Source organism: Nocardiopsis sp. KDC1DS13DA1, assembly GCF_055632325.1.
Map to the genome: position 1 here is coordinate 1 of NZ_JBVMUY010000027.1, position 110834 is coordinate 110834.

Here is a 110834-nt window from a genome sequence, read left to right on the forward strand (position 1 = left end):
GTCAGGGCTGTGGCGAGGGCGAGGGAGGCGGCTCCGGCCGCCGCCCGGGCCAGGAGGGTGCCGCTCAGGGGGCGGGGGAAGGGGTCACGGCTCATCAGTGGTCTCCAAGAGCAGAGGGCGGTGGACGGGGCGCTGTTCTCCGGCCCCGGAGGTGCGCGAAGCCGGGTCGTGAGGAGGAACACGCCGACGGCTCGCCGTCTACGCGACACCCAGAATGTCGGCGAGCCGATCCTGGGTCCGGTGCGCCTCCACAGGGGGTAGGCGCCAGCCGTGGTGGGCTTCCCTCATCGCGCGTGCGGCCACGTCCGCCGCGTGTTCCAGACTGGACCGGCCCTCGACCTCACCGTTCCATCTGGTGTAGAGGCCGACCGACGGCAGCTCGGGCACGATCCGGTCGAGGCAGCGAGCGAGCACCTGGGCGGGCTCGACGGGCCAGGCGGTGATGGAGATGTGCAGTGACCAGTCGTCGGCGCTCAGCGCCTGGTGGGGCCGCCCGGCCGGCATGTAGCAGGTGTCCCCCGGGGTGAGTGTGAGGCGGTGCGCCGGCTGTACGCCCTCCGGTACGGCCACGAGGCCGGGCTCGTCCTGTCCCTCGAAGTGGTCGAAGATCCGCCAGCGCTTGGTACCGGACGTCTGCATGACGATGACGTCCACCTTGTCCTGGTGAAGCGACAGCGCCCCTCTCCCCGGAGGGCTCAGGAAGGCGACGGCCTCCGTGAGACGACCGGTCCGGTTCTGCAGCTCCCGGCAGATCCTCCTGACGACCCGGTTGTACTCGTGCACCCTGTAGAGGACCAGACTGGAGCCGTCCGCGAGGAACTCCTCCACCCTGTTCAGATCGAGTCCTCCGACGACCTGCGCGGAGACCCGTTCCACCACCGTTTCGTTCCGTAGCGTGTACTCCGTGGCGTCGACCTTCTCGTGGTTCTTCGTGGAGATGGCCACGTGCTCGGACGTTGTCCGGCTGTCGCACAGGACGTCGTGGACGTCCTGGAGGGTGAAGACGTCGGTTGCCCGCGTGCGGGACGTGGCGAAGCAGTCACGCCCCCAGTGGGCCGCGAGGTCCTCCTCGTCGGGGAGGGCGGCGGGCCAGTCGTCCGCACCGGCGCTCCGATGGGGAGGGTTCATGAATCCACCTTTCACTCAAGAACGAAGTCATCGTCTTCACGGCCGACGGGTCTTTCCCCGCACCGGGGGAACGGCTCCTGTTCGGGCGTGATCACGTCGGTTCTGCTCTGCCGCTGATCCGCAGTGCCAGCAGGTGCGCGGGCACCGCCCAGACAACGGCGACCGCGAGGCCGGGCAGCGCCTGCGCCCACTGCGCCGAGGCGACCGCGGAGGCCACGTCGTGGATCGCCTGGACCGGGAGCAGGAACTCCACCGGGGCCAGGGGGCCCGGCAGCCGGCCCGCGGTCCACACACCGGAGGACCAGGTGACGGCCAGGAAGACCACCGTCGTCAGCGGGGAGACGCCGTTGGGGCTCGCCCATCCGCCGATGCACGCGCTCAGCGGGGCGAACACCGCGGTCGCGAGGGGGACCGCGACGATCCCGGTGACCACCGTCCGAACGTCGTACACCACCCCGAAGCGGACCGTCCCGGCGGCCATGATGAGAGCGGCGGCGAGGGTCCCCGCCATGAGCACCAGGGCCAGGCGCGCCGCGAGCTTGGCCCACGCGGGGACCGGGAGCGTCCGCACGAAGGGGGTCCACAGCTCCGTCCGCTCCAGGGAGACACGCTGGCCGAAGTGGAGCAGCGCCACCGACAGCACCGCCAGGATGATGAACACCAGCGTCACGTCCCGCTGGATGGACACGGGGGCGAACCGGGTCAGCATGAGGAAGTAGAAGGTCGTCATCCCCACCATGAACAGGGAGACGTGCCAGAACCGTACGAAGACGATCAGATCGACCCGCAGGAACGCCCCGATCTGCCGCAGCCGCGTCACCGCACACCTCCGCCGATGACCAGGCAGATCTCTTCCACGGTCGGGCTCCGCTGGACGACGGGGGCGTCGGCCAGCGGACCGAGCCTTTCCAGCACCGCCCCGGGCCGACGGGTCAGCAGGGACGTCCGGTCCGTGCCGTGGCGCACGAGCGCCACCTCGTCCCAGGGCCCTTCACCGAGCGGGACCCCGGCGTCACACGGCACCTCCAGGACCACGATGCCCGTCGACCTTGCCAGGTCGGACACGTCGCTGTCGGCGCGCAGCCGCCCGCCGGAGATCACGAGCACCCGCCGGGCGAGTGTGGAGACCTCCCGGAAGTCGTGCGACGCCAGCACGAGAGTGCCCCCCGTACCGGTGAAGTCACCGATCAGCTCCCAGACGGCGGCTCTGCTCTGCGCGTCCAGGCTCACCGTGGGTTCGTCGAGCACCACCAGCTCCGGATCGCCGAGGAACGCGAGCAGCAGGGTGAGGCGGCGCCTCTGTCCCGGGGAGAGCGTCCCGGACGGCCGGTTCAGCAGCGTCCCCAGTTGCAGCCGGTCGATCAGGTCGTCCGGCTCCGCCGCCCTCTTCACGTCCCGGACGAAGGAGATGACCTCCCGTATACGGAGCCGGTCCGGGACGGCGTTGACCTGCGGGGCGTAGCCGACGGACCACCGGGCCTCGTGGTCGTTCGCGGGCAGGCCGAACAGGCGGCACGAGCCTCCGCTCGGTCGGGTGAGGCCGAGCGCCATCCGCAGCAGAGTCGACTTCCCGGCACCGTTGCGGCCGAGCAGGGCCACACGCTCACCGGTCCCGATCCGCGCGGTCACACCGTCCACCGCCGTCACCGAGCCGTAGCTCTTGGAGACACCGTCGAACGCCAGGGGTACGGGTGCGCTGGTCACCGCGGCCGTCCGAGGAGTACGGCGTTGAGGAACGAGTGGTCGACCCCGTCGATCTCGCAGAGCTCCTCCACCTGGTCGTCGAAGAGTCCGGCGAACGGCACCACACCCCAACCGAGGGTCTGCGCCACCAGGGTCAGTTGCTGGATGACGGCGCCCGCCTCCATCAGTGCCAACCGGTAGCCGCGCAGGCGGTACTTGAAGCGGCTGCGCCAGAACAGGCCGTTGACGAACACGATCGCCGGAGCCGAGGCGAGCAGGTCGGGCTGCGCGCCCAAGCGGTGGATCCGGTCCTCCCCGACCTCACCGTGCACCTCTTCGAGGGCGTGCTCGTGGACGTTGTAGTGGTAGAGGCCCTTGCGGCCGGTCCCGGTGACATCAGCGAGGAGGTACAGCTCCAGCGGGTAGAGGGCGCCGCCGGAGGCGACCGGCCTCCTGACCGGGGGCGTACCCGGCTGGCGCTCCGGGTAGGCACCGTAACTCAGCCACAGGGCCCGCCCGAGCTGTTCGACGGGAAGCGCGTCGGTCGCGAAGTCCCGGCACGACGGGTTCCTGGTCAGCGCGGGGTGATCGCCTCGTTCCCGCTCGGCGTCGACCACGGGCAGCGGCATCCGCGGCAGGTGCGGCAGCTCCCGTGCGCCGATCGCGGCGCTGCGGTTCAACTCCGGCTGGGTCTTCAGCCAGTGGTTGTTCGTCTCGCGCGCCATCGTCGCCTGGTAGAACTTCGACGCCTCGTGGAACTCCTCGGCGAGGTCCTCCTCCGGTGGTTCGTCCTTGTCGAAGAACTCCCAGAACCGGGGGGTGAACACGGTGATGCTGGACGGTACCTCGGGCATGGGGGCGGCTCCTACGTGAAGGGGTGGGGTGCGTGGTTGAGGTCCGCGAGCGCGGGGCGGTCCGGCCGCCAACCCCGCCGGATGGGTTCGTTGAGCAGCCGCTCGTTGCCGAGGTGGCGGGACCGGTGGTCGAAGTCGAGCGGGATCAGGTGCGGGGAGACGACCTTGTACGTGAACAGTCCCGCCTCCGCCATCTCCGGTGGTGTGAGGTCGACCGTGTAGAGGTCGATCCCCCGTGCCCGCAGTCGCTCCACCTCACGCCGCAGGGCCCGCCTCGGCGGCTCACCGGATCCGTCACGGGTACCGGTCTCCAAGGGGAGGGAGGGACGGTCCTCGAAGAGGAACGCGAGTTCGTCGTGGTGCTCGGGGTTGGTGTAGTAGCGGGCGTGGTCGGGGAAGTTCCGCACCTGGTCGCTTCGGATCGTCCGGTAGTCCTCGGAGAACAGGCTCCGGCGCTGCATCGCGTAGAAGGAGAACGCCTCCTTGACCGCACGCCAGGCCGCCTCGGACGTACTCCCCGCGGTCCCGGCACCGACACCGTGCTGGACACCGCCCACGGCTGAGCCGCGGACCGCCGCCACGACGGTCGGCACCCCGTGGACCTCGGTGAGGTCGATCAGCCGGTACTCCACCCTGGAACCCGTCAGTGCCGCGCCGATCCGGTGGGCCAGACGCGAGGACGGGGACGGAACGAGGTGCGGGAATCGGAGCCGGTGGTACCACAGCAGCATGAAGGCGTCCCGTTCGAGCAGTTCGAAGAGGCCGGACAGGCAGGCCTCGGCGGGGCTGGTGCCCGTGGCCGTTCCATTGGAGGTGGCCCAGTACCACGTTCCTTCGTCCCGCAGCGGATTCCGTGACGGGTCGGGGTAGAAGACGCAGTAGACGCTCGGCAGGAGGGTCGTCTCACCCGTCCACAGGTCCGTTCCCTCCAGCCAGTGGAGACCGCGGTCGTCCGCCGGTACCTCGGCCAGTTCCCCCTGGCGGGTGGCGCCCGGCGGCAGGGACAGCAACCGCGCGGGCGGTACGTACGGGACCCCTTCCCGCTCCAGATCCGCCGCCGAGGCGTACCGGGCGCCGCGGTCGTCGACGTCCATCTGGCTGTAGCGCTCGGCCGCCTCACCGAGCGCGCTCGCGCGGAGCACGTCACCGTCGGTGTGGTAGCCCCAGCTCCGGAACGAGGGGTCGGCGCGGTCCGGTTCCGCCGCGTTCCCCTGGACGGACAGGCACCCCATCCGGGGTTCGCCGGGAGCCCACAGTCCGTGGGTCGGCCGTCGGCACAGGCCGACCACGTGACCCGCCAGGCGTTCGAGGCTGACGGCGGAGCGGCCTTCGTGATCAGTCGGCATCGGGCACGCCCTTCTAGGGGAACGGGTGGGGCACGTGGTTGAGCTGGTCCAGAACCGGTCGGTCCGGGCGCCAGCCGCGCCGGGTGGGTTCGTTGAGCAGCCGCTCGCGGTTGAGGTGGCGGTACTGGTGATGGGAGTCCAGAGGGATCAGTTCCGGGGAGACGACCTTGTAGGAATAGAGGTCGATCGGCATGTCCTCGGGCATGAGGTCCACGGCGCAGGTGCGGATGCCCCGCTCGCGGAGCAGCCTGGTCAGGCGTCGCAGTTCGTCCGCCGCGGGGCGGTGCCGGACCGCTCGCCGTCCCGGGAGCCGGGAGGACTCGCGCTCCTCGAACAGGAAGGCGAGTTCATGGTGGTGCGCCGGATTCGTGTAGTAGCGCTGGTGGTCGGAGAGGAGGACGACATCCTCCGCCCTGGGCGCCGCGACGCCTTCGGCGACATCGCGGCGCGCCAGGGCGTAGAGCCCGGCCAGTTCCCTGGCCGCCTTCCAGGCCGCGGTCTCCAGGTCGGGCGCGGAGCCGCCGCCGACGGCGTAGACCTCCCGGCCGCGCGCCCGGCCCCGTGCGACCGCCACCACCACCGGCACGTCGTGGACCCGCGTCAGGTCGATGAAGCGCACGTCGATCCGCGGCGCGCCGAACAGACCGCGGACCCGCTGGCCGAGACGGCTGTGCGCACCGATCTCCAGGAAGGGGAACCGGAGCCGGTGGTACCACATGAGCATGAACGCGTCCCGCTCGATCAACTCCAGGAGGCCGGACAGACACGCCGCGGAAGGGCTCGGTCCGGCCGCCGTCCCGCTGGAGGTGGCGACGCACCACGCCTCCTCGCTCTGCCCGCCCGCGCAGGTCGAGCAGTCGCTGTCGCCGCAGGAGGGTGCGACGAAGATGCAGTACTGGGCGGGGACGAGGACTTCCTCCCCGCTGACCAGATCCACTGAGGCGAGCCATCGGACCTCGGTGTCGTTCGACGGCGGAGAAGCGAGGGCCGTACCGCCGTCACCAGGTCCGGGGGCCCTCACGGGAGCCAGTTCGCAGGGGTGTATGTGGCTCTTCCCCTGGGCGGTCAGCCGGGTCACGGACGCCGTACTGGTCCGCGTCCGGTCGAGGTCCCGGAGACCGTACCTCTCGAACGCCTCACCCAGTGCCGCCTTTGAGGCCACGTCGGCGGCGATGTCCCGTCCGGCCCCGCAGTACCACGAGTTCACACCTCCGAGCACCTGCGCGTTGGTCAGGTCCTTGCAGAAGACCTGGCCCACGGCGGGCTCGTCCGGGTGGTACCGGCTGGCCGCGAGCCGTCCGGCCAGGCTGACGAACCGCCCGGACAGTGTGTCCAGTCCGGTCACGGCGTTGCCGCCCGTTCGGACTCCGCCGCTTCGGGGGCGAAGTACTCCGTCCACAGGGTCGGCCTCGCCACGGCGGTGCCCGGTCTGCACGCCGAGCAGCGGGGGACCCGCAGGACGTACTCGGACCTGATCTCCAGGCCGCGCTCGAACGTGACGGTACGGACCCCGCCGGGAACGTGGGGGTTCGCCCGGGTCTCCCACTCCCGGAGCGAGGCCACTCCGAGTCCGGCGAGCACGGTCGTCAGCGCGGGGGAGACCATCCGCTCCTGGGACAGGGGGACCAGTTTCAGGAAGTCGGCACCGAGCGCGTGGCGGGCGGCGCGGCGTCGGCGGTAGCACTCGAAGCAGGGGGTCGCCTTGGGGTGGATGTACGGACCGACCACCGCGGTCTCGCCGTCGAAGTGGCTGATCGGCAACCAGGGCTGACGGTTGTGGTACGCGGTCTCGTTCCATTCGGCCAGGAGCGCGTCGTTGGGGTCGCTCACCCACACCGCCGTGCAGACCCCCTCCGGCGTCGGCGCGCCGACGATCTCGGCCAGGGTCGCGGAGCGCACCCGCCAGTGGGGCGGGGCCACCCGCGCGATCGCCTCCACCTCGTCGAGGTCTCCCACCACGCGCAGCACCTCGATGGGGTAGCGGCGGTCGTCGCTCGCATCGTCCGGGCGGGACCACTCGCCCAGCAGCCCGCCCGGGTGGTCGCTCAGGTCGGCGTCCGCCGTGTCGATCAGCATGCCGTCGGCCACCAGGCGTTCGCAGAGCCGGAGGACCGCGGGGCGTAGGCGGTCGCCGCCCAGTTGGTCGACCAGCGCGGCGAGGTCGTGCTTCCCGTCGACCAGCGGGAGCAGGCTCCGCAGGATCCGGGTCACGCTGCCGCCGTAGCGGAGATTGCGGCCCCCCGCGCGCAGGGTCGCCGCATCCTCTCCGTAGAAACAGGAGAGCGCGGGCGCGGGTCGCAGCACCGTGGTATCCGTGATCGTCTTCACCGGATCTCCCTTCCCGGGTCAGGGTCGTTCCGAGGTTTCCGAGATGCCGAGGACCTCGGCGATCTCGTCATGGGTCTGATACGCCTGCGCGGGGCGCGCATTCCAGTCACCACTTGCTTCCGCCATCATGCGCGACATGTTTTCCGCCGCGTAGTCGAAAGGGGACGTGTCTTTCATGGCTCCGTCCCAGTCCGGGTAGAAATCCCTCTCCGGGATGTCCGAGAGAACCCGGTGAAAGGATTCGTCGAGGACCCGGTGCAGCCTGACCGGGGAAACGCTGACGGATATGTGCAGCGACCACTCCTCGCCGCTCCGCGTCCGGTGCGGCCAGTTCGCCGGCATGTAGCAGACGTCCCCGGGCGCCAGGGTGAAGCGGTACGCGGGCTCGGTGCCCTCCGGCCTCCGCACGGGACCGCTCCCCTCCTGGCCGGGGAAGTGCTCGAAGACCTGCCAGTGCTTGGTCCCGGACGTCTGGATCACGATGACGTCCACGCGATCCTGGTGGAGCGGCAGGGCGCCCTTCCCCGGAGGGCTGAGGAAGGCGAGGGCATCGGTGGAGCGGCCGGTGCGGGCCTGTACCGCCCGACAGATCCTTCGGACGCCGTGGTCGTACTCCTGCACGTTGGGGAGGATCAGGCTGGACTTCCCCTGGAGGAATTCCAGCACCTTTCTCGGGTCGATCCTCCCCGGCGCGGGGTCGGGCGCATGCTCCCCGGAACTCCGACCCACCGTGTACTCCGAGGCGTCGATGTTCCTGAAGTCGCTGGTGGAAATGGTGACGTGCTCCGATGTCGTCCGACTGTCGCACAGGATGTCGCGCACCTTCCGGAGATCGAAGAGGTGAGTCTCCTGAGCACTCCGGACGAAAAGGCAGTCGCGCCCCCAACGGGCGGCCAGCTCTGCTTCGTCCGGAAGGGGGAGAGGCCAGTCGGATGCGTGTTCTGGCCCGCCTGAAGTATTCCTCAAATGCGATGCTCGCTGTTTCTCTGGAGAGGGGTCCGGCAGGGTGGACGGATGCCCGCCGACGATGGAACCGCCATCGGCGGGCATCCGCCTCAGCGGTCGGTTACTTGCACTGCACGGGGCAGTCGGTGTACGAGCCCGTGCAGCCTTCGCCGATGATCACGAAGGGGGTCGCTCCGTCCCCGACCTCGGTCACCGTGAGGTCGAAGAGGCCGTCGAACTCGACGGTGGTCAACTCCTGGTCGCTCATGTCTCTCCTGTTCTTCGTGGACACCGTTCCCGGTCGGGAGCGCCGTCGGCTCCCGACACAGAGGCCACCCTTGCAAGGGCGCTGTGAGCGTTCCTTGGGAGAACCTTGGACACGGACGGTGTTCGGTGCGCGCCCCGGAGGCCGCCGTCCGCCGGGCGCGGGAGCTGGGCGTGGTCACGCACCCCCGCGGACCCCCGGATCGCGGGGACACGGTCGGTGGCCCCGCTCCGCCGCGAGGCCACCGCGAGGGGAGCGGGTCAGCAGTTGCAGCGGAGGTGCTCCCACGGCCCGTAGCTCGTCCCGCCGGTCCCGTCGCAGACCTGGCGGCGGTCGGTGCCGAACCACACGTACGTGGAGCAGTTGAAGGCGAAATTGTTGCAGCGGTACTGCCAGGTGCACCCGGCCGGCATGGCCTGGGCCCCGGCCTTCGGTGCGAGACGCTCGATGATGCGATCGCCCAGGCTGACGAGGGGGATGGTCCTCATGGGTGGCTCCTTCTTCCGTCCGCGGACGTCCTCGGGTGGCGCGGCGGAACCGTCCGAACGCCTCGGGACCGCTGCCGCCGCGAGGCCAACCTCGCAGAGAGGACGTGTGCGCTTCTTGCCGATTCCTTGAACGCAACCCCGACCGACGGTGCCGCCGGGGAGGTCACCCGGACGCGCGGAGCCTCTCCTCGACCTCACGGGCCCGGTGCCCGCGGTGCTGCGCGCGGAAGAGGTCCAGCGCCCGCCGCCATGCCTCGCGGGCCGGGCCCGTCGCTCCGAGGGCGTCGTGGGCTCGCGCGAGGCCGTGGAGCGCGTTCGCCTCTTCGAAGGCGTCCCCCAGGGCCCGGCACACCTGGATCGCCCGGCGGTAGTGTTCCCGTGCTTCGGCGTGGCGGCCCGATCGGGTGGAGATGTGGCCCAGGCTGTCCAGGACGGCGGCTTCCCCCACCTTGTGGCCGAGGGCGAGGCTGAGGCGCAGAGACTCCTGGCAGCAGGCGCGAGCGCGTTCGTCGTGGCCGAACTGTGCCAGGCACCAGCCCATGTTGTTGAGCGCGGAGGCCGTCCAGACCGGGTCGCCGAAACGTCGGTACTGGTCGAGGGCCCGCTGTGCGTGCTCCAGCGCCTGCCCCTCGTCGCCGGCGAGGATCGAGAACAGGAGGTGGACCTGGTGCGTGTGCGCCTGGTTGAGCTGGTCACCGGTCTTCTCGAAGTGGGCGAGCGCCCGGGAGGCGTGGTCGAGTGCTTCCTCGCCGTGCCGCCCGGCCATGAGCAGGGCGGAGGCCAGCCCCCGGTGGGCCAGCGCCGTGAGTGTCGGGGCGTCCGGGGCGTCCAGCCTGCTCGCGGCGTCGAGCCCGGCGCGTGCGGTACCGATGAAGTCGTCGACGTGCCCGCGGCGCCGGACGTAGAGGTAGGTGTCCCAGCACAGCCGCCAGGCCTCGCGGTGCAGGCCCAGGTCGGTGGCGAGGCGGACCGCGGCGGGAAACCAGGAGCGCTCGGCCGTGAACCACTCCAGGGCCTGGGCCGCATCCGCCAGGCGGGGGGTGAGGGCGTGCGCGCCGGAGGGCCGCTCCCGCTCCAGCGAGGACGACGGCATGTCGTGGGGGCTCAGCAGCCGGTTGGCCGCGTCGGCGGTGCGCACGTAGAAGTCGACCAGTGAGCGCAGCGCCCGGCGGCGGTCCTCCTCCGGCTGGTCCCGCACGGCCCGCTCTCGTCCGTGCAGACGGACGATGTCGTGTAGTTCGTAGCGCCCGGGCCTCGGTTGGTGAACGAGGTGGGCCGCTTCCAGACCGCGCAGCAGGGCCCTGGCGCGGGCTGGTGTGTGCCCGGTGAGCGCCGCGGTGGCGGGGAGCCCGATGCCCTGGCCCGGTGCCAGGCTGAGGAGGTCCAGCATCCGCGCGGCGGGGTCGGGCAGCGCCCGGTAGGAGGCGTCGAGGACGCCGCGGAGCGAGGTGTCCGTATCTCCGGTGTCCAGGACGTCGAGCCGGGTCTCCGTCTCCCGCAGTTCGGCCGCGAGTTCGCTGAGCGGCAGGTGCGGGCTGCCCGCGGCGTGGGCGGCGGCGACGGCGAGGGCCAGGGGGAACCGGCCGCAACTGCGGATGATGGACTCCACCGCCTCCGGCTCCAGCGCCGCACGGTGCTCCCCCGCCCGGGCGGCGAGCACCTGGCGGGCCTCGGCGGAGCCGAGCGGGCCGAGCGCGACGGCCCCGGCCCCGCCGGTGGCGACCAGGCCGCTGAGGCGGTTGCGGCTGGTCACCACGACGGTGCAGGTGGGGGAGCCGGGGATCAGGGGGCGTACCTGCTCGGCGTCGAGTGCGTTGTCCAGCAGAATCAGCATCCGCTTGTCGGCGAGGAGGCTGCGGTACAGGCCGACCTGCGCCTCCGTGCTGGTCGGGACGGCCTTCGCGGCCACTCCGAGGGCGATGAGGAAGTCGTGGACCACGGTCTGCGGCTGGGCCGCGGATCCGCTCGACGAGAAGCCGCGCAGGTTCACGTAGAGCTGGCCGTCGGGGAACCGCGTCAGGTTGTCGTGTGCCCACCGCAGGGCCAGTGAGGTCTTGCCGGCACCGCCGAGGCCGCAGACCACCGTGATCGGCGCCGTACCGGGTTCCCGCGGGGCGTCGAGCGCGGCGAGTTCCGCCTCGCGCCCCGCCAGCAGGTGCGGTGGGGGAGGGAGCTGGTTCGGCCGGGGTACGGACGGCGCCGCCGGGGCCGTCCAGACGGTGGAGGCGTCGACGGCGGGACACGGAGCGTCCAGAGCCGGGTCGGCGTTGAGGATTCCCAGGTGGAGGTCCCTGAGTTCCGCGCCGGGGTCGGTGCCCATCTCGTCGGAGAGCGCCCTGCGGATGGATTCGTAGCACTCCAACGCCTGCGCGGTACGCCCCTCCCGGTACAGCGTGAGCATGAGCTGGCCGGTCAGGCGCTCGTCGAGCGGGTGCATCCGGGCGAGCGCGAACAGGTCGCCCAGACGTTCGCCCTGCCTGCCCTGGCGGATCAGCAGGTCGTTGCGGTCCAGCTCCGCTCCGAGCCGCTCCAGCCGCAGGCTCTCGCGGAGTTCGTTGATCCAGGGGTTGTCCAGGACGCCGAAGGCGTCGGCCCGCCACAGGCGGAGTGCGTTCTCGAACAGGGTCAGGGCGGCGTCCTCGGAGGAGGAGCCCCGTGCCTCGGCGGTGAACGCGCGGAACCGGTACAGGTCCACGGCGCCGGCGGTGTCGTCGCTCAGCGAGAGGACGTAACCGCCCTGGCGCCGGTCGACCACCGCGTCGTCACCGGCGGAGGACAGGGCGGTCCGCAACCGGGAGACGTAACTGTAGAGGGACGACCGGGCTCCCCGGGGCGGGTGCTCTCCCCAGACGCGGTCGATGAGTTGGTCGACCGTGACCGGCCGGTTCACGTCGGCCAGCAATCCGAGGAACACGGACTGCCGCCGCATGTGCCCCAGGTCGACAGCGCGCCCGTCGATCCGTGTTTCGATGGGGCCGAGTACGGAGATCTCGATTGTCAACGGCACTCCCCGAGCCGGAACGCAGAGGGACGATCTGTGCGCCCGGTGCACCGGGACGCGGCAGCGGTTCGGGTCCCAGGAGGGTGACCTCCCGCAGGATCCCCCCAGGACCCGGGGTGGAAGCCGCGATGCCGGAGGAGCCCTCCACGGGGAGGCCCCGGTCCGGCGCGGCCAGGGGTTGCGGGGACCTCGGCCTTCCGGCACGGGAGCCCGGGAGGCCCGTCGCCGGCAGGCGGGCGGCCCACGGTCACCCTCGACCCGCGATGCGCTCTCACGGTTCCGCCGCCCCCGTCCCATCGGATGCAACGGTCATCCTCCGGGTCACCACCCCCAGAATCTGGTGCTCGGGGCAGGGGCCGTGGTCCCGTGAGTCGAAGCTCAGCACGTGGTCACCCAGCAGGGCCACATGCCCCCGCGGGCACGTCCCCTGGAGGCCGACCTCCACCGGATAGCGGGTACCCGCCGTCGCGACGACGCGCTTGATGAACCATCCCCGGCCGGTGACCCTCCCGTCCAGCGGGGGTGACTCGCGCCATCCGGTCTCCCAGTCGGGTTCGCCCACGACCACCACGTCGCCTTCGGACACGCCCGACCGGCCGCGGCGCACCAGCACCCGGTCACCGGGCTGGTAGGTCGGCGCCATGCTCCGGCCCTCCACGGTCACCACCACGTACCGGCGGCGCAGCCGCCACGCCGCCGCCGCGAACACCGAGACGAGCAGTACCGGCACCACGGCCGCGATCACGGTCACACCGCCACCTCGTCCGGGTGGGAGGCCCCGCCGGTGTACCCCTCCGCCTGGAGGGTGAACAACCGCGCGTACTCGCCGTCCCGGCGCATCAGTTCGTCGTGGTCGCCCTGCTCGGTGATCACACCCTCCTGGAGAACGACGATCCGGTCCGCGCCGCGCACGGCGCTCAGACGGTGGGAGATCATCACCGTCGCCGCTCCCTCGCGCAGGGTCCGCAGCCGGTCCTGCACCTCTCGTTCGGCCTCCGGGTCCAGCCCCGAGGTCGGCTCGTCCACGATGAGCAGGTCCCGGCCGCTGCGCATCAGTGAGCGGGCGATGGCGAGCTTCTGCCACTGGCCGCCGGACAGGGTCGTGCCCGTGGCGGCGTCCTCTTCCCCGTCCTCCTCGAAGTCCTCCTCCGCCTGGTAGAAGATCCGGGAGAGCATCGTGTCGTAGCCGTGCGGCATCTCCTCGACGAACCCGGCCGCCCCGGCCGCCCGCGCCGCGCCCCGGATCCGGTCGGTGCGATCGAGGTCGTCCAGACAGCCGAGCGCGATGTTCTCCCGCACCGGCAGGTCATAGGACATGAAGTCCTGGAAGACCGCGCTCATGCGCTCCCGCAACTCCGCGACGTCCATGTCGCGGATGTCCGCGCCGTCCCACAGCACCCGTCCCCGGGTGGGGTCGTACATGCGGCACAGGAGCTTGACCAGGGTGCTCTTGCCGGCGCCGTTGAGCCCCACCAGGGCCAGGGATCCCTCCGCGGGAACGGTCAGCGAGACCCCTGTGAGTACCCACGGGCCGTCGTCGGTGTAGCGAAACCACACGTCCTCCAGGCGGATGCCCTCGCGCAGCGGTCCGACGGGTCGCGGATCACTCGGGACGGGCAGATCCGAGGGGGTGGCGACCACGTCGTCGTAGTGCCCCAACAGCAGCAGGGCCTGGTACGCCCCGGTCACGCTGATCACGACCTCGGCCAGGGCCGCCTGCACCCCTCCGGCCGCGGCGATGAACGCCGACACGTCGCCGATGGTGAACTCACCGCGAAGCGCCCCCGCCACCAACCACACCAGCCCGCCCGCGGAGACCAGCGCTCCCAGCAACGCCAGGGGGCCGTGGGTGAGCATGACCTTGCGGTCCAGGCGCTCCTCGGTGGTGTTGACCTGGATCAACTCACCACGCATCCGACCCAGCAGGAACCGGCCGGCCCCGAACAGGCGGGTCTCCTTGATCGCCGAGAGGTCCAGCATCAGCGTCTGGTAGAACATCTGCCGCCGCATACGCGGGCTCATCCGCCACAGCAACCGGGCCCGTTCCCGGTTGAGCGCCAGTTGCACGAACAGCATCGGCAGGGCTGCGGCGACGGTGATCGCGGTGATCGCGGGGCTGACGGTCAACAGGATCCCGAGGAGGCTCGTGATCGTCAGTGCTCCGCGCACGGAGGCGAAGACCGATCCGAGGATCTCCTCCGGCGCGGTGGTCGCCGAGGTCTGGGCCATCCGCAACCGGTCGAGGAAGGCCGGCTCCTCGAAGAGGCGCAGTCCCGAGATCCGGTTGATCGCGCCGTAGAGGTGCTGCTGCACCAGGAGGGACACCCCGCGCTTGATCCGGGAATTCAGGTAGGTGGACACGTAGTCCGACAGCGAGGTGACCAGGGTGAACACACCGAGGAACACCACGAGCAGTAGGGGAGCCTCCACCAGTGGGCCGGGTACCCCCGGGGCGGCGTCGCCCGCCGCGAGGACGTCCAGCAGCCATTTGGTGACGAGGGTGATTCCGGCCGGGAGCAGGCCGCCCACCACGGTGAGGGCGGAGTACAGGACCAGCGACCAGGGGGCGGCCTGCCACGCGATCCCGAGCGAGCGCAGGGCCCGCACGCCCGCGGTGCGTGGGCCCATCCGGTCCCTGGAGGGAGGGGAGTCCACCGGGATCACGCGTCCGCGAAGGCGGCCGCGACGTCCTTGACCTCCACGCTGGAGCGGACCACCCTGCCGTCAGCATCGGCGAGGATGACGGCGGGGACGCCCCCCGGGGAGAAGGCCTGGCCGACCTCGTCGCCGATGCTCTGCATGACGATGGTGGTGCGGCCCTCCAGGACCGAGGTGTAGGCGTCCACGTCGGCCTCGGGGCCCTCGTGTCCGATGAAGGCGATCACCTGGTCGGGGGACAGCCCGGCGTCCTCGGCGAAGTCCACCAGGGGTTGGACCTGCTTCTTGCAGACGCCGCAACCGGTGTCGAAGAAGGCGTACACGGCCCGGTCACCGATCCGCTCCTTGGCGGAGACCTCGGCCCCGGTCGTGGAGGCGGCGGTGAACTCCGGGATCACCATGCCCGCGGGGACCTGCTCCAGGTCCGGGGAGACGGGGAAGGGACCTCCGTGGCCGGGGTTCTCCATGTGGCGCAGTCGGCGCACCAGCGCCATGGTCAGCACCAGGTTGAACAGGGTGAGCGCGGTCAGCGTCACGACCGCGGCGGTGAGGATTTCCATGACGTCTTCCAGGGTTCATGTGCGGGGGAGCGGAGCGGGCCGTGCGCCGCCCGGCCCGGGACGGAAGAGGTCGACGAGGTCGTCGAAGTAGAACGTGGCCGCGGTGACCGCGACGGCGGCCGCCACGGCCACGGCCGCCGCGCCCAGGGAGGAAGGGAGCGCGGGGCCGGTCGCGACGGCGCAGATCAGTCCGGTGGCGGCCAGGGCGAGGAGGGTGAGGTTGCGCCAGACGTGCGGCCATCCCAGTGCGGATCGGGTCGCTCCGAAGCAGGAGCACGAGACGGCGTTCTCAGCGCGCGCGGAGTACAGGGCCAGCACGGTGAAGGCAGCGAACAGAAGGGTGGCGGTGAGGAGGGCGGGTGTCCGCGCCCAGGTCCCGGCGAGGAGGGCGGCGCCGATGAGCAGTTCGACCGTGACATGCGCGCGGGATGCGGCCGCGGCGGGAAACCGCCGCACGGGGAGGCGGTCGGCCAGGTCCGTCCAGGTCTGAAGGTTGGCCTCACCGCGGACCTTGGACAGTCCAGAGGTGAGAAACACTCCGGCGACCGCGGTCTGTAGGAAGAACGTGCCGATGACGAGCAAGGGGTTGCGACCTCACAGTTCACGGTCGGCGGGGTGTGAGGCCGGTGCCGCCTCGGTTTCGAGCGGGACAGCACCGGCGGAGCGGAGTCAGCAACCGCAGTGGTAGTTGGTCCAGGGCGTGTAGCTTTTAGTGCCGTCGGACCAGTGGTAGACCTTGCGGCGCTGGGTTCCACCGCCTCTGCAGAAGTGCGTGCAGCGGTACTGGTAGGTGATGATGGGCTGAGGGTCCAAGGCGATGACTCCTTGTTGTGCCCCGCGGTGGGGCGGTTCGGGGGATGGGCTCAGAACGGATACGGGGCAGGTCCTCTGGAGGGGTGTGGCCTTCGCGCGGCCGCGTCCGTGCGGGCCGTCACCGGCGGTCGGCCCGATCTGGAGCAGATCGCCGGAAACCGTCAGGTCGGCTCCGACGCGGTACGCCGTGCGGGAGCTGCACGCCGTGAGGGCGGCGGAGGGCGAACGTCAGCGGTGCGGAGAGTCGTGGGGGACGCACTGTCAGGCCTTTCCATGAGAGGCGCTTCCTGGCCGCGCTCCGGTAGAGGCGATTTCGACCATACGGACGCCCCGTACGGATATCGCACAGGTCGTGCACGGCTCATCCGTGCGCCACCGGACCGTGCCGTGTAGGGGGCCGGACTACCTCCGGTCCGCCGGGTCCCCCGGGACGGCGACACCCATGTCGGTGTACAGGGTGCGGGCCTGGCCCCGGTACCGGTGGGCGGACTCCGCGTCGCCGTCGGCGAGAGCGATACGGGAGATGACCGACAGCGACACCGCCTCGCCGGGCCGGTGCCCGGTCTGCCTGTTGGCCCGCAGCGCCAGGTGCGCCCGCTCCGCGGCGCCGCGGAGCCGCCCCGACGCCAGGTCGATCTCGGCGAGTTGGTTGAGCGCCTGCCCTTCCAGGAACCGGTAGTCGCCCTCCCGGGCGGTCCGCAGTGCCCGCACCGCCTCGGCTTCGGCCCGGTCGAGGTCGCCCCGGCGGTACAACGCCCGCGACCTGCCCACCATCGCCTCCACCCGGTGCAGCATGGTGCGGTCGTCCTCCGTCGCGGCCAGGGCGAGATCGTAGTGCGCGACCGCCTCACCGTGCTCGCCCGCGGCGTCGTGGGCCGCTGCCAGCGTGACCATGGCCGACGTCCTGATCCGGTAGTCAGCGGCGTCCGTGCGCACCTCGACCACCCGCTTGGCGTGCGCCAACGCCTCCTCGACGCGCCCGGCGGCCAGCCAGAGCCTCGCGGTGGCCCCTTCGACGTCGCCGGACCTGTCGAAGCCCAGGCCGCCGCGTTCCAACTCGGCCGCCTCGTCCAGATGGGCGCGGGCCAGGTCGAGCCGCCCGCGGAAGAGCTCGATCTCGGCCATATGGGTCAGCAACACCGCCTTGACCGACGCGGTTCCCGTCTCCCGGGCGAGTTCCAGCGCCTGGCCGAAGTACGCGATTCCGGTGTCCAGATTGTCCACGAGGGAGTGCAGGATGCCCAGCCAGTGCAGATTGGTGCATTCGGCGCGGCGTTCTCCCAGCGCCCGATTGGCGCGCAGCGCCGTACGGGCATGCCCCAGCCCCTCACGCATCCGCCCCGCGTAGAAGGCCCCGGACGCCAGGTTGCCCTCGGCCGAGGCCTCGCCCGCGGCCCAGCCGGTCCGCCTCGCGAGGTCGGCGGCGGTACGGCCGTGCTCCATCGCCTCCCCCACACGGTTGCAGCGGATCAGGGCGCAGGCCATGCCGAGCTCCGCCGAGGCCCGGCCGAGGGGGTCGGCGGCACGGGTCGCCGCCGCCAGCGCGGCCCGGCTGATCCGCAGGCCGTCGCTGCCCAGCATGCCCAGCCAGATGTACCCGCGCAGCGCGTCGGCCAGGCGCCAGGCGTACTCGGGAAATCCGTTCTCGGCGGCGTGTTCGACGGCTGCGACGAGGTTGGTCCACTCGGCTTTCGTCCACCGGGCGGCCCCGGCCGCCGTCCGCGGCAGCCCGTCGTCCGTCCCGATCGGTAGCGGCAGCCTCGCGAACTCGAACTCCGGGTAGAGGAGCGAGCGGCAGGCATCGGCGGTGCGGAGGTACCAGTCGAGCAGCCGGGCCGAGGCCGCGGACCGTTCGTGTGCGGGTTCTTCGGCTGCGACGAGCTCGGCCGCGTAGAGGCGGAGCAGGTCGTGGAGCCGGTAGCGCCCCGGACGGCCGTGCTCGACCATGTGTGCCTCCGTCAGCTGGCGCAGCGCCCGCTCGGCCTCCTCCCGGGTGCCTCCGTGGAGACGGGCCGCGCTGTCGGCACCGAAGTCGGGACCGGGAACCGTGCCGAGGAGGCGGAACACCCTGGCCGTGTCGGCTTCGAGGGAACGGTAGGACCAGGAGAACACCGCCCGAAGATCCACCGACTCGTCGTCACCCGCCAGAGCATCGAGACGTGAGGTCTCAAGCTCGTCGGCGGTGGCGCTCAGCGGATGGTCGGGCTGGGTCGCGGCCTTGGCGGCGGCTATCGCCAGGGCCAGGGGCACCCCCGCGCAGGCGGTCAGGATCCGCTCCACCGACTCGGGTTCCGCCGCCAGGCGTCCTGCCCCCAGCTGCCTGCCGAGGAGGGCGGCGGCCTCACTCGGGCTGAACGCTCCGACCTCGATGACCCTGGCCCCGTGGGAAGCCGCGAGGCCGACCAGTCGACGGCGACTGGTCACCACCGTGTGCACCTGCGGGGAGCTCGGCAGCAGCGGGCGTATCTGGGCCGCGTCGCGCGCGTTGTCGAGTATGAGCAGTCGGCGTCCGTCCCCGATGACGCCGCGGTAGAGCGCGATCAGGGCGTCGGGGTCGGCGGGGATCCTCCGCGGCTCCACGCCCATCGAACCGAGCAGGAGGCGGGCCGCCTCGACCGGCTCCACCGCTGTCCCGGCCGGGGTGAACCCGCGCAGATCGATGTAGAGCCTCCCCCCGGGGAACCGGTCGGCGGACCGGTGGCCCCAGTGCAGGGCCAGCATCGTCTTGCCGACGCCCCCGGCACCGGTCAGGACGACGAGCGGGGCCGAGGCCGCGTCCGCCGACGCATCCAGCGCCGCCAGGCTCTCGTCCCTGCCGGCGAAGGCGGCCGTTCCCGCGGGGAGTGTCAGCGGAGCGGCCGCCGCGGGCACCCCGCGCGCCCCGGCGTCCAGGCCCGGATCCTCGCGCAGGATGGCGGTGTGCAGATCGCGAAGCGGTCTGCCGGGGTCGACGCCCAGCTCGGCGGCCAGGCGGCCGCGGACATCGGTGTAGACGCGGAGGGCCTCCGGGCCGCGCCCGCAGCGGTACAGCGCCAGCATCAGCTGTTCCGTGAAGCGCTGTCGGTGCGGGTGTTCGAGGTTCAGCCTCCGCAACTCGTCCACCAGCAGTTCGTGGCGTCCGAGGTCCAGGCCGATGTCGAGGCGTTCCTCGGTGAGCGTGAGCCGGTAGTCGTCGAGTCTGCGTGCCGCCGCCTCGACGGTCCTCCCGGACAGGCCGGCCAGGGACGGGCCGCGCCATTCGGACAGCGCGTCGTTGAGCGCCCGCTCGGCCTCGACCAGCCGACCCGCTGCCCGGTGCCGCGACGCTGAGGACGCGACCCGTTCGCAGCGCAGCACGTCGAGCTCGTCCACCCCGACATCGATCCGGTAGCCCGTCCCCACCTTGTGCAGCCGCTCCCCGGCCGCTCCGAGCTGGCGCCGCAGGGCCGCCGCGATGTTCTGCACCTGCCTGGTGGCGGTCGCGGGCGGCTGGTCGTCCCAGAGCGCCTCGATCAGCCGTTCCGTCGGGACCACCCGGTTCGCCCGGTCTAGCAGGATCGCCAGCAGCCTCGGGTGGTGCCGCCCGCTGATCTCGACGGGCCCCTCGGGGGTGCGGACTTCGAGCAACCCCAGAATGCCGAAACCCATCATGCTCTGGCCCTCCTCCGCCACCCGGCCCCGAGCGAGCCCAACCTGACGACGCTTTCCGGTGCAGTGTAGAGGTCGCACGGATCGTTGATGTGATCTTGGTCGCCCTTTCGTCCGGCCGTCCCGGCGGACCGCCGGGACGGCCGGACGAAAGGGCGATGGGCGCGGCCCTCCTCAGGGCACACAAGAAACCGCCGGGCCTGTGTGGTGTCCAGGTCCGGTGGTATCCCCACTGTCTCAAGGTGGCGCACTCGGGAGGACTCCAACCCCCAACCTTCTGATCCGTAGTCATCAGATGAGCGGATGTACAGTCGCAGGTCAGGACCCATGTGATGGCGCCTCCGAGTCGTACTGATCCACGTATGCGGCACGCCGCCCCGATTGATGTCCCGAGGAAGCCTTCGGTGCACTTCCCTTTCTGAACGGCTGGACCCGCACGGCCCATCGCGGATGGTGTCCCACAGAGCGGTGTAATTTCGTTCGACTCGAGAGCCCCAGAGGCAACGACACGCTGGTCAGCAATTCGTTGTTGTTCGAACAGCCGGTGTTTTTACACCACTCGACGGGACATGACCGTGCCTGCCCAGCCGCTGCGAGGGCTCCACGCCCCGGCGGGCCAGGCGGTGCACGATTCCCCGTCCGCTGTCCTTTTGACAGTGGATCCAGCCATGCGAGGCACACGTGCCGGGGGTGCTGGTGTGGGAAGAACGGCGGCTTTGCGGTGTGGGTCGCCGTCCTGCCTATGCTTGGGCCCATGGCACTGGAGTGGGAACAGATGATCGTCGACTCCGCCGACCCCGTCGCTCTCGGGCGCTGGTGGGCCGCGGCTCTCGGCTGGGTCGTGGTCGACGAGACCGAGGAGATCATCGAGATCCGGCCTGAGCCGGACCGGATGCCGGGCCTGCTCTTCGTGCCTGTCACCGAGGGCAGGACTCTGAAGAACAGACTCCACCCCGACTTCCGCCCCGACGACCAGGAGGCCGAGGTCGCCCGGCTGCTCTCCCTCGGTGCGCGGCGCGTCGACACCGTGCAGGACGGGCAGCACTGGGTGACCCTTCTCGACCCGGAGGGCAACGAGTTCTGCGTCCTGAGTGAGCGCAAGAGCTGAGAGGGGGCCGGGCAGTCGTCCGGCCTCGACGGCCGCACCGTTGACAAGCACGTGAGTCCGCCCATGTCAGGCCACCCCTGACCGACGATCTCCGCCGTCAAAGGACAGCCGCACCCATCTCCGCACCCACCCGACCGGCAAGATCACCACCTGAGACTGTCGTGCTGGATGGTTCGGGGGTGGGGACGGCGGTGGAGGATACCGGCGCGCGGATCGAGGACGCCCGGGAGACGGCAGGTAGGGGCCAGAGCGCTCTCGCTGAGGCCACGGGCATCTCCCAGCCCACCCTGTCTCGGAATCAGCTCAAGGGACCGGTCGGCGAAGGTGCCCGGGATCGTGGCGATCGCATGGGAGACAGGGCACACGGTCGCCCGGCCCACCGGGATCGGTGTGGTGCCCGAGCGTGTGCGATGCGCAGCCCGCGCCACCGACGGCTCCGACAGAGCCGGTATGCGGCAGGCGCTGTTGCACCTCCTGGAACTGGACCCTTACCTCGGAGACCAGGCCGTCATCGCCACGATCCGGAGCCGCGGGCGGAACGTGAGTGCTGAAGTCGAAGGTTGCACCGTCGGCGAACGCGCTGATCGGGGAGGGCGGCCTGTCACCGGTGGGCGCGGTCATCGCCGTCGCGCTCTCCGCGGTGCTCGTCGACGTCAACCCCTGCAACAGCAGCGGCGCGGTCCTGGTCGGGGCCGCCCGGCCCGAACAGCGTGCGCGCCTCTTGCGGCAGATGATGCCCTACGGGCTCTGCGCGATCGTCGTCGCACCACTGCCGGTCTGGTCCGTCTTCGGGTGGGCGCTGTGATCGTCCCGCCGCCCCGCCTCGCGACCGCCGGGTGCAGCCGCTGCCGTGTCCGGCCGGGGCAGTAGGCCGAGCAGGACCTCCTGGACCAGGTCGGCGCTGTCCCTGACCGCTGCGTCGCCGAAGCCCAGGAAGTGCCGGTAGTGGATCGGCGCGTAGAAGAGGTCGATCATCTTCTCGGTGGGCACGTCGGAACGGAGCTGCCCGGCGGCGACGGCGGAATCCAAGCGGATCCTGCACTCCGCGATGCTGGGTTCGAGGATCGTCTCGCGGAACGCCCTCATCAGTTCGGGGTCGTTCTGCGACTCGGCCATCACACCCCTGAACGCCTCGCTCATCCTGCCGGTGACCAGCCGCCGACTCACCGCCGTGATCTGGGTCGTGAGGTCGGCGGCGATGTCACCGGTGTCGGGGAAGGCGAAGTCGTCTCCGAGTTCCTCGTTCAGCGCCTCCAGCACCACGGCGCCCTTCGACCTCCACCATCGGTAGATCGTGGGCTTGCCCACGCCGGCCTGGGACGCGATGCCCTCGATGGTCACCTTCGCGAAGCCCTTGCGGCTCACCAGGTCGAACGCCGCCTTGAGCACCGCCTGGCGGGCACGCTCGCTGCGTCGTTCACTGTTCGGGGCTGAGGTCATGGACCCCATCCTACCGCTTGCGTGACGTTACGTTTCGTTTTGACAGGGCTCCTGGGCATGTTCTACGTTCATTGGCGTTACGAAACGTTTCGTAACGCCAATGAGCAGGCCCGGATTCCGGGCCCGCCAGACAGGGGAGAGCCATGTCCAGTGACGAGAGCGCGCCCGCCGTGGGACGCATCGAGAAGATCGCGACCACGCCGGACTGGTACGCGCCGTACCTCATATCGCAGGCCGTCCGGGCCGGTGGCCTCGTGTACGTGTCCGGCCAGGCGGGCTTCGACGAGGACGGGACGACCGTCGAGGGCGGCTTCCTGGCGCAGGGGCGGCAGGCGTTCGGGAACGTCGGACGGGTCCTGGCGGCGGCCGGCCTGGACTTCTCGGACGTGGTCAAGGTCGGCATCTTCGTCCGGGACATGGCGGCGAACCTCCCGCACGTGATCACCCTGCGCGGCGAGTTCCTGTCCGAGCCCTACCCCGCCGACACCCTGGTCGAGGTCGCCTCACTGGCGCAGCCCGACTGGCGGATCGAGGTCGAGGTGGTCGCGCTGGACCGGAGCGACGCATGAGCGCCGCGGTGGTGACGGAACGGGGACAGGACACAAGCGCAACGGAAGAGGGCGGGCACGTGCGGGAACTACTGGAGCCGTACCGGAGAGGAACTCTGGACCTGGCGAACCGCGTGGCGATGGCCCCGATGACACGGGGCCGGGCCGACGACGTGACGGGGGTCCCGAGCCCGCACGCGGCGACGTACTACCGTCAGCGCTCCGGAGCGGGGCTGCTGATCACCGAGGGCGTGCACGTCAACGCGCTCGCCAAGGGCGGCCCCGGTATCCCGGGGCTGACGACCGACGCGCAGGTGCACGGGTGGAGAGGGGTGACGGACGCGGTGCACGCCGAGGGAGGAACGATCTTCGCCCAGCTGTGGCACGTGGGCCGGATGACGCACCCGGTGACGCTGCCGAACGGCGAACCGCCGGTGGCGCCGTCGGCCGTCGCCATCGAGGGGAAGCAGATCTTCACCCGGGACGGGCTGCTCGACCACGTGACCCCGCGTGAACTGACGGCCGGTGAGATCGGCCGGACGGTGGGGGACTTCGCGTCCGCGGCCCGGCGCGCGATCCGGGCGGGCTTCGACGGCGTGGAGATCCACGGCGCGAACGGCTACCTCATCCATCAGTTCATCGCCGACAACACCAACCTGCGCACGGACGGGTACGGCGGCTCCGTCGCCTGCCGCCTGCGGTTCGTCACGGAGGTGGTCGAGGCGGTCGCCGCAGAGGTCGGCGCGGACCGCGTTGGCCTGCGCATCTCACCGGACAACGCCGAGAACCAGCTCGCCGAGGTCGACGCGCCCACCACGTACCGAACGCTGGTCGACACACTCGACCCATGGGGCCTGGCCTACCTGCACGTACTGGAGAACGGCGCGTACGGGGCCATCGCCGACCTGCGGACGCGCTGGTCGGGAACGCTCGTCGCCAACACCAACGGCCCGGTGCCGAGCAGCCCCGAGAAGGGGGCGCGGCTGGTGCGGGACGGGCACGCGGACGTGGTCGCCCTCGGCCGCCTGTTCATGACCAACCCGGACCTGCCTGCTCGCCTGGCCCACGGCCTCCCGCTCGCGGGACCGCCGACCGAGAACCTGTACGGAGGAGGGGCGGAGGGGTACATCGACTACCCCGCCGCGACGATCGGCTCCGAGGTGCCGGCGGCCGTATGAGCGCCCGTTCCGCCGGGTCCCGGTCGGCCCGACCGGGACCCGGCGGGGGAACGGACGCCGGTCACCGGAACGAGGCGGGAACGGACATGAGGTCGATTCCCCACAGTGCCGGGAGCAGGTGGAGCGCCCTCGCGACGGCGAGGGTGAGGGCGGTCATGGCGGCGGTCAGAACCCGGATCTGACCGCCGCCTTCCCGGTACCGAACATGACCGCGTCCGGAGGGGTGCCCACCGGAACCATGAACGCGCGGTTCGCGGCCATCGCGCAGGGGCCGTCAGCGCGTAGGGGTGGGCGTTCGGTGAGACCGCGCAGGCCGCGATGACCGGAAGGATCATCGTCGCCGTCGCAGCGTTCGAGGTGATCTCGGTCAGGAACGGCACGGGTGCGGCGGCTGGTGCGTTTCCTGGTCACGTTGCCGTTCCGGTTCCCCGTCATGGTCGGCTCACTGGCTTCCTCGGCTGCGGTGTGGTGGTGGTTCGGCTGGCTGGGTCTGGCCGTGCTGGGCGGGGCCGCCTCGGTGGCCTCTCTGGTGTGGTGGCGCGTGTGGCCGGATTCCTTCCGCCGGTGGGTGACGCTGCGGTTGTTGGCGTGGTGGCGGCACGTGTTCGTTTGCCGCCGGCACTGGCAACCTGTCCTGGTCATCTCCGGGCTGGCCGAGTCCTACCAGGAACGCCGCTACCTCCCCCGCATCCGCCGGGTGGTGTGCACGTCCTGGGCGGACCGGGTCCGGGTCACCCTCGTGGCCGGAACCTCCCCCACGGATTTCGAGACCCGGGTGGCCGAGCTGGCGCACGGGTTCGGCGCTCCGTCCTGTCGTGTGGTGGTGGAGGGGCCGCGCAAGATCACCCTGGAGTTCCCCCGACACGACACGTTGGCCGAACCCCTGGACGCCTTCCCGATGACCCACCACGTGGATCTGTCCGCGCTGCCGGTCGGCGTCACTGAAGACGGGTCGCAGTGGCGGCTTCGGCTCCACGGGACTCACGTCCTGGTGGCCGGGGTGACCGGGTCCGGGAAGGGGCCGGTGATCTGGTCCGCCATCCGCGCCATCCTCCCGGCCGTTGCTGAGGGGATGGCGCAGGTGTGGGCGATCGATCCCAAGCGGATGGAGCTGTCCTACGGGCGGGGCCTGTTCGCCCGGTACGCCGATGACGGCGAATCCGCGGTGGCGGTCCTCGAACTGGCCGTGAGCCAGATGCAGGACCGGGCACGACGGTACGCCGGTCGCCAGCGCTCCCACATCCCCACGGTGGCGGAGCCGTTCGTGTTGGTGGTGCTGGACGAGGCGTCCCAGGTCGACATGATCCTCGGGGAGGGCGCCCGGGACCGTGGGGCGAACGCGCATCTGATCGACCCCGGTCTTCCCGGGGTGGGCTACGTCCGGATGGAAGGCTCCCCGGCACCGGTACGGGTCCGGGCCGCGTACGTCTCCGACGACGACATCACCACAATGACCGAGGTCTACGGCCCGGACCCCTCCTCGGACGGAGGGGCGTCATGATCCTGTGCTCTACGCACCCGCCGAGTGAGCACGAACGCGGCCATCAGGGCCAGACCGCAAACGCCGATCCAGACCAACTGGGCAGTCTCGCTCCCGTAAGCAAGCAGAACCATCCAGATCAGGTACGGCAGAACCGTGATGGCTACACGGAACACATCGGATCTGGTCATGACGAAGCCTCAGATCGGTTGTGGGTGGGCCTACGGGGCGGACTCTTCCCCTGGGGGAGGGGCGGCCTGATGTTCCCGGAAGGCGCGTCTCTTGGTCACGTACGTGTAGACGCCCAAGGCCAGGCAGATCAGCCAGGTGATGAGTATGTCCCACAGCATGAAGGTGAAGGAGCCGCTGATCTCCGGTCCCGTCACCAGCCATGTGGCGGCACCTACCACGATGACGCTGCTCAGGATCACGAACCATGGACGGGGCGGCTTGGGTTCCATGCGGTGGGGGCCTTCCGCTCTGTAATCGTGAGTGTGTGTTCGTCCGAGTCGATCGGGGCCTACGGGCTGTGCTCCTCCTCAGGAGGTGGAAGGGTCCTGAGGGCCCTTGGTTGCGTTCGCGAACATCTGCCACACCCGTATCGCGAAGATCGAGGCGATCACCAGGATTCCGAGAACCACGTATTGCCAGGCACCGCCGTAGGCGAGAACGGTCGCACTGGCGACGGCTACTCCCAGGGCGATCACAGCGGACCAGCGCGGTACAAGGCGCTTCAGTTCAGCATGGGTGTACCGCTCGCGCCTGGGCATGGGACTCCTCATCGGGGGTGGGTTGATGACGACTCCTACCGGTAAGTCGACCCGGGCTGAGCGGCTCGCGCAACCCCTGGCCCGTGAGGTCGCCGAACGGGTGGCCGCCGATCACGGGGTGTGTATCCGCCCGGTCTCTCTTCGACGCACCGACATCGCCACCGGTGCCACCGAGATCGTGGACGTCCCCTGCGGGTCTACCCTCGAATCCCGCTGCCCCGCCTGCACGAAACGGAAGCGGTCCCTGCGGCGGACCCAGTGTGAAGAGGGCTGGCACCTGGCAGAGGAACCCGTCGTGGAGCCTGACCCGCCTTCGGAGACGCAACGGGGCTGGGTGGAACAACGCGCCGTGGTCACCGCAGAACGGGACCGACTCGCCGCGTCCGGGGACGCCTCGGCTGACGAGCTGGCCGAACTGGACGTGGTCATCTCGGACCTGGACGAGGAGATCACCGCCTCTGGCCTCCGGGGCTCGGTGACCCGCTCGGCTGGCTCGTCGGGGCCGCGCCGGGTCCGCTCCACCAAGCGTCGCCAGGACGTCCCGGACCTTCCCAAGCGACCCATGACCAGGAAGACGGTGGGGCGGGCCTACACCGACCCCAACACCGGCCGGACGTTCCGACCGTCGCTGTTCATCACGCTCACCCTCGACTCCTATGGGCGGGTGAAGTCAGACGGCACCCCCGTCGACCCGGCGACCTACGACTACCGGCGGGCGGCTCGGGATGCCCTGCACTTCTCCAAGCTGGTCGATCGGTTCGTACAGAACCTGCGACGGGTCGCGGGGTTCGATGTGCAGTACTTCGCGGCCGTGGAACCGCAACGGCGGTTGGCACCTCATCTGCACATGGCCACGAGGGGGACGATCCCCCGGGCGGAGCTGCGCCAGATCGCCGCCGCCACGTATCACCAGGTGTGGTGGCCCAATGCCGACACGGTCCGCTTCGAGGGCGACCGGCTACCCATCTGGGACGAAGCGACAGGTGCCTATGTCGACCCGTCGACCGGTCAACTCCTACCCACCTGGGACGAGGCATTGGACGCCCTGGACGAGGATCCCGACGCTGAACCTCATCACGTCGTTCGGTTCGGCCGACAGGTGGACGCCAAGGGTGTCGTGGCCGGATCAGCGGACGCGGACCGGTGCGTGCGCTACCTGGCCAAGTACCTGACCAAGGACATCGCCGAGTGCCACGAGGTCGAAACGGTCTCGCAGGAACAGCACGTGGACCGGCTGTTGGACGCGTTGCGGTTCGAACCGTGCTCGCCCCGGTGCGCGAACTGGCTCCGCTACGGCATCCAACCCGACCAACCCAAGGCGGGACTCCGCCCCGGGTTCTGCCGGTCCAAGGCACACCGTCGCGAACACCTGGGCTACGCCGGACGGCGGGTCCTGGTCTCGCGCAAGTGGTCGGGCAAGACCCTCGCCGATCACAAAGCCGACCGGCTCACCTGGGTACTCAACGCCCTTGGGATCGATCGCATCGATCGTATCGATGGCGACGACGGCCAGGAGGACGAGAACGATCCATCCTCACTCGCGCTGACCTCGGTCAACTCCGGACGGTTCGCCTGGGAACTGGCTAGACCCACCGATCCGGACGTGGCTCCCCGCGAGAGGCGGCTACTCCGGGCGGTCGGTGAGTCCCTCAAACGCCGCGCCCAACTCGACGCGGCACGGCAGAACGATCTTTCGGCAACGCACGAGACGAGGGCCGCATGACTCCAACAGCAACCGCTTCGATCGTCCCCGACTCTCGTGCCGCGTTGTGGTCGGTGAAGGACACAGCCGCTTACCTCGGTGTTCCAGCCAAGACGCTCTATGAGTGGCGGTACAAGGGCGACGGTCCGCCCTCCCACCGTGTTGGCCGGTACGTGCGCTACCTCCCGGACGAGGTCCACGCCTGGGTCCGATCCCGCTAACCCCTACCCCCTGGAAGGAACACCTCTGATGGCTCGCGCGTGGGTCTACGACCGCACCAAGGACAAGACGTACAACGAGGCCGTGAGGAAGGCCAAGGACGCCAAACGCACACCGCCCGCCCGCTGGATGGTCCGCTACTACGATCCCTCCGGCCGGATGAAGAGCGGCGGAACGTTCAAGAAGAAGCCGGACGCTGAGAAGAGACAGACCGAGATCGAGAACAGCCTGCACGAGGGCTCCTACCGCAACCCGCACGACGGCAAGGTGACGGTGGGGGAGATGGCCGAGAAGTGGCTGACCGCCCGCACGGACATCAAGCGCTCGACCTGGTGGAAGTACCGGGCTCTCCTGGACACCCACGTCCTGCCCCGCTGGGGAGACCTCCCGCTCTCGGCAGTGCACACCGAGGACGTCGCCGTCTGGGTGGCCCGACTCCAGCAGCCGCGGGACGAGGGCGGCGCCAACCTGGGCTCCTCACAGACCCGGTTGGCACACGGGGTTCTGGCGATGGTCCTGGGCTGGTGCGTCCCCCGCCGCATTCCGACCAACCCGGCCCGGGGCGTTCCGCTGCCCAAGCCGTCCGAGTCCGAACACGTCTACCTCGACCACGACCAGGTGGAGCGGCTCGCGAACGCTGCCGCGTCCCTGCGCACCACGTACGACCAGGTGGCCGCGTCCGCCCACAACAACCGGGCGTTGATCCTCCTGCTCGCCTACACCGGCCTGCGCTGGAAGGAGGCCGCCACCCTGCGGGTCGGCAGGGTGGATCTGTCCCGTCGGCGGATCCGCGTCGTGACCGCCTTCGCCGAAGTCGAAGGCACGCTCATCGAACAGCTTCCGAAGACGGGCAAGTTCCGTACGGTCCCGATCCTGCCGTTCCTGGCCGAGGAACTGCGGCCGTTCGTCGACGGCCGGCCGGATGACGCGCTGGTCTTCACCACCCGCCGCGGCGCCGCGCTGCGGCTGCGCAACTGGCGCAACCGGGAGTTCGGCAAGGCGGTCACGGCGGCCAAGCTCGACGGCATCGGCCTGACTCCGCACAAGCTCCGGCACACCGCCGCGTCGCTCGCCATCGCGGCCGGGGCGGACGTCAAGGTCGTGCAAGCGATGCTCGGCCACGCCACCGCGACGATGACTCTCGACCGGTACGGGCACCTGTTCCCCGACCGCCTGGACGAGGTCGCCGAAGCGATGGACGCGGCCCGGTCGCGGGTGCTCGCCGCCTGAGGGGGCACCGACGCCATGTGCACTGAATGTGCATCGCGGCTCCGGACACGGCCCTCCTCGGGGCACACAAGAAACCGCCGGGCCTGTGTGGTGTCCAGGTCCGGCGGTATCTCCACTGTCTCAAGGTGGCGCACTCGGGAGGACTCGAACCCCCAACCTTCTGATCCGTAGTCAGATGCTCTATCCATTGAGCTACGAGTGCAGGTCTTCAGTTGTGTGTCGCCCGGTTGGCCGTGCCTCCCTGGCGACGTCTTTGACTCTATCACGGTGCGGGGAGGGCTTCGTGCACTTTTCTGGTGTGACCCGGGACATGGGGTGCGCGCTGCCGCTCCCGGTCCGGGCTCAACCCCGCCCCCGCGACTCCGGGCCGAGCAACCGTCCCGCCGCGAGCGCCTGGTCGATCAGCTCGTCCCGGGCCTCCTTGGCGGCCCGCGCGCTCAACGCCTCGTCCCTGAGCAGGCCGACGCTCACGCCCTCCTCCGAGGACACCCGTGCGCTGAGTTCGTCGATCCGCCCCTCACGGTCCTCGGCCCGCTCGATCTGCTCCCACTCGGTGTGCGCTCGCAGGGCCTCCCCGACCGCGGCCCCGTACTCCCTGATCGGCCCGACCTGCTCGGACAACTGCTCGTAGGCCGCCTCCTGCCGCTCGTTCTGCCGAGCCAGCAGGGTCCGCACCCGGTCCGACGCGGCCTCGGCGCTCTCCTTACCGTGCTCCGCCCGCAACTGCTGGTACCGGTACAGGGCCGACGCGATCCGCCACTCCTCGGCCCGCAGCACCCCCAGCGGCTGTTCGGCGTCGAACGACCCACCCATGAGCTTTCCCGCCGCCCACAGCGTGTTGATCGTCTTCTGCACGTCGGCGAGCAGCTCGGAGCCGCGCTCGTCGAAGTCCGCCGGAACCAGGTAGCGGTGCGCGTGGGCCGCGGCCAGGCGTTCGTTCCGGCTCCAGCCGAAGGCCACCCAGAGGGAGACCGCCGCGTAGCCGAGCCAGGGGCCGTGCCACGTCACGAAGAACAGCCAGGTCCACGTCTGGGAGAAGAACCAGCCAGCAAACGTGACGGGCAGGACCGACAGGCAGAGCAGCACCCACCACTTCCGGCCCCTGCCCCTGCGCAGCCGGGATGGCAGCGCGGTGTGCGGCGTCACCCGGATCGCGGCGATACCACCGGCGGCCGTCACCGCCGCCAGGGCGAGGAGTCCGACGAAGTACCAGCCCGTCGCCTCCATCAGCAGCCATCCTTGCCCCAGCAGCCAGGCGACGTGGGCCGCGGCGACGGCGACCCCGCCCACGAGGAGCCTTCTCCGGTACCCCGCCCAGGGGCGTTCGGACGAGGCCTCGCGCAGCAGCGACGACGGGTTCCCCCGCAGCCGTGCCCGGACGCGTGGCGGCAGGTCCGGGTCGAACACGGGTTGGACGCGGACACCGCCGCGCGCCGCCATCGCGCCGTTGTCCCTCTTGCGCCGTCCCATACGCACCGCCTCGCCTCGGGGTGGACGCCCCATCGGCATCCACCCCTGAGACGGGCGGCCGCGTGTTCCGGTTGCGTTCCGGTCAGCCGCGGGCCGCCTCCTCCACGGAGGCCGCCCACAGGGAGACCGCGGTGTCGACCTGCTCGCCGTTGACCACCAGCGGCGGGATCATCCGGACGACGTTCCCGGCCGGACCGCAGGTGAGGAGGAGGAGCCCGTTCCTGGCCGCGGCCTGCTGGGCGCGCAGCGCGGTGGCCGCGTCCGGGGACCCGTCGGTCGCGGTGAACTCGTTGGCCAGCATCAGACCGCGTCCCCGCACGTCGCCGATCACCGGGTGCACCTCCGCGACCTTCTCCAGGCCCTGCCGCAGCCGCTCGCCCATCCGTGCGGCGTTCTCCACCAGGCCCTCCTCCTGGATCACGTCCAGGGTGGCGATCGCCGCCGCGCACGCCACCGCGTTGCCGCCGTAGGTGCCGCCCTGCGACCCCGGCCACGCCTTGGCCATGATCGACTCCGGCGCCGCGATCGCCGAGAGGGGGAAGCCGCTCGCCAGTCCCTTGGCGGTGATGACGATGTCCGGGCGCACCCCCGAGGGCTCGTGGCCCCAGAAGGTGCCGGTCCGGCCGAAGCCGGTCTGCACCTCGTCCAGGACCAGGAGGAACCCGTGCCGGTCCGCGCGTTCGCGCAGCCCCCGGAGGAAGGAGTCGGGCACGGGCACGTAACCCCCCTCGCCCAGCACCGGCTCGATGAAGACCGCCGCCGTGTCCTTCGGCGAGCTCACCGTGGTCATCTGGTAGTCGAACTCCCGCAGCGCGTGGGCGACCGCGTCCTCCTCGGTCATCCCCAGGCGGTAGGCGTACGGGAACGGGCTGACCACGACGCCGGGCACGAGCGGGCCGATCCCCGCCCGGATCTTCACACCGGACGTGGTCAGCGACGCCGCGCCCATCGTCCGCCCGTGGAAGGATCCCTGGAACACGAACGCGTTCTGCCGCCCGGTCGCCTGCCGGGCCAGCCGCAGCGCGGCCTCGACGGCCTCGCTGCCGGAGTTGACGTAGAACAGCCGGTCGACGCCCTCGGGGAGGACGTCTCCGAGCCGCTCGGTGAGCCGCAGCAGCGGTCGGTGCATGACGGTGGTGTACTGGCCGTGGATGAGTGTGGCCACCTGCTCCTGGGCGGCGGCCACGACCCGGGGGTGGCAGTGGCCGGTGCTGGTGACGCCGATGCCTGCGGTGAAGTCGAGATAGCGGCGGTCATCCTCGTCGTAGATATAGGCGCCCTCGCCCCGTGCCGCGAGGACCGGGGTCGCCTGCTTGAGGATCGGGGAGAGCTCCGCCATGCGCTGGCCTCAATTCCGTGTTGCGCGTTCCGTAGGATTGTTGACAATCGACAGTGCTATGGAAACATCCGTGCCGGGCGGTGTCCAGAGGACGCACGCCGGGCAGTTCTGACCACAGGCCGCCCGTCCGGGTCGGTGCGTGACTGGAGAGTGGGGAACATGTCGGATCAGGAAGCACGGGTCGTCGCGCAGGTGGACAAGCGGCTCTTCCTCGGGGGGCAGTGGCGTGACGCCGCGTCCGGGGCGACCTACGCGGTGGAGGACCCCTCCACCGGGGAGACGCTCTGCGAGGTGGCCGACGCAGGCAAGGAGGACGCCCTCGCCGCCCTCGACGCGGCGCACCGCACCCAGCGGGAGTGGGCCGCGGTCGCTCCCCGCACCCGCGGTGAGATCCTGCACCGGGGCTACGAGCTGTTGATGGAGCGCCAGGAGGACCTGGCCGTCCTCATGACGCTGGAGATGGGCAAACCCCTGCCCGAGGCGCGCGGCGAGATCGCCTACGCCGCCGAGTTCCTCCGGTGGTTCTCGGAGGAGGCGGTGCGGATCGAGGGCGGTTTCTCGACCTCGCCCGACGGGAAGTCGCGCTTCCTCATCATGCGCCAGCCCGTCGGTCCCTCCATGCTCATCACACCCTGGAACTTCCCCATGGCGATGGGCACCCGCAAGATCGGCCCCGCGATCGCGGCCGGGTGTACGGCGATCCTCAAACCCGCCCACCAGACCCCCCTGTGCGCCCTCGCGCTGGCGGGCATCCTGGCCGAGGCCGGGCTGCCGGAGGGCGTCCTCAGCGTCATCCCGACCACGTCGCCGGGCGCCGTCACCGAACCCCTCCTGAGTGACGGCCGCATCCGCAAGCTCTCCTTCACCGGCTCGACCGCGGTCGGGCGCAAACTCCTCGAACAGAGCGCGGGGCAGGTCCTGCGCACCTCCATGGAGCTCGGCGGGAACGCGCCGTTCCTGGTCTTCGACGACGCCGACCTCGACGCCGCCGTGGACGGGGCGATGCTCGCCAAGATGCGCAACATCGGTGAGGCCTGCACCGCCGCCAACCGCATCTACGCCCAGTCCGGTGTGGCCGCCGAGTTCGCCGCGCGGCTCAGCGAGCGCATGGGGGCGCTGCGGCTGGGCCGTGGCGTGGACGAGGGCGTCCAGGTCGGGCCGCTGATCGACGACAAGGCCCGACAGAAGGTCCAGGGGCTCGTGGACGACGCGGTCGGCAGGGGCGCGCGGGTACTGGTCGGCGGCGGGTCCGTGGAGGGCGCCGGGCACTTCTACCAGCCCACCGTGCTCGCCGACGTGCCGATGGACAGCGAGCTCTCCTACACCGAGATCTTCGGTCCGGTGGCCCCCGTGCTCACCTTCGAGACGGAGCAGGAGGCGGTGGCCGCCGCCAACGACACCGAGTTCGGCCTGGTCAGCTACCTCTACACCCGTGACCTCAACCGCGCGTTCCGGGTCAGCGAGGCGCTGGAGTCGGGCATGGTCGGGCTCAACCAGGGCATCGTCTCCAACCCCGCGGCGCCCTTCGGGGGCGTGAAGCACTCGGGCCTGGGCCGCGAGGGCGGCCGGGTCGGCATCGAGGAGTTCCTGGACACGAAGTACGTGGGGATCGGCGGGCTCTGAGCGCCCGCCGTCCTCGGCGGAGCCCCTAGGCCCCCGGCCTCGGGGGCTCCCCGTTGATCCGCTGGGCCGTGTCCACCATGTGCGACTCGATCAGGTCGAGCAGCCGCTCCTCGGCCCCGTCGACGATGGCGTCGAGGATGCGGCGGTGCTCGTCGAGGATCTCCTCGGGCTCCGGGTACACGTCCTGCATGACCGTCAGGCACATCCGGGTCTCCACCAGCAGTGTCTGCGCCATCCGCTCCAGGCGGCTGTTGCCCGCACAGCTCACGAGCGTCTGGTGGAAGGCCTGGTCGGCGTCGCTCATCGCGTCCCGGTCCCGGCTCCGCGCCGCCTCGGCCAGCCGGTCGAGTGCCGGGGTGAGGCGGGCCAGCGCCTCTCCCCGGTTCCCGCGCATGATGAGTTCGCACGCGGTGCGCTCCACCGCGAGCCTGGCCACGTAGACGTCCCGTACGTCGTCCGCGGTGAGCTCCCGCACGAACAGGCCCCTGTGCCGTTCGCTGCGCAGCAGCCCCTCCTGGACGAGCCGCTGCATGGCCTCGCGCAGCGGTCCCCGGCTCACCCCCAGCTGTCCCGCCAGCTCCGCCTCCCCGAGTTGGTCCCCCGGGGCCAGGGAGCCGTACATGATCGCCGACCTGAGCTGGTCGGCGATCAGTTCGGCGGTGGACCGCCGGGGCACGGGTCTCAGATGGCCTGGGGCGGGCATGGTCCGCATTCCTTTCGTCGGGGACACCGGGTCGGGTGTGTCGTCGAGGCTAACGGGCGGCCAGCGCGCTGGTGACCGCGGTGGCGCCGGAACGGAAGAGGGTGCCGGGGCCGGACCGCGCCGCCGTCACCCCGGCCAGCCGCATCCCCTCCCAGATGCTCACCTGGTTGGCGGTGAGTACGGTCTTGCCGATCAGGGCCTCCATCGGTTCGATGAGGTCGGCGCTGTGCAGGGCGGTGTCCGGGACCAGGATGGCCTCGGCACGCGGGTGGTCGTTGGAGATGACGAAGTCCAGCACCTCGTCCGGGTCGAGTTCGCCGACCTCGGCGGCGGTGACGATCCCGTGGCTGGCCAGGGAGAGCACCGTGACGCCCGCCTCGGCGAGGAAGTCGACGAAGCGCCGGGCGACGTCGTCCGGGTAGGTGGCGGCGACCGCGACCCGGGTCACCCGCAGCTGCCGGAGCGCGTGCACGAACGCGAACGAGGTGCTCGACGACGGCACCCCCGCGGCGTTGCGCACCCCCTGGACCTGCTTGCGGGCGCCCTCCCAACCGAAGACGAAGCTGCCGCTGGTGCATGCCCAGACGGCCGCGTCCACGCGCATCCGGGACAGTTCCCGCGCCCCCGGCGCCAGGACGTCCTCGCCCCCGACGTCGAGCAGGGCGTCCACCCGGTGGGCGTCCTCGCGCATGAGCGTGTGCACGACGGGGAGTTCGACCCCGCCGCCGAGCATGGCGGCGAACGCCGTGTAGTCGTCTTCGGCACTGTAGCCGGGGTAGAGGAATCCGACCCGGGTCATGGCACTCCTTCGGTGGGTGTGGCCGGTGGTCACACGGCACTCGGTGCCGTGACGTCGAGCAGGTGCTGGCCCTGGGCGACGGCGTGTCTGTCGGCCTCCCGCAGCACCGCCCACATGGTCACCTGGTTGGCCGCGATCACCGGTTTGCCCAGTTCGCGTTCCAGCGGCGCGATGATGTCGTAGGTGAGGACGTTGGTGCAGCTGATGTAGATGGCCTGGGCGTCGGGGTGGTCGACCGAGTGCACCGCCCGGGAGACCTCGGCGTAGGTGACCTTCCAGATGTGGCTGAGCAGGCCCAGGCCCACGCTGGAGGTGACCTCGACGCCGTGCTCGCCCAGGAACCCCAGGAGGCGGTCGGTCACGCTGTCCACGTACGGGGTGACCACCGCGATCCGGTCGAGTTCCAGGGCGCCGAGCGCCTGGACGAGCGCGCCCGAGGTCGTGACGGCGGCCGGGGCCCCGGCCGCCGTCATGGTCCGGTGCAGGCGGCGTTCCCCGTCCATGCCGTGCACGAAGCTGCCGGAGGCGCAGGCGTATCCGATGGCCAGCGGTTCGGGGGCGAGCAGCGCGCGGACCGCGGGGTCGACGCTTCGCTCCGTGCTCAGGGCCGCCGCCTGGTCCACCGTGACGGGGACGTGTACGTACGGCAACCGCGTGACGTGCAGTGAGACGTCGTCCGGCGTCCACCGCCAGAGCTCGCGGTCGAGGGCGAAGTCGTAGGGCGCGATGACGCCGACCCCCGACTGCCACGGGGTCCGTGTGGTCGCGGCCAGTTCGACGACCTCGTGCTCCGCGCCGGTGCCTTCGGCGGGTGTGGGATTTCCATCGGTCCGCATCGGTCACTCACCTCCCGGAAAAGTGTGGGGTTCGTATATGTGCGTGCGGGGGATGCCGGGGCGACCGGGCCGTGGCCCGGTCAGCGTTCGAGACGCTCGTACAGCAGGCGTTCGCCGACGCTGCCGGAACGCCAGACGTCGTTGCACGCCTCGGCCATGGCGGGCAGGTTCTCCACGACCGTGGCGAACACGTTCCCCGGGACCCAGCCGACGTCGCCGTTGAGCAGCAGGTTGTTGCGTCCGTAGAAGAGGGCGAGGTCGATGACGCCCGGCAGGTGGTCGATGCCCTTGTCCTCCTTGAAGGCGCGGTCGAGCATCCCGCCCTCGAAGGAGAAGTAGACGACGTCGCCGGGGATCGGGGTGACGGTGGGGTTCTCCTGGCCGGGTTCGGTCTCGGCGAACCGCGGCACCATGGTGTAGACCTCGTTGCGCGCGTACTTGGCGTGCTGGACGGCGTCTCCCTGGGGGAGGGCGTTCCAGACCGCGTCACAGGTGCGCGGCGCGTCCTTGTCCAGGAGTTCGGCCACGCAGGACACTCCGCGTTTGGCCAGCGTGATGGTCATGTACCTGGGCAACGGTGATGTCCCTTCGACGGCGGAGCCCGGTCGTGGTTGTTGGGGACGGAGACGGCACAACAGAGTTGTTGATTGTCGACAATCTTATGGTTTACATGTCTCGTGCGGCAATAGGTGTGCGCGAGTCGGGTATCCCGACCTCCCCGGGGTGGTCGGGAAGCCCTGTTTCGCCGGAGAACAGCCGGTTTGTGGATTGTTGACAATCCCATGTCGGCTCCCTAGCGTTTCTCGTGCGGGGCGGACCGCCACCACCTCGGACGACACCGCTGACCACGTCGTTAAACGGAGTGCACGCCCGTGAACAGTCCCATCGCGCCGCACCGGCCCCGACTCCTCGTCCTGCGGGGGGAGGACCTCCCGCCCGGCCACGAGCGGATCGACGACCATCCCGGCCTCGGCGAGGTCGTCTACGCCACCGCCGACGAGCTGCCCGCGCGCCTGCCCGGCGCGCACGCCCTGCTGGTCTGGGACCTGTTCTCCGAGGCGCTCGCCTCCGCCTGGCCCAAGGCCGACACGTTGACCTGGGTCCACGCCGCCACGACGGGGGTGGACAACCTGATCTTCCCCGGCATGGTCGACAGCGACGTCGTGCTCACCAACTCGCGCGGGATCTTCGAGCAGCCCATCGCCGAGTACGTCGTCGGCCAGGTGATCGCCTTCGCCAAGGACTTCCACCACACGTGGGACCTCCAGCGCGAGCACCGCTGGCGGCACCGGGAGACCGAGCGCGTGGCGGGGCGGCGGGCCCTGGTCGTGGGCACCGGACCGATCGGCCGCACCATCGCCCGCGGGCTCTCCGCGGTGGGCTTGGAGGTCCACGGCTCCGGGCGGCGCGCGCGCCAGGGCGACCCCGACTTCCGCTCCGTGGTCGAGTCCAGCCTCGCCGACCGCGGCGCCGACGGAGCCCCCACCCTGGTCTCCGCGCTGCCCGAGGCCGACTACGTGGTCGTCGCGGCGCCGCTCACGGACGCCACCCGGGGCCTGGTCGACCGGCGCTTCCTCCAGCTGATGAGGCCGACCGCGCGCCTGCTGAACGTGGCGCGCGGGCCCATCGTCGTGGAGTCCGACCTGGTGACCGCGCTCCGGAAGGGCCGGATCGCGGGAGCCGCCCTGGACGTGTTCGAGGACGAGCCGCTGGCGACCGACTCCCCGCTGTGGGAGCTGCCCGGATCCGTGGTCTCGCCGCACATGTCCGGTGACGTCGTCGGCTGGCGCGACGACCTCGTCGACCTGTTCCTGGACAACCTCGCCCGCTACCTCGACGGGCGCGAACTGCTCAACGTCGTCGACAAGAGCCGCGGCTACGTGCCCGGCTGACCCCTGACCACGGTGTGACCTGGGAGGCTGAAGTGACGATCCGTACCGATCGGACCGAGATCGACGGAAGCGGTGCGGCTGTCGGCGCGAGCCGACCGTCCCCGGATGTGCCACGCGCCCGCGGGGGCGTGCCCACCAGCCCGGCCGACCTGTCCGCCGAACAACTGCTCTGCGCCTACGCCTCCGGAGAACTGTCCCCGGTGGAGGCCGTGGACGCGGTCCTGGAGCGCATCGAACAGGACAACCCCGCGCTCAACGCCTTCTGCCTGGTGCGGCCGGAGGAGGCGCGGGCGGCGGCCCGGGCCTCCGCGGAGCGGTGGCGCCGGGGCGAACCCGACGGCGCCCTGGACGGGGTCCCGACCTCGGTCAAGGACATCCACCTGACCCGCGGCTGGCCCACCCTGCGGGGGTCGGTCACCACCTCCCAGGCCGGCCCCTGGGACGAGGACTCCCCGGTGGTCGCGCGGTTGCGCGAGCAGGGCGCCGTGTTCGTCGGCAAGACGACCACCCCGGAACTGGCCTGGAAGGGGGTCACCGACAGCCCCCTCACCGGGGTCACCCGCAACCCGTGGGACCTGTCCACCACCCCCGGCGGCTCCAGCGGGGGCGCGGCCGCGGCCGTGGCGGCCGGGATGGGCCCGCTCGCCACCGGAACCGACGGGGGCGGCTCCATCCGCATCCCGGCGAGTTTCAGCGGGGTCTGCGGGATCAAGCCGACCTGGGGTCTGGTCCCGCACTATCCGGCCAGTCCGTTCGGCTCTCTCGCGCACACGGGCCCACTGACCCGTACCGTCGGCGACATGGCGCTGATGCTGGAGTGCGTCACCGGGCCGGACCCGCGCGACTGGGCGGCGCTGGCGCCCCCGGCCCCGGGGCTGGCCGACGTCCGCCTGCGCACGGACGCCGAGGAGCTCGTGCGCGGCATGCGTGTCGCCTACAGCCCCACGCTGGGCGGCCTCGACGTCGACCCGGAGGTGGCGCGGATCGTCGCGGACGCGGTGAGCGTGTTCCAGGACCTGGGCGCACGGGTGGAGGAGGCCGACCCGGGACTGCCGTCGTCGCTGGACGAGTTCCACGTGCTCTGGTACTCCGGTGCGGCCAAGGCCACCGAGGCGCTCACCGGCCGGGAGCGCGACCTGCTCGACCCCGGACTGCGGGAGATCGTCGAGGAGGGACTGACCTACACCGCCCAGGACTACCTGACCGCGATGGCGCTGCGGATGTCCATGGGCGCCCGCATGGGACGCTTCCACACGGAGTACGACCTCCTGCTGACCCCCGCCATGCCGATCGTCGCCTTCGAGGCGGGGCTGGAGTCGCCGCCCGCGCTGTCGGGGCGCCGCTGGACGTCGTGGGCCGGGTTCAGCTACCCGTTCAACATGACGCAGCAGCCCGCCGCGAGTGTGCCGTGCGGCTTCTCCGAGTCCGGTCTGCCGGTCGGCCTCCAGGTCGTCGGGCCCCGGCACGCCGACGCCCGGGTCCTGGCCGCCTGCCGCGCGTTCGAACTGGCCCGCCCCTGGGCGGACCGGAGGCCGTAGCGTCCACCTCACCATACGTCACCAGGTCGTTCGCTCCCCGGGTAGCGTGAATCGTCCCTTTCCGGGACTTTCGCCCGGGGAGTTTCGTGCCATAGGGCCCGTGCGCGGCCACCGGTAGGCGCTACGGTCTAGGTCGGAGTGGTGTCTGACCCGCGAGACGCAGGATGGGGATGGGCGGATGACGGGCGGTGGAGCCGAGGGCGCTCGGGAGCGGATCAGGGTCTTCCTCGTGGACGACCACGAGGTGGTCCGCCGGGGTGTGGCGGCGCTCCTGGAGACCGAGGACGACATGACCGTGGTCGGCGAGGCGGGCACCGCGGAACAGGCGCTCTCCCGGATTCCGGTGGTCCTGCCGGACGTGGCCGTCCTCGACGTGCGGCTCCCCGGAGGGTCCGGCGTCCAGGTGTGCCGGGAGATCCGCTCCGACCACCCGGAGATCGCCTGCCTCATGCTCACCTCGTTCGCGGACGAGGACGCGCTCTACGACGCGGTCATGGCGGGCGCCGCCGGGTACGTGCTCAAACAGATCCACGGCGCCGACCTGGTCGGCGCGGTACGGACGGTGGCCTCCGGCGGGTCGCTGCTGGACTCGGGCAGTACCGGGGCGATGCTGGAGCGCCTGCGCGGGTCCCAGTCCGAACCCGATCCCCTGGCCGAGCTGACGCCCCAGGAGCGCCAGATCCTCGACCTCATCGGCGAGGGCATGACCAACCGGCAGATCGGGGAACGGCTCTACCTGGCGGAGAAGACGGTCAAGAACTACGTCTCGGCGCTGCTGTCCAAGCTCGACCTCAAACGCCGTACCCAGGCCGCCGTGCTGGTCGCCGAGCTCAGGGGCAGGCGTTACTGACGTTCCACTAGGGTCTGCCCATGACCGTGGGAACACTCGACCAGTGGGTCGTGAACGCCGCCGAGCCCGCCGCCCTCGCCCGGTTCTGGGCCTTCGTGCTGGGCGGTGCGGCGGTGGCCAGGCCGGACGGGTGGGCGTACGTGGACGGGGCTCCCGGGCGTCCGCGGCTCTCGTTCCAGCCCGACCCCGCACCCAGGACCGCGCCGAACCGGGTGCACCTCGACGTCCGCGTCGACGACATCCCCGCGGCGACCGAGGCGGTGGCCGCCCGGGGCGCCGTTGCGGTCGGCGGCGTGGTCACCGACGCGCAGGGGTCGTTCCAGGTCCTCCGCGACCCCGAGGGCAACGAGTTCTGCCTGGTGTCCCCGGCCGCCGGCTGAGGCGCCCCACCCGGTGCCACCCGAGTTCGTCCCGGGGGTAGGCCGCTCCTCGGGCGTCCGTTGGCGGCTGCGGCGGGCGGGGAGGGCCGTGCGGCCAGGAGCGGCCGAGGAGGCGTTCCTGACCCGAGGGTGCCCGAACGCGGACCCGAGCGCGGCGGAGGACTCGGAGCACACCGTTCAGAAGTCCTCCAGGGACGGGTCCTCGATGTCGGGGACGGGCACCTTCCATGTCAGCACCGTGCCCGCGGTCTTCCCCCGGGCGGCGGTGAACCCCCCTCCCAGGGCCTGGGCGCGCTCGTCGAGGTTGCGCAGCCCGCTGCGGCGCCCCTCCGCGGGCAGACCGACGCCGTTGTCGGTCACCGTCAGCGTGAGCGTGGCGGGCCGCCCGGTGGTCGCCGCCGTCTCCACGACCACGGACACGTGTACCTCCGTGGCCCGCGCGTGCCGGGCCACGTTGCTCAGCCCCTCGCCGAGCACCGCGAGCAGCTGCTCACCGACCTCGTCGGGAACCGAGGCGTCGATCGGCCCGTCCAGACTCACCCCCGGGTGGCAGCCGAGGGTGTGCGCGGAGTTCTCCGCCAGGCGCAGGATGCGGCCCCGCAGCGAGGTGTCCTCACGGCTCGGCGGGTTCTGGAGGGCGAAGATCGTCGACCGGATCTCGCGGATGGTGGAGTCCAGGTCGTCGATGGTGCGCTGGACGCGTTCCTCCGCCTCCGGCGAGTCGATCAGCCGCATGGTGCTCATCAGGGTCATCGCGGAGGCGAACAGCCGCTGGATCACCACGTCGTGCAGGTCCTTGGCGATGCGGTCGCGCTCCTCCAGGACGACCAGCCGCTCGTTGTCGCCCCGCGCCTCGGCCAGCTCCAGGGCCACTCCGGCCTGCGCGGAGAAGCTGTGGATCATGCGCCGTATGGTCGGGCCGAACGGGGCCCGTTCGCTCAGCTTCCCGAGGAGCAGCACACCGCGGGTGTTGCCCGGTGTCCCCAGCGGCACCACCAGCCCCGCTCCGTGGTCGCGGTGGGCGAGCATGGGGCAGCTCGTCCGGCCCAGGTCCGGGATGCTCACCGGCTCCCCCGTCTCGAACACGTCGCCGTACGGGGTGCCGTCGATCTCGACCGCCGTGCCCAGGATCTCCTGGGCGACGTGGCCGTCGGCGATCTCGGCGAACAGGTGGCCCCGCGCCCTCGGGTCGGGCAGCAGGACGACGGAGACGTCGGCGTCGCCGATCTCGCGCGCCCGCGCGGCCATGTGTTCGAGGACCTCGCCGGAGTCGGCTCCCGACAGCAACCGCGTGGTGATCTCCGTGGAGGCGGCCAGCCACCGCTCGCGCAGCCGCGCCTCCTCGTACAGGCGCGCGTTCTCGATCGCCACGCCCGCGGCGGTCGCGAGCGCCAGGACGATCGTCTCGTCCTCACCGTCGAAGTCCCCGCCGCCCGCCTTCTCCGCCAGGAAGAGGTTGCCGAACACCTCGCCGCGCACCTGGATGGGAACGCCGAGGAAGCTCGCCATGGGCGGGTGCCCGTCCGGGAAGCCCGCGAAGTCGGGATGGTCGCGCAGGTCGGACAGGCGCAGGGGCGCGCGGTCGGCGAGCGGTGCGGCCAGCACGCCCCTCCCGTGCGGGAACCGGTGGATCCGCTCGGCCTGTTCCCGGCTCACACCCACGGGGATGAACTCGGTGAAGCCGCCGTCCTCGTCGACCACTCCCAGCCCGGCGTAGCGGGCACCGGCCAGCTCGGCCGCGGCCTCGGTGAGGCGGCGGAGTACGGAGCTCAGGTCCAGGTCGCCCCCGATGGCCAGTACCGCCTGGAGGAGCGACCGTACCCGGTCCTGCGGGGACAGTCCGACGTCGAGCTGCGTGCGCACCTCGGTGAGCAGGTCGTCCAGGCGGGTGGGGGACGGCGGAGGGCTCTGGGGGATCTCGGTCATGTGGTGGTCAACCTCCGCAGAGCCGGTTCGGCGGTCTCTGTAGGCAATTGCGCGTTTCCCTCGGGCGTAATAGTCGAATTGTCGTTGGTTTTTCCCCGGGGCGCCACATCCCTCCAGGGGGGTGCGGGGGCCGGGGCGGGGGAATTCCTGTGGAGTCCGGGTACCGGCCGCGCAATTCATGCTAACGTCGCGGTCAGCGGACGTCAGGAGAGTCTTCCCAGACCCTGACCCGCTCGACCCGGGGTGCTCTGACCTCCGGTGTCGTACCCCAGAGCCCGTCCACCCCACACACGACGGACGAAACCTCGGCGGAAGGAACCCCGGTGTCTGGATTCCACGGCTTCGCGAGCGCCACCGGCGCTCGTTCCGCCGTGCTCTCCGCACCGGTCCGGCGGGCGCTCCTGCTCGCCGCCCTCGTCGCCGGAGTCCTGGTCGCCACCTGGCTGGTGTCGGCCGCACCCGTCCACGCGTCGGTCGACCGCCCCTCGGCCGAGGGGCCGGTCGGGCAGGCGACGCAGCCCGACGGCCCCGCCGAGACGGACCGGGGTCGTTCGGGTGAGACCACCCAGAACCGGGCCGCGGCAGGGCCACGGCAGGACCGGCAGGCCCCGGAGGTGCGGGGCGCGGCCCCGAACGCCTCCGAGCGCGGTGCGGACACTCCCGCCGCGTCCCAGGCCGTACCGGTTCTGCACGCGCCGTCCCTGAGCGGGGCCGTCGACGGTGTGGGTGAGCACACCTCGCAGACGGTGCGGCAGGCGTCCGACGCGGTCTCCGCGCACGCCTCCGGCGGCCACGACCGAGGAGTGGTCGAGCAGGTCCGCGACGCTGTCGTCCGGGGTCCGGCCGAGCACGCCCCGGGTCACCGTTCCGACTCGGGGGAGAGGCCGGACGACTCCGGAACCGCAGCGCCCGCAAGCACGGGCGACGATGTTCCGGAGGCGGACGTGGACGTCCTCCCCGCCCTCGTCGCCGACGCGCACGAGCACGCCCCGGACACCGCCTCCGGCGCCCCCTCGGACACTGACGGGGACACCGTGCGTAACCGGGGTACCGAGGACGACCGCCACCGCTCCGCCATCGAGTCCACGCGGTCGGCCGTGACCTCGTCCTCGGGCTCCTCGTCATCCTCCGCGCCCAACGGCGCGTTCGGCGGCACCGCCGTGGCGGGTTATCTGACCTCCACCACGGCCTCCGCCCCGCTTCCCGGCCTGCTCCAGGCCGCCTGGCACGTCCTGCGCTCGGCCCCCGCCGACTCCGCCGACGAGCCGACCTTCTCGCCCGACTAGAGCGGCGTTCTCCGGTCGCTCAGCGACCCTCCCCCTCTGGCACCTCCTTGCCCAGACCCGGGACGTCCACCCTCGTGGACCCGGACCCGGACGCCTCTGGGGATTGACGTGAGCCGCGCACCGCGACGGCGAGGTTCACGTCAGTCCACGGTCAGCCAGACCAGGGACTGCCCACCGGCCGAGCCCCGCCGCTCCCTCCAGGCGCGACAGGCTCACCGGACGCAACGTTCGCAGGAAACGGAACGCGTTCCCCCGGCCAGGGGACACGAACCGTGGGTTGGCGGGGTCCGACACCCGCTCCGCCGCCCGCCCACACAGCCGTACACCTACGTAGTTCCGGAAGGAATCCCATGTTCAAGACCGCGCGCACCACCGCCAGGACCGCGCTGATGGCCGCCGGTACCGCGGGCTTCGTCGCCCTCGGCGCCGGGATCGCGGGGGCCGACACGCTCGGCGGTGCCACGGACGCGCTGCCGCTGGGCGACCTGGGCAGCCAGGTCCCCGCGCAGTTGACCGAGGGTGTCACCTCTCCCGTCGGCGACCTGGCCAAGGTCGAGCCGGGCACGATCTCGGCCACCCCCGAGATCGACCACCAGTCCAACCCCGTCGACACCGTCGGCGGTGTCATGGGTGAGGGCGCTCCCGTCCACGCTCCGATCGGGGACCAGGACAACGCCGCGAACGTCGGTCCGCTGGACCTGGAGAGCGTGGAGGGCGTCGTTCCGCTGGCGAACGGGGCCGCCGCTCCGGCCTCGGGTGACCCCGTCTCCGACCTGCTGGGCGGCGACGTGCTCGGCGGCCTGCCCACCCAGGAGCTGGCGGGACAGGACGTCGTGCCCCAGGCCGGAGGCGCCGTGGACCCGCTCTCCGGTCTGCTGGGCGGTGACCTGACGTCGCTGCTGGGCGGGGCCGGGGGCGGCACCCTGCCGCTGGCCCACCCCGTCTCCGCTCCTGAGGCGCCCGCTCTCGTCGACGAGGCGCCGGCGCTGGTCGACGAGGCGCCCGCCGCGGTCGGCGAGGTGCTGCCGATGGCCGGCGCCGACACCCCCGTCTCCCTGGACCCGGGCGAGAACGCGGACCTGACCGGGGGAGCCACCACCCTGCTCCCCGCGGCCACCGACGGTCTGCCCGCCGCCGGGGACGTCCTGCCCATGGCGGCCGCCGAGGCCGCCTCCCTGACCGACCTGGCGCCCGCGGACTCCGTCGGCGGCGACCTGGTCGGTGTCGACGGGCTGCCCAGCGTGGGTGAGCCCGAGGTCGACCCGGCACAGGTGACCGACCTGGTCACCGGTGGCCTGGTCTGACCCCCAGAACGTGCGCCCGTCGGTCGTGGCGGGCGCACGAGGCCTCGGGCGGTGAGAGGAACCCGTCCGCCGATGGAGGCGCCAGTAGGAACTGTGGGGGTTCCTGGCGCATACCGGCGTAGACCGAGAGTTCCCGCCGCCCGAGGCCACGGCGGCCCCGGACCATCCAGTCCGGGGCCGCCTCATGTTCTCGTCCGGGCACCGCCTCCCCGGAGGCGGTGCCCGAGAGCCCGGCCCGTCTCAGCCCCGCGTGCCGGTGCCGAACCCCAGGCCGTCCTCACACGGGTTGGCGGTCGCGTCGCGCCCCCCGCCGGGGGTGGGCGACGGGGCCCCCTCCCCGACCGTTCCGGTCCCGGAGCCCCCGTCCTCCGGCGAGGGTGCGGCGGACGCGGAGGGCTCCTCCGGCGCTCCGGCCTCGTCGGCGGCCATCTGGGCGGGCAGTGGGAGGTCCTCCCGCACGGCCGCGAACAGTTCGGTGGCCCGCTCCTCGTCCCACAGGATCCGGTTGGGGTCGTAGGGCGCCGGATACCAGGGCACGGTGTGGAACTGGATGTCGGCCAGGTCGACGTCGGCGAGCGTGACCGCGATCGAGAGCATCCGGTCGAGGGTGAGGTCGCGGTCGGTGGCGCTGTTGTCGGCCACGGCGGTGAGCAGACCGTTGAGGCGCGACGGGCTGGTGAGGACCTCACGGCGACCGACCTGGTCGGCGAGGGCGCCGAGGAACATCTGCTGCCGGTCGATGCGGCCGATGTCCCCGCCGTTGCCGATCTCGTAGCGGGCCCGTACGAAGGAGAGGGCCTGGTCGCCGTCGAGGACCTGCTCGCCCGCGTCCAGGTCGAGCCCGGAGCGCCGGTCGCTCATCGGCTCGGGGATGCACATCTGCACCCCGCCGATCGCGTCCACCACGTCGCGGAAGCTCATGAAGCTGAGGTGCACGAAGTGGTCGACGCGGATGTCGGTCAGTGACTCGATCGTGCGCACCACGCAGGGCGGGCCGCCGTGGAACATCGCGGCGTTGATCATGCCGAAGTAGCCGCCGGTGCCCTCGGTTTGCCCGTAGGGGTCGCACGCGGGGAGCGCCACGAGGGAGTCGCGCGGGAAGCTGATCACGGAGACACGGTCGTCGGGGGAGATGTGCGCGAGCATCAGGGCGTCGGAGCGCTCTCCCTCGAACTCCCGGCTGTAGGCGGTGGTGCCCTCCTCGTAGCCGTCGGTACCCATGAAGAGGATGTTGACGGCGTTGTTGAGCCGGTCGGGCCGGTCCTCCTCGTCGAGCACCGCTCCGAGGTCGTGCTGGAGCATGCCGGAGCGCAGGTGGCTGTAGTAGCCGTAGGCCGTACCCACCCCGGCCACCAGCACCAGGGCGATCCCCGCCGCGGTCCACATCAGGATCCGGCGCCAGCGGTGGCGCGCTCGGGTGCGGGCGGAGGAGCTGTCCGGCCCGTGGGCGGTGGAGGAGTCGTCGACGCGCATGAGGCAACCTCGGTGAGTTCGGCCAGCGGCGGGTGTCCGGTACCCGCCCGCTGTGGGGCGCACGTCCGTGTCCGGGGTGACGGAGGGTACGCGGTAAGCGGGCGCGGGTCGCCATGGGATCCTGGAGGGCCGTGGGGGAGCGGCTGGTGATCCCGGGGGAGGCGGCCGGACCGGGCGAAGGCCGGGGCCCGGTGAACCCGCGCGTGGCTGAGATCCTAGGTGAAGTTCCCGTCGATCGCGCGTTCGGGTTGTCCGTGCGCGGGGACCCTGACCACAAATGCGCCGCACAATTCCTTCACCGGGCGGTCGTCCGCTGACGCTTTTCGCATCCGACTTTCGCACCCCCGGCCGCAATAATCACGTCCGACCCGCCGAATAGGCGCGGGTTCGGCGATCCGCGGACAGTTCTGACGCAACGAACCGGCGTCGCGGGCCGGGCTGACGCGTCGGCGCGCGACGGTCACTCGTCCCAGAACGCGCTGTCCTTGTCCGCGGCGTCGGCGGCCGTGGTCGAGGCGGAGCCCTTGGCGGAGGAGGGCCGGGTGCCGCCGCTCTTCGCCCCGCTCTTGGTGCTCTTGCGCGCGGGGGCCTTGGAACCGGTGTGGCGGGGCCGGGAGGTGACCTGGCTCTTGGCGATCGGTTCGCTGGGCTTGGGAGTCTCACCCGCGTGGATGCTGAGGGCCTCCTCCTCGACGGTCAGCATCCTGCGGACCTGGGCGGGCACCTCGGGCAGCCGCTCGGAACGCAGGTGGGCGCCGAGGATCTCCAGGGCGTGGTCGCACAGCAGCTGCCGGGCCCGGGCGGACCTGACGCCGCTGAGTTCCTCGATCTCGGGGAGGTCGCGCTCGCGGAGCAGGCGGATGACGTCGCGGAGGCGGTCGCGCGTCTTGCGGTCGGTCATGGACATGACCGTCAGTTCGGCTTCGGCGAGGAAGCTCTGCTGGGGGTCCTGGGAGTCGCGCTCGGCGATGAAGGCACTGGTCAGACTGCGTGCGGAGGCGCGGGAGGAGGTGCGCACGCCGTCCCGGCGGATCAGGCGGGCCTGGACGGCGGTCACGACGACACTCGTGACCAGGCTGATGCCGGCACCCAACAGGATGAGCAGGAGCGGGTTGTCGTCGAACACGGTGGAGACCTTTCCGGGCGGGGGCCCGCACGGGACGCGGTCACGGGGTGACGGGGGAGTGCGGGGTGGGACCGGGTGCTGGGCGACTATTCGGCACGGTGAGGGTCCTTGTCAAGTGCCCATGCATCGCGGACGCGCGTCATGAACGGCGTCTTTGCAGGTCACGCGGGTCATTGCGGGGATGGGTTCGGTGGTGGCGTCGTGCGGGGCGGACATCCCCTCCCTGGGGGTCTGCCCGGAGGTTCGGTGACGGCAAACCTCCTGTCCACAGGCTGTGGACGGAGATGTCCCGAGGGGGTCACCCCGCCAGGAGTTTGTTCACCGCCTCCGGGGAGAGGATCTCCTCGATCACCATGGCGGCGCATCCGCGCACGCCCGCGTCGTCCCAGAGCGTGCTCGGCACCACGCGCAGCTGCCGGGTGGCCAGGGCCGTGCACTGCTGGAACACGATCTCCCGCACGCCCGCGACCAGGTGGTCGTAGGCCTCCGACAGGTCGCCGCCCAGCACGATGACCTCAGGGTTGAGCAGGTTGACCGCTCCGGCGAGCGCCTCGCCCAGCCGACGGCCGGCGTCCCGGACCAGGGTGACCGCCACGGGGTCACCCTCGGCCGCCAGGGCCACCAGGTCCTTCAGGCCGTTCAGGTGCCGCCCGCGCGCCGCTGCGCTCTCCAGCAGTCGCCGACCTCCGGCGACCGCCTCCAGGCAGTCGGTGTTGCCGCAGCGGCAGGGCAGCCCGCCACCGTCCCGGACGGGGATGTGGCCGATCTCCCCGGCCGCCCCCAGGGCGCCGCGGAGCATGTGTCCGCCGGACAGGAGCCCGGCGCCGATGCCGGTGGAGACCTTCACGAAGATCATGTCGTCGGTGTGGCCGTGTCCGCCCGCGATGTGCTCGCCCAGGGCCATCACGTTCACGTCGTTGTCCACCGTCACGGGTGCGGGGAAGCGGTCGGCGACCAGCGGTGCGAGGGGAACGCCGGCCCACTTGCCGAGGGAGGGCCGGTCCTCGGCGCGGCCCGCGTGGAACTCGACGGTACCGGGCAGGCCGATGCCCACGCCCCGCACGTCACCGGGGTCGCGGCCGAGCGCGGCGAGCTGCTCCGTCCAGGTGTCGAGCAGCCAGGGGACCGTGACCTCCGGCCCCTGTTCCATGTCCGGGGAGCCGGGGGTGCGCACGAGGACCTCGCCGTCCAGGTCGCACACGGCCGCCTGGCTGCGGGCCATGCCCAGCGCACTGGTGAGGATGAGGCCGCTGGCGGCGTTGAACTCCAGGAGCGTGGGCGGCCGGCCGCCGCTGGAGACAGCTCCCGATCCCTCGACGACCAGGCCGCTGTCGATCAACTCGGTGACGCGCAGCGCGACCGTCGGACGGGAGAGCCCGGTCGCGCGCGCGATCTCCGACCGGCTGGTGGCCGTGCCGGTGCGGATCATCTCCAGGATGTGGCCGCTGGTGGCCGTCGAGGACAAGCGTCCAGGGGTTCTAGCCATGCCTCATTGAATCATTACGTCCCGGCGTCGACGGGATGGCTGGGAGGTTATGTAAAGAAGTGTTCTGAAGTGTGCTTGGTTTTTTACCATACTCGGGCTTAAAGTCGGAAGGGCCGAGTGGAACCCGACACACGGACCACCGGAGGCCACCCCCGCGCGTACCCCGCGGTCCGTGCCCCCATCCCGCCCTCCTCTTCCGCTGGAGCAGCCCCACATGTCGCAGCAGTCCGCGCCCAGACCCACTGACCTGGTGGTTTTCGGGGGTACCGGCGACCTGTCCATGCGCAAACTCCTCCCCTCCCTCTACCTCCTGGACCGTGACGGCCACCTGGACGGGGGGACCCGCGTGGTCGCCGTCTCCCGCGACGGTCTCAGCGACGCCGACCTGCGCGACAAGGCCGCCGCCGCGGTGCGCGGGCACCACGCGGTCCAGGTCGCCGAGCCCGACGTCCTCCACCGCTTCCTCGCCCGTCTCTCCCACGTCACGGTCGACGTCGGCGGCGACCCCTCCGGCTGGTCCGACCTGGCCGGGACCCTCGGCGGCGACCGCGACCGCGTCTTCTACCTCGCCGTCCCGCCGATGATCTCCGGCGCCATCTGCCGGGGACTGGCCGACGCCGGCCTGGTCACCCCGCGCTCCCGTGTCGTCATGGAGAAGCCCCTGGGCCGCGACCTGGCCTCCTCCCAGGAGGTGAACGACGCCGTCGGCGCGGTCTTCGACGAGTCGCAGACCTACCGGATCGACCACTACCTGGGGAAGGAGACGGTGCAGAACCTGCTCGTCCTGCGGTTCGCCAACGTCTTCCTCGAACCCCTGTGGAACTCCCGCTGGATCGACCACGTCCAGATCACCGCCGCCGAGACCGTGGGCGTCGGCGGGCGCCGCGGGTACTACGACACCTCCGGCGCCATGCGGGACATGGTCCAGAACCACCTGCTCCAGCTGCTGTGCCTGACCGCGATGGAGCCACCGGCCAGCTACGACCGCGAGGCGGTCCGCGACGAGAAGCTCAAGGTCCTCCAGTCGCTGAGGCCGCTCGCGGGTGAGCGCGTCGCCGAGGACGCCGTCCGGGGCCAGTACGTCTCCGGGACGGTCCAGGGCGCGGAGGTCCCCGGGTACCTGGACGAACCAGGCGGATCGCCGGCCAGCGCCGCCGAGACCTTCGTCGCCCTGCGCGCCGAGATCGCCAACTGGCGGTGGGCGGGCGTCCCCTTCTACCTCCGCACCGGCAAGCGCCTGGCGCACAACCGCTCGGAGATCGTGATCCGCTTCCGCGAGGTCCCGCACACGATCTTCCCCGGCACCAACACCCTCCCCGGGGCGGGCAGCCTCGTCATCCGCCTCCAGCCGGACGAGGGCATACACCTCACCATGCTGGCCAAGACGCCCGGCGCGGGAGCGCTGCGGCTGCGGCCGGTCCCCCTGGAACTGAGCTTCGCCAACACCTTCGCCACCCGCTCCCCGGAGGCCTACGAGCGGCTGCTGACGGACGTGTTGGCGGGGGACTCCACCCTCTTCATGCGGCGTGACGAGGTCGAGGCCGCGTGGCGCTGGGTGGATCCCATCATCGAGGCCTGGAACGGCCAGAGCACCACCCCAGAGACCTATCCAGCCGGGAGCGCCGGCCCCGCGGGCGCGCACCGGCTCATCGGCCGCACCGGCCGGACGTGGTACGAAGAGGAGCAGCCCCGATGACCGCGCACACCCCCGGCATCAACCCCGTGATCGCCGACGTCACCGCACGCCTGGCCGAGCGCAGCGCCGACACCCGGTCGGCGTACCTGGCCAAGATCGCCGCAGCGGCCAAGGAGGGGCCCGCCCGCAGCGCCCTGGGCTGCGCGAACCTGGCGCACGGCTTCGCCGCCTGCGGTGTGTCCGACAAGCTCGCGCTCTCCGGCGACGTCACCCCCAACGTGGCGATCGTCTCCGCCTACAACGACATGCTCTCCGCGCACCAGCCGCTGGAGGCCTACCCCGCGATCATCAAGGCCGCCGTCGCCGAGGCGGGCGGTGTCGCCCAGTTCGCGGGCGGGGTGCCCGCGATGTGCGACGGCGTCACCCAGGGCCGCCCGGGCATGGAGCTGTCCCTGTTCAGCCGGGACGTCATCGCGATGGCCACCGCCGTCGCGCTCTCGCACGAGATGTTCGACGCCGCCCTGATGCTGGGCGTGTGCGACAAGATCGTGCCCGGTCTGCTCATCGGCGCGCTGTCCTTCGGCCACCTGCCGGTGGCCTTCGTCCCCGCCGGACCGATGCCCTCGGGTCTGCCCAACAAGGACAAGGCCCGTGTCCGGCAGAAGTTCGCCGAGGGCAAGGTCGGCCGCACGGAGCTGCTCCAGGCGGAGTCCGCCGCCTACCACGCGCCCGGCACCTGCACGTTCTACGGCACCGCGAACTCCAACCAGATGCTCATGGAGGTCATGGGCCTGCACCTGCCCGGAGCCAGCTTCGAGCAGCCGGGCACGCCGATGCGCGAGGCGCTCACCGCGGAGGCCGGGCGCCGTGTCCTGGCGCACACCGCGCTCGGGGACGACCACACCCCGGTCGGGGAGCAGGTCGACGAGCGGGCGATCGTCAACGCCGTCGTCGCCCTGCTCGCCACGGGCGGCTCGACCAACCACACGCTGCACCTGGTGGCCATCGCCCGCGCCGCCGGAATCGAGCTGACCTGGGACGACTTCGCCGCGCTGTCCGAGGTCGTGCCGCTGCTCACCCGCATGTACCCCAACGGTGCCGCCGACGTGAACCGGTTCCACGAGGTGGGCGGGATGGCCTACCTCATCGGTTCCCTGCTGGACGCGGGACTGCTCCACGAGGACGTGCGCACGGTGGCCGGTCCGGGCCTCGGCCGGTACCGGGAGACTCCGCGACTGGAGGGGACCACCCTGACCTGGGGCGAGGGCCCCAAGGAGAGCGCGGACACGACCGTCCTGCGCGGGGTGGAGGAGCCCTTCGCCCCCGACGGCGGCCTGCGCATGCTGTCCGGCAACCTGGGCCGCGCCGTGATCAAGGTGTCGGCGGTCGCGCCGGAGCGCCACGTCATCGAGGCCCCGGCCCGCGTCTTCGGCGACCAGGCCGAACTCCAGGCGGCGTTCTCCGCCGGTGAGCTGACCGGTGACTTCGTGGCCGTGGTCCGCTTCCAGGGCCCGCGCGCCAACGGCATGCCCGAGCTGCACAAGCTGACCCCGCCGCTGGCGGTGCTCCAGGACCGGGGCCAGAAGGTGGCGCTGGTGACGGACGGGCGGATGTCGGGTGCCTCCGGGAAGGTGCCCGCGGCCATCCACGTCTCGCCGGAGGCCGAGGCGGGCGGCGCGCTGGCGTTCGTGCGCGACGGCGACGTCATCCGACTCGACGCCACCGCGGGCACACTGGAGGTGCTGGCCGACCTGAGCGGCCGCGAGCCCGCCCAGCCGACGGTGGACTCGTCCGTAGGGACCGGCCGTGAGCTGTTCGCCGCCCTGCGCGGGGCGGTCGGCCCGGCCGAGGCGGGGGCGGGCGTCTTCGGCGTCTGAGCCCTCCCAGTCTTCCCCGGCGCCGCCGACCGGCCACACCCGGCGGCGCCGCGAACCCCGACGAACCGACCCTGGAGACGACACATGACGACGATCCCCCGCTCGGGAGCGGACGTGCTCGACCTCGCCCCGGTGATGCCGGTGGTGGTGGTCTCGGACGCGGAGAGTGCGGTGCCGCTGGCCCGCGCGCTGGTGGCGGGCGGCCTGCCCGGCATCGAGGTGACGCTGCGGACCCCGGCGGCGCTGGAGGCGATCGGGCGCATCGCCGCGGAGGTGCCCGAGGCCGTGGTGGGCGCGGGCACGGTGGTCGGCGCGGAGCAGGCGGCCGCGGCGGCCGGGGCGGGGGCGCGGTTCCTCGTCAGCCCCGGGTGCACGCCCGACCTGGCCGCGGCGATGACCGACACCGGGCTGCCCTTCCTGCCCGGAGTGAGCACGGTGTCCGAGGCGATGGCGCTCCTGGAGCGCGGTCAGACCGAACTGAAGTTCTTCCCCGCGGAGGCGGCGGGCGGGGTGCCGTTCCTGAAGTCGCTGGGCGGCCCCCTGCCGCAGGTGCGGTTCTGTCCGACCGGCGGTATCACGGCCGCCTCGACGCGGACCTACCTCGCCCTGCCCAACGTGGGGTGCGTGGGCGGTAGCTGGCTGACCCCGGCGGACCTGGTGGCGGCCGGCAGGTGGGACGAGATCACCGCCCTGGCACGGGAGGCCGCCGCTCTGGAGCGCTGACCCGGAGGCGGCTGGACGTACGCGGGTTGTGCCGGAGGCTCGGTCGAGGGTGTCCCGCTTCCTCGCGTAGCGGCCCACGGGCGGTGGCGGGTGACGGGTGGGCCCTGGTAGGCGACACTCCTCGTGAACCGGGGCCCGTTCGCGTCGGAGGGGTTTCCCCCTCGGTGCACCCATCCGGCGCGAACGTCAGGCGCCGTCCTCATCGACTCGGGACTCCACCAGGGCCTGAACCCCGTCCAGGACGCGTTCCAGGCCGAACGCGAACTCGTGCTCCGGTGCGTACGCCGCCTGGTGCTCCTGGCCCGACGCGGAACCGACCCGGCTCGCCAGGGGGAACCGCTCCTCGTTCACGAAGTTCCCCAGCATCGGGCCGTGGGTCACCCACCATTGGCCGTCGGTCAGCCCGGAGTCGCGTTCGAGCTCGGCGACCTCGACGGTACGCCGGACGGTCCCTTCGACGTAGCCGGTGACCAGGTTGACGGTGGAGTCCATCTCGACGTCGGACAGGCCGATGCCGTCCACGGCCGACAGTTCGACCTCGTACTTGGCGATGAGGCCCGGTCCGAGCAGCCGTGCGCTGGAGACCTGGAGCATCCACGGATGGTCCAGGTACAGGCGACGGTTCGCGTGGGCGACCGCGCGCAACGCCTCCCTCCAGGGCGTGGGCAGACCGTCCCGGTACATGTTCGCGTAGGCGGCGTCGAGCATGAGGTCGACCAGTTCGCCCTTGCCGGGGACGTAGGTGTACAGGGACATCGTGCCCACGCCCAGCCGTTCGGCGACCCTGCGCATCGACAGTGCGCCGATACCGTCGGTGTCGGCCATCTCCGAGGCCACGGCCACGATCCGGTCCACACTCAGGTCGGGTTTGCTCCTGCGGCTGGTGGGCTCCGTGGTTCGCCACAGCAGGGCGAGGCTGCGCGCGGGATCTCCGCTTCGGGTGTGCTGCGTGGACATTCGGCCGTTCCGGTGGTCGGGGTCGGCGTCAGTGTACGACGGTCGTCGCCATGCCGGGGCGTGCGCGTGCCGGATGCTCCGTCCCCCACCCGGCACGCGCACGCGAGGTCAGTCGCCCAGGCCGCGGAACCGCCGCACGCTCAGGGGAGCGAACACGGCCACGAGCACGAGCGGCCAGACCACCGCCATGAGCAGCGCGTTCTGCACGACCCAGCCGTCACCGGCCACCCCCGGGTGACCGAACAGCTCCCGCGCCGCCGCCACGGTGGCGGACAACGGGTTCCAGTCGGCGATCACGCCCAGCCACACCGGCATGGTCGCGGTGGCCACGAAGGCGTTGGACAGGAAGCCCAGCGGGAACTCCAGGGTCTGGAGCGCGGCGATGACGCCCTCACCGCGCATGACCAGACCCAGGTACACACCGATCCAGACCAGCGCGAAGCGGAGCAGGAGCAGCAGGCCGAACGCGGCGAGGGCCGCCCCGACCCCGTCGTGCCACTGCCAGCCGACCAGGTGTCCGCACCCGACCAGCAGCGCAAGGGTGAGCGTGGACTTGAGCATGTCCGCCGCGCACCGGCCCACCACGACCGCGCTCGGCGCCATCGGCATCGAACGGAAGCGGTCGGTGACCCCGCGCGAGGCGTCGTGGACGACCGCCATGACCGTCTCGCTCAGGCCGAAGACCATGGTCATGGCGAACATGCCGGGCATGAGGTACTCGCGGTAGTCCCCGCCGCCGGGAACGTTCATCGCCCCGCCGAACAGGTAGCCGAAGACCAGCACCATGAGGATGGGGAACAGCAGGCCGAAGGCGACCTGCCAGGGCTGGCGGGCCCAGTGGAGCAGGTCGCGGCGGGTGATCGTCCACCCGTCGGCCAGGGCCCAGCCCAGACGTGCGGGGCCGGTCGGCGGTGCGATGGGGAGGGGGGAGTCGGCGGTCGGTACCGCGGTCGGGGTGTTCATCGGGGCGCGACCTCCTCGCTGGTCTCGTCGCGGTCACCGGTGAGGTGCAGGAACACCTCGTCCAGGGTGGGGCGGCGCAGGGCGACGTCCTCGACGGACGCGCCCCACTCCTCCAGGGCGGTCACGATCCGGGTCAGTGCGCTCAGGCGGTCGTCGACCTCGACATTGAGGCGGCGAGTCCCCTCCTGGACCGTCACGTCGGCGTCGGCCAGCCGTTTCACGAGCGCGACCGCCCCTGAAACGCTGGACTCGTCGCGCAGGACGATCTCCAGGCGATCTCCGCCCACCATCCCCTTGAGTTCGGTCGGGTCTCCCTCCGCGACGACCCGGCCGGAGTCGATCACCGACACCCGGTCGGCGAGCTGGTCGGCCTCCTCCAGGTACTGGGTGGTGAGCACGACCGCGGTGCCGTCGTCGACCAGTCCGCGCACCGCCGACCACACCTCTGCGCGTGCGCGCGGGTCGAGTCCGACAGTGGGTTCGTCCAGGAACAGGACCGGAGGGGTGAGGATCATGCCGGCCGCCAGGTCGAGGCGGCGGCGCATGCCTCCGGAGTAGCCGCTGACCGGTGCGGGCCCGGTGTCGGACAGCCCGAACCGTTCGAGGAGTTCGTCCGCCCGGCGCCGGGCGGCCCGGGCGCCCAGGTGGTAGAGGCGGCCGAACATCTCCAGGTTCTGGCGTCCGCTGAGGACCTCGTCCACGGCGGCGTGCTGGCCGACGAGGCCGATCCGGTAGCGGACCTGGCCCCCCTGGGCGGCCACATCGAACCCGGCGATCTCCGCCCGGCCCTCGTCCGCGCTCGTCAGGGTGGTGAGGATTCGCACGGCCGTGGTCTTGCCTGCGCCGTTGGGGCCGAGCAGGCCCCGGACGGTTCCGTGGGGCACGTCCAGGTCGAAGCCCCGCAGGGCCCAGGTCTTCCCGTAGCGCTTCCCCATCCCCCTCGCGCGGACGGCGTACTGCGTCGTAGGCATCGGGCTCCCATCTATTGTACGTTGTCCCGTACGTTGTACGGAAACAGGAACGAGGGAGCCCGGCGGGGAATTCCCGTACGGGGTACGTTTTTTGGCTTCTCTGGTTTGCCCAGTTTGGGGGGTTACCCGAGGGGCTCCTCGGTGATGAGCAGTCCCCGGGCGGCGGCCTCCGCGGTGGTGCGGGCGGCCCGTCGGAGGTCGGCCGAGGTCACCGGTTCACGGCTGACGAGGAGTCGGTAGTAGACGGGGGCGACCGCCGCCCGTACGACCTCGCGGGCGTCGGTGTTCGCGGGGATCTCTCCCCGGGCGACCGCTTCGGTGACGAGTACGGCGGCGCGCTCGTGTCGGTCGGCCATGAACGCGCGCAGGGCCCGAGCGACGGCGGGGGAGTCGAGGGCGGCGGCGATGGAGGCGGTGGACAGGTCCTTCTCCGGTGCGTCGGTGAAGCCCCGGGCCACGGCCTCGGTGAGGGCGAGTAGGTCCGTGTACAGGGAGCCGGTGTGCTCGGGCTCCCACGGGCGGTCGGCCGACCACTCCAGGGCGGCCGCGAGGAGGCCGTCCACACCGCCCCAGCGGCGGTAGACGGTCGCCTTGTGCACGCCGGACCGAGTGGCGACGCGTTCGACGGTGAGTTCGTGGTGGCCGTGTTCGCCCAGTTCGTCGAGGGTGGCCTGGAGGACGGCCGCGGTGTTGCGCGCGGTGCGGCCGCCGGGTCGGGAGCTGCCTGGTGCGGGCGTGTCGGAGGTCATAACGCAACTCTAGTTGCATTTGAGTCCGCCTTGTGTCATAGTCGCCAATCACTAACGCGACATCAGTCGCGTCATTCGACGTTCCGAGGAGGAGATCACCATGGGCCGCATCATCCGAACCCCAGATCCCCAGCCGTTCTCCGTTGCTCCCGGGAGGTCCGGATGTCCTTCTCCGTCGTCTGTTCTCGACTCACCTTCGCCTGGCCCGACGGCACGCCCGTCTTCTCCGGCCTCGACGCCGCCTTCGGCCACGGCCGAACGGGGCTGATCGGCCGCAACGGGAGCGGTAAGTCGACACTGCTCACGCTGATCACCGGAGCGAACGTTCCGTCCTCGGGCACCGTCTCGGTCAGCGGCGGCGTCGGCTACCTGGACCAGGGGGTCACCCTGGACACCGGCCGCACGGTCGCCGAACTGCTCGGTGTCGACCGGGCGCGGGCGGCCCTGCACGCCATCGAGGACGGCCGGGGTACCGAGGCCGACTTCGACGCGGTCGGAGACGACTGGGACGTGGAGGAGCGGGCGCTCGCCCAGTTGGAGCGCTTCGGGGTGGACCTGCGCGGAGGCGGTCCGTTGGACCGGCCCGTCGGAACGCTCTCGGGCGGGGAGACGATGCTGGTCGCACTCGCGGGCCTGGCACTGCGCCGACCCGCCGTCACCCTGTTGGACGAGCCGACCAACAACCTCGACCGCGCGGCCCGGGAACGCCTCCACGAGGCCGTCGACTCCTGGCACGGGGTGCTGATCGTGGCCAGCCACGACCGTGAACTCCTCGACCGGGTCGACCGGATCGCGGAGCTCAGGGAGGGGAACCTGCGCGTGTGGGGCGGGAACCACTCGACCTACACCGAGCTGCTCGCCGCCGAGCAGGAGGCCGCTCGGCGCACGGTGCGCGCGGCCGAGGCCGACGTGCGGCGGGAGAAGCGGCAGCTGGCCGACGCGCACGTCAAACTCGCCCGGAGGCAGCGGTACGGCCGGAAGATGTACGACACCAAACGCGAACCGCGCGTCGTCATGAAGCAGCGCAAGCGCGATGCCCAGGTGGCGGCGGGCAAACACCGGATCATGCAGGAGGGGAAGCTGGTCGAGGCGCGCGACGCACTCGGCCGAGCGGAGGACGCCGTGCGTGACGACGCCACGATCCGGGTCTTCCTCCCGGACACCGAGGTTCCGGACGGGCGCGACGTCCTGGAGCTGCGAACCCCCGGCGGCGGGCGGCTGCACGTGCGCGGACCGGAACGGATCGCACTCGTCGGGCCGAACGGTTCGGGTAAGACCACGCTGTTGCGGGCGGTGGTCGGCCGGGGAACGCATCCGAGTGCCGAGGTCGTCCGCGCCGTGGACCGGACGGGGTACCTGCCGCAGCGGTTGGACGTCCTGGACGACGAGCTCAGCGTGTTGGACAACGTCCGTACGGGGGCGCCGACGGCGACACCGCACGAGGTGCGGGCCAGCCTGGCCCGGTTCCTCGTGCGAGGGGACCGCGTGGACCAGCGCGCCGCCGACCTCTCCGGGGGAGAGCGGTTCCGGGTCTCCCTGGCCCGGTTGCTGATGGCGGACGCACCGCCGCAGCTGCTGGTTCTGGACGAGCCCACCAACAACCTGGACCTGGACAGCCAGCGGCAGCTCGTGGAGGCGCTCACCGACTACCGGGGCGCGCTGCTGGTGGCCAGCCACGACCACGCGTTCCTGGAGGAGATCGGGGTGACGCGGTGGTGGTCGCTCACGCGCGGTCGGGCACCGGTGGACGGCGGGGCCGGGTGAGCCGGGGCCTCGCCGGGTCCGGGTCAGACGGGCTTGGCGGGGCAGCCGACCAGGTGGTCCTCGACCAGTCCGTTGGCCTGGAGGTAGGAGTAGGTGATCGTCGTGCCCACGAACGTGAACCCGCGCTTTTTCAGGTCCCTGCTGATCCGGTCGGAGAGCGGCGTGCTGGCCGGAACCTGGGAGTGGTCGGTGAAGCGGTTGACGACGGGGGCGCCGTCCACCCAGTCCCACAGGTAGTCGGCGAAGGCGCCGTACTCGTCGCGTACGCGCAGGAACGCCTGCGCGTTGCGGACGACGGAGGCCACCTTGAGCCGGTTGCGGATGATCCCCGGGTCGTGGAGGAGCGCGTCCAGGCGGGACTGGTCGTAGGCGGCGACGGCCTCGGGGTCGAAACCGTCCAGGGCCCGCCGGTAGTTCTCGCGCTTGTTGAGGACGGTGGCCCAGGACAGCCCCGCCTGGGCGCCCTCCAGGACGAGCATCTCGAACAGGTGCCGGTCGTCGCGGGAAGGGCGCCCCCACTCGTCGTCGTGGTAGGCGGTCATCAGGTCCGACGCCCCCCGGGCCCAGGCGCAGCGCGGGTCCGCGGAGGTGGTTGTTACGGGCATGGCGCTCCTCGTCGGTGGCGGGCACGGGTGTGCGCCATTGTGCCCGAGGGAGGGGACATGACGGACGGGAACCTCGTTGCGGGCGGGGCGGCGGTGGGGGGAGGATCGGACCATGACGGATGTCGAGACACGTTCCCGGGAATCCGGGCCCCGTCGGGTGCGGCTGGTGGGCCTGACCGCGCAGATCCTGTCAGCGCTGGTGGACGGCGACCCGGTCAAGGCGGGTGAGCTGGCGGACGTCGGGTTCGGCGCGGAGTTCCTGGCCGACCGCTGGCTGTGGGACTACCGCCTGGTCCAGCTCACGGAGGACCCCCGGAAGGCGGGGTGGCTGGCCTACGCGATGGTCGACGCGGACGACACGGGCGCCCAGCCCAGGGCGGTGGGCCACGGCGGATTCCACGGGCCGCCCAACGACGAGGGCATGGTCGAGATCGGGTACGCGGTCTTCCCGGAACACCGCCGTCGCGGCTACGCGAAGGCGACCGTGGCCGAGCTGATCCGCCGCGCCGCCACCTCCCCCCGGGTGACCACGGTGCGGGCGTCGATCCGCCCGGACAACGTGGCGTCCCTGGCCACCATCGCCGGGTTCGGCTTCACGCACGTGGGCGAGCAGTGGGACGAGACCGACGGTCTGGAGTACATCTACGAGCGCCCGGTGGCCTTTCCGCGGGAGGAGTCCGAAGCGTAGGGTCGGCTTATCTTGACATCAAGATAAGGAGTCCGTATGGCCGCCCCCGACACGACCACCGATCTCGGCTTCGCACCGCACCACGTTCTGGTCTGCATCCCCGCCGGGACCGAGAACGTGTGCCGCGCCTTCTACGTCGACGTCCTGGGCCTGGTGGAGATCCCCCGACCACCGACCCTGGCCGCCCGCGGCGGACTGTGGCTCCGCGGCGACACCCTGGAGATCCACCTCGGCGTCGACCCCCACTTCCGCCCCCAGCGCAAGGGGCACCCGGGGATCCTGGTCCGTGAGATCGACACTCTGGCCGGGCGGCTCAGGGACGCCGGACGCGAGGTCGGCTGGGACCCCCACCTTCCGGGCTACCGGAGGTTCTACGTCGATGACGTCGTCGGCAACCGGTTGGAGTTCCTCTCCCCCGCCTGAGAGCCGTTCGCCCGGCGCCCGCGCGGCGGCTCCGGGTGCCCCGGACGCGGACGTCCCGCCCGGATACGCCGCCTTCCGGGCGGCCTTCGCGCGCGAGGTGGACGACGACCCGGCGGCGCTGTACAACGGCTACGCCCTGGTCAGCCACGACGCGTTCGCGGTCGCGGCCTCGGCCGTGCGGACCACCAACGCCATGGAGCTCGACGGTCCGCCCCTGCCCTCCGACGTCCTCGACCAGGTGATGCTGCTCAACAGCGCGCACGTGGTCCCCGCGGGCTCGGGAACACTCAGCTACGGCCCCGAGCGCGGCGGGGAGGCGGTCGGCCGGTACGTACCCGTCGTCGAGCTTCCCCTGGAGGGGGACCGGCCCCGGGAACGGCCGTACGTCATCGGCCGGTAACCCCTCAGGGGCCGACCAGCGGGAGTCGGAGGGTGAACGTCGTGCCCTCACCGAGGACGCTCTCGACCTGCGCCCGGCCGCCGTGCAGCTCGGTCAGGTTGCGCACGATGGACAGCCCCAGGCCGCTCCCGCCGGTCTGGCGGCTGCGCGACTTCTCCGCCCGCCAGAACCTGTCGAACACCTGCGGCAGGTCCTCGGCGGCGATGCCGACCCCCGTGTCGGCCACCTCGAACACGGCATCGTCCCCGTCGGGGCGGACGCGGACGGTGACCGTGCCGGGCGCGGGCGTGTGCCGCAGGGCGTTGCCGAGCAGGTTGCCCACGGCCTGGAAGAGGCGGGTGCGGTCGGCCCTGAGCACGACCTCGGCCGTCTCGGTGACCAGCTCCAGTCCGGCCTCGTCCGCGCGCAGCCGGTAACTGGCCGCGACCTGTTCGACGAGCGCGCGGGCGTCCACCAGCTCCAGGGACAGCCGCAGTTTGCCCGCGTCGGCCAGCGCGAGGTCCCGCAGGTCGTCGATGATGTCCTGGAGCAGCAGGGTCTCGCCCACGAGCATCTCCATCCGGTCCGGTTCCAGGTCCGCGACGCCGTCCTGGGCGGCCTCCAGCCACCCCCGCAGGTTGCTCAGCGGTGTGCGCAGCTCGTGGGACACGTCGCTGACCATGGCCTTGCGCTGGTCCTCCAGCCGCTCCAGGTGCTCCGACATCTCGTTGAACGCGGACGCCAGCTCGCCGATCTCGCCGGAGTCCCTCACCTCGACCCGCGTCGCGCCCTGTCCCTGGCGCATCCTCAGCACCGCGTCCGTCAGGGCGCGGACGGGGCGCACCAGCCGGGTCGACACGGCCACACTCACCACGACCGTCAGCACCAGCACCAGCAGCACCACGCTGGAGACCCGCAGCAGTCCCTCACGGTTCAGGGACGGTCCGGAGGCGGCGTCGGAGGAGGGGTCGTCGATGAAGAGCAGGGCGGCCGGCGCCACGTACGGGCGGAGCAGCTCGCGATGGGCGTTGGCCACGCAGTCGGCGGTGCGCTGGTCGAGGGCGGGCGACACGGCCCCCAGGGGGTCGGTCGGGTCCGCCCGGGGGGCGGGAGCATCCGGGGCCAGCCCCTCCGCCTCCGGGCCGCGCTCCGGTTCGCCCGCCCCCGCCCCGGACTCCGTCGGCTCCCCGCTGGGGGGAGCCGGCCCGTCAGTCGGCTCCGGTGCGACCGACCCCTGCTCGAGCGACGCGTCCTCCTCCGGACCCGTGGGCGAGGGGGTGGGTGCCTCGTCGGCGGTCGGCACCGCGGGTGAGGGGGCTCCGGGGTCGGCCACGGCGGATCCGGTCCTACCGTCCATGCGGAACCGCACCTGCGGATCGTCGGTGTCCAGGCAGTCGCCGGTGAGTCCGGTCAGCCTCTCCAGGACCGCCTCCTCCTCGCCGACGGGCTCGTCGAGGAGGATGAGCCCGCAGTACGCCCACAGGTACTCCTCGTACTCCTGGTCCCCCGCGGTCGACGCCGTGTCCACCCGGGGTCGGCCGCTCGGCGCGGTTCCGACCTCGACCGAGAACCCGAACTCGTCGCGGAGGCAGCCGACCCCCTCCTCCGCGATCGCCATGAGGTCCGCACGCGCCTCCTCGGGGACCTCGAACGGTCCGACCGCACGTGCGTCCACGCGGTCGGACCCCTCCGACACCAGGGTCACGTCCACCGCGAGCGGATCCACGACCGACGAGGCGCGCGGTGGGAGAGGTGCCTCGGACCCGGCCTCCGAATCGGCCAGGAGCTGGCGGTTCTCCGTGGTCAGGACGATGCGCCGCCCCGTCTCCCCGGCGAGGTCGTCGACGATCCCGTCGACGCCGTCCCAGTCGGGATGGGTCGCGGCGTAGCCGACGAGCGTGTCGTGGATGCGGGTGTCGGCGGCCAGGGTCTCGCCCTGCTCCGAGCTGATCGAGTCGGAGGTGCCCTGCACCGCCAGCCACGCGGTCGCCGTGATGGAGCAGACCGCGACCAGGATGGAGCTCGCCAGCATGCGGGCGAGCAGACTGTGTCGTAGCGCGCCCCTACGGCGCGCCATCAGCCGCGCCGTCCAGCTTGTACCCGACGCCGTAGACCGTGACGAGCAGGGCGGGCCTGCGCGGGTGCGGTTCGAGTTTGCGCCGCAGGTTCATGACGTGGACGTCGATCGTGCGCTCGGTGATGAAGCGGCTGACGCCGTGGATGTACTCCAGCAGCTGGGCACGGCTGAACACCCGCCCCGGCTGGGCCGCCAGCGCCGCGAGCAGCTGGAACTCGGCGGGCGTGCAGTCGACGGGGACCCCGTGCAGCTGGACGGTGTGCCGGTCGGGATCGACCGCGAGCGGTCCCGCGCGCATCACGCGGTCGGCCCGTTCGACGCGGCGGCGGGACCGGCGCAGCAGGGTGCGGACCCGAGCCATCAGCTCGCGCGGGCTGTAGGGCTTGGTGACGTAGTCGTCGGCACCGAGGTCGAGGCCGGTCAGCAGGTCCTCCTCGGTGGAGCGGGCGGTGAGCATGAGGACCGCGACGTCCGACTCGGCGCGCAGCGCGCGGCAGGCGTCCAGTCCGCTCATGATCGGCATCATCACGTCCAGGATCACCAGGTCGGGGGCTTCGCGGTGGTGTTCGGCGACCGCGGCGCGGCCGTCGTGGACCACACGCACGGCGTGGCCCTCGTGCTCCAGGTAACGCCGGATGAGGTCGGCCTGGTTCGCGTCGTCCTCGGCGACGAGCACATGGGCGCACACGGGGGTCCTCCGCTCGCTCGTGGGAACGCTGGCGCGGGCTTGATCGTACGCCGCGCCGACCGGGGCCGCAGACGGCGGCGGGCGGGGCCGGAAACGCCCCTCCAGGTCAGAACACGGTTCCCACACGGCGAGCACACAGGATCCACACATTCGTGCGCCAGAGTTCATGACCGTCCGACCGTGCGACACCGCGCCGGACGAGTCCCACACGCCCCGGTGCGGTCCACCGCCCGGGGCCGATCCCGCCACACGAACCCGGATGGTTCCCATGCGTCGACCCTCGCTGCTGCCGCGCCCGACCCGGCCGGGAGCGCGCGCGGCCCTGCCGCCGTTGGTGACGGCCGCGTTCCTGGCCGCCCTCACGGCCTGCTCGCCCTCCGGCCCGGACGGCGGGGGCGGAGCCTCGGACACGGGGGCCGCGGCTCCGTCGGGCGTCCGGATCGCCACGGTCGTCGGGGACTCGATCGACATCCGAACCGCACAGGGCGGGGACGAGGTCCTCCAGACGCTGGCGAGCCCCAACGAGTTCGGCGTCGACCGCACCTTCCTCGTCGAGCGCGAGGAGGGCCCGTGGTTGGAGGTGCTCCTGCCGATCCGCCCCAACGGCACCACCGGATGGGTGCGCAGTGACGAGGTGACGCTGACCAGCACCGACTACCGGGTGGAGGTCGACGTGTCGGAGTTCGGGTTCACCGTTCTGGAAGGAGAGGAGGAGGTGCGATCGGGAGTGATCGGCACGGGTGAGAGCGATACGCCCACCCCGGAGGGCCGCTACTACTTCACCGAGCTGCTCCAGCCGTCGGATCCCGAGGGCCCCTACGGCGTCTACGCCTACGGCCTCAGCGGATTCTCCGAGTCGCTGGAGACGTTCGCGGGCGGCCCCGGCCAGTTGGCGGTGCACGGCACCAACGACGAGGACGCCCTGGGGCAGCGGGTGAGCCACGGGTGCATCCGCGTCTCCAACGAGGACATCACCTGGATGGCCGAGAACCTGCCGCTCGGCACGCCGGTCGAGATCTCCGCCTGAGGAGTGGTCCGGGTTCCGTGGACACGGGGGCGGAACCGGCCCGGGACGTGCGGGGGAGTCCCCGTCCGTCACGAATCATCACAGACAACGCAACGCAACGAAAGGTCGATCATGCGACTCAAGTACGCCTTCCTCGCCGTCGGAGCCGCGGCGGTGGCACTGTTCGGGGCGGCGCCCGCCCTGGCCGACGAGGGCGGGGTGTCCGCTGAGCTCGGCGAGTGCCGGACGTCGGTCGCCCTGCTGTCGGAGTCCCTCGGTCTGGACCCCTCGGGCCACGAGCCGGGGACGATGGAGGAGTGTGAGCGGGTCCAGGCCGAGCTGGTGGCCATGGATGAGGCGGCCCCGGGCCCCACTGGCGAGCCCTCCCCGGGCCCCACCGGCGAGCCCTCCCCCGCGCCCTCCCCGGGTCCCACCGGCGAGCCCTCCCCCGCGCCCTCCCCGGCCGACCCCATCGAGTCCCCCCCGGGTCCCACCGGCGAGCCCTCCCCCGCGCCGCCGGCCCAGCCCGTGCCCGCAGACCCGAACTACACCGGCTGACGCCGGTCTCCAGGACCGGGGCGCGCTGACGGGGACGGGAATCCTCGCCGCGGCGCGCTCCGATGGCGGGACCCTCCGGCGGGGGTGGGTCCCGCCTGCTCCCGGCGGCCGCGCGCCGGTCACCGCGACGGCCGCGTCGGTCCTCCGCCCATCCGGCCGCCGGGGGCCTCCCCCGCGCACACGAACGCCCCTTCGCGGCAGGACACCGTGTCCTGCCGCGAAGGGGCGTCGTCGTCTCCGTGGCGGTTCGCCCGGCCCCGGCCGGGATCTGCCGGGGGCTACCGGGGGCCGCCTCGCGGGCAGTGCCCGGCGAGGACGACGCTCAGGCTGAGGCACAGGCCCCAGAGCCGGAGGGGCAGGACGAGTTCGGTGGAGCCGACTCCGCAGGCCGACGCGCAGGGGCGGGCGGCGGAGTCGCGGGCGAGGTTCCGGATGAGGGCGCTCATGCCGCCACTATACCCTAGGGGGGTATTGCGCCCGGGTGTGTGGTGCGTCGGCCGCCGCCCTGGCCGCCGTCCTCGGACCCCGGTCGCCGGGAGGTCCCCGGGCGGGCGGCGGCCATCGCGTCGCGCGAAGGTGACGAACGACACATGCTCGGCGCGTCGGCGCTGGTCGTTCCGGTTATTGCGGCTGGCCGATGGCCGAATGTGGTCTTTCCGCATCCTTCCTCGGCGGAACACGCGTCCCCTAGGCTGTGGAACCAATCGCCGCGAGGGTCAGGGCGAACGGGAAACACCACTGCCGGTGTGGACTTTCCTCCGGAAGTACTTTCCTGGGAAGCATGTATTTCGGTGAGTGTCGAAAGGCGGCCTTTTCGCGGGTCGCATGAATGCGAGGCAGCTGAAACCGAATATTTTTCATGTTTCTGTTCCGCCCATGACCCCAGACCCTTCGGCCGTGCGAAGCCGACGGTACGCACCGGTGCACCCCGATGCCGGGAAGAAGAATCGTCCTCTCAAGACAGGTCCCCCCGTGGCACGTGCAATGAATGGACATACTCACCCTGTGCACGACACCAGCCCGACACTCGACGCCGCCGCCGACGTGAACCGCGCCCTCGCGATGCTCTCGGTGGACTCCCCCTCCGACGTGCTGCGCGACGGCACCGACGCCATCGTCGCCCGCCTCTCGGAGCGTCTCTCCGAGGCGCGCAACCCCCTGCGCACCGACCCCCGGGTGTGGCCGCACGTCGCCGCCTGGGCCTCGTCCGTGGTCACGGACTGTGCCCGGAGCCTCCGGGACGGACGCCCGAGCGACCGCGTCAACCGCATGACCGAGACCTACTGGGCCGAGATCGAGGAGCAGCCCTGGGTCTGGAAGCCCCAACACACCGGACAGGCCGGACGGTTCCTCTTCGAGGAGATCGTGCGCGCGCTGCCGCCCGGCTGCTCGGCCGAGCAGGCCGGGGCCGCCCTCGTGACCGCCAACAACGCGGTCACCCTGCGGATGGAGGTCGTCCAGGTCCGTTCCCACGCCAGGTTCCTCAGTCGTGAGCACGAGGCCAACCAGGAGTTCCGCCGTTACCTGGCACGGGAGCTGCACGACCGCCTCGGGAGTTCGGTCAGCCTGGCCAACCGCCAGCTCGAACTGTACGAACTGCTGTCCCAGCGCCCCCACGGAGACGCGGGCGGCCGGCTCCGTTCGCTCAAGGGCGCCCTGTTCGAACTCAACCAGCACCTTCGCCAGCTCATCTCCGACCAGCGCCGCAGCGAGCGCCGGGGCTCCCTGCTCACCGCCCTGCACGCCTACGTCAACGCCCTGGAGCTGACCGAGCCGGAGGTCCGGCTCGACTTCTGCGGGGAGGAGTCCTGGGCTCCGCCGCACTACCTCGACGAGCTGTTCATCGTGCTGCGGGAGTGCCTGCGCAACTCCGTACGCCACGCGCGTTCCGGGATCGTCCGCATCGCCGTGCGCTTCGAACGCGGTGAGATCCGGGCCATCGCCTCCGACGACGGTGTGGGCTTCGACGCCGAGGCCCGTCTGCACGGGGATCCCGGGCCGTCCACGGGGCTCTCCTCGCTCGTCGAGCGCATCGAGGCGCTCGGCGGCCGTGTGCGGATCCTCAGCGGCCCCGGAGAGGGGACCCGCACGATGATCCTCGTCCCGCTCACCGCGTCCCCGTTCGCGGCGGAGTCCGAGGGATGATCCGCATCGCCGTCGTCGACGACCACCACGTCCTGCGTGAGGCCCTGTGCGACCTGCTGCGCTCCCACGAGGGGCTGGAGGTGGTCGCGAGCGTGGGCTCCGTCCGCACCCTGGTCCCCACCGTGGTGGAGACGCGCCCGGACGTCGTTCTCCTGGACCTGGAGATGCCCGGGCACGAGCCCCGGAACACCGTCAGCGAACTGCTCAGGCTCGCCCCCTCCACCCACGTGGTCATCCTGAGCATGCACGACGACGCCGACCTCGTGAACGACCTGCTCGCACTCGGCGTCCGCGGCTACCTGCACAAGACCGTGGACTTCGTGACCCTGGTGGCCGCGATCACCGGCCTGAGCGACCCGGACCGCACGACGGTCGTGGTCTCCTCGCCCACCTGGCGTCGGCCCTCCGCCCCGGACCGGCGGCTCACCAGGCGGGAGGCCGAGGTTCTGCGGCTCGTCTCCGAGGCGATGAGCAACCGTGAGATCGCCCGGAGCCTGGACATCACCGAGGGGACCGTGAAACGGCACATGCGCAACATCTTCGAGAAACTGGACGCGGTGTCGCGGATCGACGCCGTCAACAAGGCCACCGAGTCGGGGGCCCTCACACCGCACCGGAGGAAGACCGAACACCGCTTCTGACCCCGTGTGTCACCTTCGAGACATATCGACTGGTCCTTCGGCCCATCCGCTTGTCCTTCCCCGTCCACCGTCCTAGGTTCGTCGATGTGACCACCGGTCAGATCACCTCGTCCCGCGGCAAGGAACAAGGAGGAGCGATGCTCCGCTTCAAGATCCTCGGCCTCCTGGAACTGGAGGCGGACCGGGCCGGCGCCTTCCGCTGCGGCCCCAAGGTCGCCCGGCTGCTGTCCCTCCTGCTCCTGCGGGCCAACCGGGTCGTGGACGTGGACACCCTGGTGGAGGAGCTGTGGGACGGCGAGCCGCCGGCCACCGCCGTCAGGACCGTCCGCACGCACGTCTACCACCTGCGGGTGGCGATGGAGCGGGCGTGCGGGCAGGAGGCCGCCCGGCGGGCCGTCCTGACCCGGGGGTCCGGCTACCTCATGGAGCTGGCTCCCGACGAACTCGACCTGGTCGCCTTCGAGCAGTTCGTCGGTCAGGCCCAGGTGCTGTGGACGGAGGGGCGCCACCACGAGGTCGTGGACCGGATCAACCGGGCGCTGGCCCTGTGGCGCGGTCCGGTCCTGGCGGACGTGCGTCCCGGGCGGGTCCTGGCCGGCCACGTCGCGCAGGTGACCGAGACCTACACCCGGGCCAGGGAGCTGCGCGTGGACGCCTCCCTCCGGCTGGACCGCCACCACGAGGTCCTGCCCGAGCTGCGCGACCTGGTCGGCCTCTACCCGCTGCACGAGGGGTTCCACACCCACCTGGTCGACGCGTTGTACAGAGCCGGGCGCCGGGGGGAGGCGCTGAGCGCGTTCCGCGCTGCCCGCGACACCCTGCGGGGCCAGCTGGGCCTGGACCCGTCCGAGGAGCTGTGCCGTCTCCAGCAGACCATTCTCACCGGGGGCGGCGCCGGGGCGCCGCCCACCGGGCGTCGGCACCCGGACCCCCGCCTATCCGAATCAGTGACCGGACACTGACACAGGGCAATGCCTCCTTCGTTGTATACCGGCAGGTAGGTCCGCGTGGTTGAGTGGCACACACGGCCCAAGGGGCCCCCACTCCCGGCTGTTCACCCCACGAACACGCAGCGACACGAGCAGACACCGCCGGATCCGAGCGCTCTCCGCGCCTCCCCGGCGACCAGTGCCGGACTCCCCGGACCGGAAAGCGAGCCCATACGTGCGTATCTCGGAGTTGTGCGAACGGGCCTCCGTACCCGTCGCCACGGTCGAGTACTACCAGCGCGAACACCTCATCGACCTGCCGTCCGAGCCACACGGGTACGGCCCCCGGGACCTCCGGCGCCTGCGCCTGGTCCGCGTCCTGGTCGAGGTGGGCGGCCTGAGCCCGCGCGAGGTGCGAACCCTGCTCACGGACATGACCGACAGCCGCAAGACCCCGCACGAGACCTTCGGCATGGTCCTGCGGGCCCTGGAGGGCGAACGCGGCGGGACCCGCCCCGACACCGACATCGAGCCGGTGGACGACCATGCCTGCGCGCTCGCCAGACGCGTGGCCGCGCGCCACGGGTGGCGGCTGGACCTCCGGTCGGCGCACGGGGCGAGCCTGGTCAAACTCCTGCGCATGCTGCTGTGGCTGGACGACGCCAACGCCGAGTTCGTCGTGGAGGCGTACGCGGCCGCCGCCGAGCACATGACGGCCGCCGAGATCCGCATCATGGGCCTGTACTCGGACGAGGACTCCCTGATCGAACGCCTGGTCCTGTGGACGGTGTTCGGCGACCCCCTCCTGGCGTCGCTGCACCGGATCTCCCGGCAGAACGGGTCGCGCCAGATGTTCGACCAGGAACTGTCCCCGGCCGACCGCGGCTCACGGGGCTGAGAGCAGGACGCACGAGGGGCTGGCGACGGGCACCGGGGCGCCCACCGGGGCGATCCGGCCGTCGTCGGCCACCCGGTGCGCCGTGACGCACTGGCCCGCCTGGTTGGCCGCGTACAGGTGGCGGCCCCCCGGGTCGAGGGCGATGCCGCGCGGCCAGCGCGTGCCCGGTCCCTTCGTGGTCACGGGCGCCTGCTCCACCAGACGCAGGGACGCCCCGCTGTCGGTGACGGCGTAGGAGAGCAGTGAGTCGATACCGCGGTCGGCGGTGTAGACGAACCGGCCCCGGGGGTCGACCAGGACGCCCGAGGGCGCGTTGCGCGGGTCCGCGCCCGGGGCAGCCGCCGGGGCCGAGGTCCCCACCCGCAGGCTCCCCTCCCGCGGGTCGTACTCGCAGACGGTGACCGTGGACCCGAGTTCGTTGGACACGTACACGTACCGCCCGGACGGGTGGAACGCGGCGTGGCGCGGTCCGGCGCCCTCGGCGACCGGTGTCCGGGAGCGCTCGGTCAGCGTCCCGCCGTCCGGATCCAGCGCGTACACGTACACGTGGTCGTTTCCCTTGTCCGGGACGATGACGTCGCGGCCGCCCGGCGCGAACAGGGCCATGTGCGGGTGCGGTGCGGCCTGCTCGTCCGGGTCGGGGCCGCGGCCCTCGTGCTCGACCAGGTCGGTCAGCTCCCCGACGGAGCCGTCCCGCGCCAGGGCGTGCACGGCGACGGTCGCGGAGTCGTAGTTGACCGTCACGAGGTGGCGCCCGTCGGGGTGGACCGCCAGGTGGACGGGGTTGGCGCCCTCCGTGCGGGCGGCGCCCAGCGGCTCGGGCCAGCCGCCGTCGCCGATCCGGAAGGCGTGCACGTGGCCGTCACCGGTCTGGCTGACCGCGTACAGCAGGCCCCCGCCGGGGCCGAGGGCCAGGTATGAGGGGTTGTCGATGCCCTCCTGGTAGCCGTCGACGCCCAGGCTCCCGTCGGCCGCGACGGTCGCCACCGCGATCCCCGGCAGGCCCGGCAGCCCGTACTCGCCGTCGGTGAACCCGCCGACGTAGGCGCGCCGGGCCGCAGGGGCCTGCGGCCCCACGGCCCCCGCGGTCCGCGTGGTCAGCCAGGCGAGGCCGCCGAGCCCGGCCGCCGCGGCGGCCCCGACGAAGGTGCGTCTGCTGATCTGGGCCATCGCTCGTCCTTTGCTCGGGGAGGGCGGACAGGGGGAGGGGCGGGCAGGGGAGCCGCGGCGGCTCCGGGGAGGGTCACACGGACGAGCCCACGACCAGCCCGGACAGGAACACGACCGCGAGCCCGGCCGCTCCTGCGGCGAGGAACAGGTGCGTCCACACCGGCCAGTACCCGATCCTGGGCAGGGCGCGCAGGACCGCGGCCGTGCCCATTGCCGCCGCCCAGCAGGGTACGGCCAGGCGCAGGCCGATCTCCCCGGTGAGGAGGAGCTCGTCCAGCGGTGACGCGCACGCCAGCGGGGAGCAGTCCTCCGGCGGCGCAGTGCCCAGCAGGGCCGCGCCGAGAGCCAACGCGGCCAGCGGCGCCAGGAGCAGCAGCCCGGTGAGGACGGCGTACGGGGACCGTCGCCGGGCAGGTACCGGGCCGGAGGCGTCCGCGCGCCGCGCCGTGAGGCGGGCGGTGGCCGCGACGGCCACCGCGGCGGGCGCCCCGTACAGCACCCCGAACAGCCCACCGTGTCCGGCCTGGGCGAGCAGGTGCCAGAGCGTCTCCGCCGGACCTCCGGCCGAGCCGCCCACCGCCAGTCCGGCGACCGCCCCCGCCAGCCCGCCCGCGCAGAAGGCCGTGACCGGTACCGACCAGGACCACAGCAGCAGCCGCACGGCGCCCCGCACACCCGTCGTCCCCGCCGCGCCGGGGACGACGGACACGTCGGGGAACCGGAGCACGGCGCGCAGCGCGGCGGCGCACACGGCGACGGCGGCCACCAGGTCGGCGGAGGGCGTCGTGACGCGGCCCGGCAGGGGGAACCCCCACCCGACCGTGAACCGGGCGAGCGGACCGGTGTGGGCGTCCCAGTCCGCGAACAGTCCCGCCGTGAGGGCGACCGCGACGGACCCGGCCAGGGCCGTCCACACCGGGGCACCCAGCCCTGCCCGGCCGTGCCCGGCCGCCCGCTGCGCGGCCGGTCCGGGCACCCGCGTCGCCTCCTCCGCCCGTGTCATCCGACCGTGCTCCTGGGTTCGGCGGCACCGGCCCCGGGAGTTCCGGAGCCGGTGCCGGCCGCGTCGGAGCCCTCCCTCCCGGAGCGGGGCCCGGGCGCGTCGTCCTCACGGAAACCGAACCGCTCCCACCACCGTGCCAGCGGGGCCGGGGACCACCAGGCCCAGCGGCCCAGGAGCCGCATGGTGGCCGGTACGAGCAGCCCGCGCACGATCGTGGCGTCCACCGCGATGGCGATCACCATGCCGACGCCGATCATCTTCATGAAGACGATCGAGGAGCCGACGAACCCCGACACCACGACGATCATGAGCAGGGCGACACCGGTGATGATCCCCGCCGTGCGCTGGAGCCCGACCGCGACGGCCTCGGTCTCGCCGACCCCGCGGGCCCACTGCTCGCGCACCCGGGACAGCAGGAACACCTCGTAGTCCATGGCCAGGCCGAAGGCGATGGCGACGATGAGCACCGGGAAGTTGGCGTCGACCACGCCCACCGCGTCGAAGCCGAGCAGCCCCGCCAGGTAGCCGTGTTGGAAGATGAGCGTGATCGCGCCGAAGGCCGCCGAGAGCGACAGCATGTTCATCACGATCGACTTGAGCGGCAGCAGGACGGACCCGAAGGCCATGAACAGCACCAGGTAGGACACGACGCAGACGAACAGCAGCATCGCCGGAGCCCGCTCACCGATCATGTCCACGATGTCCACGCGCGACGCGGGCATACCGGTGAACAGGGCCTGCGCGTCCTCCGGCGGGTCGAGGGCGCGCAGCTCCCCGACCATGGTCCGGGCCTGGGGCGACATCGGGTCCACGTCGTAGGTCAGCGTCACCCGGACCTCGTCACCGCTGGTCCCGGTCACCCGGGCCGAGGTCACCCCCCGCACGTCCGCCATGCGCGCGGTGTAGCCGCCCAGAGCGGCCGAGGCGTCCCCGGCCGACTCCGGCAGCGTGACGACCGCCGTCATGACCTTGGTGGGGTCGGTCTCGAAGCGCTCCTCCAACCGGGTGGCGACCGTCCGCGCGTCGGAGTCGGAGGGCAGGACCCAGTCACCGGGGCGGGCCCAGTTCGCGGTGAGGAACGGTGCGCCGAGGCCGAGCAGCAGGGCCACGAGGAGGACGGTGACGGCCACCGGCCGCCGCATGACGGCGTGCGCGACGCGGTACCACCCGCCCTGGTCGACCTCCGCCCTCCGCCGCGGCCAGGGGATGCGCCAGGTGTCGACCCCGCGGCCCATCAGGAACAGCAGGGCGGGCAGCAGAGTGACCGAGCTGATCACCGCGAAGGCGACCACGGCCACGCCCCCGTACCCCATCGAACTGAGGAAGCGCGCGGGGAAGAGGGTGAGTCCGGCGAAGCAGATGGCCAGTGCCACACCGGAGAAGGCGATGGTGCGTCCGGCCGTGGCGGTCGCGCGGTGGACCGCCCCGGCCACGTCGGCGCCCGCGTCCAGTTCCTCCCGGAACCGGCTGACCATGAACAGGGCGTAGTCGATGGCCAGGCCGAGACCCAGGATCGTGATCACGTTGATGACCGACCCCGCGATGTCCACGACGGAGGTGAGCACGCGCAGCACGACGAACGAGCCGAGCGCGGTCACGGCGCCGACGGCCAGGGGCAGCAGCGCCGCGACGGGGCTGCGGAAGATCAGCACCATCACGACCATCAGCACCGGCAGGGACAGCATCTCGGCCCGGGCGATGTCGGCTCCGGTCAGTGCGTTGACCTGCTCGGTCATGGCGGTGACACCGCCGAAGGCCACGTCGAGCCCGTCCACCTCGAACGCGTCGGCGACCTCCTCCAGCCGCTGGACCCGTTCCTGGTCGTCGGAGGTGTCGAACTGGACGAGAACGTAGGTGGCGTGGCGGTCCCGGGACACGTACTCCTCGGAGCCGGTGGAGGAGTAGGAGTCGAGCCGCTCGATCCCCTCCCCGGGCACCCGGGCGAGCGCCTCCTCGACCGCGTCGCCGAAGCCGGGGTCGTCCACGGTCAGCTCGTCGCTCTCGTAGAGCACGACGAGGTCGACCGACTCACGGCCCAACTCCCCGGCGAGGACGGCGTCGGCACGCCTCGACTCGCTCGCCGGGTCGTCGAAGCCCGCGCCGCCCGTCAGCGCGCTCAGAGCCCCGGTCCCCCACACGCCGCCGAACACGGCGAGCAGGATCGCGGCGGTGACCACCCACCACCTGCGGCGCACCGCGAACCTGCCGATTCTCGTGAACACTCTGTCTCCTCTGCTCCCTCGGATGCGGTGGGGCCGATGTCCGGTCCCGCTGGGCGGTCGGGGCGCGCCCCCTACACGGACGCGCCCGAGGCGGCGCGAACGGTCACGGGCGCCCCGTCCCCGCGAGTGGCGCCGACCGCCTCCGCCAGGGCCGGGACGTGCTCGGGCACGGCGACCGAGGCACGGGCGGTCCCGCGGGCGATGCGCTTGGTGAATCCGGTCAGGACCCGCCCCGGCCCGAGTTCGACCAGCAGGCCGGCGCCCAGGTCGCCGGTGAGGGTGCGGACGGTGTCGAGCCACCGCACCGGGCCGGTGAGCTGGTCGAGCATGAGGCCCGGCCACCGGTGGGGCTCGTCGTGGGCCCGGCCGTCGACGTTGGCGACCACGGGTGTGACCGCCGGGTGGAACGAGGTCCCGGCCAGGGCGTCGGCCAGCCGCCCACGGGCGGGATCCATGAGCGGGCTGTGGAAGGCTCCGCCGACGGGGATGTCCACCACGCGGACGGCGCCCTCGGCGAGCGCCGCCTCACCGCAGCGGGCGACGCCCTCGGGCGTGCCGGACACCACGGCCTGCCGGGGCGAGTTGAGGTTGGCGACCCAGACGTCGGCGCCCTCCCGCGTGCGCAGCCGGTCGACCAGGTCGCGGACCGCGTCCACGTCCAGGCCCAGGACGACGCCCATGGTTCCGGGAGCCGCCGCGCAGGCCTCGCGCATGGCCCGCCCCCGGGCGGCGACCAGGCGGACGCCGTCCTCGTAGCCGAGCGCGCCGGAGGCGACGAGCGCGGTGTACTCGCCCAGGCTGTGCCCGGCGACGGCCGCCGGGCGGACCCCGGGCAGCGCCGTGCGTACCTCGGCGTGGACGACGCAGGCCAGGACGAACGTGGCGATCTGGGCGTTGTCGGTGCGACGCAGGGTGTCGGCGTCGGCGTGCAGCAGCAGGTCGGCGACGTCGCGGCCGCTCACCCTGGACGCCCGGTCGACCAGGTTCCAGGAGGGGGTGTGCGCCCAGGGGGCGCCCATACCCGGCTCCTGTGAGCCCTGGCCCGGGAACACGTAGGCGATGTGGGACACGGTGGGGCCTTCCTCACGGGGACACGAGGGGCCGGGGCCCGGGGTTCACGGCTCCGGGCCCCGGAGGGGGAGATGCGGTCGGCTCAGGAGGAGACGGGCTCCCCGTCGAGGGTGAAGGGGCGCAGGTCGAGTTCGACGGCGCCGACCTGGAGCATGAGGAACAGGTCCTGGCGGCAGCCCCAGTGCTCGACGACCCTGCCGTCCTCGACCCGGTAGATGTGCATGTGCTCGAAGGCGACCTCGTTGCCGGTGGCCTCGATGCCGAGGAAGTCGTTGACGTGTCGGCCGGTGAAGCGCAGGTGGATGACGGCCTTGTCGCCCTCGGCGAAGCTGTCGATGCGCTCCCACCTGGCGTCGGCGAAGACGTGGTTCATCCACCGGGCGGTGCCCAGGTAGCCGTCGGGGCCTCCGGGGGTGCCGGGGGGCGCCTCGTGGTCGACGAACTCGGGGGCGACGAACTCGTGGGCGACCTCGGCGTTGAGGTCGTTGAAGATCTCGCCCATCCTGTGCGCGATGTCGAGCGTGATCTCGGTCTGGGACTGGTCGGACACGGCTACTCCTCGGTGTCGGTCGGTGCTGGCTGGTGGGGTGCTGGGAGGCTGACGCGCCCGGGGCCTCAGCCGCAGTCGGCTCCACCGCTGACGGGGATGTTGGCGCAGGTGACGTAGGACGCGTCGTCCTGGGCGAGGAAGCGCACCGCGGCGGCGACCTCCTCCACCGTCCCCGTGCGGCGCAGCGGGCTGCGGGCGAGGATCCACTCGCGCCGCTGTTCGGGCAGGTCGGCGATCATGTCGGTCTCGATCAGGCCGGGCGAGACGACGTTGGCGGTGATGTTGCGCCCGCCGACCTCCTGGGCGACCGACCGGGCCAGCCCGATCAGGCCCGCCTTGGACGCCGCGTAGTTGGCCTGGCCGGGCGCGCCGGTCGTGGCGGTCAGGGAGGAAACGTAGATCAGCCGTCCCCAGCGGGCCCGCACCATGTCGGTGAGGACGGCGCGGGTGATCCGCATGGCCCCGACGAGGTTGGTGCTTAGGACCCCGGTGAACTCCTCGTCGCTCATACCGAGGAGGAGCCCGTCCCGGGTGACGCCCGCGTTGGAGACGAGGATCTCGATCGGGCCGTGCTCACGGCGCACGCGCTCGACCGCGGCGTCCACGGACTCGGGGTCGGTGACGTCGCAGCGGACGCCGTCGAGCCCCTCGGGCGGTTCCGCGCCGCGGTGGGTCACCACGACCTCGTACCCGGCCCCGGCGAACGAGCGGGCGACCCCCAGCCCGATCCCCCGGTTCCCACCGGTGACCAGGACCCGGCGGCTCATCGGGCCGCCTCGGCGGGGGAGTCCACGAGCCGGGCGAGCTCGGCGGCGGCCTGGGCGGTGTCGTGGAAGTGGATGGCGTGCCACCCGGCGGCGCGGGCGCCCTCGCAGTTGCGTTCGATGTCGTCCACGAGCAGGCACTGGCCGGGCTCGGCCCCGGCGCGGCGGGCGGCCAGCTCGAACATCCGGGGCTGGGGCTTGCGGGCGGCCACCTCGAAGGACAGGACCACGTCGTCGAAGAGGGCGTCCGCGTCGACCATGCGGCGCCAGTGGGCGTCCCAGGTGGGCACCATGTTGGAGAGCATCCCGACGAACAGGCCCCGGGAGCGCAGCCACTCCAGGCGCTCGACCCAGGCCAGGTTGGTCTCGCGGTCCTTGAACCAGTCGTCGGCCAGGGTGGTGATCCGCCGGTCGACGCCGTGGCGCTCCCTCAGGAGGGCGCCGATGCGGTCCAGCCACTCGGCCTCGGTGACGATCGGGGTGTCGATGGGTTCCATGTAGTCGTCGGTGCCGAAGCTCTCGGTCACCTCGCCGATCACCGTCAGCAGGGCGTGGGCGTCGATACCGGTGCGCGCGCAGAAGTTCTGCATCGTCTCGGCGACGGGCGGTGTCAGGACACCGCCGAAGTCCGTCCACACGGCCGTGACCGGGGATGTGCTCATCGTGGGCTCTCCTGCCTCGTGAGGTCGCTCGTGTCGGTGACCGTCAGGGTGATGTCGGCGATCCGCGCGCCCTCCTGTTCGAGGAGGACCCGCCGTCGCCCGGTCGGGGGCACGTCGGCGGGGGTGGTGGCCCGCACGGGCGAGGTCAGCTCCGCGAACCCGGTGAAGGTCGCGCTGATCCCGGTCACGTGCCGGTGGAGGGCGCCGGGGCCGTCGGTGTCCGGAGCGGCCAGGACGAGCTGGCGCGCCGCCTCGGTGAGGACGGCGGCGGGCAGGTGGTCGTAGGGATGGTCGAACAGGGACGGGTTGTCCCAGCGGGGCCGGATCCGCGCGGTGATCCCGTCCGGCCCGGTCCGCGGCGCGCCGATGACCACGTTGCGCGGGTGGCCGCGGCGGACGGTCGCGGGATCGGTCGGGTTGGGTGCGCTCACCTGCTCGGTGGTCCAGGGGACGGAACCGCCCAGTTGCGTGTGGCGGACGGCCTCGTACTCGCCGGCGGTGAGCAGGACGACGTCCATGGTGTGCGTCCCGGCCCGAACCCCGTCGACGTGCAGGACCTGGTCGACGCGTCCGGCGCGGAGCCGGTTCCGGCGCATGCGCACGGCGGTGAAGTGGTTGTCGATGACCAGTTCCCCGGGCCGGTCGGAGCACAGCAGGGCGGCCGGGTCGGTCCGGATGGTGAACCGGTCCACGATCATCTGCATGCCCTTGCGGACACCCATGTGGGCGTGGGTCCCCGCGATGGCGGCCTGCCGTGCGGCCTCCAGGACCAGGAGGACGTCGTAGACCGCGGGCAGCTGGGTGTGGTCGCTGAAGTAGGCGTGGTTCAGGGGCAGCTGTGCGGCCACCGCCGCGTCCGTCTCGGTCTGCGGGCGCAGGTCGGTCAGGAAGACCTCCGACACCGCGCGCCGGTGGACCAGCGTCCGGTCGAGCGTGGACGTGAAACCGAGGCCGGTCCCTGTGGCGTCTTTTTCCACGACCGGGGTCATGGCACCGCCTCTCATTGAATCGATGGCCTTGGCGGCCATCCTCGCAGTAGCGCATAGAAAGGCGATCAATCCCCGATAAAAGTTGTCCGACTACAACTTTCGATGAAGGGGGAGTAGTACAAAGTCGCAGTTGTGTTGCGCCTTCGTCAGCCGGTCGCCAAGGTGGTGGATGACCGGCCCGAGCAGCGGGTCGACGATCCGAAAGAGGCGATGATGGCCGAGGCCAGAACAGCTGCGGGCGCGGACGTGAATATCGATGCTCTGCGTGAGATCGTCAGTCAGGAACTGGAGCTGGAGGAGGGTGAACTCACCCCCGAAGGGCACTTCGTGGAGGACTATGAGGGGGATTCTCTCTCCCTTATCACGGTGGTCTCCCGTATCGAGAAGGAGATGGGGGTGGTCATTCCCAAGACCGAGCTCCCCGAACTGCTCGACTTCGCCTCGCTGACCGCCGCGGTCCGCAGGTACGCCGAGGTGGCGCATGCGTGAGTCCAGACGCGTCGCGATCACCGGGCTCGGTGCCGTGAGCAGCGTTGGCATCGGCGCCGACGCGTTCGCGGCGGCGATCCGCGAGGGACGCAACGGGACCAGGGAGATCACGTCGTTCGACGCCTCCGGCTTCCCCTTCCGGATCGCGGGCGAGGTCGCCGACTTCGTCCCCGAGGACATCCTGCGCCGGATCCGGACCGACCGGTGGGGCCGCAGCGGCCTGCTGGCCGCGGCCGCCTCCCGGCTGGCGGTGGAGGACTCCGGTCTGGACCCCGACCTCGTCGCCCGGAGCCGGTCCGGGGTCATCATGGGCACGACCAGCGGTGAGGCCACCGTCGCCTCCGTGCTCGGCGAGCAGTGGGTGTCGGGGCGGGCCAAGGAGTTCGAGGCCCGGGTCGTCGCCCAGGCCCCGGCCAGCCAGATCTCCGCGGCGGTCAGCACCGAGCTGTCCCTGAGCGGTGACACGCAGACCATCCCCACCGCGTGCTCGGCCAGCAACTACGCGCTCGGACACGCCTTCGACCTGGTCAGCACGGGCGAGGCCGACCTGATGTTCGCGGGCGGCGCGGACGCGGTGAACCGCTTCACCCACGCCGGGTTCCACGCCCTGGGCGCGCTGGCCCCGGACCGCTGCCGCCCCTTCGACAAGGACAGGGCCGGAATCCTCACGGGTGAGGGCGGTGTGTCCCTGCTGCTGGAGCCGCTGGAGGCGGCCGTGGCGCGCGGTGCCCGGGTGTACGCCGAGATCCTGGGCTACGGGGTCAACTGCGACGCCCGGCACATGGTCCACCCCGACCCCGGGAGCATCTCCTCGTGCATCCGGGACGCCCACGCCTCCGCGGGCATCACCCCCGACCAGGTGGACTACGTGTGCGCGCACGGCACCGGCACGCCCACCAACGACGCCACGGAGGTGCAGGCGGTCCGCGAGGTGTTCGGGGCCGACCTGCCTCCGATCAGCTCCATCAAGTCGATGATCGGCCACACCATGGGCGCGGCCAGCGGCTTCGGCGCCGTCGTCTGCTGCAAGGCGCTGCACGACGGCTTCCTGCCGCCCACCGCCAACGTCACCGAGGTGGACCCGGCCCTGGGCCCGGACGTGGACGTGGTCCCCGGGCGCGGACGCGACGCGCGGCCGCGGATCGTGCAGAACCACGGGTTCGCCTTCGGCGGCAACAACGTCATCACCATCCTCGGGAGGCCGGAGTGAACGCCGTGACCGACACCGCCGCAGTGGCGGCTCCTCCCGCCGTACCGCTCGCCCTCACCTCCGCCGGTGTCGTGACCCCCGCCGGGTACGGCCTGGAGCCGCTGGGCGAGCTGCTCGCCTCGGGGGAACCGGGCCACGCGGCCCCGGAGGGAGACGACGCCGCCGACTACCCGCAGATCGGCATCCGTTCGGTGGCCGGTTTCCGGCTCCGCGACCACGTCGGCCGCAAGGGCACGCGCAACCTCGACCGGCTCACCGGTCTGGGCCTGGTCGCGACCAGGCTCGCCCTGGAGGCCGCCCCGGAGGAGGCCGGCGGCGATCCCGCCCGCACCGGCGTGGTCATCACCACGAGCACCGGCAGCATCCAGAGCCTCAGCGAGCTGGCTGGCGACACCCTGCTCCAGGAGCGCCCCTACCTGGTCAACCCCTCCCGCTTCCCCAACACGGTCCTCAACTGCTGCGCCGGCCAGATCGCCATCTGGAACGGGCTGCGCGGTGCCAACGTCACCCTCGGAGCCGGTCAGGCCTCCGGCGTCAACTCCTTCCGGCACGCCAGGACGGTCCTGGCGCTGGGCCGGGCCGACCGCCTCGTCGTGGGCGGGGTCGAGGAGCTGAGCGCACCGCTCGCGTGGGGCTGGCAGGCCGCCGGTGTGCTCTCGGGCGACACCGCGATCGGTGAGGGCGGCGCGGCCTTCCTGATGAGCACCTCGGAGTCGGCGCGTGCCCGGGGCGCGGCCGTCCTGGCCGAGGTCCTGGGGGCCGAGGTGGGGTTCCACCCGGCCGGGCGCGGGGACCGGGCGCACGCGCTGGCCGGACTCGTCGGGCTGGCACTGTCCCGCAGCGGACTGGAGCCGCGCGACGTCACCGAGGTCTCCCCGGGGGCGACCGGCCTGGTCGGTGTGGAGCACGCCGAACGGCGGGGGATCGGGATCGCCCTGGGCGGGACCCGTCCGGTCCGCGACGTGACCCGCACCGTGGGCCAGTGCTACAGCGCGGCGGGGGCCATGCAGGTGGCCGGGCTGCTGGCCGTGTGGCGGCGCGAGCCCTCCGACCGGCCGCGCGTCGCCCTGGTCACCACCATGGGCCACGACGGCAACACCGGCGCGCTGGTGCTGCGCGAGGGCGGTGGCTCCTGATGGCCCTGGACGCGTCGCTGCTCGGCCGGGTGTACCGGCCGGAGGAGACCTACGAGGTCGGCCGCGAGAAGATCCGCGAGTTCCGGGCCGCCGTGGGCGCCCCGGACGGCACCGAAGCACCCCCGACGTTCCCCATCGTGCTCGCCATGAGGGCACAGGAGGCGGCGGTCCTCGACCCGGCCCTGGGGTTCGACTTCTCCCGGGTCATCCACCGCGACCAGTCCTTCCACCACACGCGTCCCGCACGCGCGGGTGACGTGCTGACCGCCCAGGTGCGCCTCACCCGGGTGGAGACGCTGGGCGCCAACGACCTCGTGGCGCTGCGCAGCGACATCAGCACGACCGCCGGCGAGCACGTGTGCACCGCCACCACCACCCTCATCACCTGGGCGGACCCCTCATGACCACATCCACCGCCGGCACCGTTCCGGCCGAGAACCCCCCGGCCCCGCACGCGCCGCTGACCCCCGACACGGCGGAACCCGGCCGGCCCCTGCCCGAGCGGCGGTTCACCGTCACCCGGGCCGACCTGGTCCGCTACGCGGGCGCCTCGGGGGACCTCAACCCCATCCACTACGACGAGCGCGCCGCCGACGCCGTCGGCCTGCCCGGGGTCATCGCCCACGGCATGCTGACGATGGGCCTGGCCGCGACCGCCGTCACCGGGTGGTGCGGTCCGGGCACGCGGATCGCCGCGTACGAGACCCGGTTCGCCCGTCCCGTCGTCGTCCCCCCGGGCGAGGGCGTCGAGCTGGTCGTGTCCGGCCGGGTGGACGCCGTCCTGGAGCACGGGGTGCGCGTCGCCGTCACCGCCACGTGCGGTGGCGAGCGCGTCCTGGCCCGGGCCCGTGCCGTGGTGGTCGCGGACCGATGAGCGCACGGGCTGTTTCCGAGACGTCGCCCCTGGTCCGCACCAGGAGGGTCGAGGAGCCGGATTTCCGGCTGTTCCTGCTCCACCACGCCGGCGGAGCGCACACCGCCTTCCGCGGGTGGGCGCGGCGGTTCCCCGACGGCTGGGACGTGTGCGCCGTCGAGGCACCCGGGCGCGGACGCCTCCAGCGCGAGCCGTTCGCCGCCGGGATGGACCAGCTGGTGGAGCGCCTGGCGCGGGCGGTCGCCCCGCTGACCGACGTTCCCTTCGGGGTGTTCGGCCACAGCATGGGCGCCGCCGTCGGGTACGAACTGACCCGCGTCCTGGCCGCGGAGGGCACGGCCACGGCCGCCTGGCTCGGGATGTCCGGCTACCCCGCGCCGGGGGTGTCCAGGTCCGAGGACACCTCGCGGATGTCCTCCCGCGAACTGCGCGACCGGATCGGCGGGCTGAGCGGTGTGCCCGAGGAGGTCCTCGCCGACGACGAACTGTGGTTCCTGTTCGAACCCCGCCTGCGGGCCGACCTGGAACTGGTGCGGGCCTGGCGCGACGCCGGCCCGCCCGGGGGGACCCCGGTCCCGCTGACGGTGTTCGCCGGGGAGTCCGACCGGGTGGCCGGTCCCGCGGACGCGGGCGGCTGGTCCGCGCTGGCACCGCGCTACCAGGGCCTCCGTGGTTTCCCGGGGCCGCACTTCTACCTGAACGGCCAGCGCGACGCGGTGATCCGGGCGATCACCGAGGAGGTCGCCCTGGCCCTCGCCGACCACGACGGGAGAGGAGTGACGCTCCGATGACGCGATCGACCGGAGGCGTCGCGGCGATCGTCGCCACGGCCCTGCCGATGTTCATGGTCGCCCTGGACAACCTCATCGTGACGCACGCGCTCCCGCAGATCCGCGCTGAGTTCGGCGGCGGTCAGTCCCAGCTCCAGTGGGTGGTCAACGCCTACGTGCTGGCCTTCGCGGGCCTGCTGATGGCCATGTCGGCGGTGGGCGACCGGTTCGGCCGACGCAGGGTCTTCGCCGTCGCGCTGGCGGTGTTCACGCTGGCCTCGGCGTGGTGCGCCACGGCGTCCTCACTGGGTGAGCTGATGCTGGCCCGCGCCGTCCAGGGCGCCGGGGCCGCCGCCGTCCTGCCGCTGTCACTGACCCTGGTGGCGGCGGCGGTGGACGCGCGGCACCGCAACGCGGCGGTCGGCGCCTGGGGCGGGATCAACGGACTCGGCATCGCCCTGGGGCCGCTGGTCGGCGGTGTGTTCACCGAGTCGCTGGGCTGGCAGTGGGTGTTCTGGATCAACGTCCCGGTCGGCCTGGCGGCGCTGCCCGCCGTGCTGTGGTTCGTCGCCGAGAGCCGGGGCGGGTCCGCGTCCTTCGACGCCCCCGGGGCCGTTCTGGTGACCGGAGCCCTGGTCGCCGCGGTGTGGGGCGTGGTCCGCGCCGCCGAGTCGGGGTGGTCGTCGGTCGCGACCATCGGCGCGCTCGTGGCCGCCGTGGTCCTGATGGCCGCGTTCCTGGTCTGGCAGCGGCGCACGCCGACGCCGCTCGTCCCCTTGGAACTGTTCCGGATCGGCCCCTTCGGGCTCAGCGTCCTGGTGTCCCTGGCGATGTACTTCGGGGTGTTCGGCTCGGTGTTCCTGCTGGCGCAGTTCATGCAGGGACCGATGGGCTACGCGCCCTTCGAGGCGGGGTTGCGGACACTTCCGTGGACGGCGGCACCGATGCTCGTGGTCCCGGTGGCGAGCGTGTTCGTCGACCGGATCGGCGGTGGGCGCATGCAGGCGCTGGGCTGCGCGCTCCAGGCGGGGGCGCTCGGCTGGGTCGCGCTGGGGGCCACGGCCGAGACGGACTACACGGCGATGCTCCCGGCACTGGCGGCGGCGGGCGTGGGCATGGGGCTGGTCTTCGCCGCCAACCCGGTCGTGGTCATCGCGTCCGTGCCCGAGGAGCGGCACGGCACCGCCTCCGGAGTGAACAACACCGTCCGCGAGTTCGGCGGCTCCCTGGGCATCGCCGTGATCAGCACCGTCTTCGTCCTGTTCCACCCCTCCGGCGCCGAGACCGACGCGTCCTTCGTCGCCGCGCTCCGACCGGCCGTCCTGGTCGGCGCCCTGGTCACAGCGGTGGCCGCGGTCGCCGCCCTGTACATCCGCCGCATCCCGCAGTCCCCCCGCAGCGAACATGAGAGTGAGGTCCGCAGATGACGGACAGACCGGTAGCGATCGTCAGCGGAGGCTCCCGCGGCATCGGGCGCGCCGTCGCCCTGCGGCTGGCCGCCGACGGGTACGACATCGCGTTCTGCTACCAGCGCGCGGGCGACGCCGCCGCGACCACGCAGGAGAAGGTCCGCGCCACCGGCGCCGCGTGCTTCAGCGCCGCCTGCGACGTGTCCGACCTGGCCGCGGTGCAGGAGTTCACCGACCGCGCCAAGGCGGAACTCGGCGACCCCGAGGTCCTGGTGAACTCGGCGGGCATCCTGCGCGACGCCCCCGTGGCGATGATGGACGGCGCCGACTGGAGCGCGGTCATCGACACCAACCTCACCGGCACGTTCAACCTCTGCCGTGCCACCGTGTTCGACCTCATCAAGAACAGGCGCGGCAGCGTCGTCAACATCTCCTCCGTCATGGGCGTACACGGCAACGCGGGCCAGGCCAACTACTCCGCCGCCAAGGCCGGGATCAACGGCATGAGCAGGGCGCTGGCCAAGGAGGTGGCGCGTTACGGGATCCGCGTCAACGTGGTCGCCCCCGGCTTCGTCGAGACCGACATGACCCGGTCCCTGCCGGAGAAGGTACGCGCCAGCGCCGTGGACAAGGTGGCGCTGCGCCGCCTCGGCACCGTCGAGGACGTGGCCGGCCTGGTCGCGTTCCTCGTCTCCGACCAGGCCTCCTACATCACCGGACAGGTCGTCCAGGTCGACGGCGGCGTGGTCATCTGACCCGCTCCGCCGCCCCCGGCCCGCCCTCTTCCCACGTCCACCATCAGCACACCGCACACCACCAGAGGAGACACCGCATGTCCGAGACCGCCACCGCCCTCATCGACGAACTGCGCGAGATCGTGGCCGACGTCCTGGAGGTCGAACCCGAGGAGATCACCCCCGACGGCCTCTTCTCCGAGGAGCACGAGGCCGACTCGCTCCAGGCCATCGAGGTCCTCGCGCGCATCGAGAAGGGCCTCGGCGTGGCCATCCCGCAGACCGAGCTGCCCAACATGGGCAGCCTCAACGGCGTCCACGCCGTCGTCACCCGGTACGAGGGGACCAGGGGCTGATGCGCAGGGTCGTCGTGACGGGCCTGGGGCCCGTGTCCAACGTGGGAACGGGGGCGGAGGCGTTCGGCGCGTCGGTGCGCGCCGGGCGCTCGGGGGTCTCCCCCATCTCCTCCTTCGACGCCTCCGGATTCCCCCACCGCAACGCGGGCGAGGTCAGGGACTTCGCCCCCGGGGAGCTGCTGGAGCGGCTCGACCCCGACGAGTGGGGCCGGTCCAGCCTCTTCGCGGCGGCGGCCGCGCGGCTGGCCGTCTCCGACGCCGGCCTTGACCCCTCCGACCTGGCCCGCGCCGAGGCCGGGTCGGTCCTGGGCACCACCAGCGGGGAGTCGCCGACCATCGAGCGGCTCACCGAGCAGGAGGTCGAGCACGGCTGGGAGGGCCAGGACCCGCATCTGTACGCACGGGTGCCGGCGGCCCGGCTGGCCTACGCGGTCAACCGCGAGCTGTCGCTGACCGGTGAGGCCATGACGCTGGCGACCGCCTGCTCCGCGGGCAACTACGCCCTCGGTTACGCCTACGACCTCGTCCGTTTCGGGGAGGCCGACATCATGCTGGCGGGCGGCGCGGACTCGGTGCTGCGCTGGGCGCACGCCGGGTTCTTCCGGTTGGGAGCGGTCGCCGAGGACGTCAGCTCGCCGTTCGACCGCGACCGCTCCGGCATCATCACCGCCGAGGGCGGGGCGGTCCTGGTCCTGGAGACGCTGGACGGGGCCCGCGCCCGCGGCGCCCGCGTGTACGCGGAGGTCCTGGGGTACGGGCTCAACTGCGACGCCGACCACATGGTCTCCCCCAACCCCGCCGGGATCGCCGAGTGCATGCGCCGCGCGCACGCCAACGCGGGCGTCAAGCCCAAGGACGTGGACTACGTGTGCGCCCACGGCACGGGCACCCCCGCCAACGACCTCGCCGAGGCGACGGCGCACCGGGAGGTCTTCGGACCGGACGCGCCGCCGATCAGTTCGGTCAAGTCGATGCTGGGCCACACCATGGGCGCCTCCAGCGCGTTCGGCGCCATCGCCTCGCTCATCGGGATGCGGGACGGGTTCCTGCCGCCCACGATCAACTTCGCCAACCACGACCCGGCGCTGGGCGGGGTCGACCCGGTGCCCAACCGGGCGCGTCCGGCCGACCTGAACGTGGTGCAGAACAACGGGTTCGCCTTCGGCGGCAACAACGCCATCACCGTCTTCGGGAGGGTTTCGTGAGCGTGACGAGGACGGCCCGTCCGGTGCTGTCGATCACCGGCTGGTCGGCGGTGTCGCCGATCGGTACGGGCGCGGAGGAGTTCACCGAGGCGGTCCGTGAGGGCCGCTCCGGACAGGTGGGCGCCGAGGACGCGGCGGCGATGTTCGACGCGCCGCTGCCGCCCGGGAGGACACACGCCATCCCGGGCTTCCGGGCCGCCGACCACGTGGGCCGCAAGGGAACCCGGCACCTGGACCGCAGCACCGCGCTGGCGGTGGTGGCGACCGGGCTGGCCCTCGACGCGACCGACACGGTGGTGGACGAGGAGACCGACGGGCGCGTGGGGATCGTGCTGGGGACGACCGCCGGAAGCGTCCGCACCACCAGCGAGTTCAGCCGGGACACCCTCGTCCAGGAGCGCCCCTACCTGGTCAACCCGGTGATGTTCCCCAGCGCGACGATCAACTGCCCCGCCGGGCGCAGCGCGATCTGGCACGGGCTGCGCGGAGTCAACGCCACGGTGGCGGGCGGCCAGCTCTCCGGGCTCAACGTGCTGCGCTACGGCGCCACGCTCATCGCGGGCGGGCACGCCGACGTCCTGCTGGCCGGAGCCGTCGAGGAGTTCAGCCCGCACACCGCCTGGAGCCACCGGGCGCGGACCGCCGGGCACGACGTGCCGGTGGGCGAGGGCGCGGCGGTGTTCGCGGTGGAGGACGCCGAGCGGGTGCGGGCCCGGGGCCGGACTCCGGAGGCCGAGGTCCTGGCGTCCGCGTTCGGCACCGGTGCCCCCGGGGACACCGCGCGGACCCTGGAGTCGTGCCTGGTCCGCGCACTGCGTCTGGCAGACGTGGCGCCGGGGCGGGTGTGGGGTGCGGCCACCGGCGAGCACGGTGTGCCGGAACTCGACGCGGCCGAGGACGCCGGAGTGCGCGCGGTGCTCGGCGACCTGCCGACCCGGGTCCGGATCAAGCCCCTGGTCGGCGAGTGCGAGAGCGCCTCGGGCCCGTTCCAGTTGGCGGCGCTGCTGGCCCACCACCGTGCCGACCCGTCCCTGGACGGCCGGGTGGGTGTGCTGACCTCGGTCTCCGCGGAGGGGGCGGTGGGAGCGGCGGTCGTCCGCGGCTACCACCGGACCGGGGGAGGCGCACGGTGAGGAGGCCGCCGCGGCTGTACTTCGCGTTCCGCAGCCCCTTCTCGTGGATGGCGCTGCGCCGCCTGGAGGAGCTGTACCCGGAGTCGGCCGAGACCGTCGAGTTCCGCCCGTGGTGGGAGCCGGACGAGGACCTGCTGGCGCGGTTGCGCGCCGAGGGCGGGGAGTTCCCCTACACGCCCATGAGCAGGGCCAAGCACCTGTACATCCTCTACGACACCAAGCGGCTGTCGCACCGGTTCGGGTACCCGATGTCCTGGCCGGTGGACGTCGACCCCTGGTGGGAGGTGCCCCATCTGGCCTGGCTGTACGCCCGCCGGGAGGGCAGGGACCGGGAGTTCTACCGCGCGGTCACCGAGGCCCGGTGGGAACGCGGCGCGAACATCTGCGACCCGGCCCTGGTCAAGGACCTGGCGGCCGGGGTCGGGCTGGACGGCGAGGCCGCCGCCTCCGCCGCCTCCGATCCCGGCCTGCGCGAGGAGGGGCTGCGGGCACTGCTCGACCTGTACCACGACGACGCGTTCGGCGTTCCCTACTTCCGGGTCGGCCGCCACCGCTTCTGGGGGTTGGACCGGCTGCACGGGTTCATCGACGCGATGGGCGCGAGCGCGCCGGACGGGCCGGTGGCGGACCTGCCCGTCCCGGAGGCCGCCGCGGACACGGACACGGCGGGCGGCTGCGGCTAGGGCGCGGTCGGCGGGCACCGGAGGGGTTCCGCGTGGAGGGCCCGGCGACGCGTGCCGCACCCGGGTTCCGCCGGCGGCTGACGGACCTCCCGGACCGCACCAGGGTCCGACCGGGGCGGGTTACCAGTGCGGGGGGCGGACGAGGGCGCGGGGCACCCTGGTCCGCCCGTCCCCCCTGGCCGCGTTGAGCTGGACCTGCGTGACGAAGAGGCTGTCGGACAGGTCGGCCCCGCGGATGTCGGCGTCCCTCAGGTCCGCCCCGGTCAGGTCCGCCGTCCTCAGGTCGGCGTCGCGCAGGTCGGCGGCGATGAGCAGGGCTCCGCGCAGGTTCGCCCCCCGCAACCCCGCCCCTCCCAGCCGCGCGCCCATGAGATCGGCGCCCCGGTGGTTCCTCCCGGGGCCGGGAACCCCCTTCCGGACCAGCTCGCTCGCGCGTTGCAGGAGGGGGTTGACCTCCTCGCGCACCCGGTCCACGTCCGTCTTCGCGAGGACCGCGGCACTCCCGAGGGTGAGCCGTTCGATGTCGTCCGACCAACGACGCAGATCGCCGTGGACGGGACGGGCCCCGGGCATGCGCAGCGCCTCGGACAGGTACCAGAGCAGTTCGTGCAGCCGCCGCATGACCGGGAAGACCTCGAACATCTCGGCGGCGGTGTCGGGGGCCTCCCGCCAGCTCCTGCCGGAGAAGGTCACCCGGGAGACCTTCTGCCCCGCTCCGAAGCAGTCGAAGACGGTGCACCCGGAGAAGCCGCGCTCCCGCAGGTGCGCGTGGATACCGCAGCTGAAGTCCTCGCGCAGGTTCCCGCAGGGGTCCCCGGCCTTCTTGTCGACCGCGAAGTCCGCGGACGCCGCGAACGGGAGGGCGGTACAGCACAGGCCGAAGCAGTTCGCGCAGTCCGCTCGCAGGGCGGGCCGGGCACCGTCCGCGACGGAGGGCCCGTGGTCCTGGGACAAGGCGTGCGTCCTTTCTGCACCGGTCAGGGGAGGGGCGCCGACACCGCGCCGACAGGGCATCCTCTCACGCGGGCACGGAGCCCGTTCCAGGTCGCCCGGAAGAGAAAACGCGCTGTTGGGACGGGAGGAGAACCGTTCCTTGGGGTCGTGTGCTGCCACCGGGGGCGGCACGGTGCCACTCGGTCTCGGCCGCGCTCAGGAGGCGGGTGAGGGCATGGGCGTCACCCGTGATCTCCAGAGCCTCCGGGCCGGTCCGTCGCCACCTCGTCGGACCAACTCCCGTGCCTCCGGTGAGGGCAGGTCGGGTCGGGGCACCAGAGCCTCGCGCTCCCTCCGACCGGAGGCCGGGGCGTTCCGGACCTGCTCGTCGAGCGTGGTGGACCCCCTCCCGCCAGCCCGCCGCGCACGCGGTCCAGGAGGGCTCCGAAGCCGGGATCCCCGGACACGTCCAGGGACAGCGAGACCGGCTCCCCGTCGGCGCGGGCGGTGCGTCGGCCCCGTTCTCGTTCGGCGCGCTCCCACATCCACGGCGCGGGCCGGGTGTTCGGCAGCGCCGCCACCCACGACCGGCTGCTCCTGGAGCCGTCACCCGCGGGTCAGACGGGGCCGAGCCCGATCTCGGCGCAGGCGCGGCGGAACGTCTCCAGTCCGAAGGCGTCGACGGGTCCGACGACCCCGGCCGCCGAGGCGGGGCCGGTGGCGAGGCGGTGCGCGGCCCAGGCGATGAGTTCGCCGGTCAGGCTGTAGGGGTTGGGTCCTTCGAGGTGGACCTCGGCGAGCGGGGCGCCGCCCGGGGCGCCGGTCGAGGCGACGGCGACGACGTGGCTGCGGGTACGCGCGCGTTCGGCGGTGTCGGGGCCGCCGGGTGCCCCGCCGGCGAGCGGCCGGGTCAGGACCCGGGTCAGCTCGCGGCCGCGGGGCAGGCGTTCCACCGCGTGGGTGAGGGCCGACAGCAGGGAGATCGGTCGGCTGAGGGCGGGGAACCAGCCGTTGTACACGGTGATGTCGCGGAGTTCGGGAAAGGTGTCGGGCAGGAACAGCACCTCGGTGCCGGAGACCAGGAAGGCGGATCTGCGGCGGCCGTGGACGGTGAAACCGCGGACGCGGGAGGCGGTGCGCTCCTCGACCAGCCGGTGCCGGCGCCGACGCGGCGACGGAAGGGTCAGGCCGTCGCGCATGGTGGTGCGGGTGCCCTGGCTGATGCCGTTCCTCAGCGGGCCGGTGGCGAAGTAGCCGATGTCGAGTACGCGGGCGGCGTCGCCCGCCTGGAGGGCGGCGAGGGTTCCGGCCAGGACGCCGGGGACGTAGTCGTAGCCCAAGGCGGGGAGCATCACCGATCCGGTGTCGCGGGCGCGCTGGTGGTGCCGGTCGTGCAGGGCACGGACGAAGCCGACCTCGCCGGTGGAGTCGATGTAGTGGGCGCCGATGTCGGCGGCGGCCCGCGCGACGGGGTGCCCGTAGCGTTCGAAGGGACCGACGGTGGTGATGAGGACGTCACCGTGTCGCAGCCGTGCGCGCAGGCCCGTGGGTTCGTTGGCGTCGACGACCGCGTGGTCGAGTCCGCCTGACCGCTCGGCCAGGGCGGTCAGGGCGGCGGCGTCGCGTCCGGCCACGACGGGTCGAACGCCGCGCCTCAGGAGGGCGTCGAGGACGAGGCCGCCGGTGTAGCCGGTGGCGCCGAGCAGGAGGATGCGGCCGGTCATGGGTTCTGTTCTCCTTCGTGCGGTCTCACGCGGATGCGGCGGTGGGGGAGGTCGCACCGTCCGGTGCGGACGGTGCGACCTCCCCCATGGTGGCCGGTGGCACCCTGGTGCGGTCGGGGTGACCGCACCTAGTCGTTCACCAGCAGGATCTTGCCGACGTGTCCGCCGACCTCCAGGCGTCGGTGCGCCTCGGCGGCCTCGGGCATGGGCAGGACCCGGTCGATGATCGGCCTGACGGCTCCGCTGCCGATCAGCGGCCAGACCTCCTTCCGGACCCCGGCCACGATGGCGGCCTTCTGCTCCGGGGAGCGCGAGCGCAGGGTGGTCCCGTGCACCGAGAGGCGCCTGAACACCAGGTCGGCGAGGTTGAGCGGCGCCTCCAGGCCGTTCTGGAGGCCGATGATGACCAGGCGCCCGTCGGTGGCCAGCGAGCGGATGTTGCGCTCGAAGTAGCCGCCGCCGATGATGTCGAGGATCACGTCGTAGGGGCCGTGCTCGGCGAAGTCCTCGGTGCGGTAGTCGATCACCAGGTCGGCGCCCAGTTCCCGTGCCCGGGCGGCCTGTTCGGGGCCGCCGACGGTGGTGACGACGCGGGCGCCGCGTGCCTTGGCGATCTGGATCGCCATGGTGCCGATGCCTCCGGCCCCGCCGTGCACGAGGAAGGTCTCCCCCTCGCTCAGCCGCGCGGTCATGAAGACGTTGGACCACACGGTGGCGGTCGCCTCGGGCAGGGACGCGGCCTCGACCAGGCCCACCCCCTCGGGGATCGTGAGCAGTTGGCCCGCGGGAACGGCGACCCTCTGCGCGTAGCCGCCCCCGGTGAGCAGTGCGGCGACCTCGTCGCCGACCTTCCAGCCGGTCACGCCCGCGCCGAGCGCGCTGATGCGGCCGGAGACCTCCAGCCCCGGGTAGGGGGAGGCGCCCTCGGGCACGGGGTAGAGGCCGATCCGTTGGACGGCGTCGGCCCGGTTGAGGGCGGTGGCCGCCACGTCGACGACGACCTCTCCGGCGGCGGGCGCCGGGTCCTGGACCTCGGTCCACTCCAGGACCTCGGGGCCGCCGAACTCCTTGATCGTGATCGCCTTCATGACACTCCGTTCACAGGGTTGACGGGCTTGTCCGTGATCGGACGTGGGCTCAGGTGCCGGTGGGTGGATCATGGAGAAGCCCGATGTGTACACTGCTCACATTAGGGAGTGAAAGTGTGCGGCGTCAACATTCAGTGGTGGCCATCGCCCATGACCTGCGTCACCGCGCGGATTCACCCGTTTCCCCGGCGTCCCACCGTCAGGAGGTCCCTGACGCCCGGTGGCGCGCCCGCCCGGGGCGGTTCACCGTGCTGGAGCCCTGTGCGGTGGGCAGCCAGGCGCGGTAGCGGCGCAGGGCGCGTCGCCGGTGGAGCTGTTCGGAGACCAGGGCGTAGGCCGGGTGGGTGCCGGGCCTGGGGGACCGTCCGCGGGAGACGCGCCGCATCTGGTGACGGACCAGAGCCATGCTGGCGGCCGAGGCCAGGGCCTTGTCCGACCAGGTCACCGGCCGTAGCCCCCGGTCGGCCTCACGGCGGTCCCGCCAGCGGAGGGGCAGGTCCGGGGTGACGGCCAGAGCGGTGCCCATCCCGACGAGGTCCACGCCGTTGGCGAGGACCCTGTCGGCGGTGGCGCGCCGGGTGATGCCTCCGGTGAGCATCAGCGGCAGGGGGCTGGTCTCGACCAGGTCCCTGGCCAGGTCCAGGAAGTAGGCCTCGCGGGCCTGGGTACGCGTGTCGGCGGGGCGGCCGGTCATCGCCGGGCTCTCGTAGCTGCCGCCGGACAGTTCGACCAGGTCGACGCCGAGCGGTTCGAGCATCGCGATCACCTGCCGTGCGTCGTCCGCGTCGAACCCGCCGCGCTGGAAGTCGGCGGAGTTGAGTTTCACCGCGACCGCGAAGGACGGTGAGACGGCGGCGCGGACGGCGCGGACGACCTCCAGCAGCATCCGGGCCCGGTTCTCCAGGGGTCCGCCCCACAGGTCGGTGCGCTTGTTGACCAGTGGGGACAGGAACTGCGACAGCAGGTAGCCGTGCGCGGCGTGGACCTCCACGCCGTCGAACCCCGCCTGCTCGGCGCGCACGGCCGTGACCGCGAACCGGGCCACGGTGGCCTCGATCTGCGCGGCGGTCATGGCGGTGGGGCTGCCGAAGCTCTTGCTGCGCCGTCCCAGGTCGACGCCCACCGCGGAGGGGCCCCACACGACGCCGGGCATGTCGGCCTGGACCTGGCGGCCGGGGTGGTTGATCTGCATCCACATCGCCCCGCCGCCGGACCTGCCCGCCTCGGCCCACGCGGTGAACGGCTCCAGCGGTGCGGCGTCGTCGAGCACGACACCGGCGGGGCCGGTCAGCGCCTCGGCGTGGACCATGACGTTGCCGGTGATCAGCAGTCCGGCGCCGCCGGCGGCCCAGCGCCGGTACAGCGACAGCAGCTCGTGGTCGGGCAGTTGGCCGTCGCCGGCCATGTTCTCCTCCATGGCGGCCTTCGCGATCCGGTTGCCCAGGACCGCCCCGGAGCGCAGGTGCAGTGGTGAGTACAGTTCGCCGGTCATCCGGTTCTCCCTTGTTCGTCCTCATCGCGTATGATGTGTGCAATGCTCACATTAGAAGATGATGTGAGCGCCGCAAACATCTGGGAGCGTGATCCGTGTCGCAAGCGAGTAGCAAGTACCACCACGGCGACCTGCGCGCCGCCTGCCTGCGCGCGGCCCGGGAGCTGTTGGAGGAGGACGGCAGCTCCGCGCTGTCCATGCGTGCGGTGGCGCGGCGCGCCGGCGTGTCGGCGACGGCCCCGTACCGCCACTACGAGGACCGCGACACGCTCGTCTCGGCGGTCGCGGCTCAGGGCTACCGCGAGCTCGCCGGCCACCTGACCGCGGCGCACCCCTCGCCCGCGACCCCCGACGAGCTCGCCGACGTCGCCATCGCCTACGTCCGCTTCGCGCTCGACCACCCGGCCCTGTTCCGGGCGATGTTCGCCGAGCCGTGTGATCCGGACAACGAGGAGCGGGTCGCCGCGACCGCCGCCATCTGGGAGTACGTCGGCGGCATCGTCCACGGGGTCTTCCCCGACGCCGACGCCGAGGCGCTCTCCACCGCGGTGTGGGCCCTCGTCCACGGACTGGCCTTCCTGTACCTGGACGGAAAACTCGACGCCTCCGACCCCGAGGCGCTCGCCGACCGGGTCCGCGCCACCTCCCACGCGCTGTTCGCCGCCTCCCCCGCGACGGCGTAGGCGGCGGCCCCGTTCGGCGGGGCACGACGGGGGCGGCACCGGCCCGGTGCCGCCCCCGTCGCCTCCGGGCAGACCCGGGGCCCGGGTGGAACCGCGTCCGCCCGGGCCCCGGGTCTGGGTCGGCGTCGGGCCTCAGCGCATGCCCGCCCCCTTCATGGCCTTCAGCGCGATGGTCAGGGCCTGCGCCCAGGTCCGGTACGACACCCCCGCGGGCGGGGTGAACCCCACCAGGCGCTGGTGGGCGACCGTCTGCGGCTCGGTGTACTTGAGGAGGCCGTCGGCGCCGTGGCGGCGGCCGAGCCCCGAGTCGCCCATGCCGCCCATCGGCGCGTCGATGCTGCCCCACGCGGCGGCGAAGGCCTCGTTGACGTTGACCGTCCCGGCGTGCAGTCGGGCGGCCACCGCCCGCCCCCGGGCGCCGTCGCGGCTCCAGACACTGGCGTTGAGCCCGTACGGGGTGGCGTTGGCCCGCGCGACCGCCTCGTCGACGTCCCGGTACCGGTAGACCGACACGACCGGCCCGAAGGTCTCGTGGTCGTACAACGTCATGTCCGGGGTGACGTCGGTGAGGATGGTCGGCTCGTGGAACAGCGGCCCCAGGTCCGGCCTCGCCCTGCCGCCCGCCAGAACGGTCGCCCCCTTGGCGACGGCGTCCTTCACATGCGCGGTGACCGTTTCCAACTGGGCCGGGTTGGTGAGGCTGCCGACGTCGTAGCCGAAGTCGTACCCGGCCCCCACCCGCAATGCCCTGGTACGGGCGGAGAACTCCTCGACGAACCGGTCGTGGATCGCGTCGGCCACGTACATGCGCTCGACGGAGACGCAGAGCTGCCCGGCCGAGGGGAAGCTCGCGGCGATCGCGCCGTCCACGGCACGGTCGATGTCGACGTCGTCCAGGACGACCATGGCGTTCTTGCCGCCCAGCTCCAGGGAGGCGCCGATCAGGCGCTCACCCGCGTCGCGGGCGATCCGGCGCCCGCTCGCGGTGGATCCGGTGAACATCACGTAGTCGGCGTTGTCCATGAGCGCCCCGCCGATCGAGCTTCCCCGGCCGACCACCATCTGCCACACGCCGGCCGGCAGACCCGCCTCGTGCATCAGGTCCAGGGCCCACAGCGCGGTGACCGCGGTCTGGGTGTCGGGCTTCTGGACGACGGCGTTGCCCGCCATGAGCGCCGGGATGGCGTCGCCCGCGGCCATGCTCAGCGGGTAGTTCCACGGCGAGATGACGGCGACGACCCCCTTGGGGTGACGCAGCTCCGTGGTGTGGGTCAGCAGCGGCATCGCTCCGCGCCGACGTCGGGGTGCCAGGAGTCCGGCGGCGCTGCGCGCGTAGTACCGGGAGGTCAGCGCGATGTCGGTGACCTCGAGGAAGGCGTCGCGGCGGGTCTTGCCGTTCTCGGCCTGCATCAGGTCCAGCGCCTCGTCGCGGCGTTCGAGGACCAGGTCGTGGAAGCGCAGCATGACGCGCCTGCGCTCCCGCAGGGGTGTGGCGGCCCAGGCCTCCTGGGCGGTGCGGGCTCGCGCGAACGCCGCGTCGACGTCCGCGGGCGTCGAGACCGGCAGCTCGGCCAGCGGGCCGCCGGTGTACGGGGTGCGGGTGGTCACCCGTGTGGCGTCCGCCGCGGCCGCGACCCGCGCGGTCAGCCGTTCGAGCAGGGCCGGGGTCAGCGACGGCGGCAGGCCGGGGTCGCTGACGGGGGCGGCGGGGGCGGTGGTCATGACGTGGCTCCGAGGCGTCCTCCCGGACGGCGGGCCGTCCGCGGCCTTCGCGGGTGCGGTCGGCGTGGTCCCGGTCGTCGGCTTGGTGTCGGTCATCGCTGTCTCCTTCGGTTCCCGCGCTAGCGCCTGTGGACCGAGACCGGCACCGGCATGTGCAGCGCGGCCTGGCTCTCGGTCGTGACGTCGAGCTGGATGGTTCTGATCGGGTCGATCGATCGCAGGTCGTCGGTCAGGCGACCGCTCCCGGCCTTGAGGACCAGGTCGCGCGGTGAGCGCGTGCCTCCCGTCGAGAGCACGTTGGTCTGGTTCAGGGTCGAGTGCCAGGCGCCCTCGATCGAGGTGTACGAGGTGAGCGTCGAGACCCGTTCCCCGGACGGGTACGCGGTCTGGGCGGGTGTGGTCACCGACAGGGACAGGTCCGTTCCGCCGGAGTCGTTGGCCACGCGTGCGGTGGTCCGGTTCGCGTCGATGTCGACGTCGAGCCCGGTGACCCACTTGGGGAAGCCGTAGCCGTCGTGCCCGCGGACCTGGGCGATGTCGGTGTTGACCGGCAGGGACAGCACGTAGGCGTGGAGGTGGTCGTTCTTGAGCCCGGAGACGAGGTCGACGAACCCGAGCCGGCCGTGCCGTACCGGACGGACCGGGATCGCGACGGCGGCCTCGGTGTAGAAGTCGATGTCGCACACCTCGTAGCGGAAGAACATGACCGAGGCCAGTCCCAGGCCGGGCGCGACCTCCAGCGGGTCCAGCTCCCGGGGCAGGCGGGAGCGGAGCGCGCGGGACCGGGCGAGCATCGTGACCCGGGCGGTCGACATCCGGTAGTAGAAGTTCGGTGTGAGCGTCGGGCCGATCGGCGACTCGACCCTGGTCTTGGGCAGTCGGCGGAAGAAGTCGACGCCGCTGACGCGGGGATCGCGGGCGACCTCGTCGAGATCGGTGTCCATCCGGTAGCGGTCGTACAGGCCGCCCTTGGGGACCGCGACCCTGCGGTCGCCCAGGTCGACCTCGACCGTGTCCTGGTGGGTCGATGGCATCGGTGTCTCCCTCGCTAAATGTGTGCGGTGCTTACATGAGAGTAGATCGAGGTGTAAGCACTGTCAACAATGAGCGTCGTCACACACGGCGGGTGGTGTGCCGGGGTTCGCGGGGGATGTCCGGGGCGGTCGACGGACGTGTCGTGCCGTGTCTGAGCGGGGCGGGGCGGTGTCCGCGTGGCTCACGCGAGATCCGGCTCCGGCTGGGCCCGGGCGAGGGGATGGCGGCCTCTCGGCCGATCCGGGCGGCCCCGGGCGACGGGGGCGGTGTCCCCGGCGGGATCCCGTGCCGAGAAGGCCCGAAAAAGAGGCCGGGGGCCTTCCGTCATGCGGAAGGCCCCCGGCCGGAGCGCGGAGGATCGGGGATTTGAACCCCGGAAGGTGTTGCCACCTAACCGCATTAGCAGTGCGGCGCCATAGACCTGACTAGGCGAATCCTCCTGGCTGTGACAAGGGTACAGACCCCATGGGGTGCTGCGCAAAACGAATCCCGACTCCCCGGCGGCCGTCAGCCGATGGCCCGCTCGATGATGAGGTCGGCGTCGCGGCGCAGCTTCTCCACCGCCCGGGACAGGGTGCTCTTGACCGTGCCGAGCGTCACCCCCATCCGCTGGGCGATCTGCGCTTCCGTCAGGTCGTCGTAGTACCTGAGCACGACCGTCGTGCGCTGGCGGTCGGGCAGCTTCTCGATGGCCCGCTCCACGACGTCGGCGAGGTCGCTGCGCCACGTCGGGTCGTCGACCCTCTGCTCGGGGATGTCGTCGGTCGGGTACACGTCCAGGTGGCTGCGGCGCCATTCGGAGATCTGCGTGTTGACCATCGCCCGGCGCACGTAGCCGTCCCGGGCCCTCGGGTTCGCGATGCGGTCCCAGGCCAGGAAGGTCTTGACGAGCGCCGCCTGCAACAGGTCCTCGGCGTCGGCGTGGCTGTTGGTCAGCGACCTGGCCATCCGCAGCAGCGCGGGACCGCGTTCCTCCACGTAGCGGCTGAACTCGTCGTACCGGGGCGTCCTGGTCGTTCCCCCCACACCGACCACCGACTTTCAGGCGCGCTCGTGAGCTCGGTCACTTTTCTTCCTCTCACTCTCACACAGCCAACGCAAACATCCGGGAACTTCCACGCCATGTGCTGACAAACCGCATATATAGGGCAATCTGCCACATCGGCCGCCGGAGCCCGCGTCAGGTGGAACCCTGTTGCCACGGCCGCCCCACGGCCCGGGGCCGGGGCAATGCCCGGGACATGTCACCGGCACGAACCGGTGCGGGTCGGCGTGTGAACGCCCGCACGGGGCCGTGAGCAGGACAATGGGCACTGAGTGACGAGTCGGGTGACAAGGGGGCGCGGACGACATGTCAGTGATGACTGGAAGGGGGAGCGACCGCAGGCGGTTCACCGCGGCGGTCCTCGGCCCCGACGCCGTTCCCGAGCCCCTCCCGCTCAGCGACCGCGTCGCCCGCGGCGTCGTCGTCGACGCCACCCCCTACATGCTGTGCCTGGCCACCACGCGGGGGGAGGAGCGCTTCCTCTTCGAGCGCGTGACCTCCTTCTGGAAGGGCGACGAGGTCGACCCCGCCGACCTGAGCCCCGGTGACGACGCGGTCGTCCTGTGCTCGCACGACGGCCGCCTGGTCGCCGAGCGGGTGTGGGCCCAGCCCGCCCGCGCCACCGGGGTCATCGTCGGCCGCGACGGCGAGGAGCTGGAGATCGACCCGGGCCACGGCCGTCCGCGCGTGCCCGTGGTTCTCCCCTACCGCTCCTCCGGCCGGATCGGGGTCCGCCACCCCCGCCTGGAGGCGGGCTACGTCTTCGACGCGATCGGCGTGTGGCGCGACGGCGCGGTCTGGGCGACGCGTCCCGCGACCACCCAGCCCCCGTATCCGCTCCACGCCACGCCGCACCGGCCGCCCACCCGCGAGTACTCCGGTACCGTCAGCGGGATCGCCACGTGGTACGACCCCGTCCTCGGGCGCTCGTCCCACCTGGACCCCCGAGCCCTGGCCAACGCCGCCGCCTACCCGGCGATCGACCCGCTCGGGCACGGCGGGGGGTGCGACCGGCGCACCCCGTGCGCGCCCCTGCCGCTGCTGTCCACCGGCGCCACCCTGCGCCTGCGCAACGACTGCACGCGCGACACCACGGTGGTGCCCGTGACCGACTGCGCCGCCGCCGACAGCTGGATCTGCGACCTGTGCCCGACCTGCGGCGGCCAGGGCGCGGGCCGGATCGCCTCCCTCACCATGACCGCGTTCGTCGCCCTCGGCGGGCGGCTGGAGGACGGCTGCTTCAACGCCACCGCGACCGTCGCCCAGGGGGAGGGATGACCATGCTGCCCGAGATCGTCGACGTGGTCCGCGAGGTCCAGCTGCCACTGCTGGCGGTGCTGCTGCTGTGCGGCGCCGCGGCCAAGACCACCACCGGGGCCGCCTCGTCCGGCCTGGCCGTCCTGCTGAACGTACGCCTGCGCCGCCCGGTCACGGTGGTGTCCGGACTACTGGAGGCCGTCCTCGCGGTCGGTCTCCTGGGTTTGGCGGGCACGCCGGGCGGGCTGGCGCGGGCCGGTGCGGCGGCCCTGTTCGCCGTGTCGGTCGGCGTCCTGCTCCTCGCGCGCCGACGCGACCCGGAGGCGGGCTGCGGGTGTTTCGGCGGCCTGAGCCGTGCCCCGATCGGCTGGCGTACGCTGACCCGCGCCGGGCTGCTCTCGGTCGCCGCCCTGTCCACTCTCGGCCTCGCACCGACGGGATGGGGGGTCCTCACCCACCTCACCGCGACGCACGCCGTGGTCCTGGGCGTGGAGCTGGCCGTGCTGGCGGTGCTCAGCCCCGAACTCCGGGAACTGGCGGCGCGCCTGACCAACCGGGAGCCCTGCGCCCTGCGCCCGGTCTCGCTGCGCAGGACCATGGTGCGGTTGCGCTCCAGCGACGTCTGGCGCACCAACCGGCCCGTGCTGCGCGGGACCGACCCGGAGGACGTGTGGCGGCACGGATGCTGGCGCTTCCTCCGCTACGACGGTATGCGGCAGGGCCGCCGTGTGGACGTGGTCTTCGCCGTCCGGATCGGCGGGCGCGGGCGGACCGCCGTGCGGGCGGTGCTGGTGGACCGGGCGAGCGGTGCCGTGGCCGCCTCCTTCGGTGCCGTGACCACCCGTGAGCTCCAGGGCCCTCCACGTAAGCTCCCGCGCCCGCGTGTGGCGGCCAGGAGGGACGAGGCGGTCCGCGACACCGACCGGCAGGCCCGGGCGCTGCGGGCGGCGCGGGAGCACCCCGCCGCGCGACCGGCCAGGGAGAGGGACGCCGACACGGGCCAGCCCGCCTGAGCGCCCTCAGGGCCGCGCCGCCCGGAGTCAGCCGAGCATCTGGTCCTGCCGTTCGATGGCGGCCTCGGTGAACGCCGTCAGCATCTCCTCGTAGTCCGCCTCGTCACCGCCGCCGAGGATGGAGGTCATGCCCAGGAGCGCGCCGTTGCGGTACATGACGCTGAGCATGTGGCTCGCCTCCGCGCCGGTGCGCACCTCGATCAGGAACGCGCGCGACCCGTCGCCCATCGCGGGCATGTCGAGGCCGCGCACCCCGTACTCCGAGGACGTACCGTCGGCGTAGGTGGCGTTGTAGGACTCGCAGGACGTCGGCGGCTCGATCGCCATCGCCTCGGCGGCGGTCTCCTCGTCGACCTCGACCAGCATGCTGGACACCGAGCCCTCGGGCCACTCGTAGGCGGCCACCGACGCGGGTGCGTCGCGTACGCCGTCGAGGTCGCCCCACCGGTTGGCGGCGTCCACGCACTCGGGCTTGTCGATCTCGGTGGACTCGCGGACCTGCTCGCTGTACTGCACGGTGGCGAGCTCGGAGTAGGTGCCGCTCTCGCTGCCCTCGGGCAGCAGGGTGGCGTCGCGGACGGACGTGGGCTGGGCCTCCTGGAGTCGGATGGCGGCCTCGGCGTTGGGGTCGGCCGCGGCCTGCCCCTCCTCCTCGGCGGAGCCGCACGAGGTGACCGCGAGGCCGATGGATAGGGTCATGGGGAGGACCAGTGAGCGGATGAATCGCCGACTCTTGCGCGCACCGGTGGCCTGACCTGCCAAGATCCGAACGGAATCGGCGGGGCGATGACGCGAAAGCATGGTGCTATCTCCTCGTTTGTGCGATATTTCCGCTTGGGAGCGGTGATCGATCCGGGCGCGATATCGCTGATCGTGTCGCGGGGATAACACAAAGTATTGAGGAAGGACAATGGTGTCGGAGCCGAAATCGCCATATCTGCGGTCGGTGCTGGAGAGCATCCCCGCCTACAAGCCCGGCAGGAAGGTCGTCGGGCCCGACGGGCGGTCCATCAAACTGTCCTCCAACGAGAGCCCCCTGGGGCCGCTCCCGTCCGTGCGCGAGGCCGTCGCCCGGGCCTCCGCGGAGCTGAACCGCTACCCCGACCCCGGCGCCACCGAGCTCGTGGGCGCGCTCGCCCGCTTCCTGGAGGTCCCCGAGGACCACGTGGCGCTGGGCGCCGGTTCGGTCGGCCTGCTCCAGCAGCTGCTGGAGGCCGTGGGCGAACCGGGCGCCGAGGTCGTCTACGCCTGGCGCTCCTTCGAGGCCTACCCGCTCCTGGCCGAGCTGGCCGGGGTGACCTCGGTGCGCGTCCCCCTCCGCGACGAGACCCACGACCTCGACGCGATCGCCGACGCCGTCACCGAGAACACCCGCATGGTGCTGGTGTGCAACCCCAACAACCCGACCGGCACGACCGTGCCCGAGGACGAGCTGACGGCCTTCCTCGACCGGGTCCCCGAACACGTCCTGGTCATCCTCGACGAGGCCTACCACGAGTACGTGCGCGACCCGCGGGTGCCGGACGGCGTCCGGCTGTACCGGGACCGGCCCAACGTCGCCGTGCTGCGGACGTTCTCCAAGGCCTACGGTCTGGCCGCGGTGCGCCTGGGCTACCTGGTCGCCCACCCGCACGTCGCCGCGGCCGTGCGCAAGACCCTGGTGCCGTTCGCCGTCAACCACCTCGCGCAGGCCGCCGGGATCGCCTCCCTGGCCGCGCGCGACGAGCTCATGGAGCGCGTCGAGGCCACGGTCGAGGAGCGCACCCGGGTGCGTGAGACCCTGATCGCCGCCGGGTGGACGGTCCCGCCGACCGAGGCCAACTTCGTGTGGCTGCGGCTCGGGGAGGACACGCTCGACTTCGCCGCCGAGTGCGCGAAGGTCGGTGTCTCGGTCCGTCCCTTCGACGGTGAGGGGGCGCGCGTCAGCCTCGGCACACCCGAGGAGAACGACGTGTTCCTGTCCGTGGCCACCGCCTACGCCAAGCGTCGGTAGCCGACCGCCGGCGGAACGCCGTCCGGGGTGACCGGGGCACCGCGGGTGCTCCGGTCACCGCTCAGGCGACCGGGGCGACCCGGGCGTCGACGTCGACGCGGTGGTCGAAGACCCACGAGTGCCCCTCCGTCCTGGCCACCTTGCGGAAGACCAGCGGAAGCAGAACCCTGTCGCGCAGGAACACCCCCACCGGGTTGGTGATCCTCTTGAGGTCCCCCCGTTGGGTGCCCTCGGTGATGATCCGCTCCACGCGGGGGCGGCGCAGCCGTTCGTAGGTGGTCAGGGCCGCCGCCGGGTCGGAGATGTCGCGCAGGCACGGGGCCAGTGTGGCGGCGTCCTCGATCGCCATGGACGCGCCCTGCCCGCTGGAGTTGGGCAGCGCGTGCCCGGCGTCGCCGAGCAGACCCACCCTGCCGCGGACCCAGCGTGCCAGCTTCGGAACGGTGTGGACGGCCCGCGGCGCGAACCAGTGCTCCTCGCTCGCCTCCAGGACCGCGGTGATCTCGGGCATCTGGTCGGAGAAGAGTTCCAGCGTGCGCTGCTTCCACCACGCGGCGTCCCGGCTCCGGAGCGCGGCCTCGTCGGGGTCGTCGTGCGGTGTGTTGACGAACCAGTACACGGTGCCGTCGGGGGCGCTCTGGTAGCCGAAGAAGGCGCGGCGGCCCCACACGAGCCGACTGGTGGACGGCGGCGTCGTCGGCAGACCGGGGGCGCTCGTCCACCCGCCCTGGTCGAGCAGGCCGGTGTAGACGGGGGCGGGCGCGGAGGGGTCCAGCCCGCGGCGGACGCGGGAGTGGATGCCGTCGGCGCCGATGAGGACGTCGGCCTCCCGCGTGGTGCCGTCCTCGAACTCGGCGACGACGGAGGATCCGGTGTCGGTGTGGCGGACGAACCTTCGGCCGTACTCGACGTCGACGCCGTGGTCGGCGGCGGCGCGGGCGAGCGCGGTCTGGAGTTCGCCGCGCCGGACGCTGACGGACCGGAGCCCCTCCTCCAGTGCGGTGGAGCCGTCGTCGATCACGCCGAGGGGGCGCCCGGTGCCGGAACGGAAGTCGATCGTGGAGTTGGGGATGGTGCCGGGGGCGGACAGGACGGCGTCGAGCAGCCCGAGGGAGCGCAGCACGGCCAGGCCGTTGGGCGCGAGGTTGAGCTGGGCGCCGAGGGTGGTCCCGGGGCCCGGGTGGGCTTCGTGGACGGAGACGTCGATCCCGGCACGGCGCAGCGCCGCGGCCGCGACCGGCCCCCCGATGCCGGATCCGATGATGATGGCGCGCATGTCACTCCTGGGGTAGGTTGGTGCCGAGACATTTATTTCTTTCGCTCGAACGAAATATATGAAGGAGGTCCAGCGATGTCAAGGGACTCTGGCGGAGGGGACGCGAACGGGGCGGCCGACGCGCGTCGGGCCGACCTGCTCGACGCGTTCCGCACGGCGGGGCGCCGGTCGAGCGACGCGGCCGTCATGTACCACACCGTGCTCGGGGAACGGCTCGGGATCGGTCCCAGCGACTGGAAGACCCTCGGGTTGCTGGAGCAGAACGGGCCGATGACGGCGGGGGAGATCGTGCGCCGCTCGGGGCTGGCCCCCGCCTCGGTCACGGGCATCGTCACCCGCCTGGAGAAACGGGGCTACGTCCGCCGCCGCAAGGATGAGCGGGACGGGCGGCGCGTGGTGGTCGAGATGGCGGAGGGGCTCTCCCGCGGGGCCGGGGAGCTGTTCGCGGACTACACCCGCGCGCTCGACCGGCTCGTGGAGGACTACGGGGACGAGGAGATCGCCCTGATCACCCGCTTCCTGACGGACAACGCCCGGATCCAGGGGGAGGCCGCCGCGAGGATGAGCTGGACGGCGGGCCGTTCGTAGCCGGCGGCCGGACAGCGGACGTGCGTGGCCGGACGCCCCGCGAGCCCGAGGGCGGGGGCCCGTGGAACGGGGAAGGGGCGCCCCTGCCGGAGGGCGCCCCGGGGGCCGGGACGGACCGCGCGGTTACTTGCCCGCGGCGTCCTTGTCGAGTTTCTCCACGATCAGCCGGTACAGCTGGCGGGGTCGGCCGGGTTGGAGGGTGCGGTTGGGCGGCAGCGGCCACGCCAGCCCCTCCTCCACGAGCGTCCGCAGCAGTCGGCGTGCGGTCCGGGAGGTGACGCCGAGCATCCGGCCCGCGTTCTCCGCGTCGACGACCAGGGGGCCCTCCTCCTCGGCGATCTTCTCCGACAGCCGGATCAGCGTCTCGCGGCCCTTGGTCCGCAGCGGTTCGGAGGACTGCCGTGCGGGTGCGCGCTGGGCGGGGACCAGGGAACGACCCTCGCGGTCCACCGCGAAGCTCTGACGCGACGCCTGGGCGCGGTTCAGGGCCGCGCGGGCGTGGGCCTCCGCGTCCTGGGTGGTGCGCCCCATGCCGATCCCGACCTCGATCGCGATCCCCAGCTCCGCCTTGATCCGCTCCACGAACGGCGGCTGCCGGAACCCCTCGGTCGCGGTGACCAGGGAGCCGCGGGTCGCGGTGATCATGAACGAGTGGTCGTCCAACCGGTGCGCCGTCGCGTTGATCCGGTGGGCCTCCTGGAGCAGCAGCCGGTGCAGGGACAGGCGCAGCTCCTCCCGCCAGTAGCGGGGGGTGGACCGCCGCGAGGAGTCGCGCAGCGTGGGCACGTCCACCACGACCACGCCCAACTGGGCCTCCTCCAGCCGGTGGTGCGCTCCCAGCAGACCGGCGGTCTGGAGGGCGCTGCGCACACCCGCGTTGGTGGGCCGCAGCCGAACGACGGGGACGCCGATCGCCTCCAGCCGCTCGGCCACGCCGCGCACGCAGGTGATCGCCATCCTGGTGGCCTTGCGCCGCCACAGCCCCTCGTGGAAGGAGGTCAGCTGCGCGGTGTTGGTGAGCTCCTCGTGCACGTGGATCCCGTCCACGGGGAGGTCGACCTCGGAGTAGGCCTCCACGACGTCGGCGCGGCTGAGCACGTCCAGGCTGGCTCTGGTCGGGTCGTAGCGTTCGTCGAGTGTCGCTCGGAGCAGGGCCTCGTGCAGGCTCGCCCCGCCGAGCGGCACGAAGGTGGCGGGCATCGTCAGGACCCCGGCCTTACGTGCGAACTCGTAGGGGACAGGGCTGGCGAACAGATAGGCGTCGATCGCCGAACCCAGCCTGACGACCTTGTCCGTCGCCTCTTGCTCATCTCGGTACGCGGCGGCGATGAGTCTGGCGTTGAGGGGCCCAGTGGACCCCGGTCCCATGAGCATGACCCGTTCGACCACCTCATGGGGCCCTATGACGCCGATCGTCAAATCGCCAGTACGCTGGGCACTCACCTCGGGTTGCTCCCCGCTACCATTCCACGCTCTTCACTATGTGCGCCCACTGGTTTCCCGACCCGATCTCTGTCACGGCATGATTGCCGAGATCGTACCCATTGTGCGGGGCCAAAGAAGATCGTTTTCCATATCAACGCCGAAAGCCCGGGTGGGGGGCGACCCCCCACCCCGGCTTGCACTGCGCCTTCGGCTCCTACGAGACGGTGACGCGCTCCACGTCGCCACCGAGCGCGGCAAGCCGCGTCGCGAACTGGGAGTGACCGCGGTCCACCAGATATCCAGGCGCCACGATTGTCTCACCTTCGGCGACCAGTCCGGCGAGGACCAGAGCCGCACCGGTGCGGAGGTCGTGGGCGATGACCTCGGCACCGCGCAGGCGGGTGGACCCGTGCACGATCGCGCGGGTGCCCTCCACCTCGATCTTGGCGCCCATCTTGTTGAGCTCGTCGGCCAGGGCGAAACGGCCGTCGTAGATGGCCTCGTGGATGTAGCTCTCACCCTCGGCCAGTGTCGCCAGGGCCATCAGCGGCGACTGGAGGTCGGTCGCGAAGCCGGGGAACGGCGAGGTCACAGCGTTGATCGGGCGGAGCGGGACCGAGGGGTCCCGCTGGACGTGCAGGACGGCGCCCTCCTGGGAGAAGCCGACCCCCATCTGCTCGAGTTTCCAGCGGGCCACGCCGAGGTGGTCCAGCTGGGCGCCGACCAGGCTGACCTCGCCACCGGTGGCGGCGACGGTCATCGCGAAGACACCGGCGTCGATGCGGTCGGACATGATCGTGTGCTCGACGGCGGTGAGCTCCTCGACGCCCTCGACCGTGATCAGTCCGGTGCCGCCGCCGGTGATCCTCGCGCCCATGGCGCTCAGGAACGCGATGACGTCCAGGACCTCGGGCTCCAGGGCCGCGTGCTCGATCACCGTGGTGCCGGGTGCCAGCACCGCGGCCATGATCAGGTTCTCGGTGCCCGTGTGCGACGGGGTGTCGAGGTAGAGGCGGCCGCCGCGGAGGTTGCTGGCCTCGACGTTGATGTGGTTGCGCTCGGGGTCCTCGGTGACCTCGGCGCCCAGGCGCGCGAAGCCCCGGTAGTGGAAGTCCAGGTTGCGGCTGCCCAGGTTGCAACCGCCGACGCCCTCGATACGGGCGCGGCCGGTGCGGTGCATCAGCGCCGGGACGAAGAGCACGGAGCCGCGGAAGCGGGCCGCGATCTCGGCGGGCAGGACGGCCTGCTCGGGGTCGTTCAGACCGGAGGCGTCGATGACGACGGTCCGTTCGGCCTCATGGAACTCGACCTTGGCGCCCACGTGTTCGGCGAGCTCCAGCGCCCGGTAGACATCCTCGATGACCGGGACGTTGCGCAGCACCGTACGGCCCTTCGCCGCGAGAAGGGCGGCGCCGATCATCGGCAGGACGGCGTTCTTCGCGCCCTGGATGAACGCCGTTCCGCTGAGGGGGCGTCCGCCGCGGACGCGGTAACGAACCTCCTGGCCCATGCTCTTGTGCTCCTTTGTGAGGCAGATGTGAAAAAGGGTCACCCTCGTCGGGCTTCGCTTGTATGCGGTTGGGACGCGGGCGGCCCCTGGAACGTTGCGACCGTCTTGCGCGTGACCTGCGTGGCCAGTGAACCGATGGTTCGCGACGACTCTATAGCACCCACCCGCGTGTACCGGTCCAGATCGTGGTATACCCGCAGATCGCGGATAGAGTCCCGGCAAAAGACCAAAGTGGCATAAGTCTGACAGGAGAGGTCGGGGCGGGGGCAGCGTCCCGGACGATGTTCCGGTGCCCGGACACGACCTCACCACCATACGTGCTCCGAGGGGCGGAAGCGGCGGCGCGTGCGCCGAATCACGCACGCGCCGCGCGTCACAGCTCGGGTTTGGTGCCGGTCAGCCGCTCGTGGATCTCGACGTAGCGGCCCAGGGTGCGCTCGACCACCTCAGCCGGAAGCTCCGGCGGCGGGGTGTCCGACGCCCGGTCCCAACCGGAGGCGGGCGAGGTGAGCCAGTCGCGCAGGATCTGCTTGTCGAAGGAGGGCTGCGGACCGCCCGGGGACCACGCGTCGGCGGGCCAGTACCGGGAGGAGTCGGGGGTGAAGACCTCGTCCGCCAGCACCAGACGACCGCCGGAGTCCCGGCCGAACTCGAACTTGGTGTCGGCGAGGATGACGCCGCGCCCGCGAGCGACCTCGCGACCCCGCCGGTACACCGCGAGGGTGAGGTCGCGCAGCTCGGCGGCGAGTTCCGCCCCGTGCCGCGCCGCCACGACCTCGAACGAGACGTTCTCGTCGTGGTCGCCGACCTCGGCCTTGGTGGCGGGGGTGAAGATCGGCTCGGGGAGCTCCGAGCCGTCCGTCAGCCCCTCGGGGAGGGGTACGCCGCAGACGGTGCGGTCGGCGCGGTACTCGGCCAGGCCGGAGCCGGCCAGGTAGCCGCGCGCCACGCACTCGACCGGCACCATGTCCAGCCGTTCGCACACGAGGGTCCGCCCGGCCCAGGACGCGGGCGCGCCCTCGGGCGGGACGTCGGAGACGACGTGGTTCGGGACCAGGTCCGCCAGCCGGTCGAACCACCAGAGGGACAGCTGCGTGAGCAGGCGTCCCTTGCCGGGGATCTCCGTGGGCAGGACCCAGTCGTAGGCCGAGACCCGGTCGCTGGCGACCATCACGAGCCGGTTGTCGGCGGTCGCGTACAGGTCGCGGACCTTGCCGGTGTGCAGGTGGGTCAGCCCCTCCACCTCGACGTGCGGGGGCCGGACGACGAAGCCGCTCATCGGACGCCCCCTACAGCTGCGCCGCGGCGCGTTCGGCGATGTCGGTCCGGTGGAACGAGCCGCGCAGTTCGATCCGGCTCACCGCCTCGTACGCCCGCTCGCGGGCCTGCCGCAGGTCGGCACCGGTGCCGACCACGTTGAGGACGCGGCCGCCGTTGGACTTCACGTCGCGGGCCCCGTCCCAGGCGGTGCCCGCGTGCAGGACGTAGGCGCCGTCCAGGGCGTCCGCGGCGTCCAGTCCGCCGATGAGGTCGCCCCTGACCGGGTCGGCGGGGTAGTTCTCGGCCGCCACGACCACCGTGACCGCCGCACCGGGCTTCCACTGGAGCGAGCCGATGGAGCCCAGGCCGCCCGTGTCGGTGGCCTGGAGGACCGCGCCGATCGGCGTCGCCAGGCGGTCCAGCACGACCTGGGTCTCCGGGTCGCCGAAGCGCGCGTTGAACTCCACCACGCGCGGACCGCGCGAGGTGAGGGCCAGGCCCACGTACAGCAGGCCCTGGTAGCGCGTTCCGCGCCGGTTCATCTCCATGAGGGTCGGCCGGACGACCGACTCCATGACCTCGTCCACCAGCCCCGTCGGCGCCCAGGGCAGCGGCGCGTAGGCGCCCATCCCGCCGGTGTTGGGTCCCTGGTCGCCGTCGTAGGCGCGCTTGAAGTCCTGGGCGGGCAGCAGCGGGAGCGCGTGGGCGCCGTCGCTGAGCACGAACAGCGACACCTCGGGGCCGTCGAGGAACTCCTCGATGACCACGCGGCCGCACTCGCGCGCGTGCTGCTCGGCGGCGGCGCGGTCCTCGGTGACGACGACACCCTTGCCCGCGGCCAGGCCGTCGTTCTTGACGACGTAGGGGGCCCCGAACTCGTCGAGGGCCTCCGAGACCTGGCTCGCGTTCCGGCACACCCGGGCCCGCGCGGTCGGCACGCCGGCGGCCTCCATGACCTCCTTGGCGAACGCCTTGGAGCCCTCCAGCCGCGCGGCCTCCTGGTCGGGGCCGAACACCGGGATCCCGCGGTCGCGCAGTGCGTCCGCCACCCCGGCCACCAGCGGCGCCTCGGGGCCGATGACGACCAGCTCGGCGCGGATGCGCGCGGCCAGCTCGGTCACGGCCAGGCCGTCGGTCACGTTGATCACGTGGTTCTCGGCCAGGTCCGAGATACCGGGGTTGCCCGGCGCGCAGTGGATACTGGTGACACCCGGGTCAAGGGACAGAGCGCGGACGAGTGCGTGCTCGCGGCCTCCGCCGCCGAGAACGAGGGCTTTCACTACTGGGGCCTCTTCGGGTTGAAGGCGGACTGACGGTGCGGTGCCGGATCAGACGAGGGAGCGCAGTTCCAGCGTCTCGTCGCGGCCCGGGCCGACACCGATGGCGGAGACGGGCGCTCCGGCCATCTCCTCAAGGGTACGCACGTACCGCTGGGCGTTCTTGGGCAGATCCTCGAAACTGCGGGCCCCCGTGATGTCCTCGGTCCAGCCGTCGAGGTACTCGTACACCGGGGTGGCGTGGTGGAAGTCGGTCTGGGTCATCGGGATCTCGTCGTGGCGCACGCCGTCGACGTCGTAGGCGACGCAGACCGGGATGCGGTCGAGGCCGGTGAGGACGTCCAGCTTGGTGAGGAAGAAGTCCGTGACGCCGTTGATCCGGGTGGCGTAGCGGGCGATCGGCGCGTCGAACCAGCCGCAGCGCCGGTCGCGGCCGGTGGTGACGCCGTACTCGCCGCCCTGGGTGCGCAGCCACTGGCCCTGCTCGTCGTGGAGCTCGGTGGGGAAGGGGCCGGAGCCGACGCGGGTGGTGTAGGCCTTGAGGATGCCGACCACCTTGGTGATGCGGGTCGGGCCGATGCCCGCACCCGCGGCCGCGCCGCCCGCGGTGGGGGAGGACGAGGTCACGAACGGGTAGGTGCCGTGGTCGATGTCCAGGAGCGTGCCCTGGGACCCCTCCAGGTAGACCGTCTTGCCCTCGTCCAGCGCCCGGTTGAGGATCAGCGAGGTGTCGGCGACGAACGGGCGCAGGCGCTCGGCGTAGCCCAGGTACTCCTCGACGATCGGCTCGACCTCGAGGCCGCGCCGGTTGAACACCTTGGTGAGGAGCTGGTTCTTGTCGTTGAGGGACAGTTCGATCTTCTTGCGCAGGATCTTGGGGTCGAACATGTCCTGCACGCGCACGCCCTGGCGGGAGACCTTGTCGGCGTAGGTCGGGCCGATGCCGCGGCCGGTGGTGCCGATCCGGGCCTTGCCGAGGAAGCGCTCGCTGACCTTGTCGAGGG

The 110834-nt window shown here is 72.1% G+C and carries 103 protein-coding genes, 2 tRNA genes and 1 pseudogene (1 of these 106 running past the window's edge); 45 read left to right on the forward strand and 61 right to left on the reverse strand.

The features are described 5' to 3' along the window. Positions 1–198 precede the first annotated feature (198 nt). The 16 genes from ACTVAJ_RS17210 to ACTVAJ_RS17285 form a co-directional block, all read right to left on the reverse strand. A complete protein-coding gene (locus tag ACTVAJ_RS17210) occupies positions 199–1128 on the reverse strand; it encodes a JmjC domain-containing protein (RefSeq protein WP_470389190.1) in 930 nt (309 codons plus the stop codon). A 91-nt stretch (positions 1129–1219) separates the two neighbouring features. Continuing rightward, a complete protein-coding gene (locus ACTVAJ_RS17215; protein WP_470389191.1) occupies positions 1220–1948 on the reverse strand; it encodes a hypothetical protein in 729 nt (242 codons plus the stop codon). Further along, a complete protein-coding gene (locus tag ACTVAJ_RS17220) occupies positions 1945–2832 on the reverse strand; it encodes an ABC transporter ATP-binding protein (protein WP_470389192.1) in 888 nt (295 codons plus the stop codon). The genes ACTVAJ_RS17215 and ACTVAJ_RS17220 overlap by 4 nt, the downstream gene beginning before the upstream one ends. Next, positions 2829–3665, reverse strand: a complete 837-nt coding sequence (locus tag ACTVAJ_RS17225) for a SagB/ThcOx family dehydrogenase (RefSeq protein WP_470389193.1) — start codon at positions 3663–3665, stop codon at positions 2829–2831. The genes ACTVAJ_RS17220 and ACTVAJ_RS17225 overlap by 4 nt, the downstream gene beginning before the upstream one ends. Positions 3666–3676: 11 nt before the next feature. Next, entirely contained in the window at positions 3677–5011 is a 1335-nt protein-coding gene (locus ACTVAJ_RS17230; RefSeq protein WP_470389194.1) for a YcaO-like family protein, read from the reverse strand. Positions 5012–5024: 13 nt separating this feature from the next. Further along, positions 5025–6356 carry a YcaO-like family protein gene (locus tag ACTVAJ_RS17235; RefSeq protein ID WP_470389195.1) on the reverse strand — a complete coding sequence of 444 codons (1332 nt, stop codon included), beginning with the start codon at positions 6354–6356 and terminating at the stop codon, positions 5025–5027. After that, the gene (locus tag ACTVAJ_RS17240) at positions 6353–7339 is read right to left on the reverse strand and encodes a TOMM precursor leader peptide-binding protein (RefSeq protein ID WP_470389196.1); all 987 of its coding nucleotides are present in this window, start codon (positions 7337–7339) and stop codon (positions 6353–6355) included. The genes ACTVAJ_RS17235 and ACTVAJ_RS17240 overlap by 4 nt, the downstream gene beginning before the upstream one ends. Before the next feature lie 18 nt (positions 7340–7357). Continuing rightward, positions 7358–8161, reverse strand: coding sequence for a JmjC domain-containing protein (locus ACTVAJ_RS17245; RefSeq protein WP_470389197.1), 804 nt, complete (start codon positions 8159–8161; stop codon positions 7358–7360). 244 nt (positions 8162–8405) lie between these two features. Continuing rightward, a complete protein-coding gene (locus tag ACTVAJ_RS17250) occupies positions 8406–8552 on the reverse strand; it encodes a hypothetical protein (RefSeq protein ID WP_470389198.1) in 147 nt (48 codons plus the stop codon). 257 nt (positions 8553–8809) lie between these two features. After that, entirely contained in the window at positions 8810–9037 is a 228-nt protein-coding gene (locus ACTVAJ_RS17255; protein ID WP_470389199.1) for a hypothetical protein, read from the reverse strand. 163 nt (positions 9038–9200) lie between these two features. After that, positions 9201–12038, reverse strand: coding sequence for an AfsR/SARP family transcriptional regulator (locus tag ACTVAJ_RS17260; RefSeq protein ID WP_470389200.1), 2838 nt, complete (start codon positions 12036–12038; stop codon positions 9201–9203). Positions 12039–12309: 271 nt separating this feature from the next. Then, a complete protein-coding gene (locus ACTVAJ_RS17265) occupies positions 12310–12789 on the reverse strand; it encodes a S24/S26 family peptidase (RefSeq protein ID WP_470389201.1) in 480 nt (159 codons plus the stop codon). After that, positions 12786–14666: an ABC transporter ATP-binding protein gene (locus tag ACTVAJ_RS17270; RefSeq protein WP_470389202.1), complete on the reverse strand. Its 1881-nt coding sequence runs from the start codon at positions 14664–14666 to the stop codon at positions 12786–12788. Before ACTVAJ_RS17270 ends, ACTVAJ_RS17265 begins: the two co-directional genes overlap by 4 nt. 32 nt (positions 14667–14698) lie before the next feature. Further along, positions 14699–15256 carry a peroxiredoxin family protein gene (locus ACTVAJ_RS17275; protein ID WP_470389203.1) on the reverse strand — a complete coding sequence of 186 codons (558 nt, stop codon included), beginning with the start codon at positions 15254–15256 and terminating at the stop codon, positions 14699–14701. A 15-nt stretch (positions 15257–15271) separates the two neighbouring features. Next, positions 15272–15838, reverse strand: a complete 567-nt coding sequence (locus ACTVAJ_RS17280) for a MauE/DoxX family redox-associated membrane protein (protein ID WP_470389204.1) — start codon at positions 15836–15838, stop codon at positions 15272–15274. Positions 15839–16471: 633 nt separating this feature from the next. Beyond that, positions 16472–19699 (reverse strand): AfsR/SARP family transcriptional regulator, encoded by a 3228-nt coding sequence (locus ACTVAJ_RS17285; RefSeq protein WP_470389205.1) that lies wholly within the window; start codon positions 19697–19699, stop codon positions 16472–16474. Positions 19700–20450: 751 nt separating this feature from the next. Between ACTVAJ_RS17285 and ACTVAJ_RS17290 the strand changes: the two genes are divergently transcribed. Both ACTVAJ_RS17290 and ACTVAJ_RS17295 read left to right on the forward strand, forming a co-directional pair. Next, on the forward strand, positions 20451–20804 hold the full coding sequence (locus ACTVAJ_RS17290) for a VOC family protein (RefSeq protein ID WP_470389206.1): 354 nt from the start codon (positions 20451–20453) through the stop codon (positions 20802–20804). 544 nt (positions 20805–21348) lie between these two features. Then, a complete protein-coding gene (locus tag ACTVAJ_RS17295) occupies positions 21349–21609 on the forward strand; it encodes a hypothetical protein (RefSeq protein WP_470389207.1) in 261 nt (86 codons plus the stop codon). On the opposite strand, the gene ACTVAJ_RS17300 is transcribed toward ACTVAJ_RS17295, so the two are convergent. Then, complete coding sequence (locus tag ACTVAJ_RS17300) at positions 21543–22244, reverse strand: TetR/AcrR family transcriptional regulator (protein ID WP_470389208.1); 702 nt, start codon at positions 22242–22244, stop codon at positions 21543–21545. The genes ACTVAJ_RS17295 and ACTVAJ_RS17300 overlap by 67 nt on opposite strands. A 143-nt stretch (positions 22245–22387) precedes the next feature. Here ACTVAJ_RS17300 and ACTVAJ_RS17305 point away from each other — a divergent pair, with 143 nt between their 5' ends. The 3 genes from ACTVAJ_RS17305 (at position 22388) to ACTVAJ_RS17315 (ending at position 25471) form a co-directional block, all read left to right on the forward strand. Continuing rightward, complete coding sequence (locus ACTVAJ_RS17305; protein ID WP_470389209.1) at positions 22388–22813, forward strand: RidA family protein; 426 nt, start codon at positions 22388–22390, stop codon at positions 22811–22813. 59 nt (positions 22814–22872) lie between these two features. After that, on the forward strand, positions 22873–23970 hold the full coding sequence (locus ACTVAJ_RS17310) for an alkene reductase (RefSeq protein ID WP_470389210.1): 1098 nt from the start codon (positions 22873–22875) through the stop codon (positions 23968–23970). Between the two features lie 433 nt (positions 23971–24403). Beyond that, complete coding sequence (locus tag ACTVAJ_RS17315; RefSeq protein WP_470389327.1) at positions 24404–25471, forward strand: FtsK/SpoIIIE domain-containing protein; 1068 nt, start codon at positions 24404–24406, stop codon at positions 25469–25471. 200 nt (positions 25472–25671) lie between these two features. On the opposite strand, the gene ACTVAJ_RS17320 is transcribed toward ACTVAJ_RS17315, so the two are convergent. Both ACTVAJ_RS17320 and ACTVAJ_RS17325 read right to left on the reverse strand, forming a co-directional pair. Beyond that, on the reverse strand, positions 25672–25836 hold the full coding sequence (locus ACTVAJ_RS17320) for a hypothetical protein (RefSeq protein ID WP_470389211.1): 165 nt from the start codon (positions 25834–25836) through the stop codon (positions 25672–25674). Positions 25837–25989: 153 nt separating this feature from the next. Beyond that, complete coding sequence (locus ACTVAJ_RS17325) at positions 25990–26220, reverse strand: hypothetical protein (RefSeq protein WP_470389212.1); 231 nt, start codon at positions 26218–26220, stop codon at positions 25990–25992. Positions 26221–26245: 25 nt separating this feature from the next. On the opposite strand from ACTVAJ_RS17325, the gene ACTVAJ_RS17330 reads away from it, so the two are divergent. Genes ACTVAJ_RS17330 through ACTVAJ_RS17340 form a run of 3 tightly spaced genes read left to right on the forward strand, consistent with a single transcriptional unit; the run spans position 26246 to position 29371 of the window. After that, entirely contained in the window at positions 26246–27943 is a 1698-nt protein-coding gene (locus ACTVAJ_RS17330) for a replication initiator (protein WP_470389213.1), read from the forward strand. Further along, positions 27940–28143, forward strand: coding sequence for a helix-turn-helix transcriptional regulator (locus tag ACTVAJ_RS17335; protein WP_470389214.1), 204 nt, complete (start codon positions 27940–27942; stop codon positions 28141–28143). Before ACTVAJ_RS17330 ends, ACTVAJ_RS17335 begins: the two co-directional genes overlap by 4 nt. A gap of 28 nt (positions 28144–28171) precedes the next feature. Continuing rightward, entirely contained in the window at positions 28172–29371 is a 1200-nt protein-coding gene (locus ACTVAJ_RS17340; RefSeq protein ID WP_470389215.1) for a tyrosine-type recombinase/integrase, read from the forward strand. Positions 29372–29497: 126 nt separating this feature from the next. Here the strand turns inward: ACTVAJ_RS17340 and ACTVAJ_RS17345 are convergent. From ACTVAJ_RS17345 to ACTVAJ_RS17355, 3 genes are all read right to left on the reverse strand, one after another. Continuing rightward, positions 29498–29573 (reverse strand) — tRNA-Arg (locus ACTVAJ_RS17345). 140 nt (positions 29574–29713) lie between these two features. Then, on the reverse strand, positions 29714–30841 hold the full coding sequence (locus ACTVAJ_RS17350; RefSeq protein WP_470389216.1) for a hypothetical protein: 1128 nt from the start codon (positions 30839–30841) through the stop codon (positions 29714–29716). Positions 30842–30923: 82 nt separating this feature from the next. Continuing rightward, positions 30924–32180: an aspartate aminotransferase family protein gene (locus ACTVAJ_RS17355; protein ID WP_470389217.1), complete on the reverse strand. Its 1257-nt coding sequence runs from the start codon at positions 32178–32180 to the stop codon at positions 30924–30926. A 159-nt stretch (positions 32181–32339) separates the two neighbouring features. On the opposite strand from ACTVAJ_RS17355, the gene ACTVAJ_RS17360 reads away from it, so the two are divergent. Next, positions 32340–33803, forward strand: coding sequence for an NAD-dependent succinate-semialdehyde dehydrogenase (locus tag ACTVAJ_RS17360; protein WP_470389218.1), 1464 nt, complete (start codon positions 32340–32342; stop codon positions 33801–33803). A gap of 25 nt (positions 33804–33828) precedes the next feature. Here the strand turns inward: ACTVAJ_RS17360 and ACTVAJ_RS17365 are convergent, their stop codons facing one another. The 4 genes from ACTVAJ_RS17365 to ACTVAJ_RS17380 all read right to left on the reverse strand — a co-directional run bounded on the left by ACTVAJ_RS17365 (position 33829) and on the right by ACTVAJ_RS17380 (position 36704). Further along, a complete protein-coding gene (locus ACTVAJ_RS17365) occupies positions 33829–34506 on the reverse strand; it encodes a GntR family transcriptional regulator (protein WP_470389219.1) in 678 nt (225 codons plus the stop codon). A gap of 49 nt (positions 34507–34555) precedes the next feature. After that, positions 34556–35305 (reverse strand): maleate cis-trans isomerase family protein, encoded by a 750-nt coding sequence (locus ACTVAJ_RS17370; RefSeq protein WP_470389220.1) that lies wholly within the window; start codon positions 35303–35305, stop codon positions 34556–34558. 29 nt (positions 35306–35334) lie between these two features. Then, positions 35335–36141, reverse strand: a complete 807-nt coding sequence (locus tag ACTVAJ_RS17375) for a maleate cis-trans isomerase family protein (protein ID WP_470389221.1) — start codon at positions 36139–36141, stop codon at positions 35335–35337. 80 nt (positions 36142–36221) lie between these two features. Next, positions 36222–36704: a DUF3830 family protein gene (locus ACTVAJ_RS17380; protein WP_470389222.1), complete on the reverse strand. Its 483-nt coding sequence runs from the start codon at positions 36702–36704 to the stop codon at positions 36222–36224. A gap of 309 nt (positions 36705–37013) precedes the next feature. Between ACTVAJ_RS17380 and ACTVAJ_RS17385 the strand changes: the two genes are divergently transcribed. The 4 genes from ACTVAJ_RS17385 to ACTVAJ_RS17400 all read left to right on the forward strand — a co-directional run bounded on the left by ACTVAJ_RS17385 (position 37014) and on the right by ACTVAJ_RS17400 (position 40801). After that, positions 37014–38033, forward strand: a complete 1020-nt coding sequence (locus ACTVAJ_RS17385; protein WP_470389223.1) for a D-2-hydroxyacid dehydrogenase — start codon at positions 37014–37016, stop codon at positions 38031–38033. 32 nt (positions 38034–38065) lie between these two features. Continuing rightward, entirely contained in the window at positions 38066–39571 is a 1506-nt protein-coding gene (locus tag ACTVAJ_RS17390) for an amidase (RefSeq protein WP_470389224.1), read from the forward strand. Positions 39572–39749: 178 nt separating this feature from the next. Then, complete coding sequence (locus ACTVAJ_RS17395; protein WP_470389225.1) at positions 39750–40421, forward strand: response regulator; 672 nt, start codon at positions 39750–39752, stop codon at positions 40419–40421. 20 nt (positions 40422–40441) lie between these two features. Next, positions 40442–40801: a VOC family protein gene (locus ACTVAJ_RS17400; RefSeq protein ID WP_470389226.1), complete on the forward strand. Its 360-nt coding sequence runs from the start codon at positions 40442–40444 to the stop codon at positions 40799–40801. A 177-nt stretch (positions 40802–40978) separates the two neighbouring features. Here ACTVAJ_RS17400 and ACTVAJ_RS17405 read toward each other — a convergent pair whose 3' ends face one another. Next, entirely contained in the window at positions 40979–42727 is a 1749-nt protein-coding gene (locus ACTVAJ_RS17405) for a sensor histidine kinase (protein ID WP_470389227.1), read from the reverse strand. A 323-nt stretch (positions 42728–43050) separates the two neighbouring features. Here ACTVAJ_RS17405 and ACTVAJ_RS17410 point away from each other — a divergent pair, with 323 nt between their 5' ends. Next, complete coding sequence (locus tag ACTVAJ_RS17410; RefSeq protein ID WP_470389228.1) at positions 43051–44013, forward strand: hypothetical protein; 963 nt, start codon at positions 43051–43053, stop codon at positions 44011–44013. 350 nt (positions 44014–44363) lie between these two features. Further along, on the forward strand, positions 44364–45317 hold the full coding sequence (locus ACTVAJ_RS17415; RefSeq protein WP_470389229.1) for a hypothetical protein: 954 nt from the start codon (positions 44364–44366) through the stop codon (positions 45315–45317). Positions 45318–45557: 240 nt separating this feature from the next. Here the strand turns inward: ACTVAJ_RS17415 and ACTVAJ_RS17420 are convergent. From ACTVAJ_RS17420 to ACTVAJ_RS17430, 3 genes and pseudogenes are all read right to left on the reverse strand, one after another. After that, positions 45558–46733: pseudogene (locus ACTVAJ_RS17420) on the reverse strand (LCP family protein); the annotation flags it as partial. Between the two features lie 517 nt (positions 46734–47250). Then, positions 47251–47916 (reverse strand): hypothetical protein, encoded by a 666-nt coding sequence (locus tag ACTVAJ_RS17425; RefSeq protein WP_470389230.1) that lies wholly within the window; start codon positions 47914–47916, stop codon positions 47251–47253. Between the two features lie 298 nt (positions 47917–48214). Further along, the gene (locus ACTVAJ_RS17430; protein WP_470389231.1) at positions 48215–49402 is read right to left on the reverse strand and encodes an ROK family protein; all 1188 of its coding nucleotides are present in this window, start codon (positions 49400–49402) and stop codon (positions 48215–48217) included. A 214-nt stretch (positions 49403–49616) separates the two neighbouring features. On the opposite strand from ACTVAJ_RS17430, the gene zwf reads away from it, so the two are divergent. The 3 genes from zwf (at position 49617) to eda (ending at position 53638) form a co-directional block, all read left to right on the forward strand. After that, positions 49617–51098 carry a glucose-6-phosphate dehydrogenase gene (gene zwf / locus ACTVAJ_RS17435; protein ID WP_470389232.1) on the forward strand — a complete coding sequence of 494 codons (1482 nt, stop codon included), beginning with the start codon at positions 49617–49619 and terminating at the stop codon, positions 51096–51098. Then, the gene (gene edd / locus ACTVAJ_RS17440) at positions 51095–52915 is read left to right on the forward strand and encodes a phosphogluconate dehydratase (protein WP_470389233.1); all 1821 of its coding nucleotides are present in this window, start codon (positions 51095–51097) and stop codon (positions 52913–52915) included. Before zwf ends, edd begins: the two co-directional genes overlap by 4 nt. Positions 52916–52999: 84 nt before the next feature. Further along, the gene (gene eda / locus ACTVAJ_RS17445) at positions 53000–53638 is read left to right on the forward strand and encodes a bifunctional 4-hydroxy-2-oxoglutarate aldolase/2-dehydro-3-deoxy-phosphogluconate aldolase (RefSeq protein ID WP_470389234.1); all 639 of its coding nucleotides are present in this window, start codon (positions 53000–53002) and stop codon (positions 53636–53638) included. A gap of 186 nt (positions 53639–53824) precedes the next feature. Here the strand turns inward: eda and ACTVAJ_RS17450 are convergent, their stop codons facing one another. The 4 genes from ACTVAJ_RS17450 to ACTVAJ_RS17465 form a co-directional block, all read right to left on the reverse strand. Further along, the gene (locus ACTVAJ_RS17450) at positions 53825–54595 is read right to left on the reverse strand and encodes a TetR/AcrR family transcriptional regulator (RefSeq protein WP_470389235.1); all 771 of its coding nucleotides are present in this window, start codon (positions 54593–54595) and stop codon (positions 53825–53827) included. A 108-nt stretch (positions 54596–54703) separates the two neighbouring features. Beyond that, on the reverse strand, positions 54704–55558 hold the full coding sequence (locus ACTVAJ_RS17455) for an ABC transporter permease (RefSeq protein ID WP_470389236.1): 855 nt from the start codon (positions 55556–55558) through the stop codon (positions 54704–54706). Further along, positions 55555–56529: an ATP-binding cassette domain-containing protein gene (locus ACTVAJ_RS17460; RefSeq protein ID WP_470389237.1), complete on the reverse strand. Its 975-nt coding sequence runs from the start codon at positions 56527–56529 to the stop codon at positions 55555–55557. The genes ACTVAJ_RS17455 and ACTVAJ_RS17460 overlap by 4 nt, the downstream gene beginning before the upstream one ends. Positions 56530–56651: 122 nt before the next feature. Further along, on the reverse strand, positions 56652–57278 hold the full coding sequence (locus ACTVAJ_RS17465; protein ID WP_470389238.1) for a TetR/AcrR family transcriptional regulator: 627 nt from the start codon (positions 57276–57278) through the stop codon (positions 56652–56654). Between the two features lie 162 nt (positions 57279–57440). Between ACTVAJ_RS17465 and ACTVAJ_RS17470 the strand changes: the two genes are divergently transcribed. Beyond that, positions 57441–59042: an ABC-F family ATP-binding cassette domain-containing protein gene (locus ACTVAJ_RS17470; protein ID WP_470389239.1), complete on the forward strand. Its 1602-nt coding sequence runs from the start codon at positions 57441–57443 to the stop codon at positions 59040–59042. 23 nt (positions 59043–59065) lie between these two features. Here the strand turns inward: ACTVAJ_RS17470 and ACTVAJ_RS17475 are convergent, their stop codons facing one another. Continuing rightward, complete coding sequence (locus tag ACTVAJ_RS17475) at positions 59066–59647, reverse strand: DNA-3-methyladenine glycosylase I (RefSeq protein WP_470389240.1); 582 nt, start codon at positions 59645–59647, stop codon at positions 59066–59068. Between the two features lie 112 nt (positions 59648–59759). Here ACTVAJ_RS17475 and ACTVAJ_RS17480 point away from each other — a divergent pair, with 112 nt between their 5' ends. From ACTVAJ_RS17480 to ACTVAJ_RS17490, 3 genes are read left to right on the forward strand one after another with little or no spacing between them, the layout of a single operon-like run. Then, complete coding sequence (locus tag ACTVAJ_RS17480) at positions 59760–60335, forward strand: GNAT family N-acetyltransferase (RefSeq protein WP_470389241.1); 576 nt, start codon at positions 59760–59762, stop codon at positions 60333–60335. 36 nt (positions 60336–60371) lie between these two features. After that, positions 60372–60758: a VOC family protein gene (locus ACTVAJ_RS17485; protein WP_470389242.1), complete on the forward strand. Its 387-nt coding sequence runs from the start codon at positions 60372–60374 to the stop codon at positions 60756–60758. Next, entirely contained in the window at positions 60715–61158 is a 444-nt protein-coding gene (locus tag ACTVAJ_RS17490; RefSeq protein ID WP_470389243.1) for a hypothetical protein, read from the forward strand. The genes ACTVAJ_RS17485 and ACTVAJ_RS17490 overlap by 44 nt, the downstream gene beginning before the upstream one ends. 4 nt (positions 61159–61162) lie before the next feature. Here the strand turns inward: ACTVAJ_RS17490 and ACTVAJ_RS17495 are convergent, their stop codons facing one another. After that, a complete protein-coding gene (locus ACTVAJ_RS17495) occupies positions 61163–63169 on the reverse strand; it encodes a sensor histidine kinase (RefSeq protein WP_470389244.1) in 2007 nt (668 codons plus the stop codon). Between the two features lie 31 nt (positions 63170–63200). Beyond that, positions 63201–63902 carry a response regulator transcription factor gene (locus tag ACTVAJ_RS17500; protein ID WP_470389245.1) on the reverse strand — a complete coding sequence of 234 codons (702 nt, stop codon included), beginning with the start codon at positions 63900–63902 and terminating at the stop codon, positions 63201–63203. A gap of 259 nt (positions 63903–64161) precedes the next feature. Between ACTVAJ_RS17500 and ACTVAJ_RS17505 the strand changes: the two genes are divergently transcribed. Both ACTVAJ_RS17505 and ACTVAJ_RS17510 read left to right on the forward strand, forming a co-directional pair. Further along, entirely contained in the window at positions 64162–64929 is a 768-nt protein-coding gene (locus ACTVAJ_RS17505) for a L,D-transpeptidase (protein WP_470389246.1), read from the forward strand. Between the two features lie 111 nt (positions 64930–65040). Then, positions 65041–65466, forward strand: a complete 426-nt coding sequence (locus tag ACTVAJ_RS17510; protein WP_470389247.1) for a hypothetical protein — start codon at positions 65041–65043, stop codon at positions 65464–65466. Between the two features lie 278 nt (positions 65467–65744). Here ACTVAJ_RS17510 and ACTVAJ_RS17515 read toward each other — a convergent pair whose 3' ends face one another. After that, positions 65745–65912, reverse strand: coding sequence for a hypothetical protein (locus ACTVAJ_RS17515; protein ID WP_470389248.1), 168 nt, complete (start codon positions 65910–65912; stop codon positions 65745–65747). 559 nt (positions 65913–66471) lie between these two features. Here ACTVAJ_RS17515 and ACTVAJ_RS17520 point away from each other — a divergent pair. From ACTVAJ_RS17520 to ACTVAJ_RS17535, 4 genes are all read left to right on the forward strand, one after another. Next, entirely contained in the window at positions 66472–67611 is a 1140-nt protein-coding gene (locus ACTVAJ_RS17520; protein WP_470389249.1) for a sensor histidine kinase, read from the forward strand. Next, the gene (locus tag ACTVAJ_RS17525) at positions 67608–68252 is read left to right on the forward strand and encodes a response regulator transcription factor (RefSeq protein ID WP_470389250.1); all 645 of its coding nucleotides are present in this window, start codon (positions 67608–67610) and stop codon (positions 68250–68252) included. Before ACTVAJ_RS17520 ends, ACTVAJ_RS17525 begins: the two co-directional genes overlap by 4 nt. Positions 68253–68389: 137 nt before the next feature. Continuing rightward, positions 68390–69214, forward strand: coding sequence for an AfsR/SARP family transcriptional regulator (locus ACTVAJ_RS17530; RefSeq protein ID WP_470389251.1), 825 nt, complete (start codon positions 68390–68392; stop codon positions 69212–69214). 202 nt (positions 69215–69416) lie between these two features. Next, positions 69417–70079 (forward strand): MerR family transcriptional regulator, encoded by a 663-nt coding sequence (locus ACTVAJ_RS17535; protein ID WP_470389252.1) that lies wholly within the window; start codon positions 69417–69419, stop codon positions 70077–70079. On the opposite strand, the gene ACTVAJ_RS17540 is transcribed toward ACTVAJ_RS17535, so the two are convergent. The 8 genes from ACTVAJ_RS17540 to ACTVAJ_RS17575 all read right to left on the reverse strand — a co-directional run bounded on the left by ACTVAJ_RS17540 (position 70068) and on the right by ACTVAJ_RS17575 (position 78510). Then, positions 70068–71249: a lactonase family protein gene (locus ACTVAJ_RS17540; protein ID WP_470389253.1), complete on the reverse strand. Its 1182-nt coding sequence runs from the start codon at positions 71247–71249 to the stop codon at positions 70068–70070. The genes ACTVAJ_RS17535 and ACTVAJ_RS17540 overlap by 12 nt on opposite strands. 73 nt (positions 71250–71322) lie before the next feature. Further along, positions 71323–72252, reverse strand: coding sequence for a hypothetical protein (locus tag ACTVAJ_RS17545; protein WP_470389254.1), 930 nt, complete (start codon positions 72250–72252; stop codon positions 71323–71325). After that, positions 72249–74474 carry an MMPL family transporter gene (locus ACTVAJ_RS17550; RefSeq protein WP_470389255.1) on the reverse strand — a complete coding sequence of 742 codons (2226 nt, stop codon included), beginning with the start codon at positions 74472–74474 and terminating at the stop codon, positions 72249–72251. The genes ACTVAJ_RS17545 and ACTVAJ_RS17550 overlap by 4 nt, the downstream gene beginning before the upstream one ends. 71 nt (positions 74475–74545) lie before the next feature. Beyond that, on the reverse strand, positions 74546–75544 hold the full coding sequence (locus ACTVAJ_RS17555; RefSeq protein ID WP_470389256.1) for an ACP S-malonyltransferase: 999 nt from the start codon (positions 75542–75544) through the stop codon (positions 74546–74548). 83 nt (positions 75545–75627) lie between these two features. Further along, the gene (locus ACTVAJ_RS17560) at positions 75628–76095 is read right to left on the reverse strand and encodes an ester cyclase (protein ID WP_470389257.1); all 468 of its coding nucleotides are present in this window, start codon (positions 76093–76095) and stop codon (positions 75628–75630) included. Positions 76096–76160: 65 nt separating this feature from the next. Next, on the reverse strand, positions 76161–76862 hold the full coding sequence (gene fabG, locus ACTVAJ_RS17565) for a 3-oxoacyl-ACP reductase FabG (RefSeq protein WP_470389258.1): 702 nt from the start codon (positions 76860–76862) through the stop codon (positions 76161–76163). Further along, a complete protein-coding gene (locus ACTVAJ_RS17570) occupies positions 76859–77521 on the reverse strand; it encodes an HAD family hydrolase (protein ID WP_470389259.1) in 663 nt (220 codons plus the stop codon). Before ACTVAJ_RS17570 ends, fabG (ACTVAJ_RS17565) begins: the two co-directional genes overlap by 4 nt. Then, the gene (locus ACTVAJ_RS17575; RefSeq protein WP_470389260.1) at positions 77518–78510 is read right to left on the reverse strand and encodes an AfsA-related hotdog domain-containing protein; all 993 of its coding nucleotides are present in this window, start codon (positions 78508–78510) and stop codon (positions 77518–77520) included. Before ACTVAJ_RS17575 ends, ACTVAJ_RS17570 begins: the two co-directional genes overlap by 4 nt. 132 nt (positions 78511–78642) lie before the next feature. Between ACTVAJ_RS17575 and ACTVAJ_RS17580 the strand changes: the two genes are divergently transcribed. From ACTVAJ_RS17580 to ACTVAJ_RS17635, 12 genes are all read left to right on the forward strand, one after another. Then, entirely contained in the window at positions 78643–78999 is a 357-nt protein-coding gene (locus tag ACTVAJ_RS17580) for an acyl carrier protein (protein WP_470389261.1), read from the forward strand. Beyond that, positions 78992–80209 (forward strand): beta-ketoacyl-[acyl-carrier-protein] synthase family protein, encoded by a 1218-nt coding sequence (locus ACTVAJ_RS17585; protein WP_470389262.1) that lies wholly within the window; start codon positions 78992–78994, stop codon positions 80207–80209. The genes ACTVAJ_RS17580 and ACTVAJ_RS17585 overlap by 8 nt, the downstream gene beginning before the upstream one ends. Then, on the forward strand, positions 80206–81345 hold the full coding sequence (locus tag ACTVAJ_RS17590; RefSeq protein ID WP_470389263.1) for a beta-ketoacyl synthase N-terminal-like domain-containing protein: 1140 nt from the start codon (positions 80206–80208) through the stop codon (positions 81343–81345). The genes ACTVAJ_RS17585 and ACTVAJ_RS17590 overlap by 4 nt, the downstream gene beginning before the upstream one ends. Next, positions 81345–81749, forward strand: a complete 405-nt coding sequence (locus ACTVAJ_RS17595) for an FAS1-like dehydratase domain-containing protein (RefSeq protein ID WP_470389264.1) — start codon at positions 81345–81347, stop codon at positions 81747–81749. The genes ACTVAJ_RS17590 and ACTVAJ_RS17595 overlap by 1 nt, the downstream gene beginning before the upstream one ends. Next, entirely contained in the window at positions 81746–82219 is a 474-nt protein-coding gene (locus ACTVAJ_RS17600) for a MaoC/PaaZ C-terminal domain-containing protein (protein WP_470389265.1), read from the forward strand. Before ACTVAJ_RS17595 ends, ACTVAJ_RS17600 begins: the two co-directional genes overlap by 4 nt. Then, complete coding sequence (locus ACTVAJ_RS17605; protein WP_470389266.1) at positions 82216–83010, forward strand: thioesterase II family protein; 795 nt, start codon at positions 82216–82218, stop codon at positions 83008–83010. Before ACTVAJ_RS17600 ends, ACTVAJ_RS17605 begins: the two co-directional genes overlap by 4 nt. After that, a complete protein-coding gene (locus ACTVAJ_RS17610) occupies positions 83007–84416 on the forward strand; it encodes a DHA2 family efflux MFS transporter permease subunit (protein WP_470389267.1) in 1410 nt (469 codons plus the stop codon). The genes ACTVAJ_RS17605 and ACTVAJ_RS17610 overlap by 4 nt, the downstream gene beginning before the upstream one ends. Next, positions 84413–85153: a 3-oxoacyl-[acyl-carrier-protein] reductase gene (gene fabG / locus ACTVAJ_RS17615; protein WP_470389268.1), complete on the forward strand. Its 741-nt coding sequence runs from the start codon at positions 84413–84415 to the stop codon at positions 85151–85153. Before ACTVAJ_RS17610 ends, fabG (ACTVAJ_RS17615) begins: the two co-directional genes overlap by 4 nt. 77 nt (positions 85154–85230) lie before the next feature. Then, the gene (locus ACTVAJ_RS17620; RefSeq protein WP_470389269.1) at positions 85231–85488 is read left to right on the forward strand and encodes an acyl carrier protein; all 258 of its coding nucleotides are present in this window, start codon (positions 85231–85233) and stop codon (positions 85486–85488) included. After that, a complete protein-coding gene (locus ACTVAJ_RS17625) occupies positions 85488–86693 on the forward strand; it encodes a beta-ketoacyl-[acyl-carrier-protein] synthase family protein (RefSeq protein WP_470389270.1) in 1206 nt (401 codons plus the stop codon). The genes ACTVAJ_RS17620 and ACTVAJ_RS17625 overlap by 1 nt, the downstream gene beginning before the upstream one ends. Beyond that, positions 86690–87826, forward strand: a complete 1137-nt coding sequence (locus ACTVAJ_RS17630; protein ID WP_470389271.1) for a beta-ketoacyl synthase N-terminal-like domain-containing protein — start codon at positions 86690–86692, stop codon at positions 87824–87826. The genes ACTVAJ_RS17625 and ACTVAJ_RS17630 overlap by 4 nt, the downstream gene beginning before the upstream one ends. After that, on the forward strand, positions 87823–88509 hold the full coding sequence (locus tag ACTVAJ_RS17635; RefSeq protein WP_470389272.1) for a DsbA family protein: 687 nt from the start codon (positions 87823–87825) through the stop codon (positions 88507–88509). Before ACTVAJ_RS17630 ends, ACTVAJ_RS17635 begins: the two co-directional genes overlap by 4 nt. Positions 88510–88629: 120 nt before the next feature. Here the strand turns inward: ACTVAJ_RS17635 and ACTVAJ_RS17640 are convergent, their stop codons facing one another. The 4 genes from ACTVAJ_RS17640 to ACTVAJ_RS17655 all read right to left on the reverse strand — a co-directional run bounded on the left by ACTVAJ_RS17640 (position 88630) and on the right by ACTVAJ_RS17655 (position 93746). Further along, positions 88630–89463, reverse strand: a complete 834-nt coding sequence (locus ACTVAJ_RS17640; RefSeq protein ID WP_470389273.1) for a pentapeptide repeat-containing protein — start codon at positions 89461–89463, stop codon at positions 88630–88632. Positions 89464–90059: 596 nt separating this feature from the next. Next, positions 90060–91166 carry a saccharopine dehydrogenase family protein gene (locus ACTVAJ_RS17645; protein WP_470389274.1) on the reverse strand — a complete coding sequence of 369 codons (1107 nt, stop codon included), beginning with the start codon at positions 91164–91166 and terminating at the stop codon, positions 90060–90062. Positions 91167–91294: 128 nt separating this feature from the next. After that, complete coding sequence (locus ACTVAJ_RS17650) at positions 91295–92254, reverse strand: NAD(P)H-quinone oxidoreductase (protein ID WP_470389275.1); 960 nt, start codon at positions 92252–92254, stop codon at positions 91295–91297. Between the two features lie 199 nt (positions 92255–92453). Next, positions 92454–93746 carry an NADH:flavin oxidoreductase/NADH oxidase family protein gene (locus ACTVAJ_RS17655; protein ID WP_470389276.1) on the reverse strand — a complete coding sequence of 431 codons (1293 nt, stop codon included), beginning with the start codon at positions 93744–93746 and terminating at the stop codon, positions 92454–92456. A 95-nt stretch (positions 93747–93841) separates the two neighbouring features. Here ACTVAJ_RS17655 and ACTVAJ_RS17660 point away from each other — a divergent pair, with 95 nt between their 5' ends. Next, entirely contained in the window at positions 93842–94429 is a 588-nt protein-coding gene (locus ACTVAJ_RS17660) for a TetR/AcrR family transcriptional regulator (protein WP_470389277.1), read from the forward strand. 132 nt (positions 94430–94561) lie between these two features. Here ACTVAJ_RS17660 and ACTVAJ_RS17665 read toward each other — a convergent pair whose 3' ends face one another. The 4 genes from ACTVAJ_RS17665 to ACTVAJ_RS17680 all read right to left on the reverse strand — a co-directional run bounded on the left by ACTVAJ_RS17665 (position 94562) and on the right by ACTVAJ_RS17680 (position 98221). Then, a complete protein-coding gene (locus tag ACTVAJ_RS17665; protein ID WP_470389328.1) occupies positions 94562–96151 on the reverse strand; it encodes a succinic semialdehyde dehydrogenase in 1590 nt (529 codons plus the stop codon). Between the two features lie 119 nt (positions 96152–96270). Continuing rightward, positions 96271–97185 carry an acetoacetate decarboxylase family protein gene (locus tag ACTVAJ_RS17670; RefSeq protein WP_470389278.1) on the reverse strand — a complete coding sequence of 305 codons (915 nt, stop codon included), beginning with the start codon at positions 97183–97185 and terminating at the stop codon, positions 96271–96273. A gap of 352 nt (positions 97186–97537) precedes the next feature. Next, positions 97538–97626: transfer RNA gene (locus ACTVAJ_RS17675), tRNA-Ser, on the reverse strand. A gap of 67 nt (positions 97627–97693) precedes the next feature. Next, entirely contained in the window at positions 97694–98221 is a 528-nt protein-coding gene (locus ACTVAJ_RS17680; protein WP_017599135.1) for a SigE family RNA polymerase sigma factor, read from the reverse strand. A gap of 316 nt (positions 98222–98537) precedes the next feature. Here ACTVAJ_RS17680 and ACTVAJ_RS17685 point away from each other — a divergent pair, with 316 nt between their 5' ends. Together ACTVAJ_RS17685 and ACTVAJ_RS17690 are read left to right on the forward strand one after the other, a co-directional pair. Further along, on the forward strand, positions 98538–99509 hold the full coding sequence (locus ACTVAJ_RS17685) for a hypothetical protein (protein WP_470389279.1): 972 nt from the start codon (positions 98538–98540) through the stop codon (positions 99507–99509). A 2-nt stretch (positions 99510–99511) separates the two neighbouring features. Next, positions 99512–100501 carry a MauE/DoxX family redox-associated membrane protein gene (locus ACTVAJ_RS17690; RefSeq protein ID WP_470389329.1) on the forward strand — a complete coding sequence of 330 codons (990 nt, stop codon included), beginning with the start codon at positions 99512–99514 and terminating at the stop codon, positions 100499–100501. A 27-nt stretch (positions 100502–100528) separates the two neighbouring features. Here ACTVAJ_RS17690 and ACTVAJ_RS17695 read toward each other — a convergent pair whose 3' ends face one another. Then, on the reverse strand, positions 100529–101200 hold the full coding sequence (locus ACTVAJ_RS17695) for a hypothetical protein (protein WP_470389280.1): 672 nt from the start codon (positions 101198–101200) through the stop codon (positions 100529–100531). 211 nt (positions 101201–101411) lie between these two features. Here ACTVAJ_RS17695 and hisC point away from each other — a divergent pair, with 211 nt between their 5' ends. After that, entirely contained in the window at positions 101412–102494 is a 1083-nt protein-coding gene (gene hisC, locus ACTVAJ_RS17700) for a histidinol-phosphate transaminase (RefSeq protein WP_470389281.1), read from the forward strand. A gap of 61 nt (positions 102495–102555) precedes the next feature. Here hisC and ACTVAJ_RS17705 read toward each other — a convergent pair whose 3' ends face one another. Next, on the reverse strand, positions 102556–103770 hold the full coding sequence (locus ACTVAJ_RS17705; RefSeq protein ID WP_470389282.1) for an FAD-dependent monooxygenase: 1215 nt from the start codon (positions 103768–103770) through the stop codon (positions 102556–102558). Between the two features lie 75 nt (positions 103771–103845). Between ACTVAJ_RS17705 and ACTVAJ_RS17710 the strand changes: the two genes are divergently transcribed. After that, positions 103846–104358, forward strand: a complete 513-nt coding sequence (locus ACTVAJ_RS17710) for a MarR family transcriptional regulator (protein ID WP_470389283.1) — start codon at positions 103846–103848, stop codon at positions 104356–104358. Positions 104359–104481: 123 nt separating this feature from the next. Here the strand turns inward: ACTVAJ_RS17710 and ACTVAJ_RS17715 are convergent, their stop codons facing one another. From ACTVAJ_RS17715 to ACTVAJ_RS17735, 5 genes are all read right to left on the reverse strand, one after another. Further along, a complete protein-coding gene (locus ACTVAJ_RS17715; RefSeq protein WP_470389284.1) occupies positions 104482–105747 on the reverse strand; it encodes a transcriptional regulator in 1266 nt (421 codons plus the stop codon). A 250-nt stretch (positions 105748–105997) separates the two neighbouring features. Next, positions 105998–107293, reverse strand: a complete 1296-nt coding sequence (gene murA, locus ACTVAJ_RS17720; protein WP_470389285.1) for a UDP-N-acetylglucosamine 1-carboxyvinyltransferase — start codon at positions 107291–107293, stop codon at positions 105998–106000. A gap of 373 nt (positions 107294–107666) precedes the next feature. Beyond that, entirely contained in the window at positions 107667–108572 is a 906-nt protein-coding gene (locus tag ACTVAJ_RS17725) for a phosphoribosylaminoimidazolesuccinocarboxamide synthase (RefSeq protein ID WP_470389286.1), read from the reverse strand. Between the two features lie 10 nt (positions 108573–108582). Continuing rightward, positions 108583–109833, reverse strand: coding sequence for a phosphoribosylamine--glycine ligase (gene purD / locus ACTVAJ_RS17730; protein WP_470389287.1), 1251 nt, complete (start codon positions 109831–109833; stop codon positions 108583–108585). 48 nt (positions 109834–109881) lie between these two features. Then, positions 109882–110834, reverse strand: the 3' portion of a protein-coding gene (locus tag ACTVAJ_RS17735; RefSeq protein WP_470389288.1) for an adenylosuccinate synthase. 331 nt of this gene lie beyond the right edge of the window; 953 of the gene's 1284 nt are visible here — the last part of the coding sequence; its start codon lies beyond the right edge, outside the window — the gene reads right to left on this strand; its stop codon occupies positions 109882–109884.

What these genes read in the sequence shown, in the direction of transcription:
- ACTVAJ_RS17210 (WP_470389190.1), bottom strand. Translation starts at nt 1,128, where the DNA reads ATGAACCCTCCCCATCGGAGCGCCGGTGCGGACGACTGGCCCGCCGCC.
- ACTVAJ_RS17225 (WP_470389193.1), bottom strand. Translation starts at nt 3,665, where the DNA reads ATGCCCGAGGTACCGTCCAGCATCACCGTGTTCACCCCCCGGTTCTGG.
- ACTVAJ_RS17230 (WP_470389194.1), bottom strand. Translation starts at nt 5,011, where the DNA reads ATGCCGACTGATCACGAAGGCCGCTCCGCCGTCAGCCTCGAACGCCTG.
- ACTVAJ_RS17250 (WP_470389198.1), bottom strand. Translation starts at nt 8,552, where the DNA reads ATGAGCGACCAGGAGTTGACCACCGTCGAGTTCGACGGCCTCTTCGAC.
- ACTVAJ_RS17255 (WP_470389199.1), bottom strand. Translation starts at nt 9,037, where the DNA reads ATGAGGACCATCCCCCTCGTCAGCCTGGGCGATCGCATCATCGAGCGT.
- ACTVAJ_RS17270 (WP_470389202.1), bottom strand. Translation starts at nt 14,666, where the DNA reads ATGGGCCCACGCACCGCGGGCGTGCGGGCCCTGCGCTCGCTCGGGATC.
- ACTVAJ_RS17275 (WP_470389203.1), bottom strand. Translation starts at nt 15,256, where the DNA reads ATGGAAATCCTCACCGCCGCGGTCGTGACGCTGACCGCGCTCACCCTG.
- ACTVAJ_RS17285 (WP_470389205.1), bottom strand. Translation starts at nt 19,699, where the DNA reads ATGATGGGTTTCGGCATTCTGGGGTTGCTCGAAGTCCGCACCCCCGAG.
- ACTVAJ_RS17290 (WP_470389206.1), top strand. Translation starts at nt 20,451, where the DNA reads ATGGCACTGGAGTGGGAACAGATGATCGTCGACTCCGCCGACCCCGTC.
- ACTVAJ_RS17300 (WP_470389208.1), bottom strand. Translation starts at nt 22,244, where the DNA reads ATGACCTCAGCCCCGAACAGTGAACGACGCAGCGAGCGTGCCCGCCAG.
- ACTVAJ_RS17305 (WP_470389209.1), top strand. Translation starts at nt 22,388, where the DNA reads ATGTCCAGTGACGAGAGCGCGCCCGCCGTGGGACGCATCGAGAAGATC.
- ACTVAJ_RS17315 (WP_470389327.1), top strand. Translation starts at nt 24,404, where the DNA reads ATGGTCGGCTCACTGGCTTCCTCGGCTGCGGTGTGGTGGTGGTTCGGC.
- ACTVAJ_RS17325 (WP_470389212.1), bottom strand. Translation starts at nt 26,220, where the DNA reads ATGCCCAGGCGCGAGCGGTACACCCATGCTGAACTGAAGCGCCTTGTA.
- ACTVAJ_RS17330 (WP_470389213.1), top strand. Translation starts at nt 26,246, where the DNA reads ATGACGACTCCTACCGGTAAGTCGACCCGGGCTGAGCGGCTCGCGCAA.
- ACTVAJ_RS17335 (WP_470389214.1), top strand. Translation starts at nt 27,940, where the DNA reads ATGACTCCAACAGCAACCGCTTCGATCGTCCCCGACTCTCGTGCCGCG.
- ACTVAJ_RS17340 (WP_470389215.1), top strand. Translation starts at nt 28,172, where the DNA reads ATGGCTCGCGCGTGGGTCTACGACCGCACCAAGGACAAGACGTACAAC.
- ACTVAJ_RS17350 (WP_470389216.1), bottom strand. Translation starts at nt 30,841, where the DNA reads ATGGGACGGCGCAAGAGGGACAACGGCGCGATGGCGGCGCGCGGCGGT.
- ACTVAJ_RS17355 (WP_470389217.1), bottom strand. Translation starts at nt 32,180, where the DNA reads ATGGCGGAGCTCTCCCCGATCCTCAAGCAGGCGACCCCGGTCCTCGCG.
- ACTVAJ_RS17360 (WP_470389218.1), top strand. Translation starts at nt 32,340, where the DNA reads ATGTCGGATCAGGAAGCACGGGTCGTCGCGCAGGTGGACAAGCGGCTC.
- ACTVAJ_RS17365 (WP_470389219.1), bottom strand. Translation starts at nt 34,506, where the DNA reads ATGCCCGCCCCAGGCCATCTGAGACCCGTGCCCCGGCGGTCCACCGCC.
- ACTVAJ_RS17370 (WP_470389220.1), bottom strand. Translation starts at nt 35,305, where the DNA reads ATGACCCGGGTCGGATTCCTCTACCCCGGCTACAGTGCCGAAGACGAC.
- ACTVAJ_RS17375 (WP_470389221.1), bottom strand. Translation starts at nt 36,141, where the DNA reads ATGCGGACCGATGGAAATCCCACACCCGCCGAAGGCACCGGCGCGGAG.
- ACTVAJ_RS17380 (WP_470389222.1), bottom strand. Translation starts at nt 36,704, where the DNA reads ATGACCATCACGCTGGCCAAACGCGGAGTGTCCTGCGTGGCCGAACTC.
- ACTVAJ_RS17395 (WP_470389225.1), top strand. Translation starts at nt 39,750, where the DNA reads ATGACGGGCGGTGGAGCCGAGGGCGCTCGGGAGCGGATCAGGGTCTTC.
- ACTVAJ_RS17400 (WP_470389226.1), top strand. Translation starts at nt 40,442, where the DNA reads ATGACCGTGGGAACACTCGACCAGTGGGTCGTGAACGCCGCCGAGCCC.
- ACTVAJ_RS17405 (WP_470389227.1), bottom strand. Translation starts at nt 42,727, where the DNA reads ATGACCGAGATCCCCCAGAGCCCTCCGCCGTCCCCCACCCGCCTGGAC.
- ACTVAJ_RS17415 (WP_470389229.1), top strand. Translation starts at nt 44,364, where the DNA reads ATGTTCAAGACCGCGCGCACCACCGCCAGGACCGCGCTGATGGCCGCC.
- ACTVAJ_RS17430 (WP_470389231.1), bottom strand. Translation starts at nt 49,402, where the DNA reads ATGGCTAGAACCCCTGGACGCTTGTCCTCGACGGCCACCAGCGGCCAC.
- zwf (WP_470389232.1), top strand. Translation starts at nt 49,617, where the DNA reads ATGTCGCAGCAGTCCGCGCCCAGACCCACTGACCTGGTGGTTTTCGGG.
- edd (WP_470389233.1), top strand. Translation starts at nt 51,095, where the DNA reads ATGACCGCGCACACCCCCGGCATCAACCCCGTGATCGCCGACGTCACC.
- eda (WP_470389234.1), top strand. Translation starts at nt 53,000, where the DNA reads ATGACGACGATCCCCCGCTCGGGAGCGGACGTGCTCGACCTCGCCCCG.
- ACTVAJ_RS17450 (WP_470389235.1), bottom strand. Translation starts at nt 54,595, where the DNA reads ATGTCCACGCAGCACACCCGAAGCGGAGATCCCGCGCGCAGCCTCGCC.
- ACTVAJ_RS17455 (WP_470389236.1), bottom strand. Translation starts at nt 55,558, where the DNA reads ATGAACACCCCGACCGCGGTACCGACCGCCGACTCCCCCCTCCCCATC.
- ACTVAJ_RS17460 (WP_470389237.1), bottom strand. Translation starts at nt 56,529, where the DNA reads ATGCCTACGACGCAGTACGCCGTCCGCGCGAGGGGGATGGGGAAGCGC.
- ACTVAJ_RS17465 (WP_470389238.1), bottom strand. Translation starts at nt 57,278, where the DNA reads ATGACCTCCGACACGCCCGCACCAGGCAGCTCCCGACCCGGCGGCCGC.
- ACTVAJ_RS17470 (WP_470389239.1), top strand. Translation starts at nt 57,441, where the DNA reads ATGTCCTTCTCCGTCGTCTGTTCTCGACTCACCTTCGCCTGGCCCGAC.
- ACTVAJ_RS17475 (WP_470389240.1), bottom strand. Translation starts at nt 59,647, where the DNA reads ATGCCCGTAACAACCACCTCCGCGGACCCGCGCTGCGCCTGGGCCCGG.
- ACTVAJ_RS17480 (WP_470389241.1), top strand. Translation starts at nt 59,760, where the DNA reads ATGACGGATGTCGAGACACGTTCCCGGGAATCCGGGCCCCGTCGGGTG.
- ACTVAJ_RS17485 (WP_470389242.1), top strand. Translation starts at nt 60,372, where the DNA reads ATGGCCGCCCCCGACACGACCACCGATCTCGGCTTCGCACCGCACCAC.
- ACTVAJ_RS17490 (WP_470389243.1), top strand. Translation starts at nt 60,715, where the DNA reads ATGACGTCGTCGGCAACCGGTTGGAGTTCCTCTCCCCCGCCTGAGAGC.
- ACTVAJ_RS17495 (WP_470389244.1), bottom strand. Translation starts at nt 63,169, where the DNA reads ATGCTGGCGAGCTCCATCCTGGTCGCGGTCTGCTCCATCACGGCGACC.
- ACTVAJ_RS17505 (WP_470389246.1), top strand. Translation starts at nt 64,162, where the DNA reads ATGGTTCCCATGCGTCGACCCTCGCTGCTGCCGCGCCCGACCCGGCCG.
- ACTVAJ_RS17510 (WP_470389247.1), top strand. Translation starts at nt 65,041, where the DNA reads ATGCGACTCAAGTACGCCTTCCTCGCCGTCGGAGCCGCGGCGGTGGCA.
- ACTVAJ_RS17515 (WP_470389248.1), bottom strand. Translation starts at nt 65,912, where the DNA reads ATGAGCGCCCTCATCCGGAACCTCGCCCGCGACTCCGCCGCCCGCCCC.
- ACTVAJ_RS17525 (WP_470389250.1), top strand. Translation starts at nt 67,608, where the DNA reads ATGATCCGCATCGCCGTCGTCGACGACCACCACGTCCTGCGTGAGGCC.
- ACTVAJ_RS17530 (WP_470389251.1), top strand. Translation starts at nt 68,390, where the DNA reads ATGCTCCGCTTCAAGATCCTCGGCCTCCTGGAACTGGAGGCGGACCGG.
- ACTVAJ_RS17540 (WP_470389253.1), bottom strand. Translation starts at nt 71,249, where the DNA reads ATGGCCCAGATCAGCAGACGCACCTTCGTCGGGGCCGCCGCGGCGGCC.
- ACTVAJ_RS17545 (WP_470389254.1), bottom strand. Translation starts at nt 72,252, where the DNA reads ATGACACGGGCGGAGGAGGCGACGCGGGTGCCCGGACCGGCCGCGCAG.
- fabG (WP_470389258.1), bottom strand. Translation starts at nt 76,862, where the DNA reads ATGAGCCGCCGGGTCCTGGTCACCGGTGGGAACCGGGGGATCGGGCTG.
- ACTVAJ_RS17570 (WP_470389259.1), bottom strand. Translation starts at nt 77,521, where the DNA reads ATGAGCACATCCCCGGTCACGGCCGTGTGGACGGACTTCGGCGGTGTC.
- ACTVAJ_RS17575 (WP_470389260.1), bottom strand. Translation starts at nt 78,510, where the DNA reads ATGACCCCGGTCGTGGAAAAAGACGCCACAGGGACCGGCCTCGGTTTC.
- ACTVAJ_RS17585 (WP_470389262.1), top strand. Translation starts at nt 78,992, where the DNA reads ATGCGTGAGTCCAGACGCGTCGCGATCACCGGGCTCGGTGCCGTGAGC.
- ACTVAJ_RS17595 (WP_470389264.1), top strand. Translation starts at nt 81,345, where the DNA reads ATGGCCCTGGACGCGTCGCTGCTCGGCCGGGTGTACCGGCCGGAGGAG.
- ACTVAJ_RS17600 (WP_470389265.1), top strand. Translation starts at nt 81,746, where the DNA reads ATGACCACATCCACCGCCGGCACCGTTCCGGCCGAGAACCCCCCGGCC.
- ACTVAJ_RS17605 (WP_470389266.1), top strand. Translation starts at nt 82,216, where the DNA reads ATGAGCGCACGGGCTGTTTCCGAGACGTCGCCCCTGGTCCGCACCAGG.
- ACTVAJ_RS17610 (WP_470389267.1), top strand. Translation starts at nt 83,007, where the DNA reads ATGACGCGATCGACCGGAGGCGTCGCGGCGATCGTCGCCACGGCCCTG.
- fabG (WP_470389268.1), top strand. Translation starts at nt 84,413, where the DNA reads ATGACGGACAGACCGGTAGCGATCGTCAGCGGAGGCTCCCGCGGCATC.
- ACTVAJ_RS17620 (WP_470389269.1), top strand. Translation starts at nt 85,231, where the DNA reads ATGTCCGAGACCGCCACCGCCCTCATCGACGAACTGCGCGAGATCGTG.
- ACTVAJ_RS17625 (WP_470389270.1), top strand. Translation starts at nt 85,488, where the DNA reads ATGCGCAGGGTCGTCGTGACGGGCCTGGGGCCCGTGTCCAACGTGGGA.
- ACTVAJ_RS17645 (WP_470389274.1), bottom strand. Translation starts at nt 91,166, where the DNA reads ATGACCGGCCGCATCCTCCTGCTCGGCGCCACCGGCTACACCGGCGGC.
- ACTVAJ_RS17650 (WP_470389275.1), bottom strand. Translation starts at nt 92,254, where the DNA reads ATGAAGGCGATCACGATCAAGGAGTTCGGCGGCCCCGAGGTCCTGGAG.
- ACTVAJ_RS17655 (WP_470389276.1), bottom strand. Translation starts at nt 93,746, where the DNA reads ATGACCGGCGAACTGTACTCACCACTGCACCTGCGCTCCGGGGCGGTC.
- ACTVAJ_RS17665 (WP_470389328.1), bottom strand. Translation starts at nt 96,151, where the DNA reads ATGACCACCGCCCCCGCCGCCCCCGTCAGCGACCCCGGCCTGCCGCCG.
- ACTVAJ_RS17670 (WP_470389278.1), bottom strand. Translation starts at nt 97,185, where the DNA reads ATGCCATCGACCCACCAGGACACGGTCGAGGTCGACCTGGGCGACCGC.
- ACTVAJ_RS17685 (WP_470389279.1), top strand. Translation starts at nt 98,538, where the DNA reads ATGTCAGTGATGACTGGAAGGGGGAGCGACCGCAGGCGGTTCACCGCG.
- ACTVAJ_RS17690 (WP_470389329.1), top strand. Translation starts at nt 99,512, where the DNA reads ATGCTGCCCGAGATCGTCGACGTGGTCCGCGAGGTCCAGCTGCCACTG.
- ACTVAJ_RS17695 (WP_470389280.1), bottom strand. Translation starts at nt 101,200, where the DNA reads ATGACCCTATCCATCGGCCTCGCGGTCACCTCGTGCGGCTCCGCCGAG.
- hisC (WP_470389281.1), top strand. Translation starts at nt 101,412, where the DNA reads ATGGTGTCGGAGCCGAAATCGCCATATCTGCGGTCGGTGCTGGAGAGC.
- ACTVAJ_RS17705 (WP_470389282.1), bottom strand. Translation starts at nt 103,770, where the DNA reads ATGCGCGCCATCATCATCGGATCCGGCATCGGGGGGCCGGTCGCGGCC.
- ACTVAJ_RS17710 (WP_470389283.1), top strand. Translation starts at nt 103,846, where the DNA reads ATGTCAAGGGACTCTGGCGGAGGGGACGCGAACGGGGCGGCCGACGCG.
- murA (WP_470389285.1), bottom strand. Translation starts at nt 107,293, where the DNA reads ATGGGCCAGGAGGTTCGTTACCGCGTCCGCGGCGGACGCCCCCTCAGC.
- ACTVAJ_RS17725 (WP_470389286.1), bottom strand. Translation starts at nt 108,572, where the DNA reads ATGAGCGGCTTCGTCGTCCGGCCCCCGCACGTCGAGGTGGAGGGGCTG.